The sequence below is a fragment of the Streptomyces sp. NPDC003720 genome (assembly GCF_042875075.1).
GTDB lineage: Bacteria > Actinomycetota > Actinomycetes > Streptomycetales > Streptomycetaceae > Streptomyces.
This window is the reverse complement of record NZ_JBIANZ010000007.1, coordinates 1-109,699: the sequence shown is the minus strand read 5'-3', so window position 1 is coordinate 109,699 and position 109,699 is coordinate 1. Positions and strand designations below refer to the sequence as shown.

The following is a 109,699-nucleotide window of genomic DNA, read 5'->3' as shown; positions in this document are numbered from 1 at the left end:
CCGCTTCCGAGGCCTCCACCCAGGACGCTACCCCCTCCTCCGCCTCGTCATCGGTCCCGTAGGCGGGCTGCACGCTCATCAAGGCGTAGGTGACCGCGTCGCGCACCCACAGCGCGGTCCGCAGATCGGGTTCGGACAGGCCGCCCACCTGGTCGCAGTACAGGTCGAGGGTGCCGACGGCGGCGCCGCTGACCCCGAGGGGGAGGGAGAACACCGCGAGCACGCCCAGCCCGGCCGCCTCGTGCGCGAAGACCGGCCAGCGCCGGGCGTCACGGCCCGCGGTCAGGTCGGCGGCGATCACCGGCGCGCCCTGGTCCAGGGCGGTCTGGCAGGGGCCGTCGCCCAGGGTGTACTGCAGTTCGGCGAGCCGTGCCGCGACGCGGTCGCTGGCGCACCAGGTCACCTGGACGCCGCGTCCCCCGGAGATCGACACGGAGGCGCCGGTCACCGGCAGCAGACGTACGCACGCCTGGCACAGCGCCTCCGGCATCCGCTGCGGGTCGTCCCGCACCGCGCGGGCCGCCGCGGCCAGCGCGTCACTGACATGGATCCGGCTCCTGACATCGGGCGGCACACCACCACCGTCCGGCTGCTCGGGCTGCCCGGGCGGCATGGTCATCACCCCCGTCGGGCCAAGCGGTCAGCAGACATGATCCCTCAGTATCCCGTCCCCGGATCGCTGTCCGGGGCGCTACGGCGGCCGAGTTCCCCGCTCACGGGAAGTAGCACGGAAAATCGCCGAACGCCCGCTTTCCGGAGCCGGACAGCCCGCCGGCCGAGGCGGACGGCCTGCTCGCCGAGAGGACAGCCTGCCAGCCGAGGCGGACAGCCTGCTCACCGAGGGGACAGCCCGCTCGCCGAGGGGACAGCCTGCCAGCCGAGGCGGACAGCCTGCTCACCGAGGGGACAGCCCGCTCGCCGAGGGGACAGCCCGCTCGCCGAGGGGACAGCCCGCTCGCCGAGGGACAGCCCGCTCGCCGCCGGGACCGGCCGCCTGGCGGAGCCGTCCTGAGCGTGGGGTCCTGCGGAGATCACCGGTCCGCTGACGCCGCCACGACCCCGTAGGTGACCAGGCCGTAGGCCAGGTGCGGGATGGCGTCCGAGGCCCAGTCCACCGCGGACCACGTGCGCGGATCGCTCACCCCGAGACCGGCGATCGGAGCGTCCGCCGCCGCCATCGCCAGGGCCCCGGTGAGCGGGCCGCCCAGCCACACCGGTACGCGCGCACCGGCCCGGTGAGCCAGTGCCACGGCCACCCCGGCCGCCACGCCCACGGCGATGCCCGACAGCGCCCCCAGCCCGGTCAGCCGGTTCGCCCGGCCCTCCGACTCCGGGACCGGGTGCCCCAGGCCCGAGCTGACCTTGTCCACCACGGTCTCCGGGGTCCCGCTGGAAGGCCTGCCGCGCAGCGCCATGTCCCCGTACGTCACTGCGTTCAGCGCGGTGGTACCGGCAGCCCCCGCGGCACACCCCCACAAGATGCTCCGGATCATGCCGCTACGGGTTTCCAGAACCCGCGCGGCCGAATCACCAGGGGCCCCACGGTCACCGAGGCGGGTGAAGCATGAGGCGTCCGCGCGGCCATGTGCGCGACGGCGGGAGGTCGGTCAGCGGCACCTCACGCGCGGGTCCGCCCTCTCACCGCGGATCACCCTGCCGGACATGGCCCTGCACGACCCGGAGCCGGGGTCCCGGCTCGCCTACGCCGTACGGGCGCAGGAGAGCCAGCTGGTCGCGCTGTTCTCCGGGAGACCGCACGGGGGACGGCGCGTGACGCCGGATCAGGCACGGCGTGGGGCCGTCGCCTTTAGGGCACTCCTCATCGGCCTCGCCCAGCGTCACCCTGGGCCTCGCGCCACCGAGGACGCTCCTCAACGGGTCGCTGAAGAAAGGCAGATACTGTTCAGCCGCCGATGAGCCGACGCGCCGCGTGACGCGCGGCCGGGTGATCGGAGCTGCGGGGGGCGGCCGGCGGCCGGCGCCCCCGTCGTTCGTGGCGCTAGGCCGCCTTGCGTCCCGGCGCGCGTACGGCCGGGTCCGGCTCCAGCGTGTCGTCGAGCAGCAGGGTTTCGTCGTCCCCGAAGTCGGGGGCCTGGAAGGGGTTGGTCGCCGGAGGCGGCGACACCGCCGCGGAGCGGCCGGGCTGCGCTTCCAGGGCGGAGAAAAGCGACGTCATGTCGATCGGAGAACTCTCTCTCGGTGCAGGTCCCTTAAGGGAACCTGGTTGTGCCGTGACCGGGCACAGCGGTCCTACAGCTTGGTCATCTTGGCGTACGGGCTCAGGATCCGCATCTGCGACGAGCCGAAGTCCACGAGCACCGCGACTCCGTCCTCGATGCCGACGACTCGGCCGAGGCCGTACATGTCGTGCGTGACCTGGTCGCCCACGGCGAAGTACTTGGGAGCCGGTGCGACCGGCGCCTTGAAGGGGCTCGTGGGCAGATGGCGCTTCGGCGCAGCAGGCTTTGTCATGGCTCAGTATGCGCCTTCGTTCGACCTGTTTGCTGTGGCCGTCGGCACAGATCCACACGAGCACCCCCACCCCAAGCCGCTGACCTGCGACTTCGACCCCACCGAAGCCAAAACTGAACCGCATATCCCCTTCCCCGGCACCGGCAGACGCCTACGGCGGCCACGGCACGGCACGAACGGCGGACAGAACGTGTCATACGGACCCCTGACGATCAGTGCCTGCGGCTATGTTGGTACCGCGAGCGAGCGCGACGCTCCGGGGGAGGTGCCATGGGGGCGAAGGCGGGACTACTCACGTACGCCGACGGCGACTTGTCGGGTCGTCCGCGGAAGATGGAGACGTCGAGCCCGGCATGGACCTGACCACATGGCTGGCCGTACTCGGCTTCATCACCGGTGCCGTCGGCCTCGGCTGGCAGATCCTGACCCACAGGCTCACGGGTGGAAGAGTCCGGATATTCGCCACCCGCGAGAAACTGGACGACCAGTGGATCGTGCGCGTGAATGTCACCAATGCCGGCCGGCTTGCCGCGTCGGTGGAGGGCGTCGCCATCTGGGCACAGGTGAACGGACGACGCCTCCGCAGGCTCGCCTGGCGAGCGGTGCTCATCGCGCGGATCGGCTGGGTGGATGCTCGTGCGCGGCTTCTCATCTTCTCGCCGTGCTTGACCTTCAGCGCCCCAGCGGGATACGCCGACCCTCGGGACCGGGTGCAGTTCCCGTTCGTTCTGCAGCCGGGACAGACCGTAACGCTGCCCACGTTGGGCATCACCTGGTCCGACGTGGACAAGCGGCCCCTGCGGGCGGCGGTACTGCTCGGCTTCGGCCCCCCGGTGCAAGTGGAAGTCCGGGATGTCGAAGAGCTGAACCCGTTCGTGATCTCAGCACCCTCGGGGAACTGGACCTTCCACCTCTCCGCGTTCTGGTCCCGGCCTCCGGCGGAGGACGACGAGTCCATCATCCGGCGCGCAATGCTCCACTCGGCATTGGTGGAATCCTTCCCAGAGCTGCTGCAGGACCTCGAGCGCTTGTCGCCGGCACCCGCCACCACCTCTCTCGTCGACCTCCTTCGGGAGGCCAGGCACCAGCGGGGCTCCGGGTTGATCGCTGACGAGCTGCTGAACACGCTTCGGCAGCGGCTGGACGAAATGGCACGGACGGGCCCGAGTTCTGTCGAGGTGGTTCGGGCGGCGCTTTCCGAGCTGGAGCGCTTCGAGCAGCGGACTTCTCAGTAGACCCCGAATGCGGGTAGATCTCTCGGACTCATGGCGGCCGTGAGCGGAGGGCCCGGGCCTCCCGAGGCCAGAGCTGGGCTCTGCCCCATCATGTGCTTCATGCCTCTGACCTTCGGCCCCGACCGGCAGACCCGCGAGTTCCGGTGCGACTGCTGCAACGCCCCCATCGAGCGGGCCTGGAACTTCGTGTACGCGGACGGCGCGCCGTGCGCGGTGTACTTCGCGAACTGCTACCACCACGAGGACCGGGACCACGACGCGTGGATAGACGTGATCTTCGGGACCTGGGGCGCCGGATCCGACCGGTGGGACGATCACGTCTCGTTCGCATGCCGGGTGGGACCGGTCGCCGGTCAGGACCAGCCCGCGTCCACCCTCGTCACGGCGGGACTCGCGCATCCCGACGGCCCGCTCTTCGGCCGCAAGCTGGACCGGGAAGCCGCTCTGCGGCATCCCCGCCTGGCGGAGTTCTGGCAGGTCTCGGACTTCATCCTGGAACACGACCCGTTGGTGCGAGGTCACGTCTACGGTCGCTGAAACGGCCCTCGCCGAGTACCCGGGCCATGAGAATGCCCCCGAGTCGCGCCGTAAGCGCAGCTCAGGGGCATGATCGCAATACCTACTTCTTCTTGCCCTGGGTCTTGCCGGGGATCTTGGTGAGCTGGGTTTTTGCTGGTCAGGGGCGGTGGGCTCGTGCACCTGGTGGTCGTCGTTGGTCGTCATTTGCCACTGTTGAGCGGCCGCGGACGGCCCAGAGACGGCCCAGCCGGGGGCCCTCGGGCTTCGTCATCTCGCTTTGTCAGTGGGGGCGGCTCTGTGCATCCGCCAACGAGGGCCACCCCCTGGGGAGGTGCTTTGGGAGCCAAGACGGGCTTTCTGGTGTACGCCGACGGCGAGGTACCGGGGCTGCTGCGAGAAGCGGGCACAGCGGACCCCGCACGCACGGCCGGCATGATGCGGCTGCTCTACCCGGGCTGGGAGATAGAGGAGAGCGAGGGCTCGACTCTCTGGGACGGCGTATACCCCCCGGAGGGGACGGCGTACTCGGCGAGCTGGCCCGGCGTCGAGGTCATCGGCGACCAGAGGGTGATGATCGACTTTCCTTCCCAGCTCCCGGAACACCTCGTAGCGTCGAGCGCCGGCCGGCGGCTCGTGCTGCACGCCATGCACAGCGTCGTGGACTGGCTCGCTTTCGCCGTATGGGAGGACGGCCGACTCGTCCGCTCTCTGAGCCTGTCCCCGGACAGCGGCATCATCGAGAACATCGGCGAACCACTCTCCTTTGAACTGCCCTACTGGGCCGGAGACCGTCCGGCCGACGTCATCCCCTGGCCGGACGCGGATGAAGAGCCGTACCCACTGCCGTTCCACCCCTTGGAACTGGGCGAAGACGCACTGCGCGCGCTCTGCGGCTTCGTACTGGAGGGCCACCCCGAGCCGGACGACATCGACACGGATAGCATCCGACTGCACGGCTTCCGGGTCCGGGACCCACACGGCCCTGATCCCGCGGAGCGGGAAGCGGCGCTGCAGAAGGCCGTGGACGCCATGGGCCCACCGCGCTTCTTCTCTCTGGGCCCTGACGGCTCGCTCGTCGAGCGCGATGGCCTCTAGCTCCGGACTTCTTCGTCCCGAAGCAACTTGGATGGGCGTTGGGCCCTGGGTCGCTGTGGCACCCACCTGCACCGATGGTCCGCAGGCGTCCGCGCTCGCTCGCTGGCGTACGTCGGCGTTGTCACGCAGTGAGACACTCGGTCGCTGCGGCTCTTCCCGCCTCGCAGTCTCCGAGGCGGACAGCAAGGCGTCCAAAGCCGCTCGAGCTCCGGCGATTCCACGGCGCCACTCTTCGCCTTGCAGGGCCGCGGTGTCCCACTCGACCACCGGTTCGGCGCCGGTCGTGCAGTAGCCGTAGACCTGGTGGGCCACCTCATCGGTGAGGAGTTCGTCGTAGTGGAACGTCCCCTCGAAAGCCGTCCAGGCCACTGCCCGGGTGTCTGCGCAGACACGTCGAAGTACTGCTCGCATGTACTCACGCAGATCGAGCGAGACGTCATCGAAGTCGAGGTCGTACGACACCAGACCGAGCCGCTCAACGGCTTCGGGCTGCTCCAACAGAGGGAACGGCAGGTAGGCGTCGGGGACCAGCCCCGCGAGGTGAAAAGCCTCCTTCGGCAAGGGGGTGTTGCCGGAGCCGATGACGAACACGTTCACCGAGACCGGACCTCGCCAGCACAGCATGTCGTGTACCTCCCCTGCCATCGCCTTTCTCCCACTTCCCTCCGACAGCCCCCATTGTGTGCACTGTCGTCTGCAGCCTGCCACCAGCGGTATTGCCCGGTGTCGGCGCCATCATGACCAGCGTAATCACTGCCGACCACCGCTTTAGGAGTTCGATCGACACCCGCCCCTGATGCCGCCGCCGCCAGGTCCGGCCGTCGTGCGGGGGCGCTGCCGTATGCCCCCGTCCGGCTTCGTTGATGTCAGCCGTGGATGTCAGACCTCTCTGGCATCCTGCGCCAGTGACCATGACATGGGCCGCCTTCTGGGCTCTGATAGCCACCCTGAACGGCGAAGCCACGGAGGCGAACTGCCGGCGCCTGGCCGAGGAGCTGAGCCGCCGTTCCGTCCCCGACATCATCGGCTTCGCGGAACGCCATGCCGAGGCTCTCTACCGCCTGGACCAAGAGAAGTTCGGGACGCTTCCGGTCGCTGACATGACGGACCGGAACGGCGAGCCCTTCCCGCAGTCTGCCGACGTGTTCCTGTACGCCCGTTGCGCTGTCGTCGCCGCGGGACGAGCCGTATGGGAAGGCGTCTTCTTCGACGTCGACAAGTTCGCGCCGTACACCTCGACCGAGTTTGACGGGGAGTGGCTGCTGTACGTGCCGGATCAGGCGTACGAACTCGCCACCGGGAAGGAGTGGGACCGCCCGACCCGGTACTGCTTCGAGAGCTACTCCAACAGGGCTGGATGGCCGGACCTGGAGAGCTGAGATGGACTACCGCTTGCTCGGGCACGACTGGGGCACGGCGCCTTCTGATCCGTAGCTCTAGAGAGAACGGTCGATCAGGGTCATACCGGACGAAGTTGAGTCCGTGGCGCCCACTGCTGAGCAGGGACGGCTGCTGTGGTTGCTGTACCTCGCTGCTGTACGCAGAATCACCCGCATGGGATCCATGCAGCCTCAGCTGACCTGGCCGTTTGAAAAGGAAGCCTTCCCCCATGACTTGCTTGCGATCATCCAAAGGACGGTCTCGGCTGGAGAGTTTCCGGCCCTCACTGTGATCCACGATAACGAGGATGACTGGCTCGTGAGCGACGGCGTCCACGATCCCAACGGCAGTGATGCCTCATCGGTCCTCCACCTCCAGCACGTCTTGGACTTGGACCCATCAGTTGCCCAGCTGGCCACCATGCCACCTGGATGCGTCGCATGGCGATCAACTGCAGCTGATGACTGGGTCATTGAGGAATGGACCTACGCCGACGACTAGCACCGGATCGGTAGGACTGCGGCGCAGGGCTTAGAAGGCGCTGGGTGCGTTCGCAGGCGCGTCCCCTCTGACCTGGCATTCTCTGGACGTCAAGCGCGGAGACTGGGCTCCGTCGACACGCATGCGACACAAGTGGCGTGAACGGACCATGCCTGGTCTCCCCGCCTCTGGCATGCGGCAGAACACAGCCGACAGAAACGGTTGCGGGCGATGTTGCATGCCGTCCCCTGCGCGTGGGGACGCCCTAGTCGAGAGCTAGCTCTTCACAGGTCTGCGTTACCAGGAGCCGGCGTCTAGGGAAGGCCGAGATCGACGGGTAGCCATGGGAGAATTATGAATTGGGGAACAATCGCTACGGTCCTCATCGGTGGAATTATAGGACTGAGTGGCGACGCTATTGGCAGAATAGGGGCTGCTCGTCAAGCTCGAAGGGCCCGAAAAGAGGCATTGGAGGATGCCGAGATAGCGCGAAGGCGAGCGATTGAGGACATTGATAGGACGGTGAAAAAGGATAGGGAGCGGCGTGCAGTAGAAAATATACTAGGTGCTTACCTTGAAAATCCCATCACCCTCTTGAATCAAGCGAGAGAGGAGACAATTGCGAGCATCGCCAAAATATGCGTGATATTGGGGTTTGAGCAGTCCTTTATTCTCGACCGAGATTTGCGCCACCGGATTGCTGAGATCGGTTACTTTCTGGATATCGCGACAGAGGACGGCGTGGCCGAATACTCGCTTGCAGAAGTGGGTTTCCTCTCCAGAAGTGAGACTCGGATGCTGATGGGAGCGTGGTCTAGAGGCGAGGATCTGCCAGACTCCATCGAAGGTTGGAAAGAGATACGGAATAGACGTCCGCAGATTGAAGCGCGATGGCAAGAGCAGCTGCGCGATGCGGGCTCGCGGGTGGTCGTACCCCCCCTCTCCGTCTACTGATCACGAGTCCCGTCCACCAGTGAGGTCGACGAAGCCTTCGACTCTGACCAGTCCAGACGCCGTGGGCCTCTGTCGCTATTGGTCGGCGTCGGATGACCTTGTACGACCCAGGGCCCGCTGGAGCCGATCGCGCTGGCCGGCGTATTCAACGGCACGTGCACAATCTGGCACGCAGCTGGGCTCGCACGACCTACCTAGCCTCGCTCGCTGCCGTCTGCCGTCGTTGCCGTCAGCGCTGCTGTCACTGCTGCGGGCGACGTCGCGCGAGCACCGCATTAGCAGTTCGATCGGGCAGGCTCTGCCGGATGGTGACGTTGTGAGTTACGAGGGATAACGGATCACCGACGTGCGCCGTCTTCGATGACAAGTGTGGATGTCAGGCAGCCTCAGCGCCTTACCAATGCTCTATGACATTAAGAATTTCCGCAGTTTGGGTGAGGTCGTGTCGTAGCCAACTCCCTATTCGGGATTTCCGCGACGAGTTCACCTGAGCGTAGGCGCTTTCCCCAATCCCTGGCCGACAATCCGATTCCTTCAAAGGAGCCGACCTCGCGAAGCGTGGTTCCGCGCGCCCACTTAGCCCCCTGGGCGTCTTCAAACGCAAGAGTCGTTGACACTGGCTGTTCAACGTCCGCATGATTCTTCTTTGCTATCTGATCGAAAGCCGAGTGTAGGGCCTTCTTGGTGAAGACTAGCTGCGTACAGGGCGGTAGGCTAGCTGACGCGTACTCCGCCTCAACTTCATGCACTTTCAGGCCGGACTCTTTTGCAGTGATCAGATCGGACGGCATGTGCAGGAATGAGAACCGCACTGTCAGCTGGTAGATCGCATCGGGTGAGCGATTGCTGACCACGGCAACTTCTTCTTTACTGGGTTGGCTGTTGCTGTACCAGAAGCCCACCTGTACCGCCTGCGACCGATGATCGCGTTCATTCTGAGCCCTATTGAGTGTTTGCTGGTCCCGCAGCGTCAGCCCCGTGTAGTAGGTGGCTACGGCTGAAATGACCAGCCCAACCACAGCCGCGATGGCCGAGGCAAAGGTGCCCCACGATGAGAGCCATGCGGCACGGTGCTCTACCGGGTCAGGTTGAGACGTTGGAACAGACCGAGCCGCCGAGCGCAGAGCCACACTGCGAACGATTGACGTTCTCCAACGCGGTGTGCGTGCCAGCCCGGTGGTGCTGGGCCGTTCTCGTTGCTGAGTCGCCGTTCGAGCCCGGACCCGCCGGAGTCTTGCGTGGGTTCCGGATGTTCCTGGCCTCTGACGCCGCGACGCCACCCTGCCCCCTTGGCTGCTCCCTGGTTTCAGAGGGGCATTATGCAGGAAGGCGGGTCCCCTCGACGGGTGTCTTCGTGGCCTGGGTCTTGCCGGGGAGCTTGGTGAGCTAAGTGTGCGCTGCTTAGCGGCAGTTGGACTGTGCGCCTGGTGGTCGTCGTCGGTCGTCATTGGCCACCGTCGAGCAGCCTCGGACGGCCCAGAGACGGCCCCAGATCGGCGAACGTCTACGCCTCTACGATGCTGGCCATGGGGACATCTGATTCCGTACCGCTCATACGCGCCTGTTGGCTTTCATGGCTCGCGGTCGAGACTGTCGATCAGGCGGAGGTGGTAAAGGCCCTCGGTTTGACGGAGGTACAGGAGACGAGCTGGGCCAACGGCGTGGAACTCATCGACGAGGTGGCGCACGACGAGGAGGAGCCGTTCTGCACCGTTGTCGTCACTCCGCCCATGCAGGGGTGGACCCTGGTCGTCGGACCGTACTTCGGCCTGCCCCATACACAGCAGACGGCGCACGTCACCCACCTGTGCCGAGATTTGAGTGCGCGCTTCGGTAAGGCCCAACTCTTCTTCCACAGTGAGCAGAACGACGGGGAGGCGTGGCTGATTGCCGAAAGCGGACGGATTCTCAGGCGTTGGATCAGTGAGTACCCAGAGCTCGCCATGGGCGAACCGTTCGGTGTGGAGCGACGACTCCTCGATGCCTACGGGATCACGGGCAAGCCCGAGCATCTCGATCCCGCCAGCGATCTGGCCGGCGACTGGGCGGCCACTTGGGGGGATTGCTGGGCCACGACGGTAGCAGAGGAGTCCAGCATCGATCCCACGAGCGCCGCCGCCGACCCAGGATCGATCAGCAGCATGCTGGTGGCAGCCGCTCCGACTCTCGAGTAGGCGTTCCTCTGCCACCACCGGGGGTTCCGGCGACCACCGCTTTAGGAGTTCGATCAACAGTCAGGATGCCCATGACGTTTGCAAGACCTGATGGCCGCGACCGACCGCGCCGGGATGTCCATGTCCGCTGTCGTTGATGTCAGACGTGGATGTCAGCATCGGGTCCGGGCAGAGCTCTGAGCCGCCGTACACCCCGTCCGACAACATCTCCCAGTTGTCTCCCAACCACGGAGCGCCCGCAGTCCCTACCTCAGGAGATCAAACAGCCCGCGAACGAGCCCTGAGCAGAGGCCTCCCAGGGCCGTCAACAGTACTTCGCGGCGCCCCGTCTCGCGTCGCTGTCTTGCTCGGTTCTTGCGTTTAGCCATGCCTCCGCCTTCAGGTCTTATCTGTGGTCGTAGCCGACCGCACAGCGCTGGCGCGACTCGGATCGGTCTCTCCATTGAGCGGTGCGGGGCGGAGTGGGTGGCGACTCGGTGCCACAACTTCCCTACTGCGCTGCAAAGTTGCTGCTCACGAGAGTGTGTGTCTACTAGGATCGCCACTCCGAGACAGAGCGTGCCACTTTGTGCCAGCAAGGGGATTGTCCATGAGGTCACGAGGCGCGAAAGGCGTGGACATGCCATCCGAGGACATCGTTCCTCCAGGGCCGGCACGTGACGTCCTCTCCGAACTGCACAAGCTCTACCTGCTTGCTGGCACCCCTGGGCTCCGAGAGATCAGCACTGGCATAGCAGATAGGGAAGATTTTTCGTCCACCCTGAATAGGAATCTAATTTCGAGAATCCTTACCGGAAAAACTGCTGCCAATGCTCTTCAGTTGGACAGTTTGGTTAGATTCTTTGCCGAGCGAGCGGTTAATAGGCTGAATCCCGATGAGGAAAGCGATCGTCTGCTCGCCCTGTGGATGGATGCGAACGGCGCCCCTCAGAGGAAATCCGACCTCTCCGGCCAAGGCGGAGATTCAGTGGAACTCGCACTCCGGGAGGCGAGTTCACAAGGCACGGCTGAGCCGTTGGTGAAGATGTGCACGAACGCGGACCCGTCAATTGTTCTGCGCGTGCTGGATGAAATCGGACGACGGAAATGGAGTGCTTTCCTTCAGGATGTGAAGAAATCACTATGCGTGACCTTCGCACCTCCGAATGTGCCAACACTTGTTGCTGAAATGCGCCTTTATGGGCACTACGGGTGGGATGCGCTAAGAGTGCTTGAAGGTTTTGGACGTGCCAGGTCAGTAAGTGAAGTTGCGGAACTGATGAGACTGCTTTGTGTAGCTGGCAGCACCGAGGATGCGGCGTCGGTCCTGCATGCGTTCCTGCGCGTCAGAAAAACTCATGATGCCGCAAATCTTTATGGAGCGCTCCTGGAGGTCGACGTGGCACCCTGGGAGCTGAGAGAACCTTTCTCGGGGAATACACCTTTCGTTTCTGATTTTGTTGAATTTGCGTCCTTGCTTGACGAGATGGGAAGGAGTGGCGCGGTAGTCGAGGCGATAAGTCATCGAATTAGAGTCGCGTTCGGACGTTCCGCTCCTCCCGTTGCTTTGCGGACATGTGTCCATCTCCTCGACGCTGGAATGGTCAATCATGCGGAGGATCTAATGGTGCTCACCCTGGTTAGAGGGGTGGAGCGCGACCTGAGCGAGTATTTGGCCAATGAGTCGGTTTCGCGTGAGGAAAAGGACGCGGTTCTAGACCTGTCTAAGCATGAGACTGTTAAGGGTCGGGTCCAGATAATTCTGGAAGCTAAGGATATCGCCTTGCGGAGACAGTTCGGTGTCGTTCGTGAATAGTGCAGGCTCCTTTCCGTGCGTGTCCAACGTCCTCGTCGGATGTTGTAGCCGAAGCCACCATGGCGCGAGTGCGGAAGGCCATCGAGCCCTCGCCGTTCACCCGTAGCGGGGCGCCCTCGACCAGGCGGAGCACTGACGTCGGAACGGGTTCGCTACATGGCTCTTCACCCCAGCCGCTTCCTGCTGGTAGCAGCAGGAGGCGCGGCGCGTGCCTGTGGGCCCACCCCTGGCTAGGTGTGCCGGCACCCGGGAGGAGTGCCCAGCGCGGGCCGATGCCTGCTGCGGATGAACCCATGACCTCTTCGTCCCGAAGCAACTTGGGCAGGGGCTGCGCCTGGGGGTGGTGTGCTCCTCACCTGCGTCGATGGTCCGTCCGCGTCTGCGCTCGTTCGCCGCTGTCCGTCGGCGTTGTCACGCAGTTAAACACTCACCCCCGACCGCGCCCTACTTCTTGCGACGCTTGCTGGCCCTCTTCTTCAGCTCGGCTTGGCCGCGCTTCGTCCAGTCGCCTTGGTGTCGGTAGCAGCGTGAGGTGCCTTTCAGCGTCTTGTTCTGGCAACGCCCTCCAGATGCCGTCGGCCAGCCGCACTTGCTCTGCTTCCATTCGCCCACCGTTCCCCCCGGTAGTCCGCTTGAAGATGCGGCCGGCACTCAGCGTGCAGCGTCGCGCAAGCACTGTGTAGGGCGCACAATCAACGGTGTGAAAGCTCCGTGCGCGCGCGAGTAGGTACAGCACGTCGCGCATACCAGCCTTCAGTGTTCGGTGGGTGCTCCAGGAGGCGGTGGACGAGGCCATTCACCTGCGCTCATGGTCGACTTCCCATACGCTACGGCCCACGGCATGCCGCCGTCATGGCCAGGGGGAGCATGGTGGAGCAGCTTCAGAGGCTCGTTGTCCGCTACGGCGAATGTGTACAGAAGCCCGTGCGCTTCCGTCCAGGAACCTGGCACCCGCGCTTGGCGTCGCATGGGGCGGCGCATGTACTCGATATCGGCGTTGAATCCCTGGGTAAGCCAGCCGGTGACCGTCTCGTCGAACGCGGCGACTTGGCTCGTCTCCGTGACCTCGCTGGTGATGACCCCGACGGCCTGCGTGACCTGTTCGTAGCTGTCATGGTCTGGGGCTCAGGCACCACCAACGGACGCGGGCCGCGGTACACCGAAGCGGCCCTGTCCGACCCGCGCCTGCCCAGAGTCCTTCGGACCACACGCCATGCCGTCCGAAGCGGAGACCTGAGCTGGGCCTACCGGCAGTTCGTCCTTAGTGGAGTGGGACGATCCTTCTTCACCAAGTGGTTCGCGGCCGTGGACGATCGTGAAGGCACATGTGAACGGGCCTTGATCCTCGACGACCGCGTCTTTCGTTCGCTGAACGCCCTCGGGTGGTCGAGCTGGAAGGCGGCGGGCACCCGCCGTTGGCCCACCCGATACACCACTTACGTCAGTGCCATGCACGTCTGGGCCTCGGAGCTTGGTGTCACACCGGACTGGCTCGAATGGCTCCTCTTCCATCTGAACGGTCACGTAAACGAGACCTGAGCTTGGGAAGCTAAGGGCGTCTAGGGCTTACCCCGAGGCTGAGCGGCGCCGGCGCCTGGTGCGAGGTCGGCTGGCTCCCCAGTGTCCCCCGTGGCTCTCCGCACGATCTGGCACGGGTCTGGCACGACCTCTTCGTCCCGAACTGTCGGCCGGACGGTCATCATGGTCCAGGACGCTGATCGTGGGGTGTTCGAAGGCCTTCGTCGGTCGACTGCGGTTGCGGTGGTTGCTGTACTCCGCTGCGGTACGGCAACCATCGGCCGATGCTCTCGGCTGCCCTGGTCAAGGACCTTCTGACGGCGATGGCGACCTTAGATGGGGCACGACTCGCACATGACGTCGAGCACCCTAGAAGTCATCGCCGCTGAGCTAGGGAGGATGGATTCTGGAGAGCCGGCAGTTCCTCGAGGCGCTGGAGCGCGTGGCCTCGCAAGAGCCGGACCGAGCTATGTGAGGTTTTCCAGACGCACCGGGGCTTGATTGACCGGGTGACGGATACCTGAGCCGGGCTCGTCGGACGTGTCCGGACATTGTTCGCATGTGCTGTGAGCAGCGAACGGCCCCTCCGCGAGGGAGGGGGCGCCTCTTGCCTGGGCCTGAGTCCAAGTGCTTAGAACGGAGGTAGGCGCTTCGGATTGTCTAAGCCGCTGACCTGGTGTTTTGCCGGTGGAGACTCGCTCCGAGCAACCGCCTTAGCCGCGTACTTACCGGAAGCGAGCATTCCGGCGGCATCGCTGAGCGCCCTGCTGCGGCACCCCGAGTACCACGCCGTTGACGGCGTCCGGCCTATTTGTGCTGGCCAGCATCTAAACGGACAGTCGGACACCTAGGACACCAGATGTCTCGGCAGCGCTACGGCGCAGCGTGGTTTGGCGTGTACGGGTAGCCTCTGCCCCGACCACGGGGTGTCGTCGGTAGCGACAGCGTCCGTGTGTGTCGGGGTCGCGGACGAATCTTCGGGGGTGCTATGACATCGGGCGGCGGGCGGCAGCGAGCGGAGCGTGCGGACCTGCTAGATGGGGTTGTGTCGGGGGATGTTGGCGGCAATGTCATCTACTTCTCGTACTCCCACACCTCAGACGAGGTGCCGGGAACATCCACCGCGGTAGCTCAGTGTCTCGCGGAGATCCGTCTACAGCTCGGAGCTGGGTCGGACGTGCAAACGGTCACGGCCATTGAGCGGTTGTACCGGGCTTTCGACGAGATATCTGATGTCGAGAGAGTTCCAGGGGCGGCCGTAGCAAGATTAGTTGACGCGCTGGCACTCACACGGGTCCCCGGAGCTCTGGTGCAACGACTCCAGGAACTGGTCGATATAGCCGCTACTGCGCGTGGGCGCCGGGGCACGACGCCCCCCGCTGCTCGGGAGCTGCTGGCACAGGCAAGGGCCAACCTCGAAGAGGTGGAGCTTTTGGAGAGCGCCAACGAGCGGTACGCAACCGCTCACCTGGCAGCTCTGCGCACCGCCGCCGCAGTTCTCGCTGTACGGGGACGTCCTGAGGAGCGACCGGGGCGTCGAAAGCGCATCCGTTCTGCCTGGGAGGTACTTCCTGAGATTGCCCCCGAACTGACTGAGTGGAGCTTGCTGTTCGCTGCAGGCGCCCGGAATCGCGCCCGTGCGGAAGCCGGCATCCAAGGCGCGGTCAGCTTCGCTGACGCGGACGAGATGAACTGGGCAGCCGGCATGTTCCTGCGGATTGTGGAGAGAACGGTCCTGAGCCAAGGTCCGCGGCACTCGCACCCGTTTGGTACGGATCCAGGGGCCTCGACGCGGCAGGCCAACGACGAGGCCGCTGAGCCGGGAGCCTCTCCATCCGAGGAAGCGGACTCTGCGCGCTTCGGCGACCTACCAGTAGGGCACACGCCGCCGGGCCCCCCGCTTGGCGATGATGATGACGAATGGGACGAGTAGTTGGGCGACATTGCCAAAGGAGTCCTGGGCGGAGGCTGGAGCCTGTTGGTCGGCTGGATCTTGCCTACAGCAATCAACCTGGGCATTATCGCCATCGCCATCGCCCCCAGTCTGCGCAACGTCCCGGTTATGGACCAGGTCTACCTGGCGTCGACTAGTACCAAGACCCTACTGCTGCTCACCTGTGCTGTACTGCTCGGCCTCGTCCTCAGTGCCCTGCAAAATCCTCTGTACAGGATCCTGGAGGGGTACCTCCTGTGGCCGCCACGGCTCTACGTTCGATGCAGCCGCCGCCACCGCGAGCGGCGCAACGACCTCACGGACCGCCTGATGGAGATGCGTCAGGCACGTCGAGCGGAGTCTGAAGCGGCACTGTCGCCTGAAGCTGCGCGGAACCGGCAGCGTCAAGCCACCCCGGCTATACCAGGGGCACGACGGAGGCCCAACCACCAGCGCACTGCGACGCAACAGGCGTTGTTGGCCGAACGCCTGGCCCGCTATCCCGTGGACGACGACCAGATCACGCCCACCAGACTGGGCAATGCAATCCGCCGCTTGGAGGAGTACGGCCACGACCGCTATAGACTCGATTCCCAGGTGCTATGGAATGAGCTCACAGCGACAGCTCCAGAGCAAGCCCGCCGCCAGGTGGACATCGCCCGCACCAGTGTCGACTTCTTCATCGCCCTGCTTTACGGACACGCCGTCCTTATAGTCGTGGCGATCTCCGCCATCTCGGCCTCCAGCGCCGATGTACCTACCCTGCTCGGTACGGCGGTATCACTGAGCGCTGCGGTTCCCCTCTGGTACAGGGCCGCAGTAATCGCCACCGACGAATGGGCTGCGGCCGTACGAGCTCTGATCAACCTGGGACGACAGCCCTTGGCTAGAGCTATGGGGTTGACCCTGCCACAAGATATTCAAGAGGAGAGGGAGATGTGGCGGATGGTCTCGCGGCTCTCCCGGACACGCTTCCACGAAAGAGCCGCCGCACTGAATCGGTACCGACGTCCGTTCGGCGGCGACGAACCTCCCGTGTAGGACCTACACCGCACGCTAAGGAGCTATTCAGACTGACTCCGTAGGTCTTTCGCTTCCTGGGTGAGACCGACCGAGGGGGCGGCTCCGGAGTGAATGCGCAGATCGCCCCTCGGCCCATTTTGACCTGCGGCACAGTGTGTCGGAGGGTGTCTGCGACCCGGAGTGTGTCGGAGGTGTGTCAGAAGCTGCGACCGGACCGGGCGTCTCTGGTGTGGGATCCGTGTGTCGATGCGCAATGCCTCTGGTGCCGCAGCCGGCGGGACTTGGCGGGACAGGCGTTCAAAAGATGCGGGCACGCCGTGGTGAGCCGGTCCGATCGACGGTGCCAGCACCGTGTCGGGTCGCCGAGTGCCGCTGCCGTCGTTGCCGTCAGCACTGCCGTCACTGCCGTCGGCGGCGCCGTGTGACCACCGCGTTAGGGGGTCCGATCGCTCCTTGGCCTGGTTGGGGCCTGCCCGGCGACAGGTGCGCACGCGGCTGCTGTGTGTTGCCGTCGACCCGAGGCGTTGATGTCGGCGTTGGATGTCACCGAAACAGTCCTGGCGTCGAGCAGACCTCTGGAGGCTCGTCCGGACGGTCGGCCCAGCGTGCCACCAGATATGCCGTCTGGTGTTCCTCCATCTCGCCCGGCGGGTTTGCCGGCCATCTGTCTCCTGTTGAGCAGTGAGCAAGCCGCCCGACTGCATCGGTCGGCTGCACTGAGGACAGACGGAGGTGTCGTCGGTCATGCCGCGCACCACTGGCGCTGAACCACGGATGTCAGCGCTCAGTTCTACCTTGTGACCATGCGGTGGATCGGGGATCTACTCAGACCAACCACCGGTGACCTATCCTGCCAGCCTCTGTACTCGGGCGGGGGGCTGCCAGTGGTGGAGCTGGTTGGTGCGGGCGGGATCGGGAAACCGCGCACAAGCCACATCGAAGCTGTTGATCCGTTGACGGTGACGGACATGATGGAGCAGCTTCAACAGGGGTACATGGCGAGCATCGCTGCGACGGCAGGTTGCACGATGGAGCTGATCAATAAGGACAAGTGGGGTGTTGACGCCCAGCTGATCAGGCCGCCGCACACGGCTCTTGAGCAAGAGACCATGGTCTTCGCGCAGCTCAAATGCACCACGCAGACCGTGCCAGACCCCACTAAAGGCTTCTTTAGCTACCAGTTCAGCAAGCGCCAGTACTTTGACCATATGGTGAAGGCTAGGAGTTATCCGAAGGCCATATTGATCGTGATGACGGCGCCTCCAAGGCAATCCGAATGGACGCAGGTCACGCATGATGGCCTGTGGACTAGACGTTGCTGCTATTGGGCATACTTAGAAGGCTTGGAGGCGGACTCCAAGGTCAAGAAGCCGACCGTCCGAATTGCGACTAAGAACATTTTGGACGCGAGGTCCTTGGTGAGAATCCTGGACAAGATTGATAGGGGGGAACCGCTAAATGGCTAATAGGCCCAGCGTGACGATCCCTTCGAAAGTCGATCCGGGTAAGCTCGCGGTCCTACTTGAGGAGGCTGGCTGGCGACCCGCAGGTGGTAGGCGCGGCGTCTATATGCGGTACCGTCCACCGGGATCCGAAGGCGTGGCTAGTCTCTTGGTTCCCCTCGACGTCCATGCGCCTGAGTTCGGTGACGTTATGCACTCTGCGCTTATGCAGATAGCAGAGGACCGCGAATCATGGACTCGGGTCATCTATCCACGCCTTGCTGTTGATGCCTCTGATGAGTTCAGATTTAGAAGAGAATCTGCAGCGCCCAGCGGATTCATTGATTGGCGAAGCGGCGAACGGTTAATCGAGTCCGCCCGCCGTACGCTGCTGGCGGGGGCTAAGTTCTTCCTGGGCCCCGGTCGGCATTTCGTGAATCGACATGGGCGCTTCGCAGGTCGCTACTTGGACGAAGTTCTCATGGGTCAGACGGCTCCGGGTAGCTACATCGTCACCGCCTACGCTCCGCCGTACGCTGGGATCTCGCTGTCAGGCTCGGGCGGAGAGATGTCGTCCCTACCCGATGTGGGCATCGCCCGTGCTCGGGAAATCTCACAGGCGGTCGTCCGTGCGGTGGAAGCAACTGCGGAGGCGGTGGAGCACTATCGCAATAGTGGATCGCTGTCTGGCTTTGAAGCTGGGGTGCCACGGGGCATCTCTTATGAGATGACCCAAGCCCTCTTGGGTATCGCCACCGATTCGGATGGCGCCGATATCACCGTCGAGTGGGATACCAGTACCCCAGAGCTGACTCCTGCAGCTGTGCACTTTGAGTTTAAGGGATCAGACGCGGAACCTCTGGGCAAAGCGGCCGTGAGACTTGCAGAGGATAAGTCATCTCGAATGGTGACTATGGTTGGCCGTGTACATCTACTCGCCAAAAAAGACGTGGGTAGTCCAGGAGTATTTGGAGTCGAAGCATTGACTTCAGGGCCGACAAGGAAAGTGCGTGTTCGTTTGGCTGACGAGGAGGACTATCACGAGGCCATCAGGGCACATGAGGAAGACCTGGCTCTGCAGGTTTCTGGAAAACTTGAGAAAGAGGGTAATTTGAGCTGGCTCTACAATGCGACCGTTATTCGAACGATGGGTCACGTGGACGAGTATCAGCGACCGACGCGATCCTCAAGGGACGTTTCGGTTGGACAGATAGATCTGTTCGATGCCGACGCGAGTCAAACGCCGCAATGATCGGGGTGGCCGCAGGGAGGTTCCGTGGACTAGTAGCCGCATCCAACCTGGACCGAGTGTCAATCCGAGACTTGAAACTGTTTCATAGCGATACTCAACGAGGACTAAGCGTCCGCCTACGGCCGCTGACAGCAACTAGCGAAAGCACATGGCGCGACTCGGGGGCGGGCAGGCAGCGATGCGCCGGCCTCCTATTCCACTGCATTTAGATCGATCGAAGAACGGGGGGGAATATGATTATTCTCGACACTAACGCTGTTCACGACCTGGACCCACATGGAAGTCGGGCCGACCTGATTCGCATGCTGGGGAAGGTCGGCCTGAAAATAGGGGTCCCCTGGGTTGTGCTTGAAGAGCTAACGGCTCATAAGCTACATGAGTACCAACGTCAATTTGAGTTGATGCTGCGCCACTACAGAAAAGTGGTCGACTTGGAGCCTAGCCTCTTGGGGCCGGAACCGAAGTTCCGGGGCGACGAGTTCGCCGCATATTGGCGTGAGCAGTACAAGGGCGTTTTCGAGGTAATTCCGACGGGGATCGATGCGCTTCGAGCGGCGGTGTTGAGGGAAGCTGCTTGCATGAAGCCGGCAAAGGTCGATAAGACTAAAAAGTCCGGTGGGCGTGACGTGGCCGTTTGGTTTTCGGTACTAAGCTACCTGGACGCCAATCCTAACGAAGAAGTGCAATTCGTTACGAGTAATACGGCTGATTTTGGGCAGCCCGACGAATGGCCATTCCCCCTCGATGCTGACTTGACTGGAAAGGTTCACAGGATCAAGCAGGTCGCTGAATTCGAAGAGATTCTTCGGGAGTTCACGGAGGAGGCAACTATCCAGCATGAGGCGGGAGGTGTCTTGCTTCAGAAGCTCAGCCTTCCTGCGGCCCGTGACTTGATTGCCCGTGAAGCTTGGGATCGGTTGACCGACGGTTACGGGAAGAAAGGTTTCCGGCGGCTGCCTAATGGTGTTCTGCTGAGGGTTTCCGTCGACTCAATGGGGCCGATTGAGTGCCGAAAGGTCGGAGAGTCCGTTTGGAGTTGGGCTCAGGTGAAGTGGCAGGTTTACATGTTGAAGAGGGGTGCCGCTGATCCGCTTATCGTGGCTTGGGATACCTCTATACTGCTTCCCGATGAAGAAGAAGCGGCGATTTCCCTATTGCGGAGCGGCAGCTTTTCTCCGATGGCCTTCGAAGATCTGAACGAGGAGCTTAGGGGTGAACTCGAGGAAGAGATGACAGCGGATCGTGACGCTGCAATCCTTGATGAATATCGCCAAGTCCTGAGGCGAGACGTGGCTGCCGATGATGATCTTTCGCGCGACCTCGGAATTGAACCCTTTACATGGCAGAATCGTGGGCACTCGTATGAAATAGATGTCCTCAGGAATCTGGAAAGCGTCAGCAAATCCGTCGCTTTCACGAACGGTTCAGGTGATATGGGAAGGGATGCTGTGATCGCAACTCCGGAAGGAGTAATTGCGGTTTCAGTTAAGTGGGGGGCGAAGCTTGGGCTCAGTGATCTAGTGCGGGCTTCCCGTATTCCCAAAGAGATGGGAGACGCTGTACTGATCGTCACTAATGGATCGATCTCCAGGAATATTGATCGATATCTGAGTGAATTTATTGAAAATGGTCGACCCTTCGAACTGGTTCGGTGGTCAAGTCCTGCAGATAACGCAAATCTCGCGAGAAAGATTGATATTTTGAGGAGTCTCTTGATGTCCAGGCGAGATGGCTAGCTTTTGCCGTTCGTTCGGTTGTAAGGCGGGTCGTCCTTTTGAGGCAGTACGGCCTACCGGTCAATTAGGTCGGCGGAGCGGCTTTGGGCTGGAGCTGCTTTGGGGCGAGTGATCATGGCCCCGTAAGCTTCCGGCGCGTGGGGCAGTCTGTGGACCTGCCCGGTAAAGCACGACGTTGGGGCCATGATCTTAGAGGCTCGCCCCGAAGTGGCTGCCTAAAGCCGTGGAGCCGACCGCCCCAGCCACAGAGGGTGTCTCCAACTTCATGCCCGCAGTCGCCGAGCGCGCCGCCGGGCGCGGCCAGCCGGGGCGGAGACAGGAGGCAGGCCGCGCCGCAGAGGCGGCGCGCGCCCGCGCCCTGCGCGGGCCTTGAACCAGTAGAGAAAGTTTGAATCAAGCTCTGGGCTGTTGCTGATCACCGCAGCTCGCGCACTCGCCCCGGCCTCTGCTGCTCCGTGGTGTAGAACCCTAAGTATGGGGAGTGAGCGACAGGAGCGGATGAAGGCGCTTGGGGCGCGTCTTCGGGGGCTGCGTGCTGAAGCTGGCCTGACTGGTGCCGTGTTGGCGCAACGGGCCGGCGTAGGACAGCCGACCGTCTCCAAGGTGGAGAACGGGCGCATGGTGCCGAGCTTCGATGTCCTCGACCGGCTCTCTCGTGCTCTCGGCCTTGATGACTCGTCGGCTCGTGGGGTGCGTGACCTCCTGGTCGCCGTTGAGACTGCCGCCGACGCCGGGCTGGCATCCGATGATGACGGCATCGTCGGAGCCGTTCTCAATGATGCCGTGCGGGCGGCTCGGCTGGTGCGGTCGTTCCAGTGTGTGGTTCTGCCGGGCATGCTTCAGAGCGCGGAGTATGCCCGGCACGTCTTTCAGAGTGCGCTGAACTCGACGCCTGAGGCGGTCGGCCGGGCTGTGGCTGCCCGGGTGGAACGGCAGAGTGCGCTATACGAGCCGGGGCGGGAGTCAGTGTTCGTGCTGACGGAAGCAGTGTTGCGAACCTGGCCCGGCACCCCAGCGCTGATGCTCGCTCAGCTCGACCGGCTGCTGGCTGTCGAGAGTCTGAGTTCGGTCCGGCTCGGGGTCATCCCGTGGCGTCGGGCTGTGCCGGTGCTGCCGCGGCATGGCTTCACGGTGTGCGATCAACAGGCGGTTGTTGTTGAGTCGTTTGCCGGCGAGCAGATGTTGGCTGACCCGGCCGAGGTAGCTGCGTACGAGGAGATGTTCGGCGCCTTCGAGCGGGCTGCCGTCTTCGGTGGTGAGGTACGTGAGCTGCTGTTGCGGGTGATGAAGGATTTCCGCGACTTGGGAGACACAGTCACCCGGTAGAGGAATAATTCCTCTAGATGCCTGGCCTGCTGACCGTGCTTGGGAATACGCTGCCGCTGCGCTGTCTAGCCCCCTAGACGAACAGAGGTGTTTTCCCATGCTCACTAAGTGGTGCCGCGCCTTCCCTGGCCTCGCAGAGGAGGTGGCTCACGCCCGGCACTTCGTCGCATCGCTCACCGCACAGCATGGCCCAGTCGATGAGGCCGCCCTGGTCGTGAGCGAGCTGGCGACCAACGCCGTACGGCACTCGCTGAGCGGCTCGCCCGACGGCTGGTTCCTCGTGATCGTGGGCTTCGGCGACGACCTCGTGCGCATCGAGGTGGTCGACCAGGGCGGCGACTGCGAACCGCACCTGTGCGACTCGACCAGTCAGGAAGAGGGCGGTCGCGGGCTCTTACTGATCGCGGCCTGCGCCAAGGACTGGGGTGTGAAGAAATGGCCCGACGGGCGTTCGGTCTGGGCCGAGCTAGCGCGGGAGGAGGTGTGATCGCGCTCGGATCGACGGCGGTCGGCGGTCGCCCTGCGGGCGGTGGGGGGTGAGTCCTCGGGGTGTGCCTCGGCGGCGGTCCCGATTCTTTGTGGTCGGCGTTCGTACCGGTCGGCGCCTCCCGCCCATTCCGTCTAGGGCCCTAGACTCCTGGTTACTTCTAGGAGGTGCGGTCATGTCGGACGAGCTGCAGCGGATCACAGCGATCGATGATCCGTATCTGCTCCTGCGTGAGGTCACGAAGAGGCTGGCCGACGCGCAGCAGGAGGTGACCGAGCTTGCCCGGCTCCGCCGCCGCGTAGTCCAAGACCTCCACGCGCAGGGGTTGTCTTATGCGCAGATTGCCGAAAAGGCTGGCCTGAGCCGTGGGCGGATTCACCAGATCCGGCACACCGGCCCGGCACCCGAGGGAGCCTTCCTGGGCTTGGGTGCCGTCAGCGTGGTGACGCCGCTGCGGTGGGACGCCGAGAAGAAGCGTCCGGTCGTCGCCATGGCCGACATGAACTCTGGCAAGCGGCTGGAGGAGCTGGCCAAGTCCTACGGGCTTGCCGTCAGCTCGGGTCATGTGTTGGTGAGCGGTGAGATCGACTTGAACCGTGACGGCCTGATCGTCGTCTGCGGGCCGGGCATGTCTCAGGCCATGAGCGACCTGTACGCCCAGGACCCGGTACTCGGCTGGGAGCATCCGGAGGGCGAACCGTGGGCGCTGGTGGACCGGCGCACTGGCACGGCGTACCACGCGGGGGCAGACATCGAGCCGCGCCGGCCGCACGACGTCGGATACCTCGGCAGGCTGCCCAGACCGGACGGCAACGGTTCGGTGCTAGCCATCGCCGGAATCCATACGGCAGGCTCCCTCGGCGTGGTCCACCTGCTCGCCTCGGACCTCAGTACGCTCTGGGGGCAGGTGGGCGAGCGCCACTTCTCCACGCTGGTGAGCGTCGAATACGACCCCGAGACCGACGAGCCGCAATCCGTCGAACTGCTCTGCCCCCTCTACCTGCACGACGAGGAGGCAATGGCGTGAACGTCGCCCTCGCCTCACAGCCGGCCGACCCGGGACGGGAAAACGAGGACTTCGCTGCCGCTTCTTTCGGTGCGGCCGTCCTCCTCGACGGCGCCGGCGTCGCCGGGGCGGAGACCGGGTGTGTACACGGCATCGCCTGGTTCTCCTCCACGCTGGGCGGCCTGCTGCTGTCTGAGATCGCGTCGCGCCCCGCCCGGCCGCTCGCCGACTGTCTCGCCGACTCGATCCGGGCTGTCCGCTCCCTGCACGTGGACACATGCGATCTGGACTATCGAGCCAGTCCGACCAGCACGGTCGTCGCTGTCCGGGTCGATGCGGGAGCTCTGGAGTACCTCGTTCTCGGCGACTCGACCCTTCTCCTCGCCGAGACGGACGGGAGCCCGGCCGCCATCACCGACCAGCGGTTGGACGGCGTCGGCCAGCGTCTGCGTGGACCGGTTGACGCCCTGCCCACCGGGTCGGCCGAACACTCCGCTGCCCTAGCGGAATACCGTGACGCCCTGACGGGCCTGCGTAATCGGCCGGGCGGTTTCTGGATCGCCGGTCCTGATCCGCAGGCGGCTGAGCATGCCCTGACGGGGACGGTGCCGCTTGATTCACTGGCCTCCGTCACGTTGCTGAGCGATGGCGCGACACGCCTCGTCGATACCTTCGAACTCGCCGACTGGAAAGATGCGTTGGGTCTCCTCAACTCGTCCGGCCCGGATGGGCTGATCGGCCGCGTACGTGCCGCCGAGGCCGGCGACTCCGACGGTCGGCGCTGGCCGCGTGGCAAGGCGTGCGACGACGCAACCGTCCTCCACTGGGTCCTGCGGTAGCTCACCCCACGGACCCTGAGACACGTACGTATACCCCCCTAGACAGTTGACGGGTCGTCGGTTACCTTTACCGTCAACCCCCCTAGACAGTCGGGGCGGGTTCTCCCCTGGCTGTCTAGGGGGGTATCCAAATCGGATGGCGTCGAGCAACATGGCGCCGCCAACCCAGTGAGGTACAGACAATGCGTGTAATCCCCGTGGACACTTCGGCCGCGACACTCCTCGTCACCAAGCTGCCCGAGGTCAAGGTGAAGGACCGGCAGACCGGTGAGATCGCTGTGGACCCGGTGACCAACCAGCGGCTGATGACGCTGGAGCTGGTGTTCATCGCGGCCGGCGGCTCCGACATGATCAAGGTCACCGTCCCCGAACAGGGCATCGGTGAGGGCCTGGTGATGGGCGCCCCGGTCATCCTGTCCGGCCTGGTGGCCCGGCCCTGGGAGAGTGAGTTCGGCGGCCGCACCCGTCACGGCATCGCCTACCGGGCGGACGCCGTCATGGTCAACGCCCCGGCCGCGGTGCAGGGCTGACCGCCATGGCCGACACCGTCCAGACGCTGTTACCGGTCTTGCTGGTCCTGGTCGCGCTGCTGGTGCTGCGCCGGCGGATGCCGGTCCTGTTCTGGTGGCTCGTCGGATACCCGGTCGTCGCGCTGCGGGTACTCATCTCGTACCGGGCGACGATGGACGCCTGCGGCCTGACGGTACCCGCGTCGGCCGTCCGCCGGGCCACGGCCCGAATGATGGGGCGGCAGGCGGCTCCCCTACCGCCTCGCCACTCGTTCCCACTGCCGACCGGGTCCGGGCTCGTGATGCGCCTACGCATGGCGACCGGGCAGGCGCCCGAGGACTTCACCGCCTCGGCCGACCGGCTTCGGCACGCCTGGGGCTCCCACGCCGTGTACGTGCACCCCACCAAACCGGGGTGGCTCGAACTGCGGCTGGTCGGCTGGGACGTACTCGCCGACGTACGGCCCTCCCGCCGTCGGCTGGCGGCCGGTCCGCTCTGCCTGCCACTCGCGCTGCGGGAAGACGGCCGATGGCATGTGAGGGACTTTCGCACCGTGCCGCACGAACTGATCCTCGGCGCTACTCAGTCCGGCAAATCCGTCTACCTGCGGAACCTGCTGTGCGGCCTGGCCCGCCAATCGGTCGTCCTCGTCGGCATCGACTGCAAATGGGGCGTCGAACTCGCCCCGTTCGCACCCCGGCTGTCCGCGCTCGCTGACAACCCGGACCGGGCGAACGACCTCCTAGACGCCCTGCTGGCGGAGATGGAGGCACGGTTCCGCCTCATCGGCCTTAGCGGCGCGGCCGGTCCGGACGCCGTGCTCACGTCGGATGTGTGGGGGCTGCCGGATGACGTACGGCCGGTGCCGGTCGTGGTCGTCGTGGACGAGGTGGCGGAACTCTTCCTCGCCGCGAGCAAGGACGACGAGAAGCGGCGGGACGCGATGGTCACCAAGCTGATCCGCCTCGCCCAGCTCGGCCGCGCCGCCGGCATCTATCTGGAGGTGTGCGGACAGCGCTTCGGCTCCGAACTCGGCAAGGGCGCCACCATGCTTCGCGCCCAGTTGACCGGACGGGTCTGCCACCGGGTCAACGACGAGTCGTCGGCGAACATGGCGCTGGCCGACATCGCCCCCGAGGCGGCCCTGGCCGCTACCTCCATCCCCGCCGAACGACCCGGTATCGCGATCGTCGGTGACTCCTCTGGCGGCTGGTCCCGCGTCCGCTCGCCTCACCTGACCCTCGACGATGCGGCGGCCGTGTGCCGCGACACCTCCGGCCTGATGCCGGACCTGCCCCGGCTCGACTCCTTCCGGCCCGTCATCACCGTGGAGTCCGCCGGTCCGGCCTCACCTGCCGCTACCGCGCCCGCGGCTCGACCGGTGGCCGGGTAACCGCGCTCCTTTCCCACGGTCGGCGTGGCGCCCCTCACGCCACGTCCCTATCCCGCCATGCCCGAAACCGGAAGGAACGCCGTGCCCATGCGTGCCCACCTGGTCCGCGTAGACGCCGTGCTCGTACAGGCGGTCATCGCCGGGGCCCTGTCCTTCTCTCACCTGCACGATCTCGCCGAAGCGTCCGGACAGGGCGGGTGGAAGGCATGGGCCTACCCGATCAGTGTCGACCTGCTGCTGGTCGCCGCCTGGCGCCGGATGCGCGACCAGCAACGCGGTGGACGACCGGCCGGGGGGCCGCGGCTGTGGTTCCTGGTCGCCCTGGCCGCGTCCCTCGGTGCCAACGTCGCCACTGCCGGACTCCTCGACCTGGGCCACGTTCCCGCCTCGCTCCGTGTCGTGGTCGCCGGCTGGCCCGCCGTCGCCTTCTTCGGCGGAACACTCCTGGCCCACGCCCCGCACGGCCCGGAAGCGCCGACCGCACCGGTCGACAGTGCGGACGCGGCCGAGAAGTCGCACCGGGCCTCGGTCACCGTCGACGTACCCGATCGGGATGCGCTTCCGGCACCGTCCCACGATCCCGAACCCGCCGCTACGGCCACGGCCGCCGAACCGGTCGCTGAGCCCTCCCCAGCTCCCGTTCCCGCCGTCGCACTCCCGCCCGCCCTCATCGATCGCGCTCGTGCCCTGGCCGACGAACACCGCTCGGCCACCGGTCGTCCCGCCGACCCCGACGCCGTACGCGCCCGACTCGGCCTGCCCCCGTCCATGACCGCATCCGTCGCCGCCCACCTCTGAGAGGAGCACCACCATGCACCGGCGCTTCCGCAACGTCCGCCGTATCGGCCCGGTGAACGTCGCCTCCTACCTCGACCGCGGAAAGAACCGCCACCTGGCCGCCTGCACCGCACCCCGCTGCGACTTCTCCGCCGAGTACGACAGCCGCGCCGCCGCCGAACTCGCCGCCCGCACCCACCGCTGTTCGGCCTGAGAGGAAACCACCGCATGGACGTCCCGCTCTGGCTCGCCCTGCTCTGCATCGGGGTCCTGGGCGTCAAGCTCATCCGCCCGCCCTGGTGGCTCATCGCCGTGCTGCTCCTCGGCGGCTACCTCCTCGCCGACAGCCTGCTGGCCCCGGTCATCGACTCCCTCGGCAAGTAACACGAAAGGAGATCCGCCCATGTTCCGCCCGAACATCCCGACCATGCCCCAGCCCACCGGCCTGATCACCCCGCCCGCCGTCGTCGAACCGACCACCATCGCCCCGGCCACCCCGACTCCACCGGCCGCAGTCACCCCGGCACCGACCCGGCCCGCCGTCCAGCTCACCCCTGGCACCATGCTCGCCCTCGTCGGCGGCGGTACCGCCGTGGTCCTGGTCGTCGGCGCCGTCCTGGTTTCCATGCTCCTCGCCGTAGCCATCACGGCCGCCTCCGTGGCCGTCTGCGCCGTCGTCACGCGCTCCCTTCTCACCAGGCGCTGACCTCATCCGCTCCGCCCCGTCTGGCTTGCCCACGATGTCTAGCCCCCTGGACAGGCCGGACGGGGCGCTCAACTACCGCTCTCCAAGGAGGAAACCGCACATGCGTCCCGCGGCTCCGACCGGAGCCATCCGCCACCTGGTGACCCTCGCCCAGCACGGCGACCTCAGCACCTACGCACGGCAGATCCAGCGCCTCAGCGGCTGCGAGCGGCCGGTACGGATGGAGGGTCACCGGCTCGACGTCCACGCCGCAACCGGCGAGATCGTCCGGGAGATCGTGGACCGCGACCTCCCCGCCGGACAGCTCCTCATCCGCTGCAACAACCGTCGCGCCACCCGGTGCGCCGCCTGCGCCGAGGTGTACCGCATGGACACCTTCCACCTCGTCACGGCTGGTCTGAGCGGCGGCAAGGGCATCTGCCCGACCGTCGCCCAGCACCCCCGCGTCTTCGCCACCTTCACCGCCCCCTCCTTCGGCCCCGTCCACAACCGGCCCGCCGGCGGTCGGTGCCGCTGCGGTCGACGGCACCTGGAGGACGACCCCGCCCTGGGTACGCCGCTCGACCCGGACCGGTACGACTACCGCGCGGCAGTCCTGTGGAACGCACACGCAGGCGCGCTGTGGGCCCGCTTCACCACCTACCTGCGCCACCAACTCGCCTCCCGCGCAGGCATCGGACGCTCGGCCCTGCGCGAGTGCCTCAAGGTGTCGTACGCCAAGGTCGCCGAGTACCAGCGGCGCGGCGCCGTCCACTTCCACGCCGTCATCCGCCTCGACGGCCCGGACGGCGCTGAAGACGCCCCGCCGGCCTGGGCCACGACCGAACTGCTCACCGACGCGATCCGCTCGGCGGCCCACCTCGCCGAGACCCCCGGCCCGGACCTCGACGGCCACGCTTACGCCTTCCGCTTCGGCGAACAGCTCGACATCCGCCCCATCCGCTCCGCCGACTTCGCGGGCACCTCAGAACTGTCCAGCCGTGCCGTGGCCGCCTACATCGCCAAGTACGCCACCAAGGGTGCCGAGACCGCAGGCACCCTCGACCGCCCCATCCGCAACCCCATCACCGACCTGATCGGCTCCGGCGTCACCGACCACGCCCGACGGCTGATCCTCACCTGCTGGCACCTCGGCGCTCTCCCCGAACTCGAAGACCTGCGCCTGCGCAAGTGGGCCCACATGCTCGGCTTCCGCGGCCACTTCTCCACCAAATCCCGCGCCTACTCCGTCACCCTCGGCGCCCTCCGCCAAGAACGCGCCGACCACAACGAAGCCCTGGCCCGCGAGCGCGCGGCCGAGGCCGGCCACCCGCTGCCCGACCCGGGCACCGTCCTCGTCCTCTCCCACTGGCGCTTCGCAGGCACCGGCCTGACCGCCGCTGAAACCTGGCTCGCCGTCTCAAGGACCGACGCGTCCGATACCGAAGGGGAACCCTGTGGCTAACCGACGCCTCGCCCCAGCCGACGACGCCAACGAACCCCGCCCTCTGCCCGAGCGATATCTGACGCCCGACGACCTGGTGGAAATGTTCGGCCTCCCCAGCGTCGAGACGGTGTACCAGTGGCGTCGCAAGCGCACCGGTCCCCGCGGCTTCCGGGTCGGCCGGCACCTTCGCTACGACCCTGCGGACGTTCGAGCCTGGGTGGAGTCCCTGCGGGAAGGAGCTGCCGCCTGATGGCCGGGCACATTCAGGACCGGTGGTACCGGACCGAGACCGGCCCGGACGGGAAGGTGCGCAGGGTCAAGACCGAGCGCTACGGATCGGGTCTCCGCTACCGGGCTCGCTACGTCGGCCCGGACGGCACGGAGAAGTCCAAGAGCTTCCCCGACCGACAGAAGCGGCTCGCCGATCAGTGGCTGGCGCACGTCGAAGCGGACATGGCGCGCGGGCAGTACATCGACCCGCGCGCGGCCCGGATCACCTTCCAGCAGTACGCCGAGCGGTGGGTCGCCACGCAGGGCGCCGACCCGAACACGCAAGCCTCGATGGAGTCGCAGTTACGGCTGCACGCCTTCCCCTACCTCGGCTCACGTCCACTCGGCTCCTTCCAGCCGGCGCACATCCGCGACTGGGTGCGGCAACTCCAGGAGAACGGCGTCCGGGGGTCGTACGCCCGGACCATCTACTCCAACGTGCGCGCGGCGCTCAGCGCGGCAGTGGATGACGGCCATCTTCCGCGCAACCCCTGTGCCGCCCGGTCCGTCCGGCCGCCGACCGTCGACAACAAGCGCGTCGCGCCCTGGACGCCAGAGCGGGTCCTCGCCGTCCGGGCCGCCATGCCCGAGCGCTTCCAGGCCATGGTCGACCTGGGCGGCGGCTGCGGGCTCCGTCAGGGCGAGATCCTTGGCGTGGCCGTCGACGCGATCGACTTCACCTCGGACACGCTCCACGTGGTCCAGCAACTGAAGCTAAGCCGCAGCAAGGCCGTGTTCGCCCCGCCGAAGGGCGGCAAGCTTCGGGACGTCCCGCTTCCTGGCCCCGTGGCCGATGCGCTTCGTGAGCACATGAAGCGGTTCCCGCCGGTCGAGGTCACCTTGCCGTGGAAGGTGGCGGACGGTCCACCGGTGACCAAGCGGCTGATCTTCACCGGGCCGCGTGGCGGGCACGTCTGGCGTACGTCGCTCAACGAAGAGGCGTGGAAGCGGGCTCTCGCCTCGGTCGGCGTCATTCCCAAGCGGAAGCCGGGCGAGCCGTACGCCGAGTCCCGCGAGAACGGGATGCACGCCTTGCGCCACTTCTACGCCTCGGTGCTCCTGGACGCGGGCGAGAACATCAAGGCTCTCGCCGAGTACCTGGGCCACTCGGATCCCGGCCTGACGCTCCGCGTGTACGCGCACCTCATGCCGTCGAGCCAGGAGCGCACCCGCAACGCGGTCGCCGCCGTCTTCGACACGGCCCGACCGGGCTCGTCCGGCACCTGACGGCCCAGAGACGGCCCAGAGGCAGCAACAAGCCCCCTGCTCGCGGAGGAACCGCAGGCAGGGGGCTTGATCGTGCGGGCTTACTTCTTCTTGCCCTGGTTCTTGACCGCCTCGATGGCCGCCGCCGCGGCCTCCGGGTCGAGGTACTTGCCGCCGGGGGTGACCGGGCGGAAGTCGGCGTCGAGTTCGTAGTACAGGGGGATGCCCGTCGGGATGTTGAGGCCCGCGATGTCGGCGTCCGAGATGCCGTCCAGGTGCTTGACCAGGGCGCGCAGGGAGTTGCCGTGGGCGGCGACGAGGACCGTGCGGCCGGTCAGGAGGTCGGGGACGATGCCGTCGTACCAGTACGGGAGCATGCGGTGCACGACGTCCTTCAGGCACTCCGTGCGCGGACGCAGCTCCGGCGGGATCGTCGCGTAGCGGGCGTCGTGCGCCTGGGAGAACTCGGAGTCGTCCGGGAGCGGGGGCGGCGGGGTGTCGTAGGAGCGGCGCCAGAGCATGAACTGCTCCTCGCCGAACTCGGCCAGCGTCGCCGCCTTGTCCTTGCCCTGCAGGGCGCCGTAGTGGCGCTCGTTCAGGCGCCAGCTGCGGTGGACCGGGATCCAGTGGCGGTCCGCGGCCTCGAGGGCCAGCTGGGCCGTGCGGATCGCGCGCTTCTGGAGCGACGTGTGGACCACGTCGGGCAGGAGGTCGGCGTCCTTCAGGAGCTCGCCACCGCGGACTGCCTCCTTCTCGCCCTTCTCGTTCAGGTTGACGTCCACCCAGCCGGTGAACAGGTTCTTCGCGTTCCACTCGCTCTCGCCGTGGCGGAGGAGGATCAGCTTGTACGGTGCGTCGGCCATGCCTCAGAGCGTAATCCACCTGTTCCGGCCGTCGCCCGGCCCGCCCGGTGGGCGGACAGGCCGTCCGGAGGCCGGGCCGCCCCCCTCGGGCCTCCGGCCCGGCCTCCGTGCGGTCTCCGTGCGGCCTTCGTGGAGCTCACGTGCGGCTCGCCTGCGGCTGCCCGTTAATCGAGTGGCCGTCGGACGCCCTGCGGATGTAAGTTGCGGATGCCTTGTGAGCCGCTTACATCTCCGTACCCGTGGGGGGTCCCGTCCATGTCCGTCGCGTCCGTCGCGTCCGTCGCCCGTCTCAGACGTGCCGCCCGGGAGACCGTCTCCGGACTGCCCCGCGAGTTCTGGTGGCTGTGGACGAGCACCCTCGTCAACCGGCTCGGCGCGTTCGTCGCCACGTTCATGGCGCTGTACCTCACGCTCGACCGGGGCTACTCGGCCTCGTACGCCGGTCTCGTCGCCTCGCTGCACGGGCTCGGCGGCGTCGTCTCCTCGCTCGGCGGCGGGGTGATGGCCGACCGGCTCGGGAGGCGGCCCACCCTTCTGATCGCCCAGACCGCCACCGCCGTGTCCGTCGCGGTGCTCGGGTTCATGCAGGACCCGGTCACCATCGCCGGCGTCGCCTTCCTCGTCGGCATGGCCTCCAACGCCTCGCGGCCCGCCGTGCAGGCGATGATGGCCGACATCGTCCGGCCGGAGGACCGGGTGCGGGCGTTCTCGCTGAACTACTGGGCGATCAACCTCGGCTTCGCCGTCTCCTCCATGGCGGCCGGGTTCATCGCCGAGTTCAGCTATCTGGCCGGGTTCCTCATCGAGGCGGGGATGACCCTCGCGTGCGCGGTGGTCGTCTTCCTCAAGCTGCCCGAGTCGCGGCCCGTGGCCACGGCCAAGCGGGCGGACGGTGACGTGGGCCTCGGCACGGTGCTGCGCGACGGGCGGTACATGGCCGTCGTCGGGCTGTCCTTCCTCGTCGCCCTCGTCTTCCAGCAGGGGTCCGTCGGACTGCCGGTGGCCATGGGCCGGGCCGGGTTCACGGCCGCCGACTACGGCTTCGCTGTCGCCGTCAACGGCGTCCTGATCGTCGCCCTGCAGATCCCGGTCACCCGTTTCATCGAGCACCGCGATCCGCGCACGCTCCTCGTCGCCTCCTCCCTGCTCGCCGGGTACGGCTTCGGGCTCACCGCCTTCGCCGGGTCGGTCGGCGTCTTCGCGCTCACCGTGTGCGTCTGGACGCTCGCCGAGATCGTCAACGCCCCGACCCAGACCGGGCTCGTGGTACGGCTGTCGCCGGTGCACGGGCGCGGGCGCTATCAGGGGGTCTACACGCTGTCGTGGTCCCTGGCCGCGCTGGTGGCGCCGCTCATGTCCGGCGCGGTCATCGACCGGTTCGGCGCCGAGTGGCTGTGGGCCATGTGCGCCGGCGTGGGGACCGTGGCCGGCGTCGGGTACGGGGTGCTGATGCGGCGGACCCCGGCCGAGCGGCGGCCGGCGGAGACCGCCCCGGCCGATGCGGAGGCCGAGCTGAGCGCGGCCTGAGCACCGGCGAGACGGAGGTCGGGACGAAAAGGGGCGAGCCCCCCGCGCGCGGTGACTCCGCGTGCGGGGGGCTCGTCGCCGTCGGCGCCGGTGGGGCGGCGCGAGGGCAGTCAGAAGGAGGCGTAGACGCCGACCCGGTCGAACTGGGCGGCGGCGCCCTGGAGCTGGCCGACGGCGCCCTGGACCGTGTCCGTGACGGTGTCGAGCTGGGCCAGCAGGTCCGAGCTGTTGAGCACGGCGGGCCCGGCGACGATGCCGGCCTGCGGGTTGAGGCCGCCGGAGACGCCGTCCAGTTCGGCGTCGGAGATCTCGGCGGTCTGGACCTGGGGAGCGGAGGTCATGTCGAAACTGCCCTTCGTCGGAGGTTCCACAAGGGGAGGGCGGAGCCGCCGGGGACGGACGGCTCGGCCGCGACCGCGCGGGCGTAGGGCATCCGTTTCCGGACGCCCTGGCTTGAACCCGGCGGCGCGATGGATCAAATCACGGAGCGTGTCCGGCATCCAGTCGACCGCCGTGCGGCACCGGGCAGTTGGGAGCGCCGGCTCCTCATCCGTGCACACCCGGTCATCGGTTGCGGGCAGCTTCTCCACAAGCGGTCCGGCGCGGCGGGGCCGTAGCCCTTGCCAGGCCCGGCCCGATCCGGACAACTGCGCATCAAGCGCGTTCGCGGGCGCGGGCTTGCGTGTGCGCTGTGCAGATTCGGTCACCGATGCATCCGGGCGCCCTTCAGCACCTTGTCCACGCCGTTGCGCGGGCCGTACACGGCGAGCCCGACGAGATCCAGGCCGGCCGTCCCCACCGCCCGCACCGCGGCGCGGTGGTCGCGGTCGTTGCCGGTGGCGAACAGGTCGGAGGTGAACACCGACCGGGGCAGGGCGCGGGACAGGGCCCGGGCGTGGGCCGCCGTGAGGGTCTCCTCGGCGCCCTCGAAGACCAGCACGGGCTGGCGGAACATCGGCAGGTAGGAGACGCCGTCGGCGTCCTCGTACGGCTCCCCGATCACCTCGGGGACCTGGCTGCCCAGACCGCTGACCAGGAACGCCGTCACGTTCAGTCGCTGCCAGGGCGCCAGGTCCTCGCGGAGCAGTACGGCGATCTTGGTGTCGAAGCGGACGGGGGCGGCGGCCGGGTCGGCCTGCGGTTCGGTGTTCATGGAGTGAGACTGCCGACCGGGGCGCGCCGCGGTCTTGTACGTTTTTTGCGTGGCCGCCGACCAGTCCGCCGTCTCCGCCTGGCGCCCGCGCGTCCCGGGTGTCGTGGAGGTCTTCCACGCCCACTTCACCGAGTACGCGTACCCGATGCACGTCCACGACGCCTGGACGCTGCTGATCGTCGACGACGGCGCCGTACGGTACGACCTCGACCGGCACGAGCACGGCACCCCGCACGACACCGTCTCGCTGCTGCCGCCGCACGTGCCGCACAACGGCTCCCCCGCCACCCCGCGCGGCTTCCGTAAGCGGGTGCTGTACCTGGACGGCAGCCACCTGGGCGACGAGCTGATCGGCCCGGCCGTGGACGGCCCCGACCTGCGGGACCCGGTACTGCGGCAGCGGGTCGGGCAGTTGCACTCCGTGCTGGGCCGGCCCGGCGACGAGCTGGAGGCGGAGAGCCGGCTGGCGCTGGTCGGGGAGCGGCTGCGGGAGCATCTGCGGCGCCGGGACGCCGGCGCCCGCCGCCCCGGCCGCGGCCCCGCTCTCGCCCGGTCGCTGCGCGAGCTGCTCGACGAGCACGTCACCGAGGGGCTGGTGCTCGCCGACGCGGCACGGCTGCTGCACGCCCATCCGGCCCACCTGGTGCGGGCGTTCAGCGGCGCCTATGGCATCCCCCCGCACCAGTACCTGACGTCCCGCCGGGTCGGCCGGGCCCGGCGGCTGCTGCTGGACGGGCTGCCGCCGGGCGAGGTGGCCGCGGCCACCGGGTTCTGCGACCAGGCCCATCTCACCCGGCACTTCAAACGACTGGTGGGCGTGCCGCCGGGGCGCTACCGGCTCAGTGCCCGGTGAGGGAGCGCCGGGTCACCTGACGTCGACGTAGTCGCCGGCGGCCGTGGCGCCGCCGGTCGTGGACGTCTCGCCGTACGTCCAGCGCCAGTAGCCGTCCGCGGCAGCGGTGACCGTGGTCTTGAGGTAGCCCGCGGAGTCGGCCTGCACGATCTTGACGGTGGAGTAGGTGCTGGTGCCCGCCTTGCGGAACTGCAGCTTGGCCGACTTGCCGCCGAAGCCCGTGTAGGTGTGCTTCACCCAGTCGGCGCGGGTGAGCCGGCCGGTCACGGTGATCTTCCCGCCCTTGGCGACGGGCTCGGGCGAGGCGTTGACGGTGGCCTTGCCCGCGCGCTTGACCTGGACGGAGCTGAATCCGGTCAGGTACTCCTCGCCCTTGAAGTTCTCGTTCGAGTCCCACAGGCGCACCCAGACGGCCGTCTTCCAGGTGGTCGCGTCGTTGTTGGAGTCGAGCCGCGAGCGCGGGTCGATGTACAGCTCGCCCTCGCAGTCGGCGGCGCGCGGACCGGCCGGGCTGCAGCTGGTGAAGCCCGTGTAGATGCCGCCGGACTCGGCGCCCTTGGCGGCCGTGGTGTCGTGGTACAGGTACGGGAACGGGGTGACGTCGTCGGCGGTGACGCCGGACGGCAGGGACATGTGGAAGGTGAAGCCGGGCCGCACCTCGGCGGTGGTGCCCACGACGACGGGTTTGCCCTTGTTCACGACCAGGTTCGACACCGTGACGCCGGTGTCCGCCGCCGCCGCGGACGGCGCGGCGTACGCCCCGAGGGCGAGCGCTCCCGCGAGCGCGACCGCGGAGCCCGATCTTCCTGCGCGCATGCACAACCTCTTGCTGGTGAGAGAGCGGTAAGGACCCGGTGAGAATCCGGGTCGCCGCAGGCTAACAGCACGCGGAGAAGGGCCGCTTGGGACCCCGGGGCCGGGTCCCGTCCGTCAGTCGGCCGGACGCTCTAGGAGGTGGCTGAAGGCGTCCAGGTTCCGGGTCGACTCGCCGCGCGACACCCGCCAGGCGTACTCCTTGCGGATCGCCGAGGCGAAGCCCATCTCCAGCAGGGTGTTGAAGGCGCCGTCGGCGGCCTCCAGGACCTGGCCGAGGAGGCGGTCGGTCTCCTCGGGCGTGACGGCGGCCAGCGGCAGCCGGGCGGTGACGTAGATGTCGCCGAGCCGGTCGACGGCGTAACTCACGCCGAACAGCTTGAGGTTGCGCTCCAGCAGCCAGCGGTGGACGCCCGCCTCGTTCTCGTCCGGGTGCCGGATGACGAACGCGTTGAGGGAGAGGGTGTGGCGGCCGACGATGAGGCTGACCGTGGTGGAGAGCTTGCGGGTGCCGGGGAGCTTGACGACGTACGTCCCGGTCTCGGGGCTCTCCCATTCCAGCTCGGCGTCCTTCAGGACGTCCTCGATGACCTGCGTGGCCTTCTCGACATCACCCATGCTGGGAGCGTACGCGACGGCGGTGGGACTGGGTCGCGGCCGTGTAGACGTCGGCGGTCGCGGCCGCCGCTGTGTCCCAGCCGAAGCCCAGCGCGTGCCGGGCGGCGGCCGCGCCCATGCTGTCCGTCAGCGCGGGGTGATCGGCGAAGCGGGCCAGCACGCGCGCGTACTCGGCCGGGCGGTGGCCCTGCACGAGGAAGCCGGTGGCGCCGTCGCGCACGGCCACCGGCAGCCCGCCGACCGAGGCGGCGAGCACCGGGGTCCCGGCCGCCTGCGCCTCTATGGCGACCAGCCCGAAGGACTCGCTGTAGGACGGCATGACCAGGACGGAGGCCGCCCGGAACCAGTCCGCGAGCTGCTCCTGCCCGACCGGCGGGCGGAACTGCACGACGTCGGCGATGCCGAGGCGCGCGGCGAGCTTCTGCAGGCCCTCGGGCCGGGCGAGACCGCTGCCGCTGGGCCCGCCGACGACCGGTACGACGATCCGGGAGCGCAGCTCGGGCCGCTCGTCCAGCAGGGCGGCGACCGCCCGCAGCAGCACGTCCGGCGCCTTCAGGGGCTGTATGCGGCCCGCGAAGAGGGGGATCAGGGCGTCCTGCGGGAGACCGAGGCGGGCACGGGCGGCGGCGCGGCCGTCGGCGGGGCGGAACCGGTCGAGGTTCACGCCGGGGTGGACGACGGCGACCTTGCCGGGGTCCGCCGCGTAGTGCCGGGCGAGTTCGCCGGCCTCCTCCTCGGTGTTGGCGATGAGGCGGTCGGCGGCGGCGACGATCTGGGTCTCGCCGATGACGCGGGCGGCGGGCTCGGGGGTGTCGCCGTCGGCCAGGTTGGCGTTCTTGACCTTGGCCATGGTGTGCATGGCGTGCACCAGCGGCACGCCCCAGCGCTGGGCGGCGAGCCAGCCGACGTGGCCGGAGAGCCAGTAGTGGGAGTGAACGAGGTCGTAGTGGCCCGGGCGGTGGCCGGCCCACGCCTGCATCACGCCGTGCGTGAAGGCGCAGAGCTGGGCGGGCAGGTCCTCCTTGGCCAGGCCCTCGTAGGGACCGGCGTCGACGTGCCGGACGAGGACGCCCGGGGCGAGGTCGACGCGGGGCGGCAGGCCGCCCTCGGTGGCCCGGGTGAAGATCTCCACCTCGATGTTGATCGCGGCCAGCCGCTGGGCCAGCTCCACGATGTAGACGTTCATGCCGCCGGCGTCACCGGTTCCCGGCTGGTGCAGCGGCGAGGTGTGCACGGAGAGCATGGCGACGCGGCGCGGCCTGCGGTGCAGCCTGAGCCGCGGGGACGCCGCCGGGGAGCGACGCCCGAGCCTGCCGGCGTACTGGCTCACGTGGCGTTCCTCCTCGGTGCGGGCATGCCTGCCGGAGGACCTACCGCGCCCTCCTGGGAGTGCAACAGCCGACGGGTGCCCTGCCATTTCCCGATCACGCGCCTTTACCGAATCATGACCTGGTCTCGCTCAACCGTTCGACTGGAGCGTGCGTGGGCCGCGGCGGGAACCCGGACGGAGACCGAGCGGAGCCGGCCGCCGCGGGGCCCCGCTTACCCTCGTAGTCATGACCGCCCGCGCCACGCCCCTCCCCCACGCCCGGCGCCGCCCGAGCGGGGCGGGCGCCGTGGTGGGGAACGTGACGCGCGGCACCACCAACCCCAACCGGCTGCGCCGCATGGACCGCTGGATCGCCGCCACGCACGGCGCCGCCCTGCGCCGCGCGGCCGACCCGGTGGCGATCGATCTCGGGTACGGGGCCGCGCCCTGGACCGCCGTCGAACTGCTCGGCCGGCTGCGCACCGTCGCGCCCCGCGCCCGCGTGGTGGGCGTCGAGATCGAACCGGCGCGGGTCGCGGCCGCCCGGCCGTACGAGCGGGACGGACTCGCCTTCCGGCACGGCGGCTTCGAGATCCCCGTGCCCGGGCGCCCGGTGCTGGTGCGGGCCGCGAACGTGCTGCGGCAGTACGACGAGGACCAGGTCGCCGCCGTGTGGCAGCGGCTGTGCGCGCGGCTCGCGCCGGCGGACGCCGGCTCGCCCGGTGGGCTGCTGGTGGAGGGGACCTGCGACGAGATCGGCCGGCGGCACGTATGGGTGGCGCTGGGTCCGGAGGGCCCGCGGACGGTGACCTTCGCGACCCGGCTCGGCTCGCTCCAGCGGCCGTCCGACCTCGCCGAGCGGCTGCCGAAGGCGCTGATCCACCGGAACGTCCCCGGCGAGCCGGTGCACTCCTTCCTGCGCGACTTCGACCGCGCCTGGGCCGCCGCCGCCCCCTACGCCTCGTACGGCGCCCGCCAGCGCTGGATCCGCGCGGTGCGGGACCTCACCGCCGACTGGCCCGTGACGGACACCGCCGCGCGCTGGCGGCAGGGTGAAGTGACGGTCGCCTGGGACGCGTTGGCGCCGCGCGCCCACTGAAACCGCGCCAACCGGCGCGAACCCGCGCCGACTCGCCGCCGGGAACGATCTCGGTGCGTCGTTCGTCACATCGTCGAGAAGATCCTCGTGACGGGCGCCGGCCAGGGGAAGCGGGGACGGGGCGATGGGTGACCGGGGCGTGCCCGAGGGCGCCGCGGCGGGCGGAAACCCGACTTCCCATGACCTCTGTCGTTTTGCGCGCCGCCATGGCACGATCCTCGGACGACCACAAGTTACTGACGGTTAACCAGCTTGGGGGACTGTATGGGGACGGGCAAGCGCGGCCTGCTCATGGCCGCCGTGACCGTGGTCTGCGCGGTGACCGTGCTGATGGCGCCCGGCACGGCGTTCGCCGCTCCGACTCCCACACCGAGCGGGAGCGCGACACCGGGCGCGTCCCCGAGCCCGGCTCCCCCGCCGAACAGGGACCTGGAGCAGGTCCGCGCGAGACTCGACCGGCTCTACCACGACGCGGCCGTGGCCACCGACGCCTACAACGCGGCCGAGGAGAAGACGAAGAAGCAGTCGGCCCGGATCGCCGCGCTCACCAAGAAGATTACCGAGGGCCAGGAGAAGCTGGAGCGGCTCAGGAACCAGGCCGGTGCGTCGGCCCGGGCCCAGTACCGCAACGGCGGACTGCCGCCCACGGCCCAGTTCCTGCTCAGCGACGACCCGCAGCGCTTCGTCGACGGCGCCGGGACGGTGCTGAACGGCCAGCGGGCCACCCACAAGCTGATCGGCGAAATGACCCGCACCCAGGCGGACTTGCGGGACTACGCCGACGACGCCGCCGCCCAGTGGAAGAAGCTCGAACTCAACCGCAAGGCCAAGGCCGCCGCCAAGAAGCGGATCAAGCGGCAGATCTCGGCGGCCGAGCAGCTCGAGAACCGGCTCGAGGAGAAGGAGAAGGAGCGGCTCGCCCAACTGGAGGCGCAGGCCGCCGCCAAGGCCCAGACGAAGTGGCTGGACAGCGGCGTCCTCGACGACATCGGCGCCAAGGCTTCCAAGCAGGGCCGCGCGGCGGTGGAGTTCGCCACCGCCCAGCTCGGCAAGCCGTACGTGTGGGGCGCCGAGGGCCCCGACTCCTTCGACTGCTCGGGCCTGACCTCCCAGGCCTGGGCCGACGCCGGCCGGCCCATCCCGCGCACCTCGCAGGAGCAGTGGAAGCAGCTCCCGCACGTCGCCGTCGAGGACATGCGCCCCGGCGACCTCATCATCTACTTCGGCGACGCCAGCCACGTCGCGATGTACGCCGGCGACGGCAAGATCATCCACGCTCCGCGGCCGGGGCGGACGGTGACGGTGGCGGGCGCGGGCACGATGCCGATCCTGGGCGTCGTACGGCCGGACGCGTGACCCAGGTCATGTGACGGTCCGCACGCCGGGCGACGCCCCCCCCCCGGCGGCCCCCGCGGGCCCCGTCGCACCCCGTCCGTGTGACCCACCGCACGGCCAACCGCCTTACGGACGGGGCGATCAGTGAGCTTCGTCATCCCCGCCGCCCGGGCGGGCTGTCCAACTGCGGTACGAATCGCGGCATATGACAGGGGCTTGCGCGCGAGCGACGCGGCTCACACCATTCCGTCGAGGCGGGCAGTACCGCTAGGGTCACCCGTCGGTGGGTCGAGGTCCCTCGCCCCGCCTGCCCTCGGGGGGAGGGAAGGAAAACAGGACGATGCCCGTACCCGTACCGCGGCAGAGAGCGATCCCGGCCGTGGAGAGTGGTCAGGCGCAGGCCGTCGCCCAAGGCGGCCCCCTCAAGGAAGAGGCTCACCGCAACGCCACGGCCGGCGCCAACAGCGCCACTCTCACCCTGCTGCTGATCGAGGACGATCCGGCAGGCCTGCCGATCGTGCCCGACATGCTGGACTCCTCCGGCAAGCCGGTCCGTGTCCGCCGCGCCCGCAACCTCACCGAGGCCGAGCGGCTCCTCACCGACGACGTCCACTGCATCCTGCTGGACCTCGCCCTCCCGGCGCCCGGCCGGGCGCACGACGAGGACGCCGACGAGCTGGCCGTGCTCCGGCACGTGCTCCAGCTCGCGCCCCGGCACGCCGTGCTCGCGCTGACCGCCTCCGGCGACGCCGAGCGCGGCGCCGAGGCCGTGCGCGTCGGCGCCCAGGACTACCTGTTCCGGGACGAGCTGGACGGCCGGCTGCTCAGCCGTGCCATCCGCTACGCGGTGGAGCGCAAGCGCTCCGACACCGCCGAGCGGCGGCTCGCCGAGGGCAAGCTGCGCGCCCAGGAGAACCGCCGGCTGGAGCGGGGCCTGCTGCCCACGCCCCTGCTGGAGGGCTCCTCGCTGCGCTTCGCCGCCCGCTACCGGCCGGGGCGCTCCCGGGCCCTGCTCGGCGGCGACTTCTACGACGCCGTACGCACCCCCGACGGCACCGTGCACGCCATGATCGGCGACGTCTGCGGCCACGGCCCGGACGAGGCCGCGCTCGGCGTGGAGCTGCGCATCGCCTGGCGCGCGCTGACGCTCGCCGGGCTGTGCGGGGACGAGCTGCTGGGCACCCTCCAGGAGGTGCTGGAGCACGAGCGCGCGGACGAGGAGATCTTCGCGACGCTGTGCACGGTGGACATCGCGCCCGACGGCCGCCGGGCGGGCCTGTGCCTGGCCGGTCACCCGTCGCCGCTGATCGCCCGCCCCGGCCGGGCCCCGAAGCTGCTGCCGTACGAGAACAACGGCCCCGCCCTCGGCCTGCTGCCCGGCGCCCGCTGGCCCCGGATGCAGGTGGAGCTGGGCGCCGAGTGGAGCCTGATGCTCTACACCGACGGCCTGATCGAGGGCCGCGTCGGCACGGACGGCGAGCGGCTCGGCCAGGACGGCATGGTGGACATGATCCGCCGCCAGCTGGCCGAGGGGCTGCGCGGCGAGGACCTGCTGCGGGCCGCCGTGAGCGAGGTCCGCGACCTCAACGGCGGCGAGCTGACCGACGACGTGGCGGTGGTCCTGCTGGACCGCACGGCCTGACCGCGCGGCGGCCCGCCGTCAGCGGCCGCCGTTGTACGGGCCGTAGGGGCCGTCGCTGCTGCTTCCGCCGCGGCGGCGGCCCCAGCCGCTGCCGCCGGAGACCTGCTTGAGCGCGGGACGCACGTCGACGATGTAGACGATGCTCGCGATCACGCCGGCGATCGGCAGGATCGACAGGAGCGAGAACAGGTAGCTGACCACGAGCGCGATGCCGAGGATGATCAGCCAGAAGACCTTGTTCTGCTTGTCGGCCGCGCGGAAGGCGTCCTCGCGCCGGAAGGCGGCGTCGAACAGCCCGAACGCGGCGATGGCCATCATGACGATCTTCAAGATCCCCATGAACCCCGCGAAGCCCAACATCAGCATGCTGTCCACCGCCCGTTTCTCCTGATCCGTACGCGGTCACCGTACCCGTAGAACGGGCCGGGCACCCCAAGGGTGCCCGGCCCGTTCAGGTCCTGCCGGCCGTTCTGCCTGACCTGCTCACTTGGCCGGCGGCGTCGTCTTCTTCGCGGTGGTGGTGGGGGTGACCTTGCGCGGCGCCGGGCCCTTCTTCGATGCGGAGTCCTTGGCCGCGGGCTCCTTGACGGCGGACTCCTTGACCACGGGCTTCTTCACGGCGGCGGGCTCGGTCCTGACCACGGCCGGCTTCGGCTGCGTCCGGACCTCGCCCGGCTCGGGCTTGCCCTCGACGGCGATGGCCAGGTCCTCGATCTCCTCGGCGGCCTCGCCGCGCCAGTTGCGCACGGTCTGCTCACCGTGCTCGGCGACCTTCTCGTAGGCCTCGCGCGCCTTGACGGCGTACTCGGCGGCGACGCCGACCCCGCGCAGGGCGAGGTCCTGGGCGTTCTCGCCCAGCTTCTTCAGGTCGACGTCCAGGGTGCCGATGAACTCGTTGACCTTGGCCTGCAGGGTCGTCTGGGCCTCCTTGGCCCGGCTGGCGGCCCGCTCCTGCACGGCCTTCGGGTCGGTGTTGCGCACCGCGTCGATGCGGGCCGGCGCCTCGGCGCGCAGCTGCTCGACCAGGGCGGGCACCTTCTTGGCCTGCTGGAGCGCGAGGTCGGCGGTGCCGGCGGCGAAGTAGAGGGGCTTCGGGTCGCTGAGGGTCTTGCGCAGGTCGTCGGTGATGGCCATGGTGATGGTCCTCCCGGATTCGCGTTCGGCTGAGGTTGGTGTGTCCGCGGTCTGGGCGGCCGGGCCCTGGTCCGGCTATCCGGCCGTCCGCCGCGGACCGGCATCACTGCCGCCGGCCGTGCGGATGCCGCGTTCGGCGGTGTCGCCCGGGACTTCGGCGCCTTCGGTCCGCTCCGCCGCGTGCCCTTCCCGCGCCGCCGGCTCGCCGACCCCGAATCCGTTCTCCTTGCGGAAGGACTCGTAGATCTGGAGCAGCACCTGCTTCTGCCGCTCGTTGAGCGAGGGATCGGCGAGGATGACGGCGCGCGTCTCGACCTCGTCCCGGTCCCGTTCGGCGTCGAGGATGCCGGCGCGGACGTACAGCGTCTCGGCGGAGATGCGCAGCGCCTTGGCGACCTGCTGCAGCACCTCCGCGCTGGGCTTGCGCAGCCCGCGCTCGATCTGGCTCAGGTACGGATTGGACACCCCGGCGGCATCGGCGAGCTGCCGCAGCGAGAGCTGGGCGTTTCGCCGCTGCTCGCGCAGGTACTCACCGAGATTGCCGACGTTGAGCGATGCCATGACTCCACCATGCCGCACTTCCGCTAACAATTGCAAGCATCTGCTTGCAAGAGTGCGCCACGCCACGCGCGGAGTTCACCCGCTCGTCCCAGTGCCGGCCCCCTCCGGGGCCCGAGCCGCACGGAAACTCGCTGGCGTCCCGGCGGCTCCGGACGTGAGACTGCCGCGGTGACGCTGCACGAGGACGAGATCCCGGTCGACGAGACGCTCATCCGGTCGCTGCTGCGGGCCCAGTGCCCGCAGTGGGCCGGCCTGCCGTTGTCGCCCGCGGGCTCCGGCTCGGACAACACCATGCACCGGCTGGGCGACGACCTGCTGGTACGGCTGCCGCGGACCGCCGACGGGCGGTCCGTGCGCAAGGAACAGCAGTGGCTCCCCCGCCTGGCGCCGCTGCTGTCCCGCCCGATTCCCGAGCCCGTGCACGCCGGGACGCCCACCGGCGCCTTCCCCGCCGTCTGGTCCGTGCACCGCTGGATCGACGGCGACGAGGCCGGCCCGGACACCGTCCGGGACTGGGCGGCCTACGGCGCCGACCTGGCGGCGCTGGTGCGGGAGCTGCACGGCGTCGACCTCATGGGGGCGACGCGCGCCGGGGACCTGAGCTGGTACCGCGGCGGCCTCCTCGGGCCCTGCGACGAGTGGGTCGGCGCGGCCTTCGAGGACTGCCGGGCCACCGTGGGCCAGGAGATGGACGTCGACCTCCTGGAGCGGCTGTGGCGGGCGGCGCTCGCCCTGCCCGACCCCTGCGGACCCCATGTGTGGCTGCACGGCGACCTCAAGCCGACCAACGTGCTGGTCCGGGACGGCGCGCTGCACGCCGTCATCGACTTCGGAGCGCTCTCCGTCGGCTTCCCCGACGCCGAGCACGCCCCCGTGTGGGACCTGCCGCCCCAGGCGCGCCAGGCCTACCGGGACGCCCTGGACCTCGACGACGCGACCTGGGCGCGCGCCCGCGCCTGGGCGATCGCGGTCGGGGTCAGCGGGGTCTCCTACTACTGGCACACCTGGCCCGCCTTCGTCGCCGAGTGCCGGGCCCGGCTCCGGGCGATCGTCACCGACGCCGCGGCCGGCTGAGCACCGGGGCCGGCAGCCGCAGCCAGTCCGCCACGGCGCCGAAGTCCGCCCCGGTCAGGCCGTACCGGTGGTCGACCCGGTGCAGGAGGGCGGGCGCGCGGTGGTGGACGGCGACCCAGGAACGGTCGGCCTCGGTCAGCTCGTCGTCGATCCAGACGAAGGGGCGGCCCGCCGCCCAGGCGACCAGCGGGCGGGTCTTCCAGTGCAGCAGGCCGGGCGGCTCGTCCTCGTCCGGCCACCGCACGACGGGCAGCGCGGGCAGCCCGAGCCACGGCGCCAGGCACGCGTTGGCGTCGTCCATCCAGGTCGTCGCCCACACCAGTTCGCAGCCGAGCCCGCGGAGCCGCGCGCCGAGCGCCGGGTCGACCCGGTTCAGCAGGGGATGGCCGCCCGCGTCCGGCGGCCCGGCGAGGCCGCGGTCGAACACCGGATAGGCCCCGTCCGACGCCCCGAACGGGATGAGCGGCCCGTCCACGTCGAGGAAGAGCAGCATCACCGTCCAGGATGCCCTTCGCCGGGCGCCGGCTGAAGAGCGTCACCGGAACGGCAGCGGCCGGGAGTGGACGACGTCCAGGCGGGAGACGGCCCGGGTCAGCACCACGTACAGCCGGTTCGCGCCCCGCTCCTCCGCCGCCACGACGGCGGCCGGCTCCACGGCGACGACGTGGTCGTACTCCAGCCCCTTGACCACGCTCGCCGGCACGACCGCGACCCGGGCGCCGAGTTCCTCCGGGCCGGCCGCGTCGATGCCGGCGGCGGTGAGCGCGTCCCGGACGCGGGCCAGGTCCGCGTCCGCCGTGACGACTCCGACCGAGCCCTCGCGGGCGAGCGCCGCGCGCACGGCGGTCACGGTGGCGCCGGGCACGTCGTCGGTGGCCCGGACGGTCAGCTCGCCGTCCGTCCGCAGCGATCTTGCGGCCGGCACCGCCACGTCCAGCCGGTCCAGCAGCCGGTTGGCCAGCCCGACCACCGCGGCCGGCACCCGGAACCCGGTGGTCAGCGGCACCACGGCCGCGTCCGGCTTGCCGAGGTGGCGCAGCTGCGCGCCCCAGTCGCGGGCCGCCCACGGGGTGGTGCCCTGGGCGAGGTCGCCGAGCACGGTGAGGGAGCCGAACTCGGCTCGCCTGGCGACCGCCCGGCACTCCATCGGCGAGAGGTCCTGCGCCTCGTCCACGACGATGTGCCCGAACCCCTCGGGGTGTTCGATCAGTCCCGCGATCTCGTCGAGCAGGACGAGATCGGCGGCCGACCAGCGGGCCGACTTGTACGAGCGCGGCGGGCGCGCCCACAGCAGGGCCTGCTGCTCCCCGGGGGCCAGCAGCCCCTCGGCGGCCCGGGCCAGCACCGCGCGGTCGGTGAGCAGCGCCGCGAGGACCTCCTCGGGCCGCGCCTTCGGCCATACGGCGTCCAGCCGGGCGGTGATCTCCCGGGCCCGCTCGATCCGGCGCACCCACGCGTTCGGAGGCGGCCCGGAGCGTCGTTCCGCCTGCTCCAGCAGCCGGCGCACCACGCGGGCCCGCACCCGCTCGCGGCCGACCGCGTACGGCTGCCGCTCGGCGCGCACCTCCTCGACGATGCCGGCGAGGCGCGCGGCGGACACACGCCACTGGTAGGAGCCGTCCGGTACGGCGAGGTCGGTGACGCCGTCGGTGCACACGCGCGCGTACAGGGCGCGGCGCAGCACCTCGGCCATGCGGGCGTCGTGCTTGACGGCGGCCGTGGGGGCGGGGTCGGCGCCGGTCACCGGGTGGCGGCCGATCTCGTCGAGCAGCGTGGCCTGACGCACGCCGCTCTCCCCGAGGGAGGGCAGCACCTCGGCGATGTAGGAGAGGAAGGTGCGGTTGGGGCCGAGGATCAGCATTCCGGCGCGCTGGACGCGCTGGGGGTGGGTGTACAGCAGATAGGCGGCGCGGTGCAGGCCGACGGCCGTCTTGCCGGTGCCGGGGGCGCCCTGGACGCAGACGGAGGCGGTCAGGTCGCCGCGCACCAGGTCGTCCTGCTCGGGTTGGATGGTGGCGGCGATGTCCCGCATGGGGCCCACGCGGGGGCGCTCGATCTCCCGGGCGACGATGTCGCTGACCCGGGACTCGCCCCGGCCGAGGCGCTCGTCCTCGAAGCCGGTGAGGTCCGCGGAGTCGCCCCGGCCGCCCACCGCCCAGCCGAACCGGCGGCGGACCTCCACGCCCTGCGGCTCACCGGCGCTCGCCTGGTAGAAGGCGCGGGAGACGGGGGCCCGCCAGTCGACGACGAGGGGCGGGGCGGCCGGGTCCTCGCTGATCCGGAGGCGGCCGACGTGGTAGCTCTGCCCGCCGTGCCCGGGGTGGTCCGCGGCGAAGTCCAGCCGGCCGAAGAACAGCGGCCCCTCGGGCAGTTCGCGCAACGCCTTGGCCCGGCTGCGCAGCCGGTACCCGAGCACCTCGGCGTCGGCGCCGGACGCGGAGACGTCCTCGCCGGTGACGACCTGCGCGGCGGCGCCCTCGACCATGGCGGCGAGGGTGGCGCGGCAGGTGTCGTGATAGGCGCGCTCGGCCCGAAGGGTGTCGTCGAGGGTGCGCCGGCGGGAGGTCATGCCCCCACCCTACCCAATTATGTGACCGAGTTACATTTCTTACTCAGTCTCAGCGCCACGCAGGCCGGCCAGTCCCGCCGCCAGCCGCCCGAAGGCCCGCTCGGCGGCCCGCACCGCGTCGGGCCGGACCTCCTGCACGCCCTCCCCCGCCGCGATCCGCCGCCAGTTCTCCAGGGCGAGGATCCGCTGCACCGCGGTGATCTGGCCCGCGGCGAGCTTCGCGTCCAGCCCGCCGCCGAGCGCCTCGGCGAGCGCCGCCTCCGACCGCTCCAGGTGTCCGTACAGCCGCGCCGCCAGGGCGGGCGTGCCGTACAGCAGACGGTGGAAGGCGAGCACCGCCGGGTGGTCGTTGAGACCGGTGACCGGATCGCACCGCTCGAGCCCGTCGAGGAAGTTGCGGCGCAGGGACTCCAGCGGTTCAGCCGCTCCCGCCACCACCCGCGCGGCCTCCGTCTCGTGGTCGGCGAACCGGTACAGGACCAGATCCTCCTTGGCCGGGAAGTACCGGAAGAGGGTCGGCTTGGAGATCCCGGCCGCGGCGGCCACCTCTGCGACGGACACGGCGTCGAATCCCCGCTCCAGGAACAGCCGCACGGCGGTGTCCGACACGTCCTGGTACATCCGCCGCTTCTTGCGCTCGCGCAGGCCCATCTCTTCCATGGGGGGAGCCTACGCAGCGGCGTGCGGCGCGGCGCGGCTCACCGGCCTGCGGGCCTTGTGCCGCCCGCCCCACCGTCCCCGTACCGCAGGGCGTCGGCGAGGTAGGGGTTGGCGACCGGCCTGGCGCGAAGACCGAGACCGGCGATGGCCTGCCGGAGCGTGAAGGCGTAGGAATCCAGTCTCCGCCGCACCTCGGGGACGTCCTGGGCGTCCCGCTCGACCATGAACGCCAGGTCCACGTAGGCGGAGCGGGCGATCTCGATCAGCCGGTAGACACTCCAGTCCTGGCGCCAGTTCCAGGTGTACCGAGGGTCGAGCAGCACTTCCCAGCGCCGGAGCATGCGGTCCCGGATCTCCGGCCGGGTGGGGGTGAGATGGATGTGCCGGACGAGGTCGTGGAGAGGGTCGCCGATGAACGCCCGCTCCCAGTCGATGATGGCCAGGGCCGACTCGTCGTGACGACGCACCAGGTTCCAGGGATTCAGGTCACCGTGGAGCAGAGTGGGCGCGCGGTGACTGACCCGGTGCCGCTCGAGCAGGAAACGGAGCTGCTCGGACCTCGGCAGACGCAGTTCGCCGGCCAGCAGCTGTGCCTCCGCAGGCAGGTTCTCGACCAGGATCACGAGCTGTTCGCACAACCAGCCGTAGTACCCCGGCAGGTCCCCGGCCGGATCGAGCCTGGCGTGGTCGACCGAGGTCAACGCCGCGAGCTGGTCGACTAGCCGGTCCGCCTCATGGGGCAGCAGTCCGTGGACGGGATGCTCCGGCGCGCCCCTCATGTCCGGCGGCGCGACATAGGTGTGGATGGCGAAGCCGGCCTCGGCCGAGGCCCGTACGCCGGTACGGTCCGTCGCCCGGGTCCTGCCCAGAGCCAGCAGCCGGGGTGCCATCACCCTGACGTCGGCCGACTCGATCGCCTGCAACACCGCATGCTCACTGAGGAACCTCGGTTCGTACCGAAGCGGTCGCCCCGACGCGCGCCGCACCACGACCGGGAGGCCGGATCCCGGAATCCGGACCACGGAGTTGGTGTGGGTGGTCCCCTTGAACACCCAGTCGGCGGGAGCGGCGCTCTCCAGGGACAGGACGTCGGGTACCAGGGAGTGCGGAAAGTCCTCCCGCTGCCGGACGCGCGCGTCGGGCTGCCAGACGATCGACGTGGCGCGCCCTCCGCCCCCTGCCGAGGCACGCCATCGGTGCAGGATCGCCTCGATCTCCCGCGGTTCGGGTATCCGCGCCAGCGCCAGCGGCCCGGCCGCCGCCCGCAGGGCCCGGCGAATCCGGGTGGTCGCCTCGTCCAGACCCTTCTGATCGCTCGTCTTCGCCAGGGCTTCCGCGGCGCGCATCACGTCCGGATAGACGGACTGCGCCCGTTCGAAGGCGATGTAGTGGGGCAGGTCCCTGACCAGGCCGGTGACGGCTGCGGGACGGAACTCCCGCATGACATCGGCCCATGTGTCGATGACCTCGGCCCACTGGTCGTCCGGGTACCCGGTGCGGACCAGGTGAACGGCCAGGTCGTGCAACGGGTCGCCGTAGGTGGCCAGTTCCCAGTCGACCCAGATCAGGGGCGGGTCACCGCCGTACGACATGATCACGTTGCCGCGGTGCAGGTCGGCGTGGAGCAGGCTGAAGGGCCGTCGATCCATCGCGGGAACGCGCTCCGCGTAACGGGCCAGCGCGTCCTCGGGAACCCCCAGTGCGGTGAACAGGGGCCCGAAGAGGCTCCAGTTGGGCTGGCGGATCTGTACGTCCGCCAGTTGTGCCAGCGCGCGCAGGAAGCCGCTGCTGTCGTCGTCGCGCGCCGGCCAGCCTGGCGGCAGCGGTGGCAACGAGCTGTCGTTCACCCGGGTCATCTCGGCGAACAGACCCGCCATCGCCCGCACCAGGACGCTCTCGACCCGCTGGCCGTTGCCGCAGACGCCGGCGAGCGGGATGCCCTCCACATAGCTGTGAACGGCGAAGCCGTCCCCTTCTGCGAGGCACCGCGGGACGCCCGGCAGCACGTCCTCGATCGCCCGCAGGATGGCCGCCTCGTTCTGCCATGTTCGGATCACGACCGGCAGTGCTTCGGCGCGGCGGATGCGCACGGTCACGTCGGTCCCGGCCGGACGCCCGAGGTGGGGCGCCACGTCCGACGACACCGGCACCACGAAGTTCCGGTTGTGGTGTCCGCTGCTCGGTTCCGCCCGCACTTCTGCCTCCGCGACGAACGCGCTGACGGCATGATGCGACTCGGCGGTGAAGCCGGCGCCGGCCCCGCAACTGGGAGCCGGAACAAGAGGTGCACCCACCGACCGCTCCTGGGGTCAGACGGAGGACGGACGAACCACCACCATACGGCCGGCCCGTCCGGCTCCTCGAATGAATCGGGACGCTCTCACATCTCCCGGCCGCTTCCGTGGGCGCGGCACCAGCGCCCGAGAGCCGTCACGACGCGGTGCGGCCCCGGGAGGGCTTCGAGCCCCAACGGGCGTGCGGCTTCCGCCAGGATGGCGCGCAGCTTCAGCGCCACGGGTACGACGTGCCGCCAGCCGGCGTTCGCGGGGGTGTCCAGCGAGAGGGCGGCGCGGATGACGTCGGTGAAGACGGACTGAGCCCTCTTGTAGCCGATCAGGCGGTTCAGATCCTGCCGCCAGCCGTTCGCGCTGCCGGGCCGCACCCTTTCCACGGTCGTCCGCCACTGCTCGGCCATACCGCGGGCCTGCCGGTCCGGGTAGCGCATCAGGTGCAGGTGGGTCGCGAGGTCGTAGAGCGGATCGCCGACCATCGCCAGTTCCCAGTCGATGGTCCACAGACGGCGGCCGGGGTCCACGATGAAGTTCTCGCGGTGCAGGTCCGCGTGCAGCAAGCAGAACGGGCGTTCCGTGAGACCGGAGACGTGCTTGCGCAGGTGCTTGAACGAATCTTCGCCCAGGCCGAGCTCCGAGAAGAGCGTCTCGAAGCGGTCGAGGTTGTGCCGGTAGACCCGGTGTTCGGTGAAATGGACGAGCCGCTCCAGGAACCCTTCGGTATCGCCGTCGTCGGGGCGGTCGTCCGGCTCGCACCTCCGGCCGGCGGAGATGCTCGCGGGAGCCATGGTGACCAATTGCTCGAACAGATCGATGATCTGTCGGCGGTAGACGGCAGGAACCGGCGAACCGGACGAGCAGACGGATCCGAGCGTCCGGCCCTCGATGAACCGCATCAGGCCCAGGCCGCCGACCTCGACGATCTCCGGGATGCCTCGGATTCGGCCGGCCAGGGACTGCAGCAGCTGTTCCTCCGAGACGAAGCAGCGCCGGTCGAACCACAGCAGATCGGCCCTCGGCTCCCGGCACTTCCATCGCCCGGGCCGTACCCGGCCCATCTCACCGAGCAGCGGAAACACATAGGTCTCATGGTGATATCCGTGGAGCGGTCCCTCGACCACACTCTCGTCACCGCTCACCTCGACCGCGTGCAGTCGAGCGATCGAAGCCGTCTCGGCGGACATTGCCCGTTTCTCTCGCTGTGGGCCGTTCCGGAGAGAGGAAAGCAGGACGCGCCTCCGGAGGGTGCTGAAGTGGCAGAAAGGTACTCCTTTTTCGGGTGTGCATCGTGCCAGTCGCGCTCGAATCATCGCGGGCGGTCACTCCGGACGACGAATGAGCGCACGTTTGTTCCCCTACGTATCTGTCGGTACCCCGCTCGCGCCATCACCTGCGGTGCTGGCAGCACGGCCCACGGTGGTCCACACTGGCCGGGGTGACGGGAGGAGACCGATGGACGGCGAATCCGAGGAACGAACGGTCCTGCGCGGCCTGCTGAGCGACGCGGATGCCGTGCTGCTCGACTTCGACGGCCCCGTCACCGACCTGTTCCGAGGGGTGTCGACCGCGCCCGTCGCGACCGAGATCAAGGACGTCGTCCGCAAGATCTGGGGACGGCTGGATCCCGACGTCGAGAAGTGCGACGACTCCCATGGCATCCTCCGCCGCCTCAGGGACATGTACGACTCGCCGGTCGCCCCGCCTCTCGATCCCCGCGCCCTGTACGAAGCCGAGGCCGTCGTCACCCGTCAGGAGTACGAGGCGGTCAGAGAGGCCGAGCCGGCCCCGGACGTGGTGCGTCTCGTCAACACGTTGTCCGACCGCGGCCTGCGACTGCTGATCGTCAGCAACAACGCCGACGGTCCGATCTGGGAATTTCTGAAGCGATGGGGAATCCAGTCGAAGTTCGACACGGTGGTGGGCCGCGACCCGCACGAACTGCGGCGCATGAAGCCCGACCCGTATTCCGTGCTCAGCGCGCTGCGGATTCTGGGCCTGCCGGGACTCCGGACCCTGCTCATCGGTGACCAGCTCACCGACCTCCAGGCCGCCCGGGGGGCCGGTACCCGTTTCCTCGGCCACACGCCGTCGGCGGAGCGCGCCCGGGAGATGCGGGACCAAGGCGCCGACTGGGTCGTGCGCTCGCACGTCCCGGTCATTCGCGCGGCACTGACCCTGGAGTCCGTGACTGCCACCAAGTAGCCCTGCGGCGCGACCGGTTCGGTGTGCGGGAACGTTTGTCGGGGCATCATCCCCCTCTCACACATCACGGCACGCACGGGGGGTACGTGTGTCATCTCGCAGTCCGGGCGACAACGGCCCGAACCGGCTCGAGCGTCTCCGGCACACGCTGGACGCGTGGAAGCCGCGCATCGTCCGCTGGCTTCTCGCCCTGGTCGCCCTGCTGGGCGTGGCCGCCGAGGTCGTGGACCCACTGGGTGACGCCCTCAAGGGACAGCAGTTCCTGGGCGGTTCGTTCGCCGCGCTGATGGCTCTCATCCTCTTCGACGCCGTCAGCGGGTCCGAGCCGAGAGAAGTGTCGGGCGTTCATGTCTTCGCCGACCGGGACGAGCTCCACGCCGCTTTTCGCGAGGCGTTCCAGGCCCGGCTGGTACGGGTCGACTTCTCCGGCTTCACCATGCAGACGCTGCTGGACGCGCTGCGTGTGCCGTTGGAGAAGATGGCCGACCACGAGGTGCGCACGGTGGAGCTGAAGTTGTGCGTCATCATCGCGCACCTGAACCTGCCGATGGGGCTGCCCGGCGGCCTCGTCCCCGCCCCGCGCACCGGTGACACCGACGCGGAGAGCTACTACTTCCGGGACTCCCCGGAGAACCGGCAGCGGATGCGCGACGACTTCACGAAGCACAACTGGGTGACGCTGAAGAACCTGCTGGAGCGGGTGCACCAGCGCAACCCCGGGATCTCCATAACCTGCGAGATCCGGGAGTCGCCGCAGATACCCGAGCGGAAGCTGTACATCCTCAACCAGGAGACCGTGTTCTCCACGCCGTACGGCATCGAGCGCAGGGACGTCACCTGGCACGAGAACACCTACCGCATCCTGGACACCGAGGGCTTCGGACCGCTGTACGGCGAGGCCCGCTACATCGGCTGGGACCTTCACTCCAAGGCCCGCTCCACCAGGCAGATCGCGGAGCACCACATGGAGTGCCATCGCAACCTCTGGGAGAAGCTGGCCGACATCAAACCGGAACAGCCCGTCATCACGGACCCGGTGTGGGGAGCGGCTCCTGGCCGCTGAGCCGGTCCCAGACCGAGTCGAACCACGCCTGCATGCTGCCGACGAACACCGATCCGGGCGAGCTCGGGTCGCCGTCCTTCACGTGGTGGGTGAGGGTGGCGCCCAGGCCGAGCACGTCGAGGGCGGTGATCACCTCTCCGTCGTCGAGCTCCATCGGGCGGTCGATCACCTCGTACATGCCGTGCAGGGCCTCGACGCCGTTGAGCAAGTAGACCTTGCACACGGGGACCAACGGAACGTGCCGGATCCGGAGCTCCACGGACGGGACGAGCTTCTCCGTCGCCAGTTCCCTCAGCATGGTCCGCAGGGACTGCGTGTGGCGCCGGCCGATGGCCCGCAGGCGCTTCTGGGGGCGGTCGTCCGCCCGGTCGTCCCTGTTCCGCGGATAGGGCAGGACCAGCGACTCGGAGGGCAGCAGGACGCGCAGGGCGATGCGCTGGGGGCGGATGATGCCGGCGCGGATGCGCTCCACCTGGAGGCGGATGTGCGCGTCCAGCGTCTCGGACGTCAACGTGTAGACGTCCAGGTTCACTTCGGCGTGTTCGAACACCTCGCTGATGAGCGGGCCCAGGGTCCCTCCTCGGCTCGACCGGGTGGCCTTGGGCGTCGCCGACTGTATGCGCTGGGCCTTGACCACCCGCCAGCCGCTGCCCTGGCGGGACTCGATCCAGCCCTCGTCGGCCAGTTCGCGCAGGGCCCGCTGGACCGTGTCCCGGGAGACCTCGAGCTCCTCGGCGAGGTCGCGCTCCGAGGGCAGGAAGGAACGCAGCCGGTACGTCCCGTCGGTCATTCTGGAGCGCAGCTCACCGGCGACACGCTGGAACTTCCTGCCCTGGCCGCGCTCGCTGCTCCGCCCCACCGTCACGAGCCGTTCCTACCCTTGGCTCGCCGACACTACCCTCGCAGTGCGCCCAGCAACGGCTCCAGGGAGCCGATCACCCACTTCGCCCCCGCCTCTCGCAGCAGCTTGGCCTTGCGCTCGTTGCGGGCGTAGCCGAGGAAGGACACACCGGCTCCGATCGCGGCGTCCAGGTCGGACGGGGAGTCACCGATCATGAGGGCGGCCGAGGGGGCCGAGCCCATCGCGGTCAGCGCCCGGTTGAGGCAGTGCGGATCCGGCTTGAGCAGGTGCAGCTCGGTGGTGCGGCCGTAGATGTGAGGGGCGAAGCACTCTGCGAGGCCCCGGCTGTCCAGGTAGGCGCGCACCACGCGCGGGGAGTTGTTGGTGGTGACGGCCAGCCGGCAGTCCACGGCCGTCCAGGTGCGGATCAGGGGGTCGGCGTAGGCGGTGGGCATGGCGGAGGCGGCCGCCCGCAGCTCCTCCTGGGTGAGACGTTCCTCCAGCTCCGTCACGAGGTCGCTGCCGGGGTGCCGTCGGTCCACCGCGCGCAGCACGATGTGCGGGTCGGGCGACTGGCGTTCACCTTCGGTGAGGAGCCCGTGCAGCCCGCGGCTCTCCAGCCACTCCACGAGCTCGTCGGCCACCCGTTCCGCCTTGTGCCGGGCGAAGAGGCGGCAGATCGGTCCGTCGAAGTCCCACAGGACCACTCGGGCACGTCCGATCAGTTCTCGCAGCTTCTCGATCTCGGTCGCGTTCTGTTCGGTCTGCGTCGTCGCATCAGAAGTCACTAGGAGAGTGTCAGGTCCGTCGTGATGGTTTCCCAGAGGGCGTCGAACCACTTCTGCGATTGCTCCACGAATGCGGCGTCCCGCTGGCCGGCCCGCCTCTCGAAGGAGAAGAGCAGGGACTCGGAGCCGAGCGTGTCGTACATCTCCAGTGTTCCGGAGTCGGTGGGCTCCTCGCGGCGGGTGACCATGTAGTGCGCGAAGAGCGCTTCCACGCCGTTGAGCAGGTACAGCTTGACCGGCGGGGTGAAGGGCAGGGCCCGGAAGGTGACGTGGACGTCGATGTCGTGCGTGGAGCGCAGGGCCCGCAGGTTGTACTGCAGGACCTGGCCCTGGGCGTTGCGCATCTCCAGCCAGCGCCGGTGCACGGGGTCGTCGTCGCCCCGCGCCTCGACCGAGACCGGGAAGGCGAGGTTGATGTCCCGGGACGGCAGCAGGACCCGCACGTCGATCCGGCCGGGGCGGATACGGCCCTCGTGGATCAGCCTCAGCGGTTCGCCGAGAGCCGGGATCAGGCTCTGCGCGGTCAGGCACACGGCGTCGATGCGCACGTGCGGGGCCGCGAAGGCCTCGGTCAGCCGGGGGGCGAGGCCCACCATCGTCGGCTGGGGCTCGTCATGGGCGGGGGCGGGCTCGGCGACGCGCGGTGGACTGCCCTTGCTGACGCCGCTCAGCAGACCGTCGTCCGCCAACGCCCGCAGGGCCTGCCGTACGGCCCCGCGCTCCACGCCGAACTCGACGGCGAGCTCGGCCTGGGTGGGCAGGCGCTCCCCGGCCTTCAGCTCGCCGGTGCGGATGCGTTCCCGCAGGACGTCGGCGATCTGCCGGGACGTGAGCCTGCCGCTGCCGTTCACTGCCACGTTCTCCTGAGCCACAACCAAACGCTACAACCCTGATCCATCTGACGGGAGTTGTCGCCAAGTTGTTTATGAGTATGGACCAAGTGGGGACAACTTAAACAGAGTTGGCTGCCAACTCGGGCGAGTTGGCAGACTGAAAGGGGGAACGTCCATGCCTGTCCTCGCGCTCCTCTGCGCCGTCCTCGTCGTCGGCTTCGAACAGCTCGTCGAATGGAAGTACGGCGCCGCCGGTCTGGTCGGCCTGCTGCTGCTCTCCGTGGGCATCAAGGCCAAGAGCCCTGCGGTCAGCTCCGCCGGGGCCCTGCTGCTCGCCCTGCTCCTCGCCGGCCCGGCCCTGTGACCGGCGCCGGCGATCCCCCGGGCGCGCCCGGACAGCGCGCCTAGGGCGTGAGCAGCAGGTCCGAACTGATCGTCTCCCACAGTGCGTTGAACCACAGGTGGGACTGTTCCACGAACGTGGTGTCGCGCAGGTCCGCACCCTGCGCGAAGGGGAACAGCATCGACCGCGTGCCCTCGGCGTCGTAGAGCTGGAGGTGCTCGTGGTCGATCTCCCGCTCGCGGCGGGTGAGCGTGTAGTAGGCGAACAGCGCCTCGCTCCCGTTGAGCAGGTACAGCTTGACCGGCGGGGTGAAGGGCAGGGCCCGGAAGGACACGCGCACGTCCATGCCGTGCGTGGTGCGCAGCGCGAGCAGGTTGTCGCGCAGCACCTGGCCCTGGGCGTTGCGCATCTCCAGCCAGCGCCGGTGCACGGGATCGTCGTCGCCCTGCGCGTCGACGGAGACCGGGAAGGCGAGGTCGATGTTCCGGGACGGCAGCAGGACCCGCACATCGATCTTGGCCGGTTTCAGCCGTCCGGCGTGGATCTGCCGGAGCGGCTCCCCGATCGCCAACGTGAGCGAGACGGCCGTCAGGCACAGCGCGTCGACCTCGACGTGCGGGGCGGCGAAGGCGGCCGCGATGCGCGGGGCGAGGCCGACCATGGTGGGCTGCGGCCCGGCCGCGGGGCCGGCCGCGGGCCCGGCCTGCTGGGCGAGGGCGGCCACGATGGCGGGGGCGCCCTTGGAGACGCCGGTCAGCAGGTGCTCCGACTGCAGGATGCGCAGCGCCTGGCGCACGGCGCCGCGCTCCACACCGAACTCGTCGGCCAGCTTGGCCTGGGTGGGCATGCGCTGGCCCGGCCGCAGGTCCCCGGACCTGATCCGGGCGCGCAGTTCGTCGGCCACCTCGCGGTGTGACGTGCGTGACCGCTGTGGCCTCTTCCGCCCATTGGCGGAGGCGTGTTCCGGGTCCACGAACGCACACTACAACTTCGCGCCAAGTTGCGGCAGTTCACGGGAAGGTGGTTATGAGCCGCTTCCAAGCGGAGATAAGTACAGTGAAGTTGGTCGCCAACTTGGGCGACATGGTCGAGCTTCTCAGTGGTTGGCCGACCGGGCTCCCTTCCGGAGGGGAGCCGGGAGCCCGGGCAGGGGGCGGCCACCGGAGCGCACAGTCACAACTGAACGGCCCGTACGGCCCGCACAGCCACAACTGAACACGTCATCGCACAGCCACAACCGAACACCGTGACAACCGAACAGCTCGCTACGGATGAACAGCACGTGCCGCCGGCAGAAGGGACCTCAGAAGATGTCCGGGCACCACGGTCGCCCGGGCGTGCGCAGCAGGGCGTCGGCCTTACGGGCGGCGCCCTCTCGCTCTTCCTGGACCCGTCCGAGGGCCGCGAGCCGCACCAGGGACTCGTCCCCCAGCCACACCGTGCCCAACTCCGCGACCGGAAGCGTCAGATCGGCGCCCGCCCCACCGGCCGGCCCGCAGGAGGCGCCCTGCGGAGAGGCCTCCAGCCGGAACCGCCCACCGGCCAGGCCGTCCGCGTCCACGACCTCCAGCACCAGCGAGCCCGTCCCGTCGTACGTGCGCGCCTCCAGGGCCCGTACGACGTCCAGGATCCGCACCCACAGCCAGTCCGCGTGGGCCGTCACCCGCGCCGCGCGGGGGTCGGGGAGGAAAAACGGCAGCAGGTCGTCCGGGCCGCGCCAGCCGCTCTTGACCTTCGTGATCCAGTCGATCGAGCACAGGAACCGCCACAGCGCCCGCTCCGCCGCCGGGGTGGCGGCGAGCAGCCAGTTGACGTCGGCGGTGTTGTGCGGCTGCTTGTCGTGCCAGCGGTCGTCCGACTCGTACGACACCAGGCCCTCGACCTCGCCGGAGGCCGACCGGTAGACGGCGTAGAACGGCTCGGTCCAGCCGCTGTCGCGGCCCAGGATCCCGGTGTTCAGCTGCCACCACAGCTCGTTCCTGCTGACCGCGCCGGGCTGGGCGCGGCGGACCCGCTCGTGCAGCCCGGGACCCAGCTCGCGGACGTCCTCCCCGTCCACCAGATCGATCCGGCCGCCGTCCTCCGGTCCCGACCAGCGCGGATCGAGGCCGCTGCGGGGCACCTCGACGGTCCACTCGGTCGTCCAGGTCGCCGGGCCGAAGCCGTAGCGGCCGTAGATCGGGTACTCGGCGGCGATCAGCGTGGCGACGACGTCACCGCGCTCCTTCGCGGCCGCCAGGTCCCGCGCCATCATGCGGCTCAGCAGGCCGCGCCGGCGGTGGGTGGGGGTGACGGTGACGTTGGTGATGGCGTCCGCGGGCACGGCGCCGCCGCCCACCGCGGTGATCTCCTGGTCGAAGGAGCGGAAGGTCGCCACACAGCGGCCGTTGTCGAAGGCGCCGAGCGGCCGGCTTCCGGCCCAGTGCTTGCGGCGCCCCTCGAGCTGCTCGGGCTTGAGCACCGGCTCCTGGAGGAATCCGATGTTCCGCGCGCGCTGCCAGTCCTCGAAATCGGCCTCGGTCGCCGTGCGGATGTCGATCGTCATGGGGGTCACGCTAGGCGGGCGCGCCGGACCCTGTCGCGCGGTTTTCCCTCCGTCCGGCCGTCCCCGCGCCGGTCAGGTCAGCAGGTCGTCGACCTGCGCCTCGCCCACCCGGTAACGGCGGGCGATCTCCCCGCTGCAGTCGTCCGTGACGCGCTGCAGGCGCTGGCGGCGCCGGGAGACCTCCTGCTCGTAGCCGATCAGACGGCCCATGGCGCAGGTCAGCTCCCGGTCGGTGCGGGCCCCGAGGTCCGACAGCTCGACCTCGCCGAGCATCTCCGCGGCCAGCAGCCGGTACTCCTCGTTGAGCGGGGTGCCGAGGGTGACGTGGCGGGCCGAGGAGCGCTGGCGGGCCGGGGCGTCGGTGAGGATCTCCGGGAGCCGCTCCACCACGGAGGCGTCCGCGGGCGCCGGTACGGAGGCCCGGCCGCGGCGGGCGAGTTCGGCGCGCAGGATGTCGATCCGGCCCTGCAGCAGCCGCCGCACGTAGCTGAGGTCCGCCTCGTCGCGCTGGGCGTCGCGGCGCAGGGCGCGCAGCTCGGGCAGGCTCGGCCGGGTCAAGTCGTACTCGGCCGGCTCCGCGGGCAGCGAAGGGCCGGGCTGCTCCTCGCCGCGCTGCGCGGGCGGCCGGTGCGTCTCCAGCCTTCCGGTACTCGGTGTGCTCATGTGCGTGTGACCGTCCCCTCGACCGGCGTGTGGGAGCATCGTGCCACCCCAAGTCGCCGCTATGTGACCGAGTGCCCCCGAACGGCCCCACATGGGGGCGTAAGGATCAATAATGGGCCGACCGTGTCCGGGGCCAGGCCACCCGGCATGATGGTCGGCATGCGTGCGGTGGTGCAGAGGGTGGACGGCGCGAGCGTCGTCGTGGACGGCGAGACGGTGGGCGCGATCGAGGGCGAGGGCCTGTGCGTCCTGGTCGGCGTCACCCACGAGGACACCAAGGAGAAGGCGGCCCAGCTCGCCCGCAAGCTCTGGTCGATCCGGATGCTGCAGGACGAGCGGTCGTGCAGCGACGTCGACGCCCCGCTGCTCGTCGTCAGCCAGTTCACCCTGTACGGCGACGCCCGCAAGGGGCGCCGCCCCACCTGGAACGCGGCCGCGCCCGGCGATGTCGCCGAGCCGCTGGTGGACGAGGTCGTCGCCCAGCTGCGGGCGCTGGGCGCGACGGTGGCGACGGGGCGGTTCGGGGCCCGGATGCGGGTGTCCCTGACGAACGACGGGCCGTTCACGGTGCTGCTGGAGATGTGACGCGCCCGCCGCGGGGCCGCGGCGGGCGAGGGCGCTACGGCTCGACGATCACTTCCTGGGCGGCGGCCGTCTCCCCGGCCACCAGCCGGGCGTCCAGCGGTACGTTGCGCTTGACCAGGGCGAGGGCCACCGGGCCCAGTTCGTGGTGGCGCACGGACGTGGTCACGAAGCCGATCCTGCGGCCGTCGGGCCCCTCGTCCGCGAGGCGGATCCCGGTGCCGTGGGCGGGCAGGTGCACCTCGCTGCCGTCGAGGTGCAGGAAGACCAGCCGCCGGGGCGGCTTGCCCAGGTTCTGCACCCGGGCCACCGTCTCCTGGCCGCGGTAGCAGCCCTTCTGGAGGTGGACGGCGGTGCCGATCCAGCCCAGCTCGTGCGGGATGGTGCGGTGGTCGGTCTCGAAACCGAGGCGGGGGCGGTGGTGCTCCACGCGCAGCGCCTCGTGGGCGAGCAGGCCGGCCGCGGGGCCGGACCTCGCGGCGAACGACTCCAGCTCGGCGCGCGGCAGGAAGAGGTCACGGCCGTACGCCGTCTCGCGTACGGCGACGCCCTCGGGCACCTCGGCGATGGAGCCGGCGGGCAGGTGGACCACCGCCACGTCGGCGGTGCGGTCGGCGACCTCGACCCGGTAGAAGAACTTCATCGACTCCAGGTAGGCGATCAGCGCCTGCTCGGTGCCGGGCTCCACGTGGGCCCAGACCGTCGTGCCGTCGTCCACCAGGTAGAGCGCGTGCTCGATGTGGCCGTTCGCGGAGAGGATCAGGGCCTCGGTGGCCTCGCCCGCCGGCAGGTCGCTGACGTGCTGGGTGAGCAGCAGGTGCAGCCAGCTCAGCCGGTCCTCGCCGGTGACGGTGATCACGCCGCGGTGGGACAGGTCCACGAAGCCGGTGCCTTCGGCGAGGGCGCGCTGCTCGCGGAACAGCTCGCCGTAGTGGGCGGCGACGCCTTCGTCCGGGCCCTCGCCGGGGACGGCGCCGGGCAGGGACAGCAGAGGGCTCTTCATACCGGCAAGCCTACGTCGTGGTAGTTGAGCCCTTCAGGGCGCAGTCCTTGCAGCGGCCGAAGATCGCGAAGTGCTTCATGTCGGTGTCGAAGCCGAACTGCTCGCGGAGCTTGGCGGTGAAGTCCGCGGCCACGTCCACGTCCGCCTCGATGACGTTCTCGCAGTCGCGGCACACCAGGTGCAGATGGTGGTGGCGGTCGGCGAGGTGGTAGGTGGGCGCGCCGTGGCCGAGGTGGGCGTGGCTGACCAGACCGAGTTCCTCAAGCAGCTCCAGCGTGCGGTAGACGGTCGAGATGTTGACCCCCGAGGCGGTCTTGCGCACCTCGCCGAGGATGGCGTCGGGGGTCGCGTGCTCCAGGGCGTCCACGGCTTCGAGCACGAGTTGCCGCTGCGGCGTGAGCCGGTAGCCGCGCTGCCTGAGGTCGCTCTTCCAGTCGGTGCTCACCACACCGGAAAGTCTAGGGCCACCGGCCCCCGGGGCTCACGCGGCGACAGGCCCGCCCGCCGGACGGGCCGCCGTGAGGCGGACCCGCCGGCGGACGGGCCTGTGGAAGCACGGGCCGGCGTGGGCCGGCCGGGAGCAGACCGGGCGGAAGCGCGAGCCGGCCGGAGACCGGGCCGCCCGGACGGCGTGGCCTACTTGAAGAACGCGATGCCGTCGTCCGGCATGTCGTCGGGCAGGGCCTTCGCCCAGCGCTCGAACTCCTCCGGGGTGACGACCTTCTTCAGATGGGCCGACATGTAGGGGCGCAGCTCGACCTCGGGGGTCTGCTTCTCGCCGACCCACATGAGGTCGCTCTTCACGTAGCCGTACAGCCGCTTGCCGCCGGTGTAGGGCGGGGCGTCGGGGGTGCGGGCGACGGTGTCGGAGACGAGGTCGATCTGCGGCTTCTTGTCGGCCATCTCGCCGTACCAGATCTCGATGACGCCGTCGTCGCGGGTCATCGTCACCTCGACCCGGCGCTCGGCGTCGATCCGCCAGAAGCCGGACTCCGACTCCAGCGGGCGGACCTTGTTGCCGTCGTTGTCCAGCACCCAGGTGCGGGAGTGGTACTCCAGGAAGTCCCGGCCGTCGTGGCCGAAGGTGACCTCCTGACCGAAGTTGCACTTCTCCGAGCCGGGGAAGTCGTGCACGCCCGCGCCGGCCCAGTTGCCGAGCAGGAAGGCGAGCGGGACGAGGTCCTTGTGCAGGTCGGACGGGATCTCGATCATGATCGGCAGAGTTCCTGGGTGGGGGTGGTCAGCGCTGGCCCTGGTACAGCTTCTTCACGGTCAGACCGGCGAAGGCGAGAACGCCGACGCAGACCAGGACCAGCAGGGTTTCGAAGAAGATCTCCACGGGTGCTCCTTGAGCGAGGGTGGGCGTACGACAGAGCCGGGGCCCAGCTTACGCGGCCGGGACCCGGCCCTCCTTCCGAGGTGGCGCCCCGGAGCCCGTCGGGGGGTCAGCGGAGCAGCTGGCTCTGCAGCACCACCGTCTGCTGGAAGGGGATCGCGAGGGCGGAACCCTTCCGGGACTGCAGGACCACGGCGTACACGTCCCCCGCCGAGACGAAGGCCTCACGGACCTGTTCGGCGCCGTAGGGCCTGGTCTCGACGTACGCGGTGCGCTCGGTCCCGGACACCGACGCCGCGTCGGGGAAGCGCTCGTCGTAGACGGCCTCACCGACGCCGCGCACCTGGCGGCCGGGGACGCTGTACGCCACGTTCTCGCTGGCGAACTCGTTCTCCACGACGTTCGCCGTGCCGAACTGCAGCAGGTAGATCCGGGTCCGGGTGCCGTCCGGCATGGTCCAGCCGCGGGCCGCGATGTGCCGCAAGCCGGTGTCGAGGAGTTTCTGCCGCAGCTCGTCCCGTTCCTCCTTGCGCGGGAACTCCGCCAGGTAGGCGCCGGTGGCCAGCCAGCCGTCCCGGCCGCGCAGCGCCTTGTCCTCGGTGGCGCCCTCGGGCGCGGGGAGCAGCAGGGCGCGCAGGTCGGCGAAGTGCGAACCGGCCCGGTTCGAATCGGCGAAGGGGGCGGGGCTGCCGGCGGGCAGCGGGGGCCTGGTCAGCTCCGGGTAGTCCCACCGGCCGTCGGACTCGGTGGCGAGTCCGGGTACGTCCGTACGGTCCATCCGGGTGATCCCGTACGCCGTGCCGGCCCCGACCGCCGCGAACGCCACGACGGCCGCGGTCCAGCGCAGCACGGCCCGCAGGAGGCGGCGGTCCCGGCCGGGGGCGGACGGCGCCGGCTCGGGCGCCGGCTCGGGCGCCGGCTCGGGCAGCGCGGCGGACGGCTCTGTCGACAGGTGTTCGCTCATACGGCCGCTCCCGGTTCGGCTATACGGTCGAGCTGGGTGGCGAGGAGCTTCGCGACCCCGTCGCCGTCGAGGGTCTTCGCACCGGACGCGGTGATGGTGACCAGGACGTCGCCGACGTAGGCCGAGCAGAACATCCCGTTCACGCCCTCGCCCGAACCCTTGGGCGAGCGGAAGCACTTGGCGTCCTCGTGGCCCTTGACCGCCGGCCCCGCGCGCAGGGCGCCCAGCTCCTGGACGATCTTGTTGGTGGACGTGGAGATGCGGCGGGCCGCGGACTCGTCCCCCATCCGGGACAGCGTGATGCTCACCGCGTAGACCTCCTCGTTCCACAGGTAGGGCTGGGACTGCGCGCTGAAGTAGCTGCGCATGGCCATGCCGGTGATGTGCTGCCGGTCGATCTGCCGCTCCATCTCCTTGCGGGTGGTCCGGGGCAGGCCGCTCACCGACCGCTTGCGCAGGGCCGTGGCCTGGGCGCCGGTCAGCTCGGCGTCGGCGCCGAACTCCCCGATGTCGGGACCGGGGACCCAGGTGCCGGTCCCGTACGGCACGAGCATGCCCGCGAGCCCGTGCCGCGGCTCCGCCTTCTTCTCGTCGGCCGCGGTCCTGGGAAACCGCCAGAGCGGCGGGCCGGCGTCCCGATCGGCCGCCCGCACGGTGACGACGGTGTGCCCCACCCCGGCGACGAGGGCTCCGGCCAGCAGCACGCACCCGGCGACGACGGAAACACGGATCCGCCGCCGGCCCGTACGCCCACCACCGCCCTGAACGGGCTCGGGGAGGGGGTGCGCGGCCGGCTCGGCGGGCGCGGCCGGCTCGGCCGACTGGACGGGCGCGACCGGCACGGCCGGCTCGACGGGCGCGACCGGCACGGCCGGCTCGACGGGCGCGGCCATGTCGGCAGGCACAGCGGGGGCAGCCGACTCGACGGCCACATCCGGCTCGGCAGGCACGGCCGGCTCGACGGGCACGGCGGGGACAGCCGACTCGACGGCCACATCCGGCTCGGCAGGCACGGCCGGCTCGGCAGGCACGGCCGGCTCGGCAGGCACGGCCGGCTCGGCAGGCACGGCCGGCTCGACGGGCACGGCGGGGACAGCCGACTCGACGGGCGCGGCCGGCTCGACGGGGGCAGGCGGGGTGGTGGCCGTAGCGGACTCCGGCGGTCTGTTCGGGTTCTCGGTCACAGCCGCTCCATCTGCCGTCGGGCCAGGTCCCTGATCTCCTTCTCGGTGATCGGGCCGTTGCTGAACACCCAGATCTCCATCGCCACGTCACCGCGCCATGCGTACGCCTCGGCCGAGTACAGCGTCCGTCCCGACCCGTAGTCGACGACCGGCCGCGGGTGGACGTACGCCATCCCGTCCCCGGTCCCCTGGATGCTCCAGCTCCTAGCTCCCGGGGCGGATTCCACGTCGTCCTCCATGGTGTGGGTGGCGTCGGCCGCCGCCATGGAGTCCTCCTGCCGGTACTGGACCAGCCGGATGTCGACGACGGACGAGGTGCCGACCTTCCAGCCGGTGACGGCCGCCCGGCGGAACTGGTCCGTCGCGAGCGAGTTGAACTTCTCGCCGGGGCGGCTGAAGTGGTCGGCGTACTCCGCCAGTTCCATCCAGCCGTCCTGCGGCACCCAGGACGCCGTGCGCGCGCCGCGCGGCTTGTCCAGCAGCAGCTTGCGCAGGTCGCCGTCCGTCCTGACCTTGCGGTCCTCGGCGGCGGAGAGCGGCTCGACGTCTCCCTCGGCCTGGCCGATCACCGGCTGCGAGAGCGACGGCAGCCTCGTGGGCTCGCGCTCGGCCTGGACGAGGTAGCCGGCGCAGACACCGGCCACCAGGCCGAGCAGCGCGCCGGCACCGGCCAGCCGGGCCGTACGGCCGCGCCGGCGGGACCGGCCCGGGGCGGGTGCACCGGAGAGGGCCGCCGCGCCGGTTCCGGTCCGCTCGACCGGATCATTCGCCACACCGGGAACATCCGGCCCGCCGGGTCTGTCTTCCGGCACTTCTGCTTCTTCCAAGACTTCCCCCCACAGAACGGGAAGCGTGACTTCCGAATCCACGCTGCACAGCAGACTCACGGTCAAGTCCGGGAGTTGCTGCGGCGTTGATTACGATTCGGCCATGGCGAAGAAGCTCGTGATCAAGGTGACTGCCGGGGCCGACGCCCCCGAGCGCTGCTCGCAGGCGTTCACGGTGGCGGCGGTCGCCGTCGCCAGCGGGGTCGAGGTCTCCCTGTGGCTGACCGGGGAGTCGTCCTGGTTCGCGCTGCCGGGCCGGGCCGCCGAGTTCGAACTGCCGCACGCGGCCCCGCTGCCCGACCTGATCGACTCGATCCTCACGGCCGGCCGCATCACCCTGTGCACCCAGTGCGCGGCCCGGCGCGAGATCACCGAGAAGGACGTCCTGGAGGGCGTACGGATCGCGGGCGCCCAGGTCTTCGTGCAGGAGGCGCTGGCCGACGGGACCCAGGCGCTCGTCTACTGAGACCGCGCGGGACCGCGCTCCGGACGGTTCACTCCCCCTGCCGGCTCCACAGGCAGAAGGGGTGCCCGGCGGGATCCAGCAGCACCCGGACGTCGGACTGCGGCTGGTGCGCGGCGAGCGTCGCGCCCTCGGCGAGCGCCCGTGCGGTCTCGCCCTCCAGGTCGTCGACCTCGATGTCGAGGTGCAGCATCATCTGCTGGCCGCCCGGTTCACGGCCGGGCCAGACCGGCGGGACGTATCCGGGTTCCGTCTGGAACGACAGCGCCGTGCCGCCGCCCGGCGGGCCGATGAGCACCCAGTCGGGCTCCTCGGCGCGCACGGCGTAGCCGAGCAGGCGCCGGTAGAAGCCGGCCAGCGCGTGCGCGTCGGGCGCGTCGAGCACCACCGTGGACAGCCGTGCCGATGCCATGTGTTGCCCCCTCCTGCCGGCGGCGCCTACGGGCGGCGCTTCTTGCCGTCCAGCTCGTCCCACCACTCGTCGGACTTCGGGTCGCCGGACGGGTCGTCCCACCAGCGGTCGTCGGGTCCCCTCCGGTTCGCGACCATCGCGGCGACCGGCGGCATGACCATGGCCGCCACGCACATGCCCACGGCCGCCGGGATCGACCACAGGCGCACCACGCCCCACGCCAGGACGAAGAGACCGATACAGGTCGCCATCATGGCGAAGTAGATGTGCCGTCGACGGGCCAGCATGCTTCAAGCCTAGGTCGCGGCGCCCGGTCCCGCCGCTGTCACAACCGATCGACAATCCTCCGCCTGCCGCTCCCCGCCCGGTTACCGTGGCGTACCCAGACCACTGCCGACCCCGGGGGTACTCACCACATGCGCGCCTTGCGAATACTGCTGGTCCTCCTCGTGGTCGTCGGCCTGCTGTTCGTCGTCGTGGACCGGGTCGCGGTGCACTTCGCGGAGGGCGAGGTGGCCGACCGGTTGAAGACCACCGAGAACCTGTCGAGCACGCCCGACGTGTCCATCAAGGGTTTCCCGTTCCTGACCCAGATGGCGAGCGGCGAGCTGGACGACGTCGAGGTCGGCGTCAAGGACTACGAGGCGGCCACCGGCAAGGGCGCGCAGACGATCCGCATCGACGACCTCAGGGCCGACATGCGGGACGTGACCTTCTCCGGCGACTACAGCTCGGCCACCGCCGCCGACGCCACGGGTACGGCGACCATCGCCTACGACGAGCTGCTGAAGGCCGCGAAGTCCGAGCCCACCCCGCTCGGCCTGGGGCTCACGGCCCAGGTGGTCGGACTGTCGGACGGGGGGAACGGCAAGATCAAGCTGGCCGTGAAGGTCTCCGGGCTGGCCACGATCCACCTGCTGAGCTCGGTCGCCGTCAAGGACGACAAGGTGCAGGTGAAGGCCGACGGCGTGCCCAGGTTCGGCGGCCTCGACCTCGCGGAGGGCCTGATCCGCTCGGTCACCGACTTCCAGCAGGTCATCGACCGGCTGCCCGGCGGCATCGAGCTGGCCAGGGTGCAGGCCACGAAGGACGGCGTGGAGATCGGCGTGAAGGGTTCGGACGTCAGGCTGGCGGGGTAGTACGAAAGCCGGCGGAGAACGGCGGTTGTCCGGCAGTCGAGACACCCGCGTCCGTACCGCAGATGCGACAGCGCACCCGAGCGCCCGGGGACCGTGCGAGGACGGTCCGGGCGCTCTTCTGTTCCCACCATTCGGACGATCGCGTCTCAGAATGCGACACGCCGGTGACACGTCCGCCCAGACATCCCTACGATCGAACCCATGAGGCGACAGGCGGATCTCACGAAGCGGCGGGCAGTGGACCTGTGCCGCGTTGCCGCCATGCTCTGTCGCCCTTTCTGAAGCGGTAGCGGCCGCCCCGGCCCCCGCGTTCCCCACCGCCCTGTCTCGAAGGGCACCCGTGCGCCGCTCGCGTCCGAGCGCCCGCACCCACGCACTTGCACGCCCCGCCGTAACTGCCCCGGAGGAGAAAGAGCATGAGCCGCAGCGACGTCCTCGTAGACGCGGACTGGGTCCAGGAGCACCTGGACGACCCGAACGTCGCCATCGTCGAGGTGGACGAGGACACGTCCGCCTACGAGAAGAACCACATCAAGAACGCGATCCGCATCGACTGGACCAAGGACCTGCAGGACCCGGTCCGTCGTGACTTCATCGACCAGGAGGGCTTCGAGAAGCTCCTGTCGAAGAAGGGCATCGCCAACGACACGCTGGTGATCCTCTACGGCGGCAACAACAACTGGTTCGCGTCCTACGCCTACTGGTACTTCAAGCTGTACGGCCACGAGAACGTCAAGCTCCTCGACGGCGGCCGCAAGAAGTGGGAGCTGGACGCCCGCGAGCTGGTCGCCGGCGACGAGGTGCCCGAGCGCGCCGGCACCGCGTACAAGGCCAAGCCGCAGGACGCCTCGATCCGCGCCTTCCGCGACGACGTCGTGGCCGCGATCGGCTCCCAGAACCTGGTCGACGTGCGCTCCCCCGACGAGTTCTCCGGCAAGCTGCTCGCCCCGGCCCACCTGCCGCAGGAGCAGTCGCAGCGCCCGGGCCACGTCCCGACCGCCGCGAACATCCCGTGGTCCAAGAACGCCAACGACGACGGCACCTTCAAGTCGGACGACGAGCTGCGCGAGCTCTACGCCCAGGAGGACGTGGACCTCGCCAAGGACACCATCGCCTACTGCCGCATCGGTGAGCGCTCGGCCCTGACCTGGTTCGTGCTGCACGAGCTCCTCGGTGTGCAGAACGTCAAGAACTACGACGGCTCCTGGACCGAGTACGGCTCCCTGGTCGGCGTGCCGATCGAGCTCGGCTCCGGCAAGTAACCGCAAACCAACCCTTCCCGACCGACCTTCTGGTCAGACCCCTTACGGAGAGACGCATGTGTGGAGCGAAGGCCGGCGGCCCGGACGCCTCGACGATCAAGCCCGGTGAGACCACGATCCAGGGTCAGGTGACCCGGGACGGCGAGCCGGTGACGGGCTACGTCCGGCTGCTGGACTCGACCGGCGAGTTCACCGCGGAGGTGCCCACCTCCGCCACGGGCCAGTTCCGCTTCTACGCGGCGGAGGGCACCTGGACCCTCCGGGCGCTGGTGCCCGGCGGCACGGCGGACCGCACGGTCGTCGCTCAGCAGGGCGGGCTGGCCGAGGTCGCCATCGCCGTCTGAGCGGACTGAGCGGGCCGAACGGGCTCGGTGACGGCGAAGGGCCGCATCCCTGGGTTGGACGCCAGGGGGATGCGGCCCTTCGGCATGTCCGCGCCCGGGGCGCGGCGGGTCCGGCCGGCTAGCCGAGCACCCGCCCCAGCGCCCACACCACCGGGGCCGCCGCCGACAGGGGCAGGGCCACACCCGCGGTGAAGTGCACGAAGCGGGAGGGGTAGTCGTAACTGGCGACACGGTGGCCGATCAGCGCGCAGACGCCGGCCGCCGCGCCCAGGGCGGAACCGCTGGCGCCGAATCCGGTCACGCCGCCCACCGCGATGCCCGCGCCGGCCGCCGCCAGCACGGCGACCACGACCGAGGCCGGGGTGGGCAGCGGCAGCGCACGGGCCACCACGGCCACGGCGACCGCGGCCGCGCCCACCGACACCGCGTGCGGGTCGGCGCCCAGGTAGCCGGTGGCCAGCACCGACAGGGCCGTCGAGGCGACCGTCGCCATCAGGCCGTACATCCGCTCGTCGGGCGAGGCGTGCGAGCGGAGCTGGAGGACGAGGGACAGCAGGACCCACGCGCCGAGCGGACCGAGGATCGCGGCGGGCGCGTGGTCGCGGCCCGCGGCCAGCACCGCGACGTCCGCGGTGAGCGCTCCCGCGAAGGCCAGCGCGATGCCCTGCCGGGCGGGCCACATGCCGTTCAGCCGGAACCAGCCCGCGGCCGTCACGGCCTGGAGCAGCACCAGCGGCACGACGAGGGCGTACGAGCCGACGGGCGCCGTCACGGCCAGCAGCAGGCCCAGCAGGACGGTGAGCAGCGCCGGCTGCATACCGGGCTCGATGACCGGGGAGCGGCCCTCCAGGCGGGCCCGCTGGGCGTCGGTGACACGGCTGTTGCCGGCGAGGGTGGCGGGACCGTACCCGGGCTCGCCCCCGTCACCGGCCGGGGCCTCCGCCGCGGGCGCCCCCGCGTGCGCCCCCGCGTACGTCCCGGGCTGCGGCTGCGCGTGCGGTGTCCCGTGCTGCGGCTGGGCGTGCGGTGCCCCGTGCTGCGGCGCGTACGGGTCGCCGGTCTGCAGCGCGTACGGCTCGCCGGCCTGCGGCTGGTACGGCTCGGTGACCTGCGGCCGGTGCTGGGCCGCCTGGTGCGGCTGCTGGTACCCCTGCTGCTCGGGGGGCAGCGGGTACGCCCCGCCGGCCGGCTGGACCGGCGCGTGGGTCTGCGTCTCCCACGTCTGCCCCTGCCACTGCTGGGTGTGCTGCGTGTCGTGGCCGGGCTGCGCGTACGCGTCGTGGCCGGCCCACCCCTGCTGCCCCTGGTGCTGCTCCGGCGACTGCTGGGGCTGCTGGTGCCGGCGATGCTGATAGGGCTGCTGCCCGTACGGGTCGTAGCCCTCGTACGGCCCGCCCTGGTACGGCTGGTCGCTCATCGCCTCATCCTCCTGCGAACGGCGGGAGCACCTCGACCGTGCCGCCCTCGGCCAGCCGTACCGTCTCATGCGCGCGGGTCCCGACGGGGTCGCCGTCGACGAGGAAGGAGCAGCGCCGCAGGACGCGCGTGAGTTCACCGGGGTGCCGCTCACGCACCGTGGCGAGCGCCTCGGCGAGCGTGGCCGCGTCGTACGGCTCCTCCGCCACCCCGGCAGCGGCCTTGGCGGCGGCCCAGTAGCGGACCGTGACCTTGGGCATCTGGTTCCTCTATCGACGGCGGACAGAACAAAGACGGATGGTGTCAGGCTAGCCCGCCCGCGCGGCCGCCCAGTCCCCCACGCGGGCCAGCAGGGCGTCGTCCGCCGCGTTCTCCGCGTGGCCCATGCCCGGTTCCACCCACAGCTCGCCGTGGTCGCCGGCCGCCTCGGCCAGCATCCGGGGATGGTCGAGGGGGAAGTAGCCGTCGCGGTCGCCGTGCACGATCAGCAGCGGGGTCGGCGCGATCCGGGGCACCGCCTGCACCGGGGAGAGCGGCACCGGGTCCCACTGCCGGTGGTGGATGCGGGTGCGCAGGCCGTAGCGGCCGACCAGCCGACCCGCCGGACGGGTGACCAGCCAGTGCAGACGGCGCATGGGGGCGGTGCCCCGGTAGTACCAGCGGGCGGGCGCGCTGACCGCGACCACCGCGTCGACCGTGCCGGGCCGCAGGGCCGCGTGCCGCAGGACCACCGAGCCGCCCATGGAGAAGCCGACGGTCACCACGCGCCGGTGCCCGAGGCCGCGCGCCCACTCCACCGCCGCGGCCAGGTCAAGCACCTCCTTGTCGCCGACCGTGGACCGGCCGCCCGAGGCGCCGTGGCCGCGGAAGGAGAAGGCGACGACGGCGCCGTAGCGGGCGAACACGGCCGCCGCACGGCGCACGTGCGGGCGGTCCACGTCCCCGGTGAAGCCGTGGGCGATCACGAACACCGGGTAGCCGGAGGGTGGCGAGGAGGCCGACGGGGACGCTTCGTATACGACCGGGCCCGGATCGTATACGGCCTCGACCGCGATCCCGTCCGATGTGCGGAGGAAAGTCCGGATAGGGGACCGTCCGGCCGTCTCGCGATTCGGACGAACGGTGGAACGCGCCACATGACCCGACGAACGGTTGCCCATGTGGGCTATTCTGCTCGGCAGAGGACTCGGGCAGCGCAGCCCCCGGGTCCTTTTGTGCTTTCGGAAGCGTTGTATACGAAGCGGGAGACCGCGGACGTACGGGGCCTTCGGGATCGCAGAGCAGTTCCGTACCGCACATGTCCTCGCAGGGACCGAGGAGGAACCAGACGTATGAGTTCTCTGCTGCTCCTGACCAACGCCCTCCAGCCGTCGACGGAGGTGCTCCCCGCGCTGGGCCTGCTGCTGCACAACGTGCGGGTGGCGCCGGCCGAGGGTCCCGCCCTCGTCGACACCCCCGGCGCCGACGTGATCCTCATCGACGGTCGCCGCGACCTGCCGCAGGTGCGCAGCCTGTGCCAGCTCCTGCGTTCCACCGGACCGGGCTGTCCCCTCCTCCTCGTCGTCACCGAGGGCGGCCTCGCGGCCGTCACCGCCGACTGGGGCATCGACGACGTGCTGCTCGACACGGCCGGTCCGGCCGAGGTCGAGGCCCGGCTGCGGCTCGCCATGGGCCGGCAGCAGATCGTCAACGACGACTCCCCCATGGAGATCCGCAACGGCGACCTCTCCGTGGACGAGGCGACCTACTCCGCCAAGCTCAAGGGCCGGGTCCTGGACCTGACCTTCAAGGAGTTCGAGCTGCTCAAGTACCTCGCGCAGCACCCCGGCCGGGTCTTCACCCGCGCCCAGCTGCTGCAGGAGGTCTGGGGCTACGACTACTTCGGCGGCACCCGCACGGTCGACGTGCACGTACGGCGGCTGCGCGCCAAGCTCGGCCCGGAGCACGAGTCGCTGATCGGGACCGTCCGCAACGTCGGCTACCGCTTCGTCACCCCTGAGAAGGGCGACCGCGGCGCCGACGAGAACAAGGCCAAGGCGGACCGGGCGAAGGCGGACGAAGCGGACGCTTCGGCCGCACTCGACGCCGCCGAGATCCACGCGGACGCGTAGGCCGGGGACGGCCGGGCCCGGCGGTGCGCCGCCGGCGCATGGCCGGGATGTGATACGCCCTGCCCGGAGCGGGTCAATCCGCGTAGACTCCGCGCGTGGCGAAGGTGACTCGTGATGACGTGGCACGGCTGGCTGGGACCTCCACCGCCGTCGTCAGTTATGTCATCAACAACGGACCCCGGCCGGTCGCCCCGGCCACGCGCGAGCGTGTCCTCGCGGCGATCAAGGAGCTGGGGTACCGGCCCGACCGGGTCGCCCAGGCCATGGCCTCGCGCCGGACGGACCTGATAGGCCTCATCATCCCGGACGCCCGCCAGCCCTTCTTCGGGGAGATGGCGCACGCGGTCGAGCAGGCCGCATCCGAGCGCGGGAAGATGGTCCTGGTCGGCAACACCGACTACATCGCCGAACGCGAGGTCCACTATCTGCGGGCGTTCCTCGGCATGCGGGTCTCCGGCCTCATCCTCGTCTCGCACGCCCTGAACGACCAGGCCGCCGCCGAGATCGACGCGTGGGACGCCCGGGTGGTGCTGCTGCACGAGCGCCCGGAGGCGATCGACGACGTCGCCGTCGTCACCGACGACCTGGGCGGCGCCCAGCTCGCCGTGCGGCACCTGCTGGAGCACGGCTACGAGTACGTGGCCTGCATGGGCGGCACGGCGCAGACACCGGCCGTCGGCGACCCGGTCTCCGACCACGTCGAGGGCTGGAAGCGGGCGATGGACGAGGCGGGCATCCCCACCGAGGGCCGGCTCTACGAGGCTCCGTACAACCGCTACGACGCCTACCGGGTGGCCCTCGAGGTGCTCGCGGGGCCGGACCGCCCGCCCGCCTTCTTCTGCTCCACCGACGACCAGGCGATCGGCCTGCTGCGGGCCGCCCGCGAGCTGCGCATCGACGTGCCCGGCGAGCTGGCGGTGGCCGGGTTCGACGACATCAAGGAGGCGGCGCTCGCCGACCCGCCGCTGACCACGGTCGCCTCGGACCGCTCGGCGATGGCCCGGGCCGCGGTGGACCTGGTCCTGGACGACGGACTGCGGGTGGCCGGATCCCGGCGCGAGCGACTGAAGACGTTCCCGTCGCGGCTGGTGGTGCGCACGTCCTGCGGCTGCTCGGAGTGAGGGCCCCGGCGCATATCTGAGGAGCGGGTGAGAGCCCGCTCCGAGCGGGCGGAAGCGTCTTTACATCGGGCAAACGAGGTTCTGCCGGGCTTCTCAGGGAGCACTCAGGCGGCTCTCATGGTCGCGGGACATCCTCATTGTCATGACCGAGAGCCTCCGCCGCAGCGGCGAGTACGAGTACGAGGGCCCCCAGGGCGCCCACGCCCGGCAGCACGTCTACTCCGCTCCCGTGAACCCCGAGTGGCCGCCCCCGCCGGCGTACGAGCCCGCGGCGGCCACGGTCCCGGCGCCGGGCGCCGAGCCGGTCACCGCACCGGCCGCCGTACCCGCCGGGAAGCGCCCCCGGGGACCGATAGCGCTGCTCGCCGCCGTGGCGATCGTCGCGGCCGCGGTGGGCGGCGGCACCGCCTACGCCTTCCAGGAGCTGACCGGCAAGGACACCGTCGCCTCGGCCGGCGCCACGACCACCGTGGTCCCCGCCGGCAAGAGGGGCGACGTCGCCGCCATCGCCTCGGCCGTGAGCCCCAGCGTCGTCGAGATCCGGGCGACCCTCGGCAACGGCTCGTCCACCGGCTCCGGTGTGATCACCACCTCCGGCGGCGAGATCGTCACCAACAACCACGTCGTCTCCGGCGCCTCCACGATCAAGGTGCGCACCAGCGACGGCAAGAGCTACACCGCCGGCGTCGTCGGCACCGACAGCTCCAAGGACCTCGCGCTGATCAAGCTGCGGGGGGCCTCCGGGCTGACGGCCGCCGCGCTGGGCGACTCCTCCGGCGTCCAGGTCGGCGACTCGGTCGTCGCGATCGGCTCCCCCGAGGGCCTCACCGGCACCGTCACCAGCGGCATCGTCTCCGCGCTCGACCGGGACGTGACCGTCTCCACCGACGAGAGCCAGGGCCAGAACCAGGGCCAGGACGACGGCGGCCAGTGGCCGTTCCAGTTCGGCGGCCGCCAGTTCAACGGCGACACCGGCTCCTCCACGACGACCTACAAGGCGATCCAGACCGACGCCTCGCTGAACCCCGGCAACTCCGGCGGCGCGCTGATCGACTCGAACGGCCGCGTCATCGGCATCAACTCCGCGATGTACTCGTCGAGTTCGCAGGCCTCCTCGTCCTCGGACGCGGGCAGCGTCGGGCTCGGCTTCGCGATCCCCGTCAACACCGTCAAGTCCGACCTCGCCAAGCTGCGGGCCGGCTCGACCAGCTGACCGACCCACCCGGCACAGTAGGGAGCACGTCATGATCACTCAGGTCTCGCACAGTGACGTCACCGGCACCGGCCCGGCCGCCCTCGACCTCCCGCTCGCGGTGGCGCACGAGCTGCACGCCCCCGCCGCCGGCCCCCGCGTCCCGGAGGTGGCCGTACCGGCCCCCGAGCTGATGGGCCTGCGCACCTCCGCCGACCGTCCGCACCGCCGCAAGGTGCCGCTGCGCCGGCTGAGCGCGGTGCACCAGCTCGGCGCGGCACGCGGCCTGAGCATGCTGGGCTCCTGAGCCCGGCGTGCGTGCCCCGCGCCACCCGGGCGTGCGAGGCTGAGAGCCAGCCCGTCCACCCGACCCACCGCACCCCGAGGAACCGCGAGCGATGAGCCCCGCCGAAGGCGACCGTGACCCCCAGCGCATCCTGATCGTCGACGACGAGCCCGCCGTGCGCGAGGCACTGCAGCGCAGCCTCGCCTTCGAGGGGTACGGCACCGAGGTCGCGGTCGACGGCGCGGACGCCCTGGAGAAGGCGGCCGCGTACCGGCCGGACCTGGTGGTGCTGGACATCCAGATGCCCCGCATGGACGGCCTGACCGCGGCCCGCCGGATCCGGGGCGCCGGGGACACCACCCCGATCCTCATGCTCACGGCCCGCGACACGGTGGGCGACCGGGTGACGGGGCTGGACGCCGGGGCCGACGACTACCTGGTCAAGCCCTTCGAGCTGGACGAGCTGTTCGCCCGTATCCGCGCGCTGCTGCGGCGCAGCTCGTACGCGGCGGACGTGTCGTCCGAGGCCCTCGCGGACGAGGCGCTGACCTTCGGCGACCTGCGCATGAACGTCGCCACCCGGGAGGTCACCCGGGGCGGCCGGCAGGTGGAACTGACCCGCACGGAGTTCACGCTCCTGGAGATGTTCATGGCCCACCCGCGCCAGGTCCTGACCCGCGAGCAGATCCTGAAGGCCGTCTGGGGCTTCGACTTCGAGCCCTCCTCCAACTCGCTGGACGTCTACGTCATGTACCTGCGCCGCAAGACCGAGGCGGGCGGCGAGCCGCGGCTGGTGCACACCGTCCGGGGCGTCGGGTACGTACTGCGGCAGGGCGGCGCGGAGTGAGGCGGCTGGCGCGCCGCTACCGGGCGCTGCCGATCCGGGCCCGGCTGGCGATGCTGGTCGCGGCGGCGGTGGCGTTCGCGGTGGCGGCGGTCTCGGTGACGTGCTGGTTCATCGTGGAGCGCAAGCTGTACGACCAGGTCGACGCCGATCTGCAGAAGGTCTCGGAGCCGCAGCGGCTGGTGAACATCGTCTCCACGCTGGAGTCGTGCCCGCAGACCCCCGGCGACGCCGGACTCGGCGACTTCCACGCGCACGGCAACTACTACTACATCCAGCTCGTGAAGCAGAACGGCACCGCCTGTGTGTCCTCCAACTCCGCCGGCCGGGTGAAGACCACCTCCGCCGACACCGACGTCATCGCCCGGGCGGACGACCAGGACGGGCTGCTGCACGACGGCATCCTGCGCGACGGCACCGACTCCGACGGCAACGCGGTGCGGGTGCTGACCCAGCCGCTGACGTTCAGTCCGGGGCCCGGGACGCAGCCCCAGATGTACCCCAACACGGCCCTGATGGTCGCCATACCGCTGAAGAACACCCAGGACACGCTGAAGGACCTCGCCCTGATCCTGCTCCTCGTCTCCGGTATCGGAGTCGTCGGGGCCGGCGCGGCGGGACTCGCGGTGGCCCGGGCGGGGCTGCGCCCGGTCGACAAGCTCACCGAGGCCGTCGAGCACGTGGCCCGGACCGAGGACCTCGGCATCCGCATCCCCGTCGACGACGACAGCGAGGACGAGGTGGCGCGGCTCTCGCGCTCCTTCAACTCGATGACCACCGCGCTGGCCGGGTCCCGCGACCTCCAGCAGCAGCTCATCGCGGACGCCGGCCACGAGCTGCGCACCCCCCTCACCTCGCTGCGCACGAACATCGAGCTGCTCACCCGCAGCGAGGAGACGGGCCGCCCGCTGCCCCCGGAGGACCGCAAGGCGCTGCTCGCCTCGGTGAAGGCGCAGATGACGGAGCTGGCCGCGCTGATCGGCGACCTGCAGGAGCTGTCCCGCTCGGAGGGCCAGCGGGGCGAGCGCGTCCAGGTGGTGTCCTTCCAGGACACCGTCGAGGCGGCCCTGCGCCGGGCCCGTCTGCGCGGCCCCGAACTGACCATCACGGCGGACCTCGAGCCCTGGTACGTCCGCGCGGAACCCTCCGCGCTGGAGCGGGCGGTGGTCAACGTCCTCGACAACGCGGTGAAGTTCAGCCCGGAGGGCGGCACCGTCGAGGTGCGGCTGGCCGAGGGCGTCCTGACGGTCCGCGACCACGGCCCCGGCATCCCCGCCGACGAACTCCCGCACGTCTTCGACCGCTTCTGGCGCTCCCCCAGCGCCCGCGCCCTGCCCGGCTCCGGCCTCGGCCTGTCCATCGTGGCCCGCACGGTCCAGCAGGCGGGCGGCGAGGTCTCGCTGGCCCGGGCGGAGGGCGGCGGCACGACCGCCACGATCCGCCTCCCGGGCGCGGCCACGGCTCCGCCGGAGTCCGTGTAACCCGCCCCGCCCCTTACCGGCGGTGCCGCTCAGGACCGGCGTCTGCTGCGGCAGCAGCGCGACCTGTTCGCCCGGACCCGCGGTGCAGCCGACGCCCCGCAGGGCGGGGCGGCGGGAGTCCGGGGGGGCGGAGAGACGCCCTCGAAGTCGGTCAGACCTCAGTGAAATGGCCCTGAGAAGGATTCTCAGGGCCATTTCGGAACCGGCGAGGCATTCACACGGAAACCACGGGACGGGACGCGGCCCGGCGCACGGCGGCTACCGCGTGATCGTCACGCGGTCCGCCTTCGGCGGCGCGATCGGGGCGGCGGCCGAGGAGTTGGCCGTCAGGTAGTCCGCAAGGGCGGCCAGGTCGTCGCTGCCGACCAGGTCGTTCGTGCCCTGCCCCAGGGTGGGGAAGCCGTCGCCGCCGCCCGCCAGGAAGCTGTTGGTGGCGACGCGGTAGGTGGCCGACGGGTCGATGGCGGCGCCGTTCAGCCGGATGGAGTCGGTGACCACGCGGTCCGCCCCGGACTTGGTCATGTCGAGCGTGTAGGTGAGTCCGGCCGACGGCTGGAGGATCTTCGGAGCCGCCTCGTTGGGTCCGCTCACCTGCTCCTTGAGCACCTGGACGAGCTGGGCTCCGGTGAAGTCCTGGAGGTTCACGGTGTTGGCGAAGGGCTGGACCGTGAAGCCCTCCGCGTAGGTGACGACCCCGTCGCCCTCGGCGCCCTTGGCCGCGTAGGTCAGGCCCGCGCGCACACCGCCCGGGTTCATCAGGGCGAGGCTGGTCTTCGGGTCCAGCTGCTTGCCGTGGGCGAGCTGCGCGTCGGCGATCAGGTCGCCCATGGGGGACTCGGTGCCGGTGTTGTTGATGTCACCGGAGATGTAGCCGATGGGCCGGTTGCCGATCGGGGCGGCCAGGGTGTTCCACTTCGAGATCAGCCCGGTCATGTCCGCCGCCTTGGGGACGTCCCGGGAGACCACGTGGTTCGCGGACTTCACGGCCGTGCGCACGATGTCACCGGTGCGGTGGTCGTAGGTGAGCGTGGTGTCCGTGTACAGACGGCCGAAGGAGGCCGCGGAGGTGACCATGCGGGGCCGGCCCGACGGGTCGGGGATCGTGCAGACGTAGGCGTTGTGGGTGTGGCCGGTGACGAGCGCGTCGACCGCCGGCGAGACGTTCTTCGCGATGTCCACGATCGGGCCGGAGATGCCGGAGCCCGCGCCCGCGGAGTCGCAGTCGTAGTTGTAGGAGCCGGAGGCCGGGAAACCGCCCTCGTGGATCAGGGCCACGATCGACTGCACGCCCTGGCGCTGGAGCACCTTGGCGTACTTGTTGATCGTCTCGGTCTCGTCCTTGAACTTCAGACCCTTGACGCCGTCCGCGGAGACGATGTCGGGGGTCCCCTCCAGCGTGACGCCGATGAAGCCGATCTTGACGTCCTTCTTCTTCCACACCCAGTAGGGCTTGAGGATCGGCCGGTCCGTCTTCTCGTTCAGGACGTTGGCGGTGAGGTACGGGAAGTCGGCGCCCTGGAACTCGCCGTCGCCGTAGCAGCCGTCCGTGGGGTGGCAGCCGCCGTTCTGCAGGCGGGCCAGTTCCCGCGCGCCCTCGTCGAACTCGTGGTTGCCGACCGAGGTGACGTCCAGCTTCAGCTTGTTGAGCGCCTCGATGGTCGGCTCGTCGTGGAAGAGCCCGGACAGCAGCGGGGAGGCGCCCACCATGTCGCCGCCGGCCGCGGTGATGGAGTACGGGTGGCCCTCGCGGGCCTGGCGCAGATGGGTGGCGAGGTACTCGGCGCCGCCCGCGTCGATCGTCTTCGTGGTGCCGTCCGGCTGGAGTTCGGTGACCCGGCCGGAGGAGCCGGACGGGGGCTCCAGGTTGCCGTGCAGGTCGTTGAAGGACAGGAGCTGTACGTCCTGGTAGCGGCTCGAACCGCCGTGCCCGTGGCCGTCCTTGCCGGAGTGCGCCTGCGCGGGCAGGGCGGCGGCCAGGCCTGCGGCGGTGGCGAGAGCGGCGGTGGTGGCGAGGAGGCCGTAGGTCCTGCGTCTGGTGCGCCGGGGTGCGGCTGACATGTAACCCCCCTGTGGGTCGGCTGGGGCGCGTGGCCCCCGTTCGCCGCGCAGCCTAAGGTCAACGCGCGTAGCGCGACAGGGGGTTCGTGGTTACGTCCTGGTTTCCCTTTGCCGTCCTTCTCCCCTCACCGCACCGGAACCCGCCCCCTCCGCCCCGCCGGGACCCCCGCCTCCGCCCCGCCGGCCCCCTCCCTCCGCCGCACCGGGACTTCCCCCTTCCGCGGTACCGGGACTTCGCTCCGGCGGCCCCGTACCCTCGTACGCATGAGCAGCGACGACACCGTACGGCCGGTCCCCTCCCGTTCCCTCGAGACCCGCTCCGCGCTCGACCCGGAGCAGGCCGAGGCCGTGCTCGAACTGCTCGCCGAGGCCGCCCGCGTCGACGGGCAGCAGCCGGTGTCCGAGCAGGGCCGGCTGCAGCTCCACGGCGGCCCGCGCGAGGGCGTGTCGCACCTGCTGCTGACCGCCGGGGGCGAACTGGTCGGGTACGGCCAGCTGGAGGACACCGACCCGGTGGAGGCGCCGGCCGCCGAACTGGTCGTCCACCCGGCGCACCGCGGGCACGGGCACGGCCGGGCGCTGGGCTCGGCGGTGCTCGCCGCCTCGGGCAAGCGGCTGCGGGTGTGGGCGCACGGCGGGCACTCCGCCGCCCGGCATCTCGCCCAGGTGCTCGGCCTCACCCTGTTCCGTGAACTGCGCCAGATGCGGCGGCCCTTGACCGACCCGGAGCTGTCCGAGCCGGTGCTGCCGGAGGGCGTGAGCGTGCGGCCCTTCGTGCCCGGCAAGGACGACGCGGCCTGGCTCGCGGTCAACGCGGCCGCGTTCGCGCACCACCCCGAGCAGGGCTCGCTGACCCAGCGCGACCTGGACGACCGCAAGGCCCTGCCGTGGTTCGACCCGGCCGGGTTCTTCCTGGCGGAGCGGCGCGGGGAGCTGGTGGGCTTCCACTGGACCAAGGTGCACGCCGAGGAGGCGCTCGGCGAGGTGTACGTGCTCGGCGTCCGGCCGGGCGAGCAGGGCGGCGGGCTCGGCAAGGCCCTGACCCTGATCGGCCTGCGCCACCTGGCGGCGCAGGGGCTGCCGACGGCGATGCTCTACGTCGACGCCGACAACAAGGCTGCGGTCGCGGTGTACGAGCGGCTCGGCTTCACGACGTACGAGACCGACCTGATGTACCGCACGGAAACCTGACGAACCGGGGCGCGGACGGCGCCCGGCGCGCACCCGAGGGGTGGCCGGCTTGACGGCCACCCCTCTCTTGCACCACCCTTTCACTACTCAATTAGTGAAAGGGTGGTTCAACGCGTGGTCGAATACCGCATCGACCGGCACAGCGGGGTCGCCACCTACGTCCAGATCGTCCAGCAGACCAAACAGGCCCTCCGGCTGGGCCTGCTGCGCCCGGGCGACCGGCTGCCGACGGCCCGCGAGGTCGTCGAGGCCACCGCCATCAACCCCAACACGGTCCTCAAGGCCTACCGCGAGCTGGAGCGGGAGGGCCTGGTCGAGGCGCGGCGCGGACTGGGCACCTTCGTCCGCCGCTCGCTGGGCGCCGCCCCCGCCGACTCCCCCCTGCGGGCGGAGCTGGAGCAGTGGACGGCGCGGGCCGCCGAGGCGGGCCTGGACCGGGACGACGTGGCGGCCCTCTTCACCGCCGTACTCGACAAGCACTTCCAGGGAGAACGTTCATGAGCGACACGGCTCTGGAGGCCACCGGCCTCGGCAAGCGCTTCGGGCGCAGGGGAGGCTGGGCGCTGCGCGAGTGCGGCTTCCGGCTGCCCGCCGGGCGGGTGTGCGCCGTCGTCGGGCCCAACGGCGCCGGCAAGTCCACGCTGCTCGCCCTCGCCGCGGGGCTGCTCCCCGCCACCGAGGGCCGGCTGACCGTGCTCGGCGCCGCGCCCGCCGCGGCCCGTGCCCGGGTGGGCTACGTCGCCCAGGACAAGCCGCTGTACCCGCAGCTCACGGTCGCCGAGACGCTGCGCATGGGCGCCGACCTCAACCCCGAGCGCTGGGACGCGGGGACCGCCGACCGGATCGTGGCCGCCGGCCCGCTGGATCCCGGGGCCCGCATACGCGCGCTGTCCGGCGGCCAGCGCACCCGGGTCGCGCTCGCCCTGGCCCTCGGCAAGCGCCCCGAACTGCTGCTCCTGGACGAGCCGATGGCCGACCTGGACCCGCTCGCCCGGCACGAGCTGATGGGCGCCCTGATGGCCGAGGCCGCCCAGCACGGCACCACGATCGTGATGTCCTCGCACGTGGTCGCCGAGCTGGAGGACTCCTGCGACCACCTGCTGCTGGTCGGCGACGGCCGGGTCCGGCTGGCCGGCGAGATCGACGACCTGCTCGCCGCCCACCTGCGGGTCAGCGGGCCCGCCGAGAACACGCGCCTGGACGCGCACACCGTGGTCGAGGACCGGGTCACCGGCCGCCAGCGGACCGCGCTGATCCGCCCCGCCGGCCCGCTCGGCGGCGACTGGCGCTCCTCGGCGCCCACCCTGGAGGAACTGGTCCTCGCCCATCTGCGCAACCCGCAGGCCCCCGCCCTCACCACCGCGCCGGCCGCGACCGAGGAGAGCGCCGCATGAGCGCCGCCACCGCCCCGGCCGCCGTCCGGAACCCCGCCGCGCGGCCCCGCACGGCCCGCTGGCTGCTGCGCCTGCACCGCCCCGCGCTCGTCGTCTGGACCGGCCTGGCGGTCCTCGGCGCCGCGCTGCTGCTGTGGCTCGCCGGACCGCTCACCGACGCGGCCGCGGAGGGCTGGCGGCAGTACAACGCCTGCGAGTGGTCCGAGAAGTGCCCCTACGCCCAGGACGCGATCCTGCGCTACAAGGACGTCTACAACTACCTCACGCTGTCCCTCGCCGCGCTGCCGTTCCTCGTGGCCGCCTGGGCCGGAGCCGCGCTCACCGGCCGCGAGCTGGAGTCCGGCACCGCCCGCCTCGCCTGGACCCAGGGCATCACGCCCGTCCGCTGGCTGGCGACCCGGCTGGCCCTGCCCGCCGCCGCGGTCGCCGCGGGCACGAGCCTGCTGGTGTTCCTGCACCGCCGGGCCTGGTCGGCCGCCGACGGCCGTGTCGACACCGTCAAGAGCTGGGCCGACTTCTGGACCTTCCACACCAACGGCCCCACCACCGTCGCCCTCGCCCTGGCCGCCCTCGCCGGGGGCGCCCTCACCGGCCTGGCCCTGGGCCGCGCCCTGCCCGCGCTCGCCGTCTCCGTCGGCCTCACCGCGGGCGTCTGGGGCTTGGCGCAGTGGCTCATGCCGCACCTGTGGCCGCCCGTCACCCGGGTGACCGGCCTCGAACGCGGTTACGCCGCCCCCTACTCCGGCGTGGAGGTCGCCAGGGGCCTGGTCACCCGCGGCGGCGGGCACATCCCCGAGCCCGAGTGCTACGCGGCCACCACGGAAGGGTGCGCGCGGGCGTTCCGCGAGCAGGGCGCCGTCGGCTGGTTCCACACCTACCACCCCGCCTCCCACTACTGGCCGCTCCAGCTCACCACCAGCGCCCTCGTGCTGGCCCTGGCCGCCGTGTTCGCCCTGGCCGCGTTCCGCGTGCTCGGGCGCCTGGCCGGGTCGTCACGGGCCGGGAAGGCGGCCGCCGCGTGAGGGCCGTCCTCCAGGGCCTGCCCCGCACCGTGCTGCGGCTGCACCGCACCGCCCTGCTCGGGTGGGCCGCCGCCGTCGCCGCCCTGACCGGCTGGCTGGTGTGGCTGAACGAGGTCACCGCCGGCTCCGTCCTGGACTCCCTGGCCCGGTGCCGCCGCACCGGCCTGTGCCACGACGCCTTCACCGGCCTCGGCTACAGCGAGCCGACCGGCTGGATCGGCACCCTCGTCAGCCACAGCTTCCTCGCCGTCGCCGCCTTCGCGGGCGGCGCGCTGATCGGCCGGGAACTGGAGTCCGGCACCGCCCGCCTCGCCTGGACCCAGGGCGTCACGCCCACCCGCTGGCTGACCGCCAAGCTCGCCCTGCCGGCCCTGGCCGTCACGGCCGGCGGCACCGTCCTGGTGCTCGTGTACCGCTGGGGCTGGGGAGCCCACCGCTCCCTCATGGGCGACCGGTGGTCCACCGGCGACGTCTTCGTCGCCCGCGGCCCGCTCACCGTGGCGTACGGCCTGTGCGCGCTGGCCGTCGGCGCCCTCGCGGCGCTGCTGCTGCGCCGGACCCTGGCCGCGCTCGGCGCCGCCGTCGCCGCGACGTGGCTGGTCGACGTGCTGCTCACCGAGTACCGCGCGGATCTGTGGCCGAAGCTCACCCGCACCTCCCCGACGCCGTTCACGCTGCCGGACGGCGCCTGGCAGGTGGACCGGGGACGGAACGCCGGCGGCGAATTCGCCGTCTACCACCCCGCGTCCCACTTCTGGCCTCTGCACCTCGTGGAGACGGGCGTCGTGCTGGCCCTGACCACGCTGGCGACGACGGCCGCCTTCCTGGTGCTGCGCCGCCGGGCCGCCTGAGCAGACCCGGGTGCGCGTCCCTTCCACGGGGGGAGGGACGCGCACCCGGGGGCCGCTCCGCGATATCCGGGACGTCATGTCTCCGTAACCATCGATTCAGACTGGCTTGCGACGCTCGGCCAATGAAGCCCGCCGTGCCAGAGCCTTCGCCGCCCCCCGAGGGGCTCGCGGTGAACGGAGCCGTGACGCTCCCGCCCGCACGTTCCGACGCGCCTGTCTCGCGCGTGGCGCGGAAGAATGGTGTCATGAGTCAGCAAGACACCCAGGCAGAGGCCCAGCACACGCAGCCCTCCGTGGGCTCCATCGCCGCGCACCGGTCACATACGGTCGCCGCGACCGTTTCCGACCTGGAACCCGACCTCGACGCCGACCTCGACGCCTACGAAGAGGCGCCGAACGACGGGGCGCCGCTGCCCCAGGGTCGTTTCCTGGACCGGGAGCGAAGCTGGCTCGCCTTCAACGAACGCGTCCTCGAACTGGCCGAGGACCCGAACACCCCCCTGCTGGAGCGCGCCAACTTCCTGGCGATCTTCGCCAGCAACCTGGACGAGTTCTTCATGGTCCGGGTGGCGGGCCTGAAGCGCCGCATCGCCACCGGTGTCGCCACCCGCTCCGCGTCCGGCCTCCAGCCGCGCGAGGTGCTGGAGATGATCTGGGCCCGCTCGCGCGAGCTGATGGCCAGGCACGCCGCCTGCTACCACGAGGACGTGGCCCCCGCGCTCGCCGACGAGGGCATCCACCTGGTCCGGTGGAACGAGCTGGCCGAGAAGGAGCAGGCACGCCTCTTCACGCTCTTCCGGCACCAGATCTTCCCCGTGCTCACCCCGCTGGCCGTCGACCCCGCGCACCCCTTCCCGTACATCTCCGGCCTGTCCCTGAACCTGGCCGTCATCGTGCGCAACCCGGTCAGCGGCAACAAGCACTTCGCCCGCGTGAAGGTGCCGCCGCTGCTGTCCCGCTTCCTGGAGGCCGCCCCGGGCCGCTACGTCCCGCTCGAGGACGTCATCGCCGCGCACCTGGAGGAGCTGTTCCCGGGCATGGAGGTGCTGGAGCACCACGCCTTCCGGCTCACCCGCAACGAGGACCTCGAGGTCGAGGAGGACGACGCCGAGAACCTGCTCCAGGCCCTGGAGAAGGAGCTCATGCGGCGCCGCTTCGGGCCGCCGGTGCGCCTGGAGGTCGAGGAGTCCATCGACCGCGAGGTGCTGGACCTGCTGGTCCGCGAGCTGAAGATCACCGAGGCCGAGGTGTACCCGCTGCCCGGCCCCCTGGACCTCACCGGTCTCTTCCGCATCCACAGCCTCGACCGGCCGGAGCTGAAGTACCCGAAGTTCGTCGCGGGCACCAACCGCGACCTGGCCGAGGTGGAGTCCGCCTCCGCGCCGGACATCTTCGCCGCCCTGCGCACCCGTGACGTGCTGCTGCACCACCCGTACGACTCCTTCTCCACCTCCGTGCAGGCCTTCCTGGAGCAGGCGGCCGGCGACCCGGACGTGCTGGCGATCAAGCAGACCCTGTACCGCACCTCCGGCGACTCCCCGATAGTCGACGCGCTCATCGACGCCGCCGAGTCCGGCAAGCAGGTCCTCGTCCTGGTCGAGATCAAGGCCCGCTTCGACGAGCACGCCAACATCAAGTGGGCGCGCAAGCTGGAGGAGGCCGGCTGCCACGTGGTCTACGGCCTGGTCGGTCTCAAGACCCACTGCAAGCTCTCCCTGGTGGTCCGTCAGGAGGGCGAGACCCTCCGCCGCTACAGCCACGTCGGCACCGGCAACTACCACCCGAAGACGGCCCGGCTGTACGAGGACCTCGGCCTGCTCACCGCCGACCCCCAGGTCGGCGCGGACCTCTCCGACCTCTTCAACCGGCTGTCCGGCTACTCCCGCCGGGAGACCTACCGCCGCCTCCTGGTCGCCCCCAAGTCGCTGCGCGACGGCCTGATAGCGCGCATCGAAAAGGAGGCCCAGCACCACCGGGCCGGCCGCCCCGCCTTCGTGCGCATCAAGGTCAACTCGATGGTCGACGAGGCGGTCATCGACGCGCTGTACCGCGCCTCCCAGGCCGGCGTCCCGGTGGACGTGTGGGTGCGGGGCATCTGCGCCGTCCGCCCCGGCGTCGCGGGCCTGTCGGAGAACATCCGGGTCCGCTCCATCCTCGGCCGCTTCCTCGAGCACTCCCGGGTGTTCGGCTTCGGCAACGGCGGCGAGCCCGAGGTGTGGATCGGCAGCGCCGACATGATGCACCGCAACCTCGACCGACGCATCGAGGCCCTGGTCCGGGTCACCGACCCCGGCCACCGGGCGGCCCTGAACCGGCTGCTCGACACCGGCATGTCCGACACCACCGCCTCCTGGCACCTCGGCCCCGACGGCGAGTGGACCCGGCACGCGACCGACGCCGACGGACAGCCCCTGCGCAACGTCCAGGAGATGCTCATAGACGCCCGGAGGCGCCGGCGTGGCACAGCAACACCCTGACCCGACGGACCCCACGGCCCAGGCGGTGACCGGGGACGCCCTCGCGGGCTACCTCCGCGCCCGGGCCACGGAGTTCCTCCGCGCGCTGCGCACGCACCGGGAGACCGGCGGCACGACCGCGGGCGCGGAGGAGTCCGTCGACGCGGCGCTGCTGCTGCGCCGCTCGGCCCGCCGCATCAGCGCCAGCCTGCACACCTTCCGGCCGCTGCTCGACCCGGACTGGTCCGAGGAGCTGCGCCCGGAACTGGCCTGGCTGTCGGGCACCCTGAAACTGGAGCACGCCTACGAGGCCCGTCTGGAACGGCTGCTGCAGGCCCTGAACCGGCTCTCGGGCACCGCGGCGCTGCCGCCCCGGCCCGTGGCCGCGGTGGCCTTCGGCACCCTGCCCGCCGGGGCGGCGCTCGTCCCGGCGGACGCGGGTCCGCCCGGGCCGGGCGGGACCGCCCGGCCGGCGTCCGCCCCGGAACGGGGCAGTCTGACGGTCGGCGCGGCCAAGGCGGGGGCCCTGCTGGAACGCCAGCTCACCCTCGCCCGGACCCGGGCCCACTCCACCGCCCTGCAGGCCCTCGGCTCCTCCCGCTTCCACGCGGTCGCCGACAAGGTGGCCTTACTGGCGAGCGAGGTCCCGCTCACCCCTCACGCGCCCGGCGCCGCGCTGCACCCCCTCGCCGCGGCGGCCGAGGAACGCCTCACCCAGGCCGTCACCGCCCTGCCGCTGCTCACCGCGGGCCACCCCTACAACGCGGAGGCCCTCGTCCACGGCCTGTCCCCGGACCCGTCCCCGCACCCCCAGGACGGCCCCTGGCACCAGGTCCGCCTGCTGCTGCGCCTGCACCGCTACGCCCGCGAGGTGCTGCACGGCGGCAACTCCCCCGTCGACGTGACGCTGCTGACGGCGGGCCGGGCGCTGAACCGGCACCGGGACGCCTCGGAGGCCGCCGCGGCGGCGGCCCAGGCGGCCCGCACCCCCCGGATCGCCCCGGCCACGGCGTACGCGCTGGGCGTGCTCCACGCCGACCAGCGGCACGAGGTGGAGGCGGCCCGGTTCGCCTTCCAGCAGGCCTGGCAGAAGCAGACGGTCGGCGCGTCCTGAATCCACGCGAGGAGGCGGTGTGAACACCATGGTCGAGGCGGCGGGCTGCGTCCTGTGGCGCCGCTCGCCGGCCGCCGGCGGCCTGGAGCTCTGCCTGGTCCACCGGCCCAAGTACGACGACTGGTCCCACCCGAAGGGCAAGCTGAAGCGGGGCGAGGACGCGCTCGCGGGCGCCCTGCGCGAGGTCGCGGAGGAGACCGGGTACACGGCGGAGCCCGGCTCCGAGCTGCCGACCCTGAGCTACCTGGCCAACGGCCGTCCCAAACGGGTGCGTTACTGGGCGGCCGAGGCCACCGCGGGAGCCTTCGCCCCGAACGACGAGGTGGACCGCATCCTGTGGCTCTCCCCCGCCGAGGCCCGCCTCCGGCTGACCCAGCCCCGCGACCGCGACCTCGTCGAGGCCCTCACCCGCCGCCTCGAACACCGCTGACCCCCCGCCCGGGGTGCGGCCTGCCCACGGCCGCGCACCGGGGAGGTCCGCTTCACGCCGGCTCCGTGTGCGCCTCCGCGTCCGCTCTGGCGAGGCTGCGGGCACGGCGGGCCGGGCCGCGCCAGCCGCAGCTGCAGCGGGCCACGCAGAAGCGGCCCTGCTCGGTCGTCGTCGTGAGGTGTTCCTGCCCCTGCCGGGCTCGCCCCGGCCCGTCCTGCTGCACCACGGTGACAACGGTACGGCAGCGCGTGACGGTGCTCCCTACCGGTCGTTAACCCGGGAAGACAGGGGGCCCGTGACGGACCTACCGGCTGGGGGTTTCACGCGATGGATCGGCGGCAGTACAGGCGCGCGGGAAGGACCGCCCTCGCGGTGGGAGTCATGCTCGGGCTAGGGGCGGCCGCCACCGGGTGCACCGGTGACCGGGCCGCCGCCGAGGGCGCGCACGGCGCGGGCGGTGATCCGGTGGCCGTGCTGCGGCGGGCCGCCGACACCCTGCGCGAGGCGGGCAGTTCCAGGGCCGCCACGTCCATGGAGATGGCGACCGGCGGCACCCGGGTCACCATCCGCGGCCAGGGCGGCTACGACTTCAGACGCCGGCTCGGGCAGCTCACCGTGGTGCTGCCGGACGACCCGGCGGGCACCCCCGAGCACCGGCCCATCACCGAGCTCCTCGCACCGGGCGCCCTGTTCATGAAGAACCGGGGCGCGGGCGTGCCGGCGGACAAGTGGGTACGGGTGGAGACCGCCGGCCTGTCCGACGGCAACCTGGTGACCGGCGGCGCCACCGACCCGTACGCGGCGGCGGAGGTGCTGCGGGGCACGCGCACGGCCACGTACCTGGGGCGGACCGAGGTCGGCGGGACCCCGGTGCGGCACTACCGGGGCACGGCGGACCTGTCCCGCGCGTCGGCGGGCGCCTCGGCGGACAACCGGGCGTCGCTGGCCGCGGCGGCGAAGGGGTTCGCCACGGCGGACGTGCCGTTCGACGCCTACCTCGACGACCAGGGCCGCATCCGCAAGCTGCGCCAGCGCTTCAGCTTCGTCAACGGGCGCGAGAAGACTCCGGTGGCGGTCGCCTCGACCACGCTGCTGTCCGGGTTCGGCACCCCCGTCGACGTGCGGCTGCCGAGCCCCGGGGACATCTACGCGGGCCGCGTCGCCGAGAGCGCGGCCGGCCGGGAGACCGGCGCCGGGGGCGAGATCCAGTCAAGGCACTAGTCAGTGACGCGCCTGTCGAACTAGCCCGTCCGTGCCATGCGCGGTGTGTGGAGCGCTGCCTACTCTAGGAAGCCGGTGACGGCAGAGACGAGGTGACGCACGTGGCTCCGCTCGGCGGTACGGCAGTTCAGGACCACGTGGCCCTCGCCGAGATCGAACTGTGCGGGGAACTGATCATCGCCGCCTCGGCCGCCGAGGACCGGCTGAGCCTGGAGAGCATCGACGAGGTGCTGCGGGTGGCCGAGGAGCGGAAACCCGCCGATCGCCCCCGGGGCCGGGACCGGCGCTGACCCCGGCGGCGGGCCCGGATCAGGTGCGCAGCAGCCGGCCGATCGCCTTCGTCGCCTCGTCCACCTTGGCCTCGATCTCGTCCCCGCCCTTGAGGGCCGCGTCCGCCACGCAGTGCCGCAGGTGCTCCTCCAGCAGTTGCAGGGCGAAGGACTGCAGGGCCTTGGTGGAAGCCGACACCTGGGTGAGTATGTCGATGCAGTACGTGTCCTCCTCCACCATGCGCTGCAGGCCGCGGATCTGGCCCTCGATGCGGCGCAGCCGCTTGAGGTGCTCGTCCTTCTGTTTGTGGTAACCGTGCGTGGCGCCGGCCTCGGTCGTCGTCATCACGGGCCTCCATGTCGGGACGAGCTGCGGATACATACCCCTACTGGGTATATGGTAACGAATTTCGCGGGGTAGAGGGCCCCTGGGGACGCCCCCGTGCTGATCGTTCCGAACGATGGGCGACACTGGGAGACGGCCCGATAGCCGTGGCCGGATGTTGCGCCTAGCATCAGCCTGACCGAAACCGAAGCACCTAGAGGACCCCAAGTGCGCTTTCGTCTGACCCCCAGGGAGACGAGCTTCTACGACATGTTCGCCGCATCCGCGGACAACATCGTCACCGGCTCGAAGCTCCTGATGGAACTGCTCGGGGCGGACGCTTCCGCCCGGGCCGAGATCGCAGAGCGTATGCGGGCCGCGGAACACGCAGGTGACGACGCCACGCACGCGATCTTCCACCAGCTGAACTCCTCCTTCATCACGCCCTTCGACCGTGAGGACATCTACACCCTCGCCGGGTCCCTGGACGACATCATGGACTTCATGGAGGAGGCCGTCGACCTGGTCGTCCTCTACAACGTCGAGGAGTTGCCGAAGGGCGTCGAGCAGCAGATCGAGGTGCTGGCCAGGGCGGCCGAGCTGACCGCGGAGGCGATGCCGAACCTCCGCACCATGGACAACCTCACCGAGTACTGGATCGAGGTCAACCGGCTCGAGAACCAGGCCGACCAGATCCACCGCAAGCTGCTGGCGCACCTCTTCAACGGCAAGTACGACGCCATCGAGGTCCTCAAGCTGAAGCAGATCGTGGACGTGCTCGAGGAGGCGGCGGACGCGTTCGAGCACGTGGCGAACACGGTGGAGACCATCGCCGTCAAGGAGTCCTGAGGCGTCGATGGACACCTTCGCCCTGATCGTGACCGTAGCGGTCGCGCTCTTCTTCACGTACACGAACGGCTTCCACGACTCCGCGAACGCGATCGCGACCTCGGTGTCGACGCGGGCGCTGACCCCGCGGGCGGCGCTCGCCATGGCCGCGGTGATGAACCTCGCCGGCGCCTTCCTGGGCTCCGGGGTCGCCAAGACCGTCAGCGAGGGCCTGATCGAGACGCCGCAGGGCTCGAAGGGGATGGCCATCCTCTTCGCGGCGCTGATCGGCGCCATCGTCTGGAACCTGCTGACCTGGTACTTCGGCCTGCCCTCGTCGTCCTCCCACGCCCTGTTCGGCGGCATGGTGGGCGCGGCGCTCGCGGGCGGCACCGAGGTGCTCTGGAACGGCGTCCTGGACAAGGTCGTCATCCCGATGTTCCTGTCGCCGGTCGTCGGCCTGATCGTCGGCTACCTGGTGATGACGGCCATCATGTGGCTGTTCCGCCGCTCCAACCCGCACAAGGCCAAGCGGGGCTTCCGCATAGCGCAGACGGTGTCGGCGGCCGCCATGGCACTCGGGCACGGTCTGCAGGACGCCCAGAAGACCATGGGTGTCGTGGTGCTGGCCCTGGTCATCTCGGGCCACGAGACCTTCGGCGACCCGATCCCGGTCTGGGTCAAGATCGTCTGCGCCGTGATGCTGTCCCTGGGCACGTACGCCGGCGGCTGGCGGATCATGCGCACCCTGGGCCGCAAGATCATCGAGCTCGACCCCCCGCAGGGGTTCGCGGCCGAGGCGACGGGCGCGTCGATCATGTTCACCACGGCGTTCATCTTCAAGGCGCCGATCTCCACCACCCATGTCATCACCTCGGCGATCATGGGCGTGGGCGCGACGAAGCGGGTGAACGCGGTGCGCTGGGGCGTGGCGAAGAACATCGTCCTGGGCTGGTTCATCACGATGCCGGCCGCGGCCCTGGTCGCCGCCGCGGCCTTCGGGCTGGTGAACCTGACCGTCCTGTAGCCGGCGGCACGGAGAACGCGAACGGGCCCGCCCCCGGAATTCCGGGGGCGGGCCCTTCTGCGTCCTCGCGGTGGCACCGCCATGCAGCACCGCGAGGGGATCTGGGGTTATCCGAAGCGCCCGGAGATGTAGTCCTCCGTGGCCTGCACCGACGGGTTGGAGAAGATCCGCTCGGTGTCGTCGATCTCGATCAGCCGCCCGGGCTGGCCGACCGCCGCCAGGTTGAAGAACGCCGTACGGTCCGACACACGGGCCGCCTGCTGCATGTTGTGCGTCACGATGACGATCGTGAAGCGCTCCTTCAGCTCACCGATGAGGTCCTCGATGGCGAGCGTGGAGATCGGGTCCAGGGCCGAGCACGGCTCGTCCATCAGCAGCACCTTCGGCTCCACGGCGATCGCCCGGGCGATGCACAGCCGCTGCTGCTGACCGCCGGACAGGCCGGAGCCGGGCTTGTTCAGCCGGTCCTTGACCTCGTTCCAGAGGTTGGCGCCCTTCAGCGACTTCTCCACGATGTCGCCCAGCTCGGACTTGCGGTAGCTGCCGTTCAGCCGCAGGCCCGCCGCCACGTTGTCGAAGATCGACATGGTCGGGAACGGGTTCGGCCGCTGGAACACCATGCCGACCTCGCGCCGCACCGACACCGGGTCGATCCCGGCGCCGTACAGGTCCTCGTCGTCCAGCAGCACCTTGCCCTCGACACGGCCGCCGGAGGTCACCTCGTGCATCCGGTTCAGCGTGCGCAGGAACGTCGACTTGCCGCAGCCGGACGGCCCGATGAACGCCGTCACCGAGCGCGGCTCGACCGTCATCGAGATGTCCTCGATCGCCTTGTGGGAGCCGTAGTAAGCGGTCAGTCCGCTCACGTCGATTCGCTTGGCCATAACCACTTCACTTCCAGTCAGTCGCTTGGGGGGTCGCCATGCGGCGGTAGCCGCCATCTCGATGCCTCAGCGACCGGTCTTCGGGGCCTTCCAGCGGGCGATGCCGCGGGCCACCATGTTGAGGATCATCACGAAGGCGATCAGCGTCAGCGAGGCCGCCCACGCGCGGTCGTACGCCGCGTTGGCGCCCGCGCTCTGCGAGTACTGCTGGTAGATGTACAGCGGCAGCGACGCCTGCGCGCCCTCGAAGGGGTTGTTGTTGATGAACGGGTTGCCGAACACCAGCAGCAGCACCGGCGCGGTCTCGCCCGCGATACGGGCGACGGCGAGCATGACGCCGGTGGTGATGCCGCCGAGCGAGGTCGGCAGGACCACCTTCAGGATGGTGCGCCACTTCGGCACGCCCAGCGCCAGCGACGCCTCGCGCAGCTCGTTCGGTACGAGCTTGAGCATCTCCTCGGTGGAGCGGACCACGACGGGCATCATCAGGATGGCCAGCGCGAGCGAGCCGGCGAAGCCGAAGGGCTGCATCTCGAAGATCAGCATCAGGCTGAGGATGAACAGGCCCGCGACGATCGAGGGGATGCCGGTCATCACGTCGACGAAGAACGTGACGGCCTTGGCGAGCCTGCCGCGCCCGTACTCCACCAGGTAGATCGCGGTGAGGATGCCGATCGGCGCGCCGATCAGGGTGGCGAGGCCGACCTGCTCCAGGCTGCCGATGATGGCGGCGTAGATGCCGCCGCCCGGCTCGGAGTCGGCGACGACCCCCATGGAGTGGGTCAGGAAGTAGACGTCGAGGACCTTCACTCCGCGCGCCACGGTCACCCAGATCAGGGAGACCAGCGGGACGACGGCGAGCAGGAAGGCGACCCAGACGAGCGAGGTCGCGACACGGTCCTTCGCCTGGCGGCGGCCCTCGACGCGGGCGGCGATGCCGAACGTGCCGAGGACGAACAGGATCGCGGCGATCAGGCCCCACTGGACCTTGCTGTCCAGGCCGGCGGCGAGGCCGATGCCCACCGCGACCACCAGGGATCCGGCGGCGATGGCCCAGGTGGACCACTTGGGCAGGCTCGCGCCGCGCAGCGAACCGGCGCGCTTGTCGGCGAGGCTGGCGGTGCTCATGCGTTGGCCCCCGAGTACTCCTTGCGGCGGGCGATGATCGCGCGAGCCGCACCGTTGACCAGCAGGGTGATGACGAACAGGACCAGACCGGAGGCGATCAGCGCGTCACGGCCGTCCTGCGTCGCCTCGCTGAACTTGCTGGCGATGTTCTGGGCGAAGGTGCCGCCGCCCGGGTCGAGCAGGCTGGCCTGGATGTCGAAGGTCGGGGAGAGCACGGTGGCGACGGCCATCGTCTCGCCGAGGGCGCGGCCGAGGCCGAGCATCGAGGCGGAGATCACGCCGGAGCGGCCGAAGGGCAGCACCGCCATGCGGATGACCTCCCAGCGCGTGGCGCCGAGGGCCAGCGCGGCCTCCTCGTGCATCTGCGGGACCTGCCGGAAGACCTCACGGCTCACGTTGGTGATGATCGGCAGGATCATGATCGCGAGCAGCAGGCCGACGGTGAGCATCGACCGCGGGGCGCCGCCCTGCCAGTCGAAGACGCCGGTCCAGCCGAGGTACTTGTCCAGCCAGCCGTAGAGGCCGGTCATGTGCGGCACGAGGACCAGCGCGCCCCACAGGCCGTACACGATGGACGGCACGGCGGCGAGCAGGTCGATCACGTACGCGACCGGGCCGGCCAGCCTGCGCGGCGCGTAGTGCGTGATGAACAGCGCGATGGCCACCGAGATCGGGACCGCGATGACCATGGCGACGACCGAGGAGACGACCGTGCCGAAGGCCAGCACCGCGATGCCGAACACCGGCGGGGTGAGGTTGGTGTTCCACTCGAAGGTGGTCAGGAAGTTGCCGTGGTCCTTGCTGATCGCGAGCGAGGCGCGGTAGGTGAGGAAGACCGCGATCGCGGCCATGATCACCAGCAGCAGGATGCCCGAGCCTCGGGACAGGCCGAGGAAGACGCGGTCACCGGGGCGGGTCGCGCCACGGGCGCTGCGCGCCTGCTCGGTCAGGGTCGGCTCGGGACTTGGGGGAAGTGCATCGGTTGTCTTCGTCGATATGTCCATCGGGTTCTCCGGTCTGCGGAGCCGCCTCGACGGGCGGCTCGGTGGAGCCGTACGCCCCGGCGGGGCGGTGCGGCTCCGGGCGGCGGTGCACCGGACGGTGCGGCCCGGCCCCGCGGGGGGCCGGACCGCACTCAGGTCAGCTCAGGCCCTCGATGGTGGTGCGGACCTTCGCGATGATCTCGGCGGGGACGGGCGCGTAGTCGATGCCCGAGAGGACCTTCTGGCCGTCCTCGCTCGCGATGTAGCGCAGGAACGCCTTGGTGGCGGGCAGGCTGTCGGCCTTGTTGCCCTTGTCGCAGACGATCTCGTACGTGACCAGGGTGATCGGGTAGGCACCCTCGGCCTTGGTCTTGTAGTCGAGCTGCAGCGACAGGTCCTTGCCGGTGCCGACGACCTTGGCGGCCGCGATGTCGGCGGTGGCGCTCTCGGTGCTCGGCGCGACCGGCTTGCTGGCGCCCGTGTCGATGGAGACGGCCTTGATGCCGTCCGAGACGTAGGACAGCTCGAAGTAGCCGATGGCGCCGGAGGTCTGCTTCACCTGCTGGGCCACGCCCGCGGACTGCGGAGCGGACTGGCCGCCCTTGGCCTGCCAGGCCTTGCCGCCGGAGTACTTCCAGTTGCCCGGGGTGGTGGCGATCAGGTACTTGGTGAAGTTGTCCGTGGTGCCGGACTCGTCCGAGCGGTGGAACGGCTGGATCTTGAGGTCGGGGAGCTTCGCCGAGGGGTTCAGCTTCTTGATCGCCGGGTCGTTCCAGTTGGTGATCTTGCTGTCGAAGATCTTGGCGAGGGTCGGCGCGTCCAGGACCAGGTTGTCCACACCCGGGACGTTGTAACCGAGGGCGATCGGGCCGCCGACCATCGGGAGGTCGATGCCCTGGCCGCCGGAGCAGACCTTCTTGGAGGCGGTGACCTCTTCCGGCTTCAGCGCGGAGTCGGAGCCGGCGAAGGCCACCTGGCCCTGCGTGAACGCCGTGACACCGGCGCCCGAGCCGCCGCCCTTGTAGTTGATCTGCACGCCGCAGGCCTGCGAGAAGCTCTTCACCCAGGCGTCGATCGCGTTCTTCTGCGCGGAGGAGCCGTCGGCGAGGAGCTGGCCCTTGGCGCCGTCGCACTTGATGGAGCTGGCGCTGGTCGACGACGAAGAACCGTCCGTCGTCTTCTTGCCCGTGTCGTCGGAGCCGCACGCCGTCAGGGCCAGGGCGCCGGAGACGGCGACAGCACCGAGCGAGAGGGCGCGGAGCCGGTTCTTGCGCTGAAGCTTCACTTTCGGGAGTTCCTTCCAGGAGCCGCCGCAGGGGGCGGCGTGCGAAGTCATCGAAGGTGCGTGAGCGCGTTCATGGCCGCCCCGAGCACCGCGTAAGGCCGAAATTAGGCAGAACAGGTGAAGCCGCCGATGGCCGGAAGTGAACGAGGGGTGAACCCCTGCCGTCGGCCCGGTGAGGTCACGGAATGCTCACGGGGAGAGCACGTGGAGGTTCCGACGTCCGTGTCGCGCGGACACGTATTCGGTGCTCTTCCTCGTGCGACGGGAACCCGTGTGCGCATGGCGTCGTCTCGTTCCAGGAGAGCCGAGGAAGGGCGACGGACATGGAACGGCGTACGTTCATCACGGGCGGCACGGCCGCGCTGGTCACCACCGCGCTGGCGGGCTGCAGCTCCGGCACGGACGCCTCCGCGCGATCCTCGGCGCGGTCATCGGCACGGTCCCTCTCATCGTCGGGTACCGCACTGAAGACCACCAGCCAGGCCGCCGCCGCGAACTGGGCGGCCCTCGCCCGCGACCTCGACGGCACCCTGGTGCGCCCCGGCGACGCGAGCTGGACGACGGCCCACCAGCTCTACAACACCCGCTTCGACGGGCTGAAACCCGCCGCCGTGGCCTACGTCTCGCACACCGCCGACATCCGCACGACGCTGGCGTACGCCAAGGCCCACGGCATACGCGTGTCGATACGCAACGGCGGACACTCCTACGCCGGCTACTCCTCCGGCGACGGCCGGCTCGTCCTCGACGTCTCCCGGCTGAACCGGATCCGGGTGAGCGGCGGCCAGGCGGTCGTCGGCGCCGGCTCCAAACTGATCGACGTCTACCGCGGGCTCGCCGCGAAGGGCGTGACCATACCCGCCGGCTCCTGCCCCACCGTCGGCGTCTCCGGCCTCGTCCTCGGCGGCGGCCACGGCGTCGCCTCCCGCGCGTACGGCCTGACCTGCGACAGCCTCACCCGGGCCACGCTCGTCACCGCCGACGGCACCCAGGTCACGGCCGACGCGAACCACCACTCCGACCTGTTCTGGGCGCTGCGCGGCGCGGGCAACGGCAACTTCGGCGTCGTCACCGAGCTGCAGTTCAGGACCCATCCGGCGCCGCAGGCGGTGACGGCGTACCTGACGTGGCCCTGGTCCAAGGCGGCGGCGGTGGTCAAGGCCTGGCAGGAGTGGGGCCCGGCCCAGCCGGACGAGATCTGGTCCTCCCTGCACCTGGCCTGCTCACCGGGCCGGACCCCGACCGTCTCGGTGGCCTGCTTCTCCCTGGGCACTTACGGCGAGCTGCAGAACGCCGTGGACCGCCTCGCCCACAAGGCCGGCGCGAACGCCTCCTCCGTCTCGCTGCGCCGCCGGGGCTACGAGGAGGCCATGGAGATCTACGCCGGCTGCTCCTCCTTCTCCTCCGACGCCCAGTGCCACCTGCCCGGCTCGACCCCCGGCCGCTCCTCCCAGGGCAGGCTGGGCCGGGAGACCTACGCGGCCCGCTCCGACTTCTTCGACCGCTCCCTGTCCGCCGCGGGCATCCAGACCCTGCTCAGGCAGATCGGCTCCGTCCGCGGCGGCGCGGGCAGCATCGCGTTCACCGCGCTCGGCGGCGCGGTCAACCGGGTCTCCCCCACGGCGACGGCCTTCGTCCACCGCCGCTCCCGGATGCTGGCGCAGTACATCGCCTCCTGGGGCGCGGGCGCCTCCGGCGGCACGGCGCAGTCGTGGCTGACGTCGGCCCACCGGGCGATGGCACCCCACGCCTCCGGCGCGGCCTACCAGAACTACACGGACCCCACCCTGACGAACTGGCGCAAGGCCTACTACGGGGACGCCGCGACGCGGCTGAGCGCGGTGAAGAAGCAGTACGACCCGGAGAGGTTCTTCTCCTACGCGCAGGGGCTGTAGCCGCTCAGGCCGCGAGATCCCGTTCCTCGGACTTCAGCGAGTCGCGGGAACCGGGGAGCAGGGCGTTCCTCTGCTCCCCCGCGGACCGGCTGCGCACCAGCCACCCCGCCCGCGGCGACCGCTCGACCGCCTTCGCCAGCGGCGTCAGCAGCGCCATGGCCGGCGGCGACAGCAGCAGCGCGACCGCCGTGCCCAGGGCGAATCCGCCGACGACGTCCGTCGGGTAGTGCACGCCCATGTAGACCCGGCAGAAACCCTCCAGCAGCGCCAAGCCGATGCCGGCCAGGCCGAAGCGGCGGTTGGCCACGAACAGCCCTACGCCCAGCGCCATCGTGATCGTCGCGTGGTCGCTGACGAACGAGAAGTCCGTCTTCCCGGAGACCAGCACGTCCAGGCCCTGATGGTCCACGAAGGGCCGGGGCCGCTCGACGAACCCCCGTATCGGCACGTTCACCAGGACCGCGATGCCGGCCGCCAGCGGGGCCCACACCAGCGCCGCGACGGAGGGCGCCGCGTCCTCGCCGCCCCGCCGCCGGACGGACCACCAGCACCACAGCACGAGCAGCACCATGGCGACCAGCAGCCCGTACTCACCCACGAACTCCATGACCCGGTCGAACCAGTGCGGCGCGTCCTTGGCCAGGCCATTGATGTCGTACAGCAGGCCGACGTCGGGGTTCGATCCGGATTCGGCGAGTACAGCCATGGTGCTGCGGCCCCTTCGTCGTAGTCCCGGACGCACCTCGTGTGCGTCGCTCCGGCTCCCCGTGGTTCGTAGATCCGCATCCGCTGCACTGCCGCACTGACGTCCGCTCGGCTACGTCAACAGGAACGCACGGTCCCCATCAATACGTTCCGCTCTCCACCGAATGATCACGCAGACGTTATCGAAGAGAGACTCATCTCCGCAGCTCAGGGGGCAGGTTCACGCTCGGTTCACACGTGGGTGGGGAGTGCTTTTGCGCCATCTTCGGTCACGCGGGTGGCGCCGAAGTAGTCGGGGGTGTCGACCGGGTCGAACCGGATCACGGCGCCCGTCCGCGGCGCGTCGATCATGTACCCGCCGCCGACGTAGATACCCACGTGCCGGATGGCCCGCGAGTCGGCGAGGTCGTCGGAGAAGAAGACCAGATCGCCCGGCATCAACTCGTCCCGCGAGGGGTGCGGACCGGCGTTGTACTGGTCGTTGGCGACCCGGGGCAGGGTGATGCCGACCTTCTCGTACGCGGCCTTGGTCAGACCCGAGCAGTCGAAGCGTCCTCCCTGGTCGGCGGTGCCGTTGCCGCCCCAGAGGTAGGGCGTGCCGAGCTTGCTCTGGGCGAAGGCGATGGCGCCCGCGGCCTGCCGGCTCGGGTCGAGCCGGGTGACCGGCGCGGCGAAGCTCTCCTCCAGGCTGCGGATGCGCTTGACGTAGTTCTGCGTCTCGCTGATGGCCGGCACCCCGCCCGACCTTATGACGCGGTAGGCGCCCGCGTTGTAGGCGGCGAGCATGTTGTCGGAGACGTTCCCGGGAACGTCCTTGACGTACTTGGCGAGTTCGCAGTCGTACGACGCGGCCGACGGAATCGCGTCATTCGGATCCCAGATGTCGCGCTTGCCGTCGCCGTTGCCGTCGATGCCGTGGGTCGCCCAGGTGCTCGGGATGAACTGGGCGATGCCGCGCGCGTCCGCCGGACTGACGACGGTCGGGTTCCAGCCGCTCTCCTGGTAGAGCTGGGCGGCGAGCAGCGCCGGAGTCAGCGCGGGGCACAGGTTGCCCCACTGCTGCACCAGTTGCTTGTAGGCGGCCGGCACGGCGCCCTTGGCGAGTCCCCGGCTGCCCGAGGTCACCCCGTTGACGAGGTTCCCGGCGACGACGTACACCCCCACGACGAGCAGCATGACGAAGCCCATGCCGAGCCCGACCGCCGCCCCACCGAACACCCATACCTTCCGCACGGTCCAACTCTCCCCCATACCGGACCGGTTCCAGTCCTGATCCGCCTGAAGTGGCGTCATTTCACAGCGGAACGGCGCGGAACGGCGACGCGTGGAAGCCCGCGGATACGGCTGACGCGCCCTCAGGGACCGGCGACGGCCGCCGTGGCGTCCCGGTACAGCCCGGCCGCCTCGCCGCGCAGCACCACGCTGTACGAGACGTCGGCCGTGTCGCCGCCCTTCTCATGGCCGCCGAGCACCCCGACCACCCGCCCGTCGCCGTCGACCCACGGACTGCCGCTGGTGCCGGACGCGAAGTCGGGACACCGGACGCGCTGTTGGGTGCGGCCGCGCGGGCTGGGCCTGGTGGTGCAGCTGATCGGCGTCTCGCGGGAGTCCGGGTAGCCGAGGACCGTCACGGCGGCGGCGCCGGTGGGCGTCCCGGCGGTGAACCGGTTGGCCCCGACCACGTCCTCGATCTCCTTGCCGCCCACCGCCTCCAGGCGGGCGAAGGCCACGTCGCTGTCCTCGCTCTCGCCGTTCGCCCACCCGTCGGGCACGAACCGCTGCCGCACCTTCCACACCCCGTACGGCGCCTCGCCGTCCCGGTACCCCGGCGCGAACACCAGCTCGCCCTCGACGCCGCCCAGGCAGTGGGCCGCGGTGACGATCAGATCGCGTCGCGGGCTGTGCACCACCGAGGCGGTGCAGAAGTGGCCCCCGGCCGGCCTGCCGACCTGGTCCGCCCCGAACAGGGCGCCCACCCGGACGGCCTCCACCGTGGCCCCGGCCGTGACCGTGACCCCGTAGGCGCCGGGCCCGTCGCCGGCGGCGGCCACGGACGGAGAGGTCAGCGCGAGCAGCACCACAGCCCCGAGGAGCGCGGGACGCGAGGGGACCGGGCGGCGCGCGGTGCGACAGATGCGCTTCATCAGGCCCCCACTCTCCGCCACGAGCCGAGAAAGCCGTCTTGACCACACCGAGCCACTTACCCGGGACCTCCCTGAGGGATCGAGGTACTCCGCGATCGCGTCCACCGTACTGTCCCACCGCCACTCCCGCCTCCCGAGTCGTCACCCCCGGTCACCACCGCCCCGGCCGGCGCCCCCGGCAAACCCTGGTGCGCACCCGCCCGTATCCCGGGTACGGAAGGGGATGAGCGGCATGACACTCCCGGCACACCGGTCCCTCGAGCGACTCGGCGCCACAGCGGCGGCCTGCGCGGCCGCACTCGTCCTCGCGGCCTGCTCCGGCGGGAGCGGCGGCCGGGCGAGCGGCACGACGGCGGCCCACTCCGCGTGTCCATCGGCGGCCCCGGCGTGAAGGACGCCAGGACCGGCAACCTCCGGAGCGGCCGACAGGGCACCCTGACGGTGCACCTCAAGAAGGGCACGGACGACCTCTACTGCCCGGTCGACAACCACAAACAGCTCGGAATGGACCAGCGCATCAAGGTCGGCTGACCCGGCGTGAGAACATCGTATCGACGCCTCACCCGACCAGCCGTCAGGAACCGTGCGGGGTCGTAGAAGGGGTCAACGACGGAACCACGCGACAGGTTCCGCTCCGGCGTCGTTGCCCGGCGTGACCTGCCGTGATACACAGAGTGACGGTACGGGTCATCCGTGCAAAACCCGCGAGCCAATGACGTCAAGTCGACATACGACCGGGGCGTTGTCGGCGAGAATGGACGTGACCTCTGCACACCGCAGGGGGCTTGCGGAACTACCCACCAGGGGCGGTGACTTACATGCTCTTTGCGGCCGACAAGGGAGACATCAACACCATCATCGGCGGGATCGCTCCGGACTGGGGCCCCTTCGGCAGCCTGGGCAACGAGGCCAAGGTGATGATCGAGGTGGTCATGGCCGTGGCCATCCTGCTCTGCCTGGGCATCGCGGTCTGGGGTGCGGCCAAACAGCGGATCGGCGCGACGGCCCTGCGGGACACCTTCAGCGCGGAACAGGGCAAGGGCCTCATCATCGCCGGGCTCACCGGGGTGTTCATCATCGGATCGCTCGGCACACTGTTCACGATCGTGTACGGCATGGCGGTCTGACACCCCCTCCACCGCCGGGCCGGCCCGGTCGTCCCCTCCACCCCACCCACCCGTCGTGCCCACCGGCTGAGGTTGCGTTTCCCTGATGTCGAGTCACCACACCGCGCCCGCGCGGGAACCAGCACGGCTACCGTCGTACGCACACGACGTGGAGGGGGCCTACCCGGCATGAGTCCCGGAGACGAGCAGGGTTACACCGAGACGGGCCAGACCCGTACCCGCCTGCCCGGCGGCGACCCGTACGGCGGCGCGCCCCGCAGAACGGGCCGCTCCTCCTCCCGGGGCCTGGTCACGGTCGTCGGCGTGGTGGTCCTCCTCATCGCGGCGATCGCCTTCGCGAACCGGGGGGACGGTTCCTCGACCGACGGCTCAGCCGACAAGGGGGACCGCCCGAAGGCCGCGTCCACGGCGGCGAGCGGCACGAAGCCGGTCGACACGAAGTCCGCCAACATCCCCTCCGGCTTCGCCCACACGGAGCAGGGGGCGCAGAGCGCTGCCGCGAACTATGCGGTGGTGCTGGTCTCGGCCGACATTCTCAAGCCGGCTCTGCGGGGCGCGATCGTCAAACAGGTGTTTGTATCAGAGAAGCAGGCGCCGCTGACCGACAAGTTCAACAAGGCCTACGACAAGCAGTTCTTGAGCAACGTCGGCCTGGACCAGAACGGAAACTCCCCCGCGGGGCAGACGTACATCTCGCGGACAGCGCCCATCGGCACCAAGCTCACGGACTACACGGACGCAGTCGCCACAACCGAAGTCTGGTGCACTGGTGTGTTCGGCACCGCCGGTGACAACTCGACCAACCCCGTCACCAGTGACTGGTTCACGATGAAGCTCCTGCTGCGCTGGGAAAACAGTGACTGGAAGATCGACAGTTTCTCCCAGGCCGATGGCCCCGCGCCCGTCCCCGGTGACAGCAAGGCATCCAGCGCCGACCAGATGGCGAAGGCCGTCGAGGAGTACGGAGGCTTCACCTATGCCCGGTAGTCCGCGCCTCGTACTCAGGGCCACCGCCGCTGCCGCCGTCGTGCAGACCGCCGTCCTGCTGCTCGCCACCCGAGCCGTCGCTGCGCCGACCCCAAAGCCGTCATCCAACAATTGCGATCTGATCGTCGGCCCCGCCAAGCGACTGTGTGAGAAGGACAGCGGCGGCTCCAAAAAAGGCCTCACCACCCCCGACAACCCCCTCACCTCCACCCTCGACCCCCTCTCCTCCCTCGGCAAGGGCTGTGCGGACGCCGCGTCGTGGACCATCGGCAAGCTCAGTGACGCCGTGAAGGAGACCGCCAACGTCGACTTCACCAACACCAAGTTCCTGCAGCAGTACGCCGTCGTCTTCGCCGCCTCCACGATCCTCACGCTGCTGCTGTGGCTGCTGGCCGTCGCCAAGCGGGCGGTGCGCGGCGTGCCGCTGACCACCGCCATCTCGGAGGCCGTCGGCTTCCTGTGGCTGACGGTGCTCGCCTCCGCCTTCACGCCGCTGATCCTCTACACCGTCGTCTCCGCGGCCGACGGCGTCACGGACGTCCTCGCCAAGGCCACCGGCGACCAGACCGACACCTTCTTCGGCACCTTCTCCGGCGCCCTCGACAAGGGCGACGACATCGGCGGCGGACCGATCATGCTGATCGTCGTCTCCCTGGTCAGCATCCTCGCCGCCGGCATCCTCTGGCTCGAGCTCGTCATCCGCGCCGCCCTGCTCTACGTCGGCGCCCTGCTCGGCACCGTCGTCTATGCCGGCCTCGTCGACAAGAACCTTTGGGGCCACGTACGGCGCTGGGCCGGGATCATGATCGCCGTCATCCTGGTCAAGCCCGTCATCGTCATCGTGCTGGGCCTCGCCGGCGCGCTGGCCGGCGACAACGGCCCCGACGCGTTCTCCGCCGTCGTCTCCGGCCTCGCCATCATCCTGCTCGCCATCTTCGCCAGCGCGATGATCTACCGCTTCGTCCCCGGCTTCGGCGACGAGATCGCCGGCTCCCGCAGCAACCGCATCATGCAGGGCGCCGAGGGCAAGGCCGCCGCGGTGATCAGCTCCCCGGCGACCCTCGTCGCCCAGGGCATCAAGACGCACAGCACCCGCGCGGACAACAACGGCTCGGGCGGCGGCGGCTCCACCGGCGCCCGTCCTGCCAACCCCGCCTCCGGCGGCGTCGCCGCCCACAGCGGCCGTACCGGACAGGGCGGCGGAGCAGTCCCCTCCGCCGCGCCCGCACCGCGCGCGCCCAGCCCGGTCAACACCCCGCACGCCGGCAACACACGCAACAGCAGCAGCAACCGCTCAGGAGGTGACGGGCGTTGACGACCGAGTCCCACATGTCCCATCCGGTCACGCCCCGCCGTACGTATCTGATCGGCCGCGCCCGGCCGAACGCGATCATCGGCCGGAACCGCGAGTCCGGCGAGATCGCGCTGATCGTCGCCGGCGCGTTCCTCGGCATGATGTGCGGCCTCCTCGTCCCCGTCCTGTCCCTGCGGATCGTGCTGCTGACCGGCTTCCCGCTGCTCGCGCTCGCCGCGGTCTACGTGCCGTACAAGCGCCGCACCTTCTACAAGTGGTTCGAGATCAACCGCTCGTACAAGCGCACCGTCAAGCGCGGCGCCACCTACCGCTCCGGCGTGGTCGAGGCCGGCACCCGGCTGGACGGGCGGGAGGTCGAGATCGGACCGCCGCCCGGCATCGGACGGATCACCTGGCTCGCCGCGCCGTTCGGGCCCGACGAGATCGCCGTACTGCTGCACGCCGACCGCAAGACCGTCACCGCCGCCATCGAGATCGAGGGCCCCGGCGTCGGCCTGCGCGACTCCGAGGACCAGGAGGCCCTCGTCGACCGCTTCGGCACACTGCTCAAGCACGTGGCCAACGGCGACGGCTTCGTCACCCGGCTGCAGATGCTCGCCCGCACCCTGCCCGCCGACCCCGACGCCCACGCCAAGGACGTCACGCTGCGCGGGGACGACAAGGCCCCTGAATGGCTGTCCCGGTCCTACGACCAGCTCCAGTCCATGGTGTCCACCAGCAGCGAGCAGCACCGCGCCTACCTCGTCGCCTGCATGCACTACGGCCGCGAACTGGCCGCCGAGGCGCACGCCATGGCCCGGGCCGTCCGCGCGCGCGGCGGCAAGGTCGACCGGGACGCCGGACTCGCCGTCGTCATGGCCCGCGAGCTGACCGACATCTGCTCCCGGCTGCAGGAGGCCGACATCCGCGTCCGCCAGCCCCTCGGGCAGGGCAGACTCGCCTCCCTCATCCACTCCATGTACGACCCGGACCACCCCATCGACCACATCCAGGCGATGACCCAGCGCAACGCCTGGCCGGCCGAACTGGACGCCATGGAGCCCACCTACCTCCAGGCCAAGACCCGCGAGTCCGCCACCCGCGCCCCCTGGTGCCACGCCACCGCCTGGGTGAAGGAGTGGCCGATGACCCCCGTCGGCGTCAACTTCCTCGCGCCCCTGCTCGTCCACACCCCGGACGTCATCCGAACGGTCGCCGTGACGATGGATCTCGAACCCACCGAGGTAGCCATCGAACGCATGCTGACCGAGAAGACCAACGACGAGGCCGAGGCCTCCCGGGCCGCCAAGATGAACCGCACCGTCGACCCGCGCGACATCGCCGCCCACAACCGTCTGGACCAGCGCGGAGAGGACCTCGCCAGCGGCGCGGCCGGCGTCAACCTGGTCGGCTACATCACCGTCTCCGCCCGGTCCCCGGAGGCCCTCAACCGCGACAAGCGGACCATAAGGGCCTCCGCGGGAAAGTCGTACCTGAAGCTGGAGTGGTGCGACCGCGAGCACCACCGGGCCTTCGTGAACACACTTCCCTTCGCCACCGGCATTCGAAGGTAGGGGCTGATGCGCTGATGCGGGACCCGCTGTCCGTCCTCACGGAAGCCTTCACGTCCTTCCTGTTCGGGAAGGTCGAGACGACCCGGCTGCCGGTGCGCACCTCCACGGGCCAGGCCCAGGCGGTCTACCTGCCCACCGCCGCCCCCGGCCTCGGTGACTCGGGCGTCATCATCGGCCGCGAGGTGTACTCCGGCAAGGGCTACATCTACGACCCCTTCCAGCTCTACGGCCAGCAGCTGCCGGCCCCCCACTGGCTCGTGCTCGGCGAGTCCGGCAACGGCAAGTCGGCCCTGGAGAAGACCTACGTCCTCAGGCAGCTCCGCTTCAAGGACCGCCAGGTCGTCGTCCTGGACGCCCAGGGCGAGGACGGCGTCGGCGAGTGGAACCTGATCGCGGAGGAGCTGGGGATAACTCCCATCCGCCTGGACCCGACCGCGGCCCTCAACCACGGCATCCGGCTGAATCCCCTGGACCCCTCGATCACCACGACGGGCCAGCTCGCGCTGCTCCGCACCATCATCGAGGTCGCGATGGGGCACGGCCTGGACGAGCGCTCCGGCTTCGCCCTCAAGGTCGCCCACTCCTTCGTCAACGAGTCCATCCTCGACCGCCAGCCCGTCCTCACCGACATCGTGGAGCAACTGCGGCATCCGGAGCCGGAGTCCGCGGAGGCGATGAACGTCGCCATAGACGACGTACGGGCCTGGGGCCTGGACGTCGCCCTGGTCCTGGACCGGCTGGTCGACGGTGACCTGCGGGGCATGTTCGACGGCCCGACCACGGTCGGCATCGACCTGGACGCCCCGCTGATCGTGTTCGACCTGTCCCACATCGACCGCAACTCCATCGCCATGCCCATCCTGATGGCGATCGTCGGCGTGTGGCTGGAGCACACCTGGATCCGCCCCGACCGCAAGAAGCGCATCTTCCTCGTGGAAGAGGCCTGGCACATCATCAACAGCCCGTTCGTGGCGCAGCTCTTCCAGCGGCTGCTGAAGTTCGGGCGGCGGCTCGGCCTGTCCTTCGTGGCGGTGGTCCACCACCTGTCCGACGTGGTGGACGGCGCGGCGGCTAAGGAGGCGGCGGCCATCCTGAAGATGGCGTCGACCAGGACCATCTACGCCCAGAAGGCCGACGAGGCGAGAGCGACGGGCCGGGTCCTCGGCCTGCCCCGCTGGGCGGTCGAGATCATCCCCTCCCTCACCCCGGGCATCGCCGTCTGGGACGTCAACGGCAACGTCCAGGTGGTCAAGCACCTCGTCACGGAGACCGAACGCCCGCTGGTCTTCACCGACCGCGCGATGACCGAGTCCTCCAGCGACCGGGCGGCCGACGACGCCCTGCGCGCCGCCGAACTGGAGGCCGAGCAGCGGGCGGCCGCCTTCGTGGAGCAGCACCTGGGCGACTCGGAATCGACGGTGGCGTAGGGGAGGGCAGGAGTGAGACCGGACGATCGCCGTGACACCCACCGGGAGGGTCAGGGCGGAATCCCCGACGGGCTGCTGATCGGCATACTCGCCTTCCTCCTCGGCATGACCGTGCTGGTGTGGACGGCCACCGGCCTGGCGGCCCTGTTCACCCACGGCGCCTGGCCGGCCGGCGTGACGTTCACCCGCACGGCCCTGGCCATGCGCCACCTCATCGCGCAGCCCCACGACCTGCCCGGCGCCTGGCCGGACACCCCGGCCGGACAGCTCTCCGGCTGGGGTCTGTTCTGGGGCCTGTTCATCGGCCAGCTGATGATCCTGCTCGTCCTCACCCTGTTCGTGATGGGCACGGTGGCGAGATGGCGGGCTGAGAAGGCACGGCGCGCCTCCGAACGAGGGGCGGCGCCCGCCGCGGTCACACCCGCTCCGGCCCCCGTTCCCGCGGTCGCACCCGTGCCGGTGGTCGCACCAGTGCCGGTGGTGGCTCCCGTTCCCGAGGCGGCACCGGAGCAGCGGCACGAGGTCCCGGTGCCGCGCACCGATCCCGCTCCACAGCCTGTGGAAAAACTCGTGGGTGCCGGCGCCCCGGCGCCCGGCCGGGAGGCCGACACCGAGAGCGGCGTCCGCGGCGTGCGTTACGGCAGGCCGGCGACCCGGCACGGCACCGCCGTCCAGGCCGTCCAGGACGCCCCCGGCCCGGCGCTGGTGGTCACCTCGGACCCGGCGCTCTGGGCGGAGACCAAGGACGCCAGGACCAAGCTGGGCCCCGTCCACCTCTACGACCCCACCCACCTCTGCGACACCCCGGCCCGCCTCCACTGGTCCCCCACCAGCGGCTGCGAGGACAAGGAAACAGCGCTGAACCGGGCCACGGGCCTGCTCTGCCCCGTCCGGCCCACCGCCAAGCTCGACCAGGCCGTGGCCGACACCGCCACCACACTGCTGCGCAGCTACCTGCACGCCGCCGCGCTGGAGTCCCGCACCGTCCGCCACGTCCACCGCTGGGCGCAGGGCACCCAGGTCCAGGACGCCGTACGCACCCTTCGCACCCACACCAAGGCCGCCCCCGGCGCCGCGGGCGAGCTGGAGGCCGCGCTCACCGCGCATCCGGAACGACGCGACATGGCACAGGAGTTGATCAGCAGGGCGCTGTCCGCCCTCTCCACCGTCAACATCCGGGAAGCCTGCACCCCGAACCGAACCGATGCCCTCGCCCTGGATTCCTTCGTCCACGAAGGGGGCACGCTTTATGTGGTCGGTGAATCCATCGAGGACCCCAGGACCCATCCGGGTGCGATGCCCCTCCTGACGGCTCTCGTCTCGAGCGTGGTCGAGCACGGCCGGCGCATGGCCGAACGGTCATCCTCCGGTCGGCTCGACCCACCACTGACCCTGGTCCTGGACGACATCGCGGCCGTCGCGCCCATCCCCCAGCTCCCCGGGCTGCTCGCCGCCGGAACCGACCGGGGCATGCCCGCCCTCGCCCTGCTCCGCTCCCGCGAACAGGCAAGGGCCCGCTGGCCGCACCAGGAACTGCCGTCCTGACCGCCGTCCCTGGCCCTGCGGACGTCCGGGTACGGACGCATCGAGGCCGATCACCGCTCCAGCACGAACTCCAGCTCCTCCTCGGACTCGTCCTTCGTGAACGACACGACCAGCCCGCTCGGCCCGAACCCGGCCTTGCGGTAGGCGCCCTGGGCCCGCGCGTTGTCCGCGTGCACGAACAGCCGCACCCGTTCGGCACTCTGCTGCCAGGCCCAGGAGACACCGGCGTCGAACAGCATCTTGATCAGCCCGTTGCCCCGGTGCTCCGGCCGGACGAACACCCCGACGACATGGCCCTGGCGCCGCTCGACCGGGTACCCGGCCCAGTCCGTCGTCCCCGGCTGCTCGAGCAGCACGGTCACGGTGCCGGCCCAGTTCCCGTCGGGCGTCTCGGCGACGAACTGCTGTGCCGTGGACGACCCTTCACCGGAGTTGATCGCCCGTTCCTGGTAGAAGGAGTCCGGGCGGGCCAGGGCGGCCTCGTAGGTCTCCAGGAAGGCGATGTGCGCGACCGGGTCCCGCAGGGCGTCCAGGCGCAGTCGCTTCACGGCAGCCCACTCGTCGGGGCGTATGGCTCGGACGACGTAGTCGTCGCTGGTCGGGGTAGTCATGCGGCCACGGTAGTGGCGTCCGCCGGCGCCCTCACCCGATATACGGGGCAGACGGCGTCACGGCCTTCAGAAAAGGTCCGGAACGCAGAAAACCCCCGCATCTTTCGATGCGGGGGTTTTCCCAACAATAGTTCGGCGGCGTCCTACTCTCCCACAGGGTCCCCCCTGCAGTACCATCGGCGCTGTGAGGCTTAGCTTCCGGGTTCGGAATGTAACCGGGCGTT

General features: G+C 70.2%; 115 protein-coding genes and 1 rRNA gene (1 of these 116 cut by a window edge). 68 read left to right on the top strand and 48 right to left on the bottom strand.

What is annotated here, in order from left to right; all coding sequences use genetic code 11:
• From ACFYU0_RS20390 to ACFYU0_RS20375, 4 genes are all read right to left on the bottom strand, one after another.
• On the bottom strand, positions 1 to 613 hold the 5' portion of the coding sequence (locus tag ACFYU0_RS20390) for a GAF and ANTAR domain-containing protein (protein ID WP_389303026.1). The gene continues 212 nt to the left of window position 1, outside the view; 613 of the gene's 825 nt are visible here — the first part of the coding sequence; its start codon is at positions 611 to 613; its stop codon lies beyond the left edge, outside the window.
• A gap of 418 nt (positions 614 to 1,031) precedes the next feature.
• Positions 1,032 to 1,493 carry a hypothetical protein gene (locus ACFYU0_RS20385; protein WP_351666059.1) on the bottom strand — a complete coding sequence of 154 codons (462 nt, stop codon included), beginning with the start codon at positions 1,491 to 1,493 and terminating at the stop codon, positions 1,032 to 1,034.
• Between the two features lie 506 nt (positions 1,494 to 1,999).
• Positions 2,000 to 2,176 (bottom strand): hypothetical protein, encoded by a 177-nt coding sequence (locus ACFYU0_RS20380; RefSeq protein ID WP_389303023.1) that lies wholly within the window; start codon positions 2,174 to 2,176, stop codon positions 2,000 to 2,002.
• Between the two features lie 74 nt (positions 2,177 to 2,250).
• Positions 2,251 to 2,472, bottom strand: a complete 222-nt coding sequence (locus tag ACFYU0_RS20375; RefSeq protein WP_351666061.1) for a CarD family transcriptional regulator — start codon at positions 2,470 to 2,472, stop codon at positions 2,251 to 2,253.
• A gap of 353 nt (positions 2,473 to 2,825) precedes the next feature.
• On the opposite strand from ACFYU0_RS20375, the gene ACFYU0_RS20370 reads away from it, so the two are divergent.
• The 6 genes from ACFYU0_RS20370 (at position 2,826) to ACFYU0_RS20345 (ending at position 8,135) form a co-directional block, all read left to right on the top strand.
• Positions 2,826 to 3,707, top strand: a complete 882-nt coding sequence (locus ACFYU0_RS20370) for a hypothetical protein (RefSeq protein WP_389303021.1) — start codon at positions 2,826 to 2,828, stop codon at positions 3,705 to 3,707.
• A 99-nt stretch (positions 3,708 to 3,806) separates the two neighbouring features.
• Positions 3,807 to 4,244, top strand: coding sequence for a hypothetical protein (locus tag ACFYU0_RS20365; protein ID WP_389303019.1), 438 nt, complete (start codon positions 3,807 to 3,809; stop codon positions 4,242 to 4,244).
• 318 nt (positions 4,245 to 4,562) lie between these two features.
• Positions 4,563 to 5,321, top strand: a complete 759-nt coding sequence (locus ACFYU0_RS20360; RefSeq protein ID WP_389303016.1) for a DUF6928 family protein — start codon at positions 4,563 to 4,565, stop codon at positions 5,319 to 5,321.
• A 911-nt stretch (positions 5,322 to 6,232) separates the two neighbouring features.
• Positions 6,233 to 6,700, top strand: a complete 468-nt coding sequence (locus ACFYU0_RS20355; RefSeq protein ID WP_389303621.1) for a DUF4240 domain-containing protein — start codon at positions 6,233 to 6,235, stop codon at positions 6,698 to 6,700.
• 175 nt (positions 6,701 to 6,875) lie between these two features.
• The gene (locus ACFYU0_RS20350) at positions 6,876 to 7,202 is read left to right on the top strand and encodes a hypothetical protein (RefSeq protein ID WP_389303014.1); all 327 of its coding nucleotides are present in this window, start codon (positions 6,876 to 6,878) and stop codon (positions 7,200 to 7,202) included.
• A 447-nt stretch (positions 7,203 to 7,649) separates the two neighbouring features.
• A complete protein-coding gene (locus ACFYU0_RS20345; protein ID WP_389303013.1) occupies positions 7,650 to 8,135 on the top strand; it encodes a hypothetical protein in 486 nt (161 codons plus the stop codon).
• A gap of 413 nt (positions 8,136 to 8,548) precedes the next feature.
• Here the strand turns inward: ACFYU0_RS20345 and ACFYU0_RS20340 are convergent, their stop codons facing one another.
• Positions 8,549 to 9,265, bottom strand: a complete 717-nt coding sequence (locus tag ACFYU0_RS20340; protein ID WP_389303010.1) for a hypothetical protein — start codon at positions 9,263 to 9,265, stop codon at positions 8,549 to 8,551.
• Positions 9,266 to 9,661: 396 nt separating this feature from the next.
• On the opposite strand from ACFYU0_RS20340, the gene ACFYU0_RS20335 reads away from it, so the two are divergent.
• From ACFYU0_RS20335 to ACFYU0_RS20235, 21 genes are all read left to right on the top strand, one after another.
• Positions 9,662 to 10,309: a hypothetical protein gene (locus ACFYU0_RS20335; protein ID WP_389303008.1), complete on the top strand. Its 648-nt coding sequence runs from the start codon at positions 9,662 to 9,664 to the stop codon at positions 10,307 to 10,309.
• A gap of 619 nt (positions 10,310 to 10,928) precedes the next feature.
• On the top strand, positions 10,929 to 12,104 hold the full coding sequence (locus ACFYU0_RS20330) for a hypothetical protein (RefSeq protein WP_389303006.1): 1,176 nt from the start codon (positions 10,929 to 10,931) through the stop codon (positions 12,102 to 12,104).
• An 867-nt stretch (positions 12,105 to 12,971) separates the two neighbouring features.
• Complete coding sequence (locus tag ACFYU0_RS20325; protein ID WP_389303005.1) at positions 12,972 to 13,643, top strand: hypothetical protein; 672 nt, start codon at positions 12,972 to 12,974, stop codon at positions 13,641 to 13,643.
• Positions 13,644 to 14,928: 1,285 nt separating this feature from the next.
• Positions 14,929 to 15,555 carry an SAV_6107 family HEPN domain-containing protein gene (locus ACFYU0_RS20320; protein ID WP_389303619.1) on the top strand — a complete coding sequence of 209 codons (627 nt, stop codon included), beginning with the start codon at positions 14,929 to 14,931 and terminating at the stop codon, positions 15,553 to 15,555.
• Positions 15,556 to 16,596: a hypothetical protein gene (locus tag ACFYU0_RS20315; RefSeq protein WP_389303003.1), complete on the top strand. Its 1,041-nt coding sequence runs from the start codon at positions 15,556 to 15,558 to the stop codon at positions 16,594 to 16,596. It abuts the gene before it with no gap.
• 866 nt (positions 16,597 to 17,462) lie between these two features.
• Positions 17,463 to 18,044 carry a DUF4365 domain-containing protein gene (locus ACFYU0_RS20310; RefSeq protein WP_389303001.1) on the top strand — a complete coding sequence of 194 codons (582 nt, stop codon included), beginning with the start codon at positions 17,463 to 17,465 and terminating at the stop codon, positions 18,042 to 18,044.
• Between the two features lie 202 nt (positions 18,045 to 18,246).
• Positions 18,247 to 19,272 carry a hypothetical protein gene (locus tag ACFYU0_RS20305; RefSeq protein ID WP_389302999.1) on the top strand — a complete coding sequence of 342 codons (1,026 nt, stop codon included), beginning with the start codon at positions 18,247 to 18,249 and terminating at the stop codon, positions 19,270 to 19,272.
• A gap of 233 nt (positions 19,273 to 19,505) precedes the next feature.
• Entirely contained in the window at positions 19,506 to 21,008 is a 1,503-nt protein-coding gene (locus tag ACFYU0_RS20300) for a PIN domain-containing protein (protein ID WP_389302998.1), read from the top strand.
• Positions 21,009 to 21,482: 474 nt separating this feature from the next.
• Positions 21,483 to 22,334 carry a helix-turn-helix domain-containing protein gene (locus tag ACFYU0_RS20295; protein ID WP_389302996.1) on the top strand — a complete coding sequence of 284 codons (852 nt, stop codon included), beginning with the start codon at positions 21,483 to 21,485 and terminating at the stop codon, positions 22,332 to 22,334.
• 97 nt (positions 22,335 to 22,431) lie between these two features.
• On the top strand, positions 22,432 to 22,821 hold the full coding sequence (locus ACFYU0_RS20290) for an ATP-binding protein (protein WP_389302993.1): 390 nt from the start codon (positions 22,432 to 22,434) through the stop codon (positions 22,819 to 22,821).
• Between the two features lie 175 nt (positions 22,822 to 22,996).
• Positions 22,997 to 23,848, top strand: coding sequence for a sigma factor-like helix-turn-helix DNA-binding protein (locus tag ACFYU0_RS20285; protein WP_389302990.1), 852 nt, complete (start codon positions 22,997 to 22,999; stop codon positions 23,846 to 23,848).
• Positions 23,845 to 24,666, top strand: a complete 822-nt coding sequence (locus ACFYU0_RS20280; RefSeq protein ID WP_389302987.1) for an integrase — start codon at positions 23,845 to 23,847, stop codon at positions 24,664 to 24,666. Before ACFYU0_RS20285 ends, ACFYU0_RS20280 begins: the two co-directional genes overlap by 4 nt.
• 182 nt (positions 24,667 to 24,848) lie before the next feature.
• The gene (locus ACFYU0_RS20275) at positions 24,849 to 25,196 is read left to right on the top strand and encodes a hypothetical protein (protein WP_352227454.1); all 348 of its coding nucleotides are present in this window, start codon (positions 24,849 to 24,851) and stop codon (positions 25,194 to 25,196) included.
• A 5-nt stretch (positions 25,197 to 25,201) separates the two neighbouring features.
• Positions 25,202 to 26,569 (top strand): FtsK/SpoIIIE domain-containing protein, encoded by a 1,368-nt coding sequence (locus tag ACFYU0_RS20270; RefSeq protein WP_389302984.1) that lies wholly within the window; start codon positions 25,202 to 25,204, stop codon positions 26,567 to 26,569.
• 87 nt (positions 26,570 to 26,656) lie between these two features.
• Entirely contained in the window at positions 26,657 to 27,367 is a 711-nt protein-coding gene (locus tag ACFYU0_RS20265) for a DUF2637 domain-containing protein (protein WP_389302982.1), read from the top strand.
• A 13-nt stretch (positions 27,368 to 27,380) separates the two neighbouring features.
• The gene (locus ACFYU0_RS20260) at positions 27,381 to 27,560 is read left to right on the top strand and encodes a mobile element transfer protein (RefSeq protein WP_073889547.1); all 180 of its coding nucleotides are present in this window, start codon (positions 27,381 to 27,383) and stop codon (positions 27,558 to 27,560) included.
• 14 nt (positions 27,561 to 27,574) lie between these two features.
• Positions 27,575 to 27,730: a hypothetical protein gene (locus ACFYU0_RS20255; RefSeq protein ID WP_389302978.1), complete on the top strand. Its 156-nt coding sequence runs from the start codon at positions 27,575 to 27,577 to the stop codon at positions 27,728 to 27,730.
• A 19-nt stretch (positions 27,731 to 27,749) separates the two neighbouring features.
• The gene (locus ACFYU0_RS20250; RefSeq protein ID WP_389302975.1) at positions 27,750 to 28,052 is read left to right on the top strand and encodes a SpdD-like protein; all 303 of its coding nucleotides are present in this window, start codon (positions 27,750 to 27,752) and stop codon (positions 28,050 to 28,052) included.
• Positions 28,053 to 28,152: 100 nt separating this feature from the next.
• Positions 28,153 to 29,496 (top strand): replication initiator, encoded by a 1,344-nt coding sequence (locus ACFYU0_RS20245; RefSeq protein ID WP_389302972.1) that lies wholly within the window; start codon positions 28,153 to 28,155, stop codon positions 29,494 to 29,496.
• A complete protein-coding gene (locus ACFYU0_RS20240) occupies positions 29,489 to 29,728 on the top strand; it encodes a helix-turn-helix transcriptional regulator (protein ID WP_389302969.1) in 240 nt (79 codons plus the stop codon). Before ACFYU0_RS20245 ends, ACFYU0_RS20240 begins: the two co-directional genes overlap by 8 nt.
• The gene (locus ACFYU0_RS20235) at positions 29,728 to 30,975 is read left to right on the top strand and encodes a tyrosine-type recombinase/integrase (protein ID WP_389302966.1); all 1,248 of its coding nucleotides are present in this window, start codon (positions 29,728 to 29,730) and stop codon (positions 30,973 to 30,975) included. The genes ACFYU0_RS20240 and ACFYU0_RS20235 overlap by 1 nt, the downstream gene beginning before the upstream one ends.
• Positions 30,976 to 31,055: 80 nt before the next feature.
• Here ACFYU0_RS20235 and ACFYU0_RS20230 read toward each other — a convergent pair whose 3' ends face one another.
• Complete coding sequence (locus ACFYU0_RS20230) at positions 31,056 to 31,817, bottom strand: phosphoglyceromutase (protein ID WP_351666063.1); 762 nt, start codon at positions 31,815 to 31,817, stop codon at positions 31,056 to 31,058.
• A gap of 255 nt (positions 31,818 to 32,072) precedes the next feature.
• Between ACFYU0_RS20230 and ACFYU0_RS20225 the strand changes: the two genes are divergently transcribed.
• Entirely contained in the window at positions 32,073 to 33,344 is a 1,272-nt protein-coding gene (locus tag ACFYU0_RS20225; RefSeq protein ID WP_351666064.1) for an MFS transporter, read from the top strand.
• A gap of 110 nt (positions 33,345 to 33,454) precedes the next feature.
• On the opposite strand, the gene ACFYU0_RS20220 is transcribed toward ACFYU0_RS20225, so the two are convergent.
• Both ACFYU0_RS20220 and ACFYU0_RS20215 read right to left on the bottom strand, forming a co-directional pair.
• On the bottom strand, positions 33,455 to 33,685 hold the full coding sequence (locus tag ACFYU0_RS20220) for a hypothetical protein (RefSeq protein WP_389302963.1): 231 nt from the start codon (positions 33,683 to 33,685) through the stop codon (positions 33,455 to 33,457).
• A 362-nt stretch (positions 33,686 to 34,047) separates the two neighbouring features.
• Positions 34,048 to 34,497 carry a DUF2000 family protein gene (locus ACFYU0_RS20215; protein WP_389302960.1) on the bottom strand — a complete coding sequence of 150 codons (450 nt, stop codon included), beginning with the start codon at positions 34,495 to 34,497 and terminating at the stop codon, positions 34,048 to 34,050.
• Between the two features lie 49 nt (positions 34,498 to 34,546).
• On the opposite strand from ACFYU0_RS20215, the gene ACFYU0_RS20210 reads away from it, so the two are divergent.
• On the top strand, positions 34,547 to 35,350 hold the full coding sequence (locus tag ACFYU0_RS20210; RefSeq protein ID WP_389302958.1) for an AraC family transcriptional regulator: 804 nt from the start codon (positions 34,547 to 34,549) through the stop codon (positions 35,348 to 35,350).
• A 12-nt stretch (positions 35,351 to 35,362) separates the two neighbouring features.
• Here ACFYU0_RS20210 and ACFYU0_RS20205 read toward each other — a convergent pair whose 3' ends face one another.
• From ACFYU0_RS20205 to mshA, 3 genes are all read right to left on the bottom strand, one after another.
• Positions 35,363 to 36,166: a hypothetical protein gene (locus ACFYU0_RS20205; protein ID WP_389302955.1), complete on the bottom strand. Its 804-nt coding sequence runs from the start codon at positions 36,164 to 36,166 to the stop codon at positions 35,363 to 35,365.
• Between the two features lie 114 nt (positions 36,167 to 36,280).
• Positions 36,281 to 36,781 carry a YbjN domain-containing protein gene (locus ACFYU0_RS20200; RefSeq protein WP_389302953.1) on the bottom strand — a complete coding sequence of 167 codons (501 nt, stop codon included), beginning with the start codon at positions 36,779 to 36,781 and terminating at the stop codon, positions 36,281 to 36,283.
• Entirely contained in the window at positions 36,774 to 38,111 is a 1,338-nt protein-coding gene (gene mshA, locus ACFYU0_RS20195) for a D-inositol-3-phosphate glycosyltransferase (RefSeq protein WP_389302950.1), read from the bottom strand. The genes ACFYU0_RS20200 and mshA overlap by 8 nt, the downstream gene beginning before the upstream one ends.
• A gap of 226 nt (positions 38,112 to 38,337) precedes the next feature.
• On the opposite strand from mshA, the gene ACFYU0_RS20190 reads away from it, so the two are divergent.
• The 3 genes from ACFYU0_RS20190 to ACFYU0_RS20180 all read left to right on the top strand — a co-directional run bounded on the left by ACFYU0_RS20190 (position 38,338) and on the right by ACFYU0_RS20180 (position 42,166).
• Positions 38,338 to 39,189: a class I SAM-dependent methyltransferase gene (locus ACFYU0_RS20190; RefSeq protein ID WP_389302947.1), complete on the top strand. Its 852-nt coding sequence runs from the start codon at positions 38,338 to 38,340 to the stop codon at positions 39,187 to 39,189.
• Positions 39,190 to 39,453: 264 nt separating this feature from the next.
• Complete coding sequence (locus ACFYU0_RS20185) at positions 39,454 to 40,545, top strand: NlpC/P60 family protein (RefSeq protein ID WP_389302945.1); 1,092 nt, start codon at positions 39,454 to 39,456, stop codon at positions 40,543 to 40,545.
• Between the two features lie 319 nt (positions 40,546 to 40,864).
• On the top strand, positions 40,865 to 42,166 hold the full coding sequence (locus ACFYU0_RS20180) for a PP2C family protein-serine/threonine phosphatase (protein WP_389302942.1): 1,302 nt from the start codon (positions 40,865 to 40,867) through the stop codon (positions 42,164 to 42,166).
• An 18-nt stretch (positions 42,167 to 42,184) separates the two neighbouring features.
• Here the strand turns inward: ACFYU0_RS20180 and ACFYU0_RS20175 are convergent, their stop codons facing one another.
• The 3 genes from ACFYU0_RS20175 to ACFYU0_RS20165 all read right to left on the bottom strand — a co-directional run bounded on the left by ACFYU0_RS20175 (position 42,185) and on the right by ACFYU0_RS20165 (position 43,861).
• Complete coding sequence (locus ACFYU0_RS20175) at positions 42,185 to 42,532, bottom strand: DUF2516 family protein (protein WP_351666211.1); 348 nt, start codon at positions 42,530 to 42,532, stop codon at positions 42,185 to 42,187.
• 117 nt (positions 42,533 to 42,649) lie between these two features.
• Complete coding sequence (locus ACFYU0_RS20170; RefSeq protein WP_389302939.1) at positions 42,650 to 43,300, bottom strand: hypothetical protein; 651 nt, start codon at positions 43,298 to 43,300, stop codon at positions 42,650 to 42,652.
• A gap of 75 nt (positions 43,301 to 43,375) precedes the next feature.
• Positions 43,376 to 43,861, bottom strand: coding sequence for a helix-turn-helix domain-containing protein (locus ACFYU0_RS20165; RefSeq protein ID WP_389302937.1), 486 nt, complete (start codon positions 43,859 to 43,861; stop codon positions 43,376 to 43,378).
• Between the two features lie 168 nt (positions 43,862 to 44,029).
• Here ACFYU0_RS20165 and ACFYU0_RS20160 point away from each other — a divergent pair, with 168 nt between their 5' ends.
• Entirely contained in the window at positions 44,030 to 44,935 is a 906-nt protein-coding gene (locus ACFYU0_RS20160; protein ID WP_389302934.1) for an aminoglycoside phosphotransferase family protein, read from the top strand.
• Here the strand turns inward: ACFYU0_RS20160 and ACFYU0_RS20155 are convergent.
• The 5 genes from ACFYU0_RS20155 to ACFYU0_RS20135 all read right to left on the bottom strand — a co-directional run bounded on the left by ACFYU0_RS20155 (position 44,913) and on the right by ACFYU0_RS20135 (position 51,639).
• Positions 44,913 to 45,428, bottom strand: coding sequence for an HAD domain-containing protein (locus ACFYU0_RS20155; protein ID WP_389302931.1), 516 nt, complete (start codon positions 45,426 to 45,428; stop codon positions 44,913 to 44,915). The genes ACFYU0_RS20160 and ACFYU0_RS20155 overlap by 23 nt on opposite strands.
• 42 nt (positions 45,429 to 45,470) lie before the next feature.
• Complete coding sequence (locus ACFYU0_RS20150; RefSeq protein WP_389302928.1) at positions 45,471 to 47,504, bottom strand: HelD family protein; 2,034 nt, start codon at positions 47,502 to 47,504, stop codon at positions 45,471 to 45,473.
• A 39-nt stretch (positions 47,505 to 47,543) separates the two neighbouring features.
• Entirely contained in the window at positions 47,544 to 48,164 is a 621-nt protein-coding gene (locus ACFYU0_RS20145) for a TetR family transcriptional regulator (RefSeq protein WP_389302926.1), read from the bottom strand.
• Positions 48,165 to 48,202: 38 nt separating this feature from the next.
• Entirely contained in the window at positions 48,203 to 50,458 is a 2,256-nt protein-coding gene (locus tag ACFYU0_RS20140; RefSeq protein ID WP_389302924.1) for an aminoglycoside phosphotransferase family protein, read from the bottom strand.
• An 86-nt stretch (positions 50,459 to 50,544) separates the two neighbouring features.
• Positions 50,545 to 51,639, bottom strand: coding sequence for an aminoglycoside phosphotransferase family protein (locus ACFYU0_RS20135; protein WP_389302921.1), 1,095 nt, complete (start codon positions 51,637 to 51,639; stop codon positions 50,545 to 50,547).
• A 268-nt stretch (positions 51,640 to 51,907) separates the two neighbouring features.
• On the opposite strand from ACFYU0_RS20135, the gene ACFYU0_RS20130 reads away from it, so the two are divergent.
• Both ACFYU0_RS20130 and ACFYU0_RS20125 read left to right on the top strand, forming a co-directional pair.
• Positions 51,908 to 52,657: an HAD family hydrolase gene (locus ACFYU0_RS20130; protein WP_351666083.1), complete on the top strand. Its 750-nt coding sequence runs from the start codon at positions 51,908 to 51,910 to the stop codon at positions 52,655 to 52,657.
• Positions 52,658 to 52,745: 88 nt separating this feature from the next.
• Positions 52,746 to 53,720, top strand: coding sequence for a hypothetical protein (locus ACFYU0_RS20125; protein WP_351666085.1), 975 nt, complete (start codon positions 52,746 to 52,748; stop codon positions 53,718 to 53,720).
• Here the strand turns inward: ACFYU0_RS20125 and ACFYU0_RS20120 are convergent.
• Genes ACFYU0_RS20120 through ACFYU0_RS20110 form a run of 3 tightly spaced genes read right to left on the bottom strand, consistent with a single transcriptional unit; the run spans position 53,683 to position 56,227 of the window.
• Positions 53,683 to 54,585, bottom strand: a complete 903-nt coding sequence (locus tag ACFYU0_RS20120; protein WP_389302919.1) for a winged helix-turn-helix domain-containing protein — start codon at positions 54,583 to 54,585, stop codon at positions 53,683 to 53,685. The genes ACFYU0_RS20125 and ACFYU0_RS20120 overlap by 38 nt on opposite strands.
• 29 nt (positions 54,586 to 54,614) lie before the next feature.
• Positions 54,615 to 55,349 carry an HAD family hydrolase gene (locus tag ACFYU0_RS20115; protein WP_351666088.1) on the bottom strand — a complete coding sequence of 245 codons (735 nt, stop codon included), beginning with the start codon at positions 55,347 to 55,349 and terminating at the stop codon, positions 54,615 to 54,617.
• The gene (locus ACFYU0_RS20110; RefSeq protein WP_351666090.1) at positions 55,349 to 56,227 is read right to left on the bottom strand and encodes a winged helix-turn-helix domain-containing protein; all 879 of its coding nucleotides are present in this window, start codon (positions 56,225 to 56,227) and stop codon (positions 55,349 to 55,351) included. Before ACFYU0_RS20110 ends, ACFYU0_RS20115 begins: the two co-directional genes overlap by 1 nt.
• Before the next feature lie 130 nt (positions 56,228 to 56,357).
• Between ACFYU0_RS20110 and ACFYU0_RS20105 the strand changes: the two genes are divergently transcribed.
• The gene (locus ACFYU0_RS20105) at positions 56,358 to 56,546 is read left to right on the top strand and encodes a hypothetical protein (protein WP_351666092.1); all 189 of its coding nucleotides are present in this window, start codon (positions 56,358 to 56,360) and stop codon (positions 56,544 to 56,546) included.
• Between the two features lie 40 nt (positions 56,547 to 56,586).
• On the opposite strand, the gene ACFYU0_RS20100 is transcribed toward ACFYU0_RS20105, so the two are convergent.
• The 3 genes from ACFYU0_RS20100 to ACFYU0_RS20090 form a co-directional block, all read right to left on the bottom strand.
• Complete coding sequence (locus ACFYU0_RS20100; protein WP_351666094.1) at positions 56,587 to 57,498, bottom strand: GntR family transcriptional regulator; 912 nt, start codon at positions 57,496 to 57,498, stop codon at positions 56,587 to 56,589.
• Positions 57,499 to 57,828: 330 nt separating this feature from the next.
• Positions 57,829 to 59,070: a GNAT family N-acetyltransferase gene (locus ACFYU0_RS20095; protein ID WP_351666096.1), complete on the bottom strand. Its 1,242-nt coding sequence runs from the start codon at positions 59,068 to 59,070 to the stop codon at positions 57,829 to 57,831.
• Between the two features lie 72 nt (positions 59,071 to 59,142).
• Positions 59,143 to 59,733 carry an aerial mycelium formation protein gene (locus ACFYU0_RS20090; protein ID WP_351666098.1) on the bottom strand — a complete coding sequence of 197 codons (591 nt, stop codon included), beginning with the start codon at positions 59,731 to 59,733 and terminating at the stop codon, positions 59,143 to 59,145.
• 159 nt (positions 59,734 to 59,892) lie between these two features.
• On the opposite strand from ACFYU0_RS20090, the gene dtd reads away from it, so the two are divergent.
• Positions 59,893 to 60,318, top strand: coding sequence for a D-aminoacyl-tRNA deacylase (gene dtd / locus ACFYU0_RS20085; protein WP_351666100.1), 426 nt, complete (start codon positions 59,893 to 59,895; stop codon positions 60,316 to 60,318).
• 34 nt (positions 60,319 to 60,352) lie between these two features.
• Here the strand turns inward: dtd and ACFYU0_RS20080 are convergent, their stop codons facing one another.
• The 6 genes from ACFYU0_RS20080 to ACFYU0_RS20055 form a co-directional block, all read right to left on the bottom strand.
• Positions 60,353 to 61,318 carry a folate-binding protein gene (locus ACFYU0_RS20080; protein ID WP_351666102.1) on the bottom strand — a complete coding sequence of 322 codons (966 nt, stop codon included), beginning with the start codon at positions 61,316 to 61,318 and terminating at the stop codon, positions 60,353 to 60,355.
• 10 nt (positions 61,319 to 61,328) lie between these two features.
• Complete coding sequence (locus ACFYU0_RS20075; RefSeq protein ID WP_351666104.1) at positions 61,329 to 61,766, bottom strand: Fur family transcriptional regulator; 438 nt, start codon at positions 61,764 to 61,766, stop codon at positions 61,329 to 61,331.
• A gap of 188 nt (positions 61,767 to 61,954) precedes the next feature.
• On the bottom strand, positions 61,955 to 62,530 hold the full coding sequence (locus tag ACFYU0_RS20070) for an FABP family protein (protein WP_389302912.1): 576 nt from the start codon (positions 62,528 to 62,530) through the stop codon (positions 61,955 to 61,957).
• A gap of 233 nt (positions 62,531 to 62,763) precedes the next feature.
• Positions 62,764 to 63,618, bottom strand: coding sequence for a hypothetical protein (locus ACFYU0_RS20065; RefSeq protein WP_389302910.1), 855 nt, complete (start codon positions 63,616 to 63,618; stop codon positions 62,764 to 62,766).
• The gene (locus ACFYU0_RS20060) at positions 63,615 to 64,802 is read right to left on the bottom strand and encodes a hypothetical protein (RefSeq protein WP_389302907.1); all 1,188 of its coding nucleotides are present in this window, start codon (positions 64,800 to 64,802) and stop codon (positions 63,615 to 63,617) included. The genes ACFYU0_RS20065 and ACFYU0_RS20060 overlap by 4 nt, the downstream gene beginning before the upstream one ends.
• Positions 64,799 to 65,575, bottom strand: coding sequence for a hypothetical protein (locus ACFYU0_RS20055; RefSeq protein ID WP_389302905.1), 777 nt, complete (start codon positions 65,573 to 65,575; stop codon positions 64,799 to 64,801). The genes ACFYU0_RS20060 and ACFYU0_RS20055 overlap by 4 nt, the downstream gene beginning before the upstream one ends.
• Positions 65,576 to 65,732: 157 nt before the next feature.
• On the opposite strand from ACFYU0_RS20055, the gene ACFYU0_RS20050 reads away from it, so the two are divergent.
• Positions 65,733 to 66,095 carry a DsrE family protein gene (locus tag ACFYU0_RS20050; RefSeq protein WP_389302902.1) on the top strand — a complete coding sequence of 121 codons (363 nt, stop codon included), beginning with the start codon at positions 65,733 to 65,735 and terminating at the stop codon, positions 66,093 to 66,095.
• A gap of 28 nt (positions 66,096 to 66,123) precedes the next feature.
• Here ACFYU0_RS20050 and ACFYU0_RS20045 read toward each other — a convergent pair whose 3' ends face one another.
• Both ACFYU0_RS20045 and ACFYU0_RS20040 read right to left on the bottom strand, forming a co-directional pair.
• On the bottom strand, positions 66,124 to 66,504 hold the full coding sequence (locus ACFYU0_RS20045) for a VOC family protein (RefSeq protein ID WP_351666116.1): 381 nt from the start codon (positions 66,502 to 66,504) through the stop codon (positions 66,124 to 66,126).
• A 26-nt stretch (positions 66,505 to 66,530) separates the two neighbouring features.
• Positions 66,531 to 66,791: a DUF3099 domain-containing protein gene (locus tag ACFYU0_RS20040; RefSeq protein ID WP_389302900.1), complete on the bottom strand. Its 261-nt coding sequence runs from the start codon at positions 66,789 to 66,791 to the stop codon at positions 66,531 to 66,533.
• 129 nt (positions 66,792 to 66,920) lie between these two features.
• Here ACFYU0_RS20040 and ACFYU0_RS20035 point away from each other — a divergent pair, with 129 nt between their 5' ends.
• From ACFYU0_RS20035 to ACFYU0_RS20020, 4 genes are all read left to right on the top strand, one after another.
• Entirely contained in the window at positions 66,921 to 67,643 is a 723-nt protein-coding gene (locus ACFYU0_RS20035) for a DUF2993 domain-containing protein (RefSeq protein WP_389302898.1), read from the top strand.
• A gap of 201 nt (positions 67,644 to 67,844) precedes the next feature.
• Positions 67,845 to 67,925: an Ms5788A family Cys-rich leader peptide gene (locus ACFYU0_RS20030; protein ID WP_351055874.1), complete on the top strand. Its 81-nt coding sequence runs from the start codon at positions 67,845 to 67,847 to the stop codon at positions 67,923 to 67,925.
• A 134-nt stretch (positions 67,926 to 68,059) separates the two neighbouring features.
• Positions 68,060 to 68,905 (top strand): sulfurtransferase, encoded by an 846-nt coding sequence (locus ACFYU0_RS20025; protein ID WP_389302896.1) that lies wholly within the window; start codon positions 68,060 to 68,062, stop codon positions 68,903 to 68,905.
• 56 nt (positions 68,906 to 68,961) lie between these two features.
• Positions 68,962 to 69,249 carry a DUF1416 domain-containing protein gene (locus tag ACFYU0_RS20020; RefSeq protein ID WP_006348354.1) on the top strand — a complete coding sequence of 96 codons (288 nt, stop codon included), beginning with the start codon at positions 68,962 to 68,964 and terminating at the stop codon, positions 69,247 to 69,249.
• A 118-nt stretch (positions 69,250 to 69,367) separates the two neighbouring features.
• Here the strand turns inward: ACFYU0_RS20020 and ACFYU0_RS20015 are convergent, their stop codons facing one another.
• The 3 genes from ACFYU0_RS20015 to ACFYU0_RS20005 are packed head-to-tail and all read right to left on the bottom strand — an operon-like array spanning position 69,368 to position 71,825.
• Positions 69,368 to 70,666, bottom strand: a complete 1,299-nt coding sequence (locus ACFYU0_RS20015; RefSeq protein ID WP_389302892.1) for a hypothetical protein — start codon at positions 70,664 to 70,666, stop codon at positions 69,368 to 69,370.
• Positions 70,667 to 70,670: 4 nt separating this feature from the next.
• Positions 70,671 to 70,925 carry a MoaD/ThiS family protein gene (locus tag ACFYU0_RS20010; RefSeq protein ID WP_389302889.1) on the bottom strand — a complete coding sequence of 85 codons (255 nt, stop codon included), beginning with the start codon at positions 70,923 to 70,925 and terminating at the stop codon, positions 70,671 to 70,673.
• Between the two features lie 48 nt (positions 70,926 to 70,973).
• The gene (locus ACFYU0_RS20005; protein WP_389302886.1) at positions 70,974 to 71,825 is read right to left on the bottom strand and encodes an alpha/beta hydrolase; all 852 of its coding nucleotides are present in this window, start codon (positions 71,823 to 71,825) and stop codon (positions 70,974 to 70,976) included.
• Between the two features lie 171 nt (positions 71,826 to 71,996).
• On the opposite strand from ACFYU0_RS20005, the gene ACFYU0_RS20000 reads away from it, so the two are divergent.
• From ACFYU0_RS20000 to ACFYU0_RS19975, 6 genes are all read left to right on the top strand, one after another.
• The gene (locus ACFYU0_RS20000) at positions 71,997 to 72,776 is read left to right on the top strand and encodes a winged-helix domain-containing protein (RefSeq protein WP_389302883.1); all 780 of its coding nucleotides are present in this window, start codon (positions 71,997 to 71,999) and stop codon (positions 72,774 to 72,776) included.
• Positions 72,777 to 72,871: 95 nt separating this feature from the next.
• Complete coding sequence (locus tag ACFYU0_RS19995; RefSeq protein ID WP_351666132.1) at positions 72,872 to 73,897, top strand: LacI family DNA-binding transcriptional regulator; 1,026 nt, start codon at positions 72,872 to 72,874, stop codon at positions 73,895 to 73,897.
• A 142-nt stretch (positions 73,898 to 74,039) separates the two neighbouring features.
• Entirely contained in the window at positions 74,040 to 75,110 is a 1,071-nt protein-coding gene (locus ACFYU0_RS19990; RefSeq protein WP_389302880.1) for a S1C family serine protease, read from the top strand.
• 31 nt (positions 75,111 to 75,141) lie between these two features.
• Entirely contained in the window at positions 75,142 to 75,396 is a 255-nt protein-coding gene (locus ACFYU0_RS19985; RefSeq protein ID WP_351666136.1) for a hypothetical protein, read from the top strand.
• Between the two features lie 91 nt (positions 75,397 to 75,487).
• The gene (locus ACFYU0_RS19980) at positions 75,488 to 76,222 is read left to right on the top strand and encodes a response regulator transcription factor (protein WP_351666138.1); all 735 of its coding nucleotides are present in this window, start codon (positions 75,488 to 75,490) and stop codon (positions 76,220 to 76,222) included.
• Positions 76,219 to 77,700, top strand: coding sequence for a HAMP domain-containing sensor histidine kinase (locus ACFYU0_RS19975; RefSeq protein ID WP_351666140.1), 1,482 nt, complete (start codon positions 76,219 to 76,221; stop codon positions 77,698 to 77,700). Before ACFYU0_RS19980 ends, ACFYU0_RS19975 begins: the two co-directional genes overlap by 4 nt.
• A gap of 258 nt (positions 77,701 to 77,958) precedes the next feature.
• Here the strand turns inward: ACFYU0_RS19975 and ACFYU0_RS19970 are convergent, their stop codons facing one another.
• Positions 77,959 to 79,758, bottom strand: coding sequence for a bifunctional metallophosphatase/5'-nucleotidase (locus ACFYU0_RS19970; RefSeq protein ID WP_389302875.1), 1,800 nt, complete (start codon positions 79,756 to 79,758; stop codon positions 77,959 to 77,961).
• Positions 79,759 to 80,022: 264 nt separating this feature from the next.
• Between ACFYU0_RS19970 and mshD the strand changes: the two genes are divergently transcribed.
• The 8 genes from mshD (at position 80,023) to ACFYU0_RS19930 (ending at position 88,216) form a co-directional block, all read left to right on the top strand.
• The gene (gene mshD, locus ACFYU0_RS19965; RefSeq protein WP_389302872.1) at positions 80,023 to 80,949 is read left to right on the top strand and encodes a mycothiol synthase; all 927 of its coding nucleotides are present in this window, start codon (positions 80,023 to 80,025) and stop codon (positions 80,947 to 80,949) included.
• A 114-nt stretch (positions 80,950 to 81,063) separates the two neighbouring features.
• Positions 81,064 to 81,450, top strand: a complete 387-nt coding sequence (locus tag ACFYU0_RS19960) for a GntR family transcriptional regulator (protein WP_351666146.1) — start codon at positions 81,064 to 81,066, stop codon at positions 81,448 to 81,450.
• On the top strand, positions 81,447 to 82,343 hold the full coding sequence (locus ACFYU0_RS19955) for an ABC transporter ATP-binding protein (RefSeq protein ID WP_389302868.1): 897 nt from the start codon (positions 81,447 to 81,449) through the stop codon (positions 82,341 to 82,343). Before ACFYU0_RS19960 ends, ACFYU0_RS19955 begins: the two co-directional genes overlap by 4 nt.
• Positions 82,340 to 83,365 carry an ABC transporter permease gene (locus tag ACFYU0_RS19950; protein ID WP_389302865.1) on the top strand — a complete coding sequence of 342 codons (1,026 nt, stop codon included), beginning with the start codon at positions 82,340 to 82,342 and terminating at the stop codon, positions 83,363 to 83,365. The genes ACFYU0_RS19955 and ACFYU0_RS19950 overlap by 4 nt, the downstream gene beginning before the upstream one ends.
• Positions 83,362 to 84,216 carry a hypothetical protein gene (locus ACFYU0_RS19945; protein WP_389302862.1) on the top strand — a complete coding sequence of 285 codons (855 nt, stop codon included), beginning with the start codon at positions 83,362 to 83,364 and terminating at the stop codon, positions 84,214 to 84,216. Before ACFYU0_RS19950 ends, ACFYU0_RS19945 begins: the two co-directional genes overlap by 4 nt.
• Before the next feature lie 245 nt (positions 84,217 to 84,461).
• Positions 84,462 to 86,693, top strand: coding sequence for an RNA degradosome polyphosphate kinase (locus tag ACFYU0_RS19940; protein WP_389302859.1), 2,232 nt, complete (start codon positions 84,462 to 84,464; stop codon positions 86,691 to 86,693).
• Positions 86,674 to 87,786, top strand: a complete 1,113-nt coding sequence (locus ACFYU0_RS19935) for a CHAD domain-containing protein (RefSeq protein ID WP_389302856.1) — start codon at positions 86,674 to 86,676, stop codon at positions 87,784 to 87,786. The genes ACFYU0_RS19940 and ACFYU0_RS19935 overlap by 20 nt, the downstream gene beginning before the upstream one ends.
• A 28-nt stretch (positions 87,787 to 87,814) precedes the next feature.
• The gene (locus tag ACFYU0_RS19930) at positions 87,815 to 88,216 is read left to right on the top strand and encodes an NUDIX hydrolase (RefSeq protein WP_351666215.1); all 402 of its coding nucleotides are present in this window, start codon (positions 87,815 to 87,817) and stop codon (positions 88,214 to 88,216) included.
• A 52-nt stretch (positions 88,217 to 88,268) separates the two neighbouring features.
• Here ACFYU0_RS19930 and ACFYU0_RS19925 read toward each other — a convergent pair whose 3' ends face one another.
• The gene (locus tag ACFYU0_RS19925; RefSeq protein WP_351666158.1) at positions 88,269 to 88,442 is read right to left on the bottom strand and encodes a hypothetical protein; all 174 of its coding nucleotides are present in this window, start codon (positions 88,440 to 88,442) and stop codon (positions 88,269 to 88,271) included.
• A 101-nt stretch (positions 88,443 to 88,543) separates the two neighbouring features.
• Here ACFYU0_RS19925 and ACFYU0_RS19920 point away from each other — a divergent pair, with 101 nt between their 5' ends.
• The gene (locus tag ACFYU0_RS19920) at positions 88,544 to 89,437 is read left to right on the top strand and encodes a hypothetical protein (protein ID WP_389302853.1); all 894 of its coding nucleotides are present in this window, start codon (positions 88,544 to 88,546) and stop codon (positions 89,435 to 89,437) included.
• 92 nt (positions 89,438 to 89,529) lie between these two features.
• Positions 89,530 to 89,727: a hypothetical protein gene (locus tag ACFYU0_RS19915; RefSeq protein WP_143630875.1), complete on the top strand. Its 198-nt coding sequence runs from the start codon at positions 89,530 to 89,532 to the stop codon at positions 89,725 to 89,727.
• Between the two features lie 19 nt (positions 89,728 to 89,746).
• On the opposite strand, the gene ACFYU0_RS19910 is transcribed toward ACFYU0_RS19915, so the two are convergent.
• Entirely contained in the window at positions 89,747 to 90,052 is a 306-nt protein-coding gene (locus ACFYU0_RS19910) for a metal-sensitive transcriptional regulator (protein WP_201832899.1), read from the bottom strand.
• A gap of 207 nt (positions 90,053 to 90,259) precedes the next feature.
• Between ACFYU0_RS19910 and ACFYU0_RS19905 the strand changes: the two genes are divergently transcribed.
• Entirely contained in the window at positions 90,260 to 90,880 is a 621-nt protein-coding gene (locus tag ACFYU0_RS19905) for a DUF47 family protein (RefSeq protein WP_351666163.1), read from the top strand.
• A gap of 7 nt (positions 90,881 to 90,887) precedes the next feature.
• A complete protein-coding gene (locus tag ACFYU0_RS19900; RefSeq protein ID WP_351666165.1) occupies positions 90,888 to 91,886 on the top strand; it encodes an inorganic phosphate transporter in 999 nt (332 codons plus the stop codon).
• Positions 91,887 to 91,993: 107 nt separating this feature from the next.
• Here ACFYU0_RS19900 and pstB read toward each other — a convergent pair whose 3' ends face one another.
• From pstB to pstS, 4 genes are all read right to left on the bottom strand, one after another.
• The gene (pstB, locus tag ACFYU0_RS19895; RefSeq protein WP_351666167.1) at positions 91,994 to 92,770 is read right to left on the bottom strand and encodes a phosphate ABC transporter ATP-binding protein PstB; all 777 of its coding nucleotides are present in this window, start codon (positions 92,768 to 92,770) and stop codon (positions 91,994 to 91,996) included.
• 66 nt (positions 92,771 to 92,836) lie between these two features.
• Positions 92,837 to 93,898 (bottom strand): phosphate ABC transporter permease PstA, encoded by a 1,062-nt coding sequence (pstA, locus tag ACFYU0_RS19890; protein ID WP_389302847.1) that lies wholly within the window; start codon positions 93,896 to 93,898, stop codon positions 92,837 to 92,839.
• On the bottom strand, positions 93,895 to 94,902 hold the full coding sequence (gene pstC, locus ACFYU0_RS19885) for a phosphate ABC transporter permease subunit PstC (protein ID WP_351666171.1): 1,008 nt from the start codon (positions 94,900 to 94,902) through the stop codon (positions 93,895 to 93,897). Before pstC ends, pstA begins: the two co-directional genes overlap by 4 nt.
• 136 nt (positions 94,903 to 95,038) lie before the next feature.
• Positions 95,039 to 96,166, bottom strand: coding sequence for a phosphate ABC transporter substrate-binding protein PstS (gene pstS / locus ACFYU0_RS19880; RefSeq protein WP_351666172.1), 1,128 nt, complete (start codon positions 96,164 to 96,166; stop codon positions 95,039 to 95,041).
• A 323-nt stretch (positions 96,167 to 96,489) separates the two neighbouring features.
• Between pstS and ACFYU0_RS19875 the strand changes: the two genes are divergently transcribed.
• On the top strand, positions 96,490 to 98,061 hold the full coding sequence (locus tag ACFYU0_RS19875; RefSeq protein WP_351666174.1) for an FAD-binding oxidoreductase: 1,572 nt from the start codon (positions 96,490 to 96,492) through the stop codon (positions 98,059 to 98,061).
• Between the two features lie 4 nt (positions 98,062 to 98,065).
• Here the strand turns inward: ACFYU0_RS19875 and ACFYU0_RS19870 are convergent, their stop codons facing one another.
• The 3 genes from ACFYU0_RS19870 to ACFYU0_RS19860 all read right to left on the bottom strand — a co-directional run bounded on the left by ACFYU0_RS19870 (position 98,066) and on the right by ACFYU0_RS19860 (position 100,910).
• Positions 98,066 to 98,767: a phosphatase PAP2 family protein gene (locus ACFYU0_RS19870; protein ID WP_389302842.1), complete on the bottom strand. Its 702-nt coding sequence runs from the start codon at positions 98,765 to 98,767 to the stop codon at positions 98,066 to 98,068.
• A 230-nt stretch (positions 98,768 to 98,997) separates the two neighbouring features.
• Entirely contained in the window at positions 98,998 to 99,999 is a 1,002-nt protein-coding gene (locus ACFYU0_RS19865; protein ID WP_351666178.1) for a bifunctional lytic transglycosylase/C40 family peptidase, read from the bottom strand.
• 122 nt (positions 100,000 to 100,121) lie between these two features.
• Positions 100,122 to 100,910 (bottom strand): trypsin-like serine peptidase, encoded by a 789-nt coding sequence (locus tag ACFYU0_RS19860; RefSeq protein WP_389302839.1) that lies wholly within the window; start codon positions 100,908 to 100,910, stop codon positions 100,122 to 100,124.
• Between the two features lie 366 nt (positions 100,911 to 101,276).
• Here ACFYU0_RS19860 and ACFYU0_RS19855 point away from each other — a divergent pair, with 366 nt between their 5' ends.
• From ACFYU0_RS19855 to ACFYU0_RS19825, 7 genes are all read left to right on the top strand, one after another.
• A complete protein-coding gene (locus ACFYU0_RS19855; protein WP_389302836.1) occupies positions 101,277 to 101,441 on the top strand; it encodes a hypothetical protein in 165 nt (54 codons plus the stop codon).
• A 287-nt stretch (positions 101,442 to 101,728) separates the two neighbouring features.
• On the top strand, positions 101,729 to 102,037 hold the full coding sequence (locus ACFYU0_RS19850; RefSeq protein ID WP_014673544.1) for a hypothetical protein: 309 nt from the start codon (positions 101,729 to 101,731) through the stop codon (positions 102,035 to 102,037).
• A 168-nt stretch (positions 102,038 to 102,205) separates the two neighbouring features.
• Positions 102,206 to 103,024: a hypothetical protein gene (locus ACFYU0_RS19845; protein WP_389302833.1), complete on the top strand. Its 819-nt coding sequence runs from the start codon at positions 102,206 to 102,208 to the stop codon at positions 103,022 to 103,024.
• Entirely contained in the window at positions 103,014 to 104,339 is a 1,326-nt protein-coding gene (locus ACFYU0_RS19840; protein WP_389302830.1) for a hypothetical protein, read from the top strand. The genes ACFYU0_RS19845 and ACFYU0_RS19840 overlap by 11 nt, the downstream gene beginning before the upstream one ends.
• 14 nt (positions 104,340 to 104,353) lie before the next feature.
• Positions 104,354 to 105,892 carry an SCO6880 family protein gene (locus ACFYU0_RS19835; protein ID WP_389303616.1) on the top strand — a complete coding sequence of 513 codons (1,539 nt, stop codon included), beginning with the start codon at positions 104,354 to 104,356 and terminating at the stop codon, positions 105,890 to 105,892.
• A 14-nt stretch (positions 105,893 to 105,906) separates the two neighbouring features.
• Positions 105,907 to 107,319 (top strand): ATP-binding protein, encoded by a 1,413-nt coding sequence (locus tag ACFYU0_RS19830; protein ID WP_351666187.1) that lies wholly within the window; start codon positions 105,907 to 105,909, stop codon positions 107,317 to 107,319.
• Between the two features lie 12 nt (positions 107,320 to 107,331).
• Complete coding sequence (locus ACFYU0_RS19825) at positions 107,332 to 108,864, top strand: type IV secretory system conjugative DNA transfer family protein (protein WP_389302828.1); 1,533 nt, start codon at positions 107,332 to 107,334, stop codon at positions 108,862 to 108,864.
• A gap of 50 nt (positions 108,865 to 108,914) precedes the next feature.
• On the opposite strand, the gene ACFYU0_RS19820 is transcribed toward ACFYU0_RS19825, so the two are convergent.
• Positions 108,915 to 109,475, bottom strand: a complete 561-nt coding sequence (locus ACFYU0_RS19820; protein ID WP_389302826.1) for a GNAT family N-acetyltransferase — start codon at positions 109,473 to 109,475, stop codon at positions 108,915 to 108,917.
• A 130-nt stretch (positions 109,476 to 109,605) separates the two neighbouring features.
• Positions 109,606 to 109,699, bottom strand: a 5S ribosomal RNA gene (rrf, locus tag ACFYU0_RS19815); the annotation flags it as partial.

Excerpts from the sequence above, each read along its gene's own strand:
- pstB (WP_351666167.1), bottom strand. The coding sequence starts at position 92,770 with ATGGCCAAGCGAATCGACGTGAGCGGACTGACCGCTTACTACGGCTCC.
- ACFYU0_RS19970 (WP_389302875.1), bottom strand. The coding sequence starts at position 79,758 with ATGTCAGCCGCACCCCGGCGCACCAGACGCAGGACCTACGGCCTCCTC.
- ACFYU0_RS20090 (WP_351666098.1), bottom strand. The coding sequence starts at position 59,733 with ATGAGCACACCGAGTACCGGAAGGCTGGAGACGCACCGGCCGCCCGCG.
- ACFYU0_RS20355 (WP_389303621.1), top strand. The coding sequence starts at position 6,233 with ATGACATGGGCCGCCTTCTGGGCTCTGATAGCCACCCTGAACGGCGAA.
- ACFYU0_RS20050 (WP_389302902.1), top strand. The coding sequence starts at position 65,733 with ATGGCGAAGAAGCTCGTGATCAAGGTGACTGCCGGGGCCGACGCCCCC.
- ACFYU0_RS20205 (WP_389302955.1), bottom strand. The coding sequence starts at position 36,166 with ATGCGCGCAGGAAGATCGGGCTCCGCGGTCGCGCTCGCGGGAGCGCTC.
- ACFYU0_RS19980 (WP_351666138.1), top strand. The coding sequence starts at position 75,488 with ATGAGCCCCGCCGAAGGCGACCGTGACCCCCAGCGCATCCTGATCGTC.
- ACFYU0_RS20065 (WP_389302910.1), bottom strand. The coding sequence starts at position 63,618 with ATGAGCGAACACCTGTCGACAGAGCCGTCCGCCGCGCTGCCCGAGCCG.
- ACFYU0_RS20370 (WP_389303021.1), top strand. The coding sequence starts at position 2,826 with ATGGACCTGACCACATGGCTGGCCGTACTCGGCTTCATCACCGGTGCC.
- ACFYU0_RS20010 (WP_389302889.1), bottom strand. The coding sequence starts at position 70,925 with ATGCCCAAGGTCACGGTCCGCTACTGGGCCGCCGCCAAGGCCGCTGCC.
- ACFYU0_RS19870 (WP_389302842.1), bottom strand. The coding sequence starts at position 98,767 with ATGGCTGTACTCGCCGAATCCGGATCGAACCCCGACGTCGGCCTGCTG.
- ACFYU0_RS20230 (WP_351666063.1), bottom strand. The coding sequence starts at position 31,817 with ATGGCCGACGCACCGTACAAGCTGATCCTCCTCCGCCACGGCGAGAGC.
- ACFYU0_RS20145 (WP_389302926.1), bottom strand. The coding sequence starts at position 48,164 with ATGGAAGAGATGGGCCTGCGCGAGCGCAAGAAGCGGCGGATGTACCAG.
- ACFYU0_RS20300 (WP_389302998.1), top strand. The coding sequence starts at position 19,506 with ATGATTATTCTCGACACTAACGCTGTTCACGACCTGGACCCACATGGA.
- ACFYU0_RS20185 (WP_389302945.1), top strand. The coding sequence starts at position 39,454 with ATGGGGACGGGCAAGCGCGGCCTGCTCATGGCCGCCGTGACCGTGGTC.
- ACFYU0_RS20035 (WP_389302898.1), top strand. The coding sequence starts at position 66,921 with ATGCGCGCCTTGCGAATACTGCTGGTCCTCCTCGTGGTCGTCGGCCTG.
- ACFYU0_RS19910 (WP_201832899.1), bottom strand. The coding sequence starts at position 90,052 with ATGACGACGACCGAGGCCGGCGCCACGCACGGTTACCACAAACAGAAG.
- ACFYU0_RS20020 (WP_006348354.1), top strand. The coding sequence starts at position 68,962 with ATGTGTGGAGCGAAGGCCGGCGGCCCGGACGCCTCGACGATCAAGCCC.
- dtd (WP_351666100.1), top strand. The coding sequence starts at position 59,893 with ATGCGTGCGGTGGTGCAGAGGGTGGACGGCGCGAGCGTCGTCGTGGAC.
- ACFYU0_RS20175 (WP_351666211.1), bottom strand. The coding sequence starts at position 42,532 with ATGCTGATGTTGGGCTTCGCGGGGTTCATGGGGATCTTGAAGATCGTC.
- ACFYU0_RS19920 (WP_389302853.1), top strand. The coding sequence starts at position 88,544 with ATGGATCGGCGGCAGTACAGGCGCGCGGGAAGGACCGCCCTCGCGGTG.
- ACFYU0_RS20015 (WP_389302892.1), bottom strand. The coding sequence starts at position 70,666 with ATGAGCGACCAGCCGTACCAGGGCGGGCCGTACGAGGGCTACGACCCG.
- ACFYU0_RS20045 (WP_351666116.1), bottom strand. The coding sequence starts at position 66,504 with ATGGCATCGGCACGGCTGTCCACGGTGGTGCTCGACGCGCCCGACGCG.
- ACFYU0_RS19835 (WP_389303616.1), top strand. The coding sequence starts at position 104,354 with ATGTCCCATCCGGTCACGCCCCGCCGTACGTATCTGATCGGCCGCGCC.
- ACFYU0_RS20270 (WP_389302984.1), top strand. The coding sequence starts at position 25,202 with ATGGCCGACACCGTCCAGACGCTGTTACCGGTCTTGCTGGTCCTGGTC.
- ACFYU0_RS20150 (WP_389302928.1), bottom strand. The coding sequence starts at position 47,504 with ATGACCTCCCGCCGGCGCACCCTCGACGACACCCTTCGGGCCGAGCGC.
- ACFYU0_RS20350 (WP_389303014.1), top strand. The coding sequence starts at position 6,876 with ATGGGATCCATGCAGCCTCAGCTGACCTGGCCGTTTGAAAAGGAAGCC.
- ACFYU0_RS20025 (WP_389302896.1), top strand. The coding sequence starts at position 68,060 with ATGAGCCGCAGCGACGTCCTCGTAGACGCGGACTGGGTCCAGGAGCAC.
- ACFYU0_RS20040 (WP_389302900.1), bottom strand. The coding sequence starts at position 66,791 with ATGCTGGCCCGTCGACGGCACATCTACTTCGCCATGATGGCGACCTGT.
- ACFYU0_RS19840 (WP_389302830.1), top strand. The coding sequence starts at position 103,014 with ATGCCCGGTAGTCCGCGCCTCGTACTCAGGGCCACCGCCGCTGCCGCC.
- ACFYU0_RS20365 (WP_389303019.1), top strand. The coding sequence starts at position 3,807 with ATGCCTCTGACCTTCGGCCCCGACCGGCAGACCCGCGAGTTCCGGTGC.
- ACFYU0_RS20265 (WP_389302982.1), top strand. The coding sequence starts at position 26,657 with ATGCGTGCCCACCTGGTCCGCGTAGACGCCGTGCTCGTACAGGCGGTC.
- ACFYU0_RS20190 (WP_389302947.1), top strand. The coding sequence starts at position 38,338 with ATGACCGCCCGCGCCACGCCCCTCCCCCACGCCCGGCGCCGCCCGAGC.
- ACFYU0_RS19830 (WP_351666187.1), top strand. The coding sequence starts at position 105,907 with ATGCGGGACCCGCTGTCCGTCCTCACGGAAGCCTTCACGTCCTTCCTG.
- ACFYU0_RS19850 (WP_014673544.1), top strand. The coding sequence starts at position 101,729 with ATGCTCTTTGCGGCCGACAAGGGAGACATCAACACCATCATCGGCGGG.
- ACFYU0_RS20285 (WP_389302990.1), top strand. The coding sequence starts at position 22,997 with ATGTCGGACGAGCTGCAGCGGATCACAGCGATCGATGATCCGTATCTG.
- ACFYU0_RS20385 (WP_351666059.1), bottom strand. The coding sequence starts at position 1,493 with ATGATCCGGAGCATCTTGTGGGGGTGTGCCGCGGGGGCTGCCGGTACC.
- ACFYU0_RS20220 (WP_389302963.1), bottom strand. The coding sequence starts at position 33,685 with ATGACCTCCGCTCCCCAGGTCCAGACCGCCGAGATCTCCGACGCCGAA.
- ACFYU0_RS20200 (WP_389302953.1), bottom strand. The coding sequence starts at position 36,781 with ATGGGTGATGTCGAGAAGGCCACGCAGGTCATCGAGGACGTCCTGAAG.
- ACFYU0_RS20080 (WP_351666102.1), bottom strand. The coding sequence starts at position 61,318 with ATGAAGAGCCCTCTGCTGTCCCTGCCCGGCGCCGTCCCCGGCGAGGGC.
- ACFYU0_RS20330 (WP_389303006.1), top strand. The coding sequence starts at position 10,929 with ATGCCATCCGAGGACATCGTTCCTCCAGGGCCGGCACGTGACGTCCTC.
- ACFYU0_RS19990 (WP_389302880.1), top strand. The coding sequence starts at position 74,040 with ATGACCGAGAGCCTCCGCCGCAGCGGCGAGTACGAGTACGAGGGCCCC.
- ACFYU0_RS20290 (WP_389302993.1), top strand. The coding sequence starts at position 22,432 with ATGCTCACTAAGTGGTGCCGCGCCTTCCCTGGCCTCGCAGAGGAGGTG.
- ACFYU0_RS19940 (WP_389302859.1), top strand. The coding sequence starts at position 84,462 with ATGAGTCAGCAAGACACCCAGGCAGAGGCCCAGCACACGCAGCCCTCC.
- ACFYU0_RS19985 (WP_351666136.1), top strand. The coding sequence starts at position 75,142 with ATGATCACTCAGGTCTCGCACAGTGACGTCACCGGCACCGGCCCGGCC.
- ACFYU0_RS19950 (WP_389302865.1), top strand. The coding sequence starts at position 82,340 with ATGAGCGCCGCCACCGCCCCGGCCGCCGTCCGGAACCCCGCCGCGCGG.
- ACFYU0_RS20000 (WP_389302883.1), top strand. The coding sequence starts at position 71,997 with ATGAGTTCTCTGCTGCTCCTGACCAACGCCCTCCAGCCGTCGACGGAG.
- ACFYU0_RS20135 (WP_389302921.1), bottom strand. The coding sequence starts at position 51,639 with ATGTCCGCCGAGACGGCTTCGATCGCTCGACTGCACGCGGTCGAGGTG.
- pstA (WP_389302847.1), bottom strand. The coding sequence starts at position 93,898 with ATGAGCACCGCCAGCCTCGCCGACAAGCGCGCCGGTTCGCTGCGCGGC.
- ACFYU0_RS19845 (WP_389302833.1), top strand. The coding sequence starts at position 102,206 with ATGAGTCCCGGAGACGAGCAGGGTTACACCGAGACGGGCCAGACCCGT.
- ACFYU0_RS19860 (WP_389302839.1), bottom strand. The coding sequence starts at position 100,910 with ATGAAGCGCATCTGTCGCACCGCGCGCCGCCCGGTCCCCTCGCGTCCC.
- ACFYU0_RS20030 (WP_351055874.1), top strand. The coding sequence starts at position 67,845 with ATGAGGCGACAGGCGGATCTCACGAAGCGGCGGGCAGTGGACCTGTGC.
- ACFYU0_RS20260 (WP_073889547.1), top strand. The coding sequence starts at position 27,381 with ATGCACCGGCGCTTCCGCAACGTCCGCCGTATCGGCCCGGTGAACGTC.
- ACFYU0_RS20295 (WP_389302996.1), top strand. The coding sequence starts at position 21,483 with ATGGGGAGTGAGCGACAGGAGCGGATGAAGGCGCTTGGGGCGCGTCTT.
- ACFYU0_RS20245 (WP_389302972.1), top strand. The coding sequence starts at position 28,153 with ATGCGTCCCGCGGCTCCGACCGGAGCCATCCGCCACCTGGTGACCCTC.
- ACFYU0_RS20225 (WP_351666064.1), top strand. The coding sequence starts at position 32,073 with ATGTCCGTCGCGTCCGTCGCGTCCGTCGCCCGTCTCAGACGTGCCGCC.
- ACFYU0_RS20235 (WP_389302966.1), top strand. The coding sequence starts at position 29,728 with ATGGCCGGGCACATTCAGGACCGGTGGTACCGGACCGAGACCGGCCCG.
- ACFYU0_RS20380 (WP_389303023.1), bottom strand. The coding sequence starts at position 2,176 with ATGACGTCGCTTTTCTCCGCCCTGGAAGCGCAGCCCGGCCGCTCCGCG.
- ACFYU0_RS20070 (WP_389302912.1), bottom strand. The coding sequence starts at position 62,530 with ATGATCGAGATCCCGTCCGACCTGCACAAGGACCTCGTCCCGCTCGCC.
- ACFYU0_RS20165 (WP_389302937.1), bottom strand. The coding sequence starts at position 43,861 with ATGGCATCGCTCAACGTCGGCAATCTCGGTGAGTACCTGCGCGAGCAG.
- ACFYU0_RS19875 (WP_351666174.1), top strand. The coding sequence starts at position 96,490 with ATGGAACGGCGTACGTTCATCACGGGCGGCACGGCCGCGCTGGTCACC.
- ACFYU0_RS19900 (WP_351666165.1), top strand. The coding sequence starts at position 90,888 with ATGGACACCTTCGCCCTGATCGTGACCGTAGCGGTCGCGCTCTTCTTC.
- ACFYU0_RS20255 (WP_389302978.1), top strand. The coding sequence starts at position 27,575 with ATGGACGTCCCGCTCTGGCTCGCCCTGCTCTGCATCGGGGTCCTGGGC.
- ACFYU0_RS20375 (WP_351666061.1), bottom strand. The coding sequence starts at position 2,472 with ATGACAAAGCCTGCTGCGCCGAAGCGCCATCTGCCCACGAGCCCCTTC.
- ACFYU0_RS20005 (WP_389302886.1), bottom strand. The coding sequence starts at position 71,825 with ATGGGCAACCGTTCGTCGGGTCATGTGGCGCGTTCCACCGTTCGTCCG.
- ACFYU0_RS20305 (WP_389302999.1), top strand. The coding sequence starts at position 18,247 with ATGCAGATAGCAGAGGACCGCGAATCATGGACTCGGGTCATCTATCCA.
- ACFYU0_RS20250 (WP_389302975.1), top strand. The coding sequence starts at position 27,750 with ATGTTCCGCCCGAACATCCCGACCATGCCCCAGCCCACCGGCCTGATC.
- ACFYU0_RS19955 (WP_389302868.1), top strand. The coding sequence starts at position 81,447 with ATGAGCGACACGGCTCTGGAGGCCACCGGCCTCGGCAAGCGCTTCGGG.
- ACFYU0_RS20335 (WP_389303008.1), top strand. The coding sequence starts at position 9,662 with ATGGGGACATCTGATTCCGTACCGCTCATACGCGCCTGTTGGCTTTCA.
- ACFYU0_RS20325 (WP_389303005.1), top strand. The coding sequence starts at position 12,972 with ATGGTGGAGCAGCTTCAGAGGCTCGTTGTCCGCTACGGCGAATGTGTA.
- ACFYU0_RS20095 (WP_351666096.1), bottom strand. The coding sequence starts at position 59,070 with ATGACGATCGACATCCGCACGGCGACCGAGGCCGATTTCGAGGACTGG.
- ACFYU0_RS20180 (WP_389302942.1), top strand. The coding sequence starts at position 40,865 with ATGCCCGTACCCGTACCGCGGCAGAGAGCGATCCCGGCCGTGGAGAGT.
- ACFYU0_RS20170 (WP_389302939.1), bottom strand. The coding sequence starts at position 43,300 with ATGGCCATCACCGACGACCTGCGCAAGACCCTCAGCGACCCGAAGCCC.
- ACFYU0_RS20155 (WP_389302931.1), bottom strand. The coding sequence starts at position 45,428 with ATGCTGCTCTTCCTCGACGTGGACGGGCCGCTCATCCCGTTCGGGGCG.
- mshD (WP_389302872.1), top strand. The coding sequence starts at position 80,023 with ATGAGCAGCGACGACACCGTACGGCCGGTCCCCTCCCGTTCCCTCGAG.
- ACFYU0_RS20275 (WP_352227454.1), top strand. The coding sequence starts at position 24,849 with ATGCGTGTAATCCCCGTGGACACTTCGGCCGCGACACTCCTCGTCACC.
- ACFYU0_RS19820 (WP_389302826.1), bottom strand. The coding sequence starts at position 109,475 with ATGACTACCCCGACCAGCGACGACTACGTCGTCCGAGCCATACGCCCC.
- ACFYU0_RS20215 (WP_389302960.1), bottom strand. The coding sequence starts at position 34,497 with ATGAACACCGAACCGCAGGCCGACCCGGCCGCCGCCCCCGTCCGCTTC.
- ACFYU0_RS19930 (WP_351666215.1), top strand. The coding sequence starts at position 87,815 with ATGGTCGAGGCGGCGGGCTGCGTCCTGTGGCGCCGCTCGCCGGCCGCC.
- ACFYU0_RS20105 (WP_351666092.1), top strand. The coding sequence starts at position 56,358 with ATGCCTGTCCTCGCGCTCCTCTGCGCCGTCCTCGTCGTCGGCTTCGAA.
- pstC (WP_351666171.1), bottom strand. The coding sequence starts at position 94,902 with ATGGACATATCGACGAAGACAACCGATGCACTTCCCCCAAGTCCCGAG.
- ACFYU0_RS20130 (WP_351666083.1), top strand. The coding sequence starts at position 51,908 with ATGGACGGCGAATCCGAGGAACGAACGGTCCTGCGCGGCCTGCTGAGC.